Annotated in this window: 91 protein-coding genes, 3 pseudogenes and 1 riboswitch (1 of these 95 only partly in view); of the genes and pseudogenes, 69 read left to right on the top strand and 25 right to left on the bottom strand. The window is 69.6% G+C overall.

The genetic code is table 11. The annotated features are described in order from the left end of the window. Positions 1-110: 110 nt before the first annotated feature. Positions 111-647, bottom strand: a complete 537-nt coding sequence (locus tag ACWCP8_RS23330; protein WP_352267491.1) for a TerD family protein — start codon at positions 645-647, stop codon at positions 111-113. A gap of 128 nt (positions 648-775) precedes the next feature. Continuing rightward, positions 776-1,756, bottom strand: coding sequence for a DUF1152 domain-containing protein (locus tag ACWCP8_RS23325; RefSeq protein ID WP_451117886.1), 981 nt, complete (start codon positions 1,754-1,756; stop codon positions 776-778). A gap of 80 nt (positions 1,757-1,836) precedes the next feature. Between ACWCP8_RS23325 and ACWCP8_RS23320 the strand changes: the two genes are divergently transcribed. The 4 genes from ACWCP8_RS23320 to ACWCP8_RS23305 all read left to right on the top strand — a co-directional run bounded on the left by ACWCP8_RS23320 (position 1,837) and on the right by ACWCP8_RS23305 (position 6,097). After that, positions 1,837-2,442 (top strand): YdbC family protein, encoded by a 606-nt coding sequence (locus ACWCP8_RS23320; RefSeq protein ID WP_451117884.1) that lies wholly within the window; start codon positions 1,837-1,839, stop codon positions 2,440-2,442. A 151-nt stretch (positions 2,443-2,593) separates the two neighbouring features. Continuing rightward, on the top strand, positions 2,594-3,253 hold the full coding sequence (locus ACWCP8_RS23315; protein WP_352267495.1) for a histidine phosphatase family protein: 660 nt from the start codon (positions 2,594-2,596) through the stop codon (positions 3,251-3,253). A gap of 12 nt (positions 3,254-3,265) precedes the next feature. After that, complete coding sequence (locus ACWCP8_RS23310) at positions 3,266-4,177, top strand: ADP-ribosylglycohydrolase family protein (protein WP_451117882.1); 912 nt, start codon at positions 3,266-3,268, stop codon at positions 4,175-4,177. Positions 4,178-4,360: 183 nt separating this feature from the next. Further along, entirely contained in the window at positions 4,361-6,097 is a 1,737-nt protein-coding gene (locus tag ACWCP8_RS23305) for a DUF4153 domain-containing protein (RefSeq protein ID WP_451117880.1), read from the top strand. 127 nt (positions 6,098-6,224) lie between these two features. Here the strand turns inward: ACWCP8_RS23305 and ACWCP8_RS23300 are convergent, their stop codons facing one another. Then, positions 6,225-7,778 (bottom strand): MFS transporter, encoded by a 1,554-nt coding sequence (locus ACWCP8_RS23300; RefSeq protein ID WP_352267498.1) that lies wholly within the window; start codon positions 7,776-7,778, stop codon positions 6,225-6,227. Between the two features lie 232 nt (positions 7,779-8,010). Here ACWCP8_RS23300 and ACWCP8_RS23295 point away from each other — a divergent pair, with 232 nt between their 5' ends. The 3 genes from ACWCP8_RS23295 to ACWCP8_RS23285 all read left to right on the top strand — a co-directional run bounded on the left by ACWCP8_RS23295 (position 8,011) and on the right by ACWCP8_RS23285 (position 10,146). Continuing rightward, complete coding sequence (locus ACWCP8_RS23295) at positions 8,011-8,637, top strand: TetR/AcrR family transcriptional regulator (protein ID WP_352267499.1); 627 nt, start codon at positions 8,011-8,013, stop codon at positions 8,635-8,637. A 117-nt stretch (positions 8,638-8,754) separates the two neighbouring features. After that, positions 8,755-9,465, top strand: a complete 711-nt coding sequence (locus ACWCP8_RS23290) for a ribonuclease HII (RefSeq protein WP_352267500.1) — start codon at positions 8,755-8,757, stop codon at positions 9,463-9,465. A gap of 60 nt (positions 9,466-9,525) precedes the next feature. After that, positions 9,526-10,146, top strand: coding sequence for a hypothetical protein (locus ACWCP8_RS23285; RefSeq protein WP_451117877.1), 621 nt, complete (start codon positions 9,526-9,528; stop codon positions 10,144-10,146). A gap of 66 nt (positions 10,147-10,212) precedes the next feature. Here the strand turns inward: ACWCP8_RS23285 and ACWCP8_RS23280 are convergent, their stop codons facing one another. Continuing rightward, positions 10,213-10,836, bottom strand: coding sequence for a hypothetical protein (locus ACWCP8_RS23280; protein ID WP_352267503.1), 624 nt, complete (start codon positions 10,834-10,836; stop codon positions 10,213-10,215). Positions 10,837-11,052: 216 nt separating this feature from the next. Next, a complete protein-coding gene (locus tag ACWCP8_RS23275; protein ID WP_451117875.1) occupies positions 11,053-13,224 on the bottom strand; it encodes a RecQ family ATP-dependent DNA helicase in 2,172 nt (723 codons plus the stop codon). A 110-nt stretch (positions 13,225-13,334) separates the two neighbouring features. Between ACWCP8_RS23275 and ACWCP8_RS23270 the strand changes: the two genes are divergently transcribed. Next, entirely contained in the window at positions 13,335-14,642 is a 1,308-nt protein-coding gene (locus ACWCP8_RS23270) for a DUF4192 domain-containing protein (RefSeq protein WP_352267506.1), read from the top strand. 138 nt (positions 14,643-14,780) lie between these two features. Further along, positions 14,781-15,545, top strand: coding sequence for an NUDIX hydrolase (locus tag ACWCP8_RS23265; RefSeq protein ID WP_352267507.1), 765 nt, complete (start codon positions 14,781-14,783; stop codon positions 15,543-15,545). Between the two features lie 88 nt (positions 15,546-15,633). On the opposite strand, the gene ACWCP8_RS23260 is transcribed toward ACWCP8_RS23265, so the two are convergent. Continuing rightward, positions 15,634-16,350 (bottom strand): transposase, encoded by a 717-nt coding sequence (locus tag ACWCP8_RS23260; protein WP_451117872.1) that lies wholly within the window; start codon positions 16,348-16,350, stop codon positions 15,634-15,636. A 176-nt stretch (positions 16,351-16,526) separates the two neighbouring features. Here ACWCP8_RS23260 and ACWCP8_RS23255 point away from each other — a divergent pair, with 176 nt between their 5' ends. The 4 genes from ACWCP8_RS23255 to ACWCP8_RS23240 all read left to right on the top strand — a co-directional run bounded on the left by ACWCP8_RS23255 (position 16,527) and on the right by ACWCP8_RS23240 (position 21,117). Continuing rightward, positions 16,527-17,234, top strand: a complete 708-nt coding sequence (locus ACWCP8_RS23255; RefSeq protein ID WP_451117870.1) for a hypothetical protein — start codon at positions 16,527-16,529, stop codon at positions 17,232-17,234. 181 nt (positions 17,235-17,415) lie between these two features. Further along, positions 17,416-18,282, top strand: coding sequence for a FadR/GntR family transcriptional regulator (locus ACWCP8_RS23250; protein WP_352267595.1), 867 nt, complete (start codon positions 17,416-17,418; stop codon positions 18,280-18,282). Positions 18,283-18,605: 323 nt separating this feature from the next. Further along, on the top strand, positions 18,606-20,156 hold the full coding sequence (locus ACWCP8_RS23245; protein WP_326606124.1) for an RNA polymerase sigma factor: 1,551 nt from the start codon (positions 18,606-18,608) through the stop codon (positions 20,154-20,156). Positions 20,157-20,286: 130 nt separating this feature from the next. Then, positions 20,287-21,117 (top strand): S1 family peptidase, encoded by an 831-nt coding sequence (locus ACWCP8_RS23240; RefSeq protein WP_352267509.1) that lies wholly within the window; start codon positions 20,287-20,289, stop codon positions 21,115-21,117. Between the two features lie 106 nt (positions 21,118-21,223). Here the strand turns inward: ACWCP8_RS23240 and ACWCP8_RS23235 are convergent, their stop codons facing one another. Beyond that, entirely contained in the window at positions 21,224-21,457 is a 234-nt protein-coding gene (locus ACWCP8_RS23235) for a DUF7455 domain-containing protein (protein ID WP_030927184.1), read from the bottom strand. 439 nt (positions 21,458-21,896) lie between these two features. On the opposite strand from ACWCP8_RS23235, the gene ACWCP8_RS23230 reads away from it, so the two are divergent. From ACWCP8_RS23230 to ACWCP8_RS23205, 6 genes and pseudogenes are all read left to right on the top strand, one after another. Next, positions 21,897-24,017, top strand: a complete 2,121-nt coding sequence (locus ACWCP8_RS23230; RefSeq protein ID WP_352267510.1) for a DNA gyrase/topoisomerase IV subunit B — start codon at positions 21,897-21,899, stop codon at positions 24,015-24,017. Between the two features lie 132 nt (positions 24,018-24,149). Continuing rightward, the gene (locus ACWCP8_RS23225) at positions 24,150-24,668 is read left to right on the top strand and encodes a DUF1453 domain-containing protein (protein ID WP_451117867.1); all 519 of its coding nucleotides are present in this window, start codon (positions 24,150-24,152) and stop codon (positions 24,666-24,668) included. 199 nt (positions 24,669-24,867) lie between these two features. Next, positions 24,868-25,118, top strand: a pseudogene (locus ACWCP8_RS23220) (sensor histidine kinase); the annotation flags it as partial. A 13-nt stretch (positions 25,119-25,131) separates the two neighbouring features. Further along, a pseudogene (locus tag ACWCP8_RS23215) lies at positions 25,132-25,643 on the top strand (LuxR C-terminal-related transcriptional regulator); the annotation flags it as partial. Positions 25,644-25,816: 173 nt separating this feature from the next. Continuing rightward, complete coding sequence (locus ACWCP8_RS23210) at positions 25,817-26,260, top strand: DUF485 domain-containing protein (RefSeq protein WP_352267597.1); 444 nt, start codon at positions 25,817-25,819, stop codon at positions 26,258-26,260. Further along, entirely contained in the window at positions 26,257-27,849 is a 1,593-nt protein-coding gene (locus ACWCP8_RS23205) for a solute symporter family protein (protein ID WP_451117865.1), read from the top strand. The genes ACWCP8_RS23210 and ACWCP8_RS23205 overlap by 4 nt, the downstream gene beginning before the upstream one ends. A gap of 61 nt (positions 27,850-27,910) precedes the next feature. Here the strand turns inward: ACWCP8_RS23205 and ACWCP8_RS23200 are convergent, their stop codons facing one another. Both ACWCP8_RS23200 and ACWCP8_RS23195 read right to left on the bottom strand, forming a co-directional pair. Continuing rightward, positions 27,911-28,588 carry a DUF7342 family protein gene (locus ACWCP8_RS23200; protein ID WP_352267513.1) on the bottom strand — a complete coding sequence of 226 codons (678 nt, stop codon included), beginning with the start codon at positions 28,586-28,588 and terminating at the stop codon, positions 27,911-27,913. Next, positions 28,585-30,255: an ATP-binding protein gene (locus ACWCP8_RS23195; RefSeq protein WP_451117863.1), complete on the bottom strand. Its 1,671-nt coding sequence runs from the start codon at positions 30,253-30,255 to the stop codon at positions 28,585-28,587. Before ACWCP8_RS23195 ends, ACWCP8_RS23200 begins: the two co-directional genes overlap by 4 nt. 96 nt (positions 30,256-30,351) lie before the next feature. Here ACWCP8_RS23195 and ACWCP8_RS23190 point away from each other — a divergent pair, with 96 nt between their 5' ends. Beyond that, complete coding sequence (locus tag ACWCP8_RS23190) at positions 30,352-31,371, top strand: LacI family DNA-binding transcriptional regulator (RefSeq protein ID WP_451117862.1); 1,020 nt, start codon at positions 30,352-30,354, stop codon at positions 31,369-31,371. Between the two features lie 11 nt (positions 31,372-31,382). On the opposite strand, the gene ACWCP8_RS23185 is transcribed toward ACWCP8_RS23190, so the two are convergent. After that, on the bottom strand, positions 31,383-32,720 hold the full coding sequence (locus ACWCP8_RS23185; RefSeq protein ID WP_451117860.1) for a citrate/2-methylcitrate synthase: 1,338 nt from the start codon (positions 32,718-32,720) through the stop codon (positions 31,383-31,385). 111 nt (positions 32,721-32,831) lie between these two features. On the opposite strand from ACWCP8_RS23185, the gene ACWCP8_RS23180 reads away from it, so the two are divergent. Continuing rightward, positions 32,832-33,992, top strand: a complete 1,161-nt coding sequence (locus ACWCP8_RS23180; RefSeq protein ID WP_451117858.1) for a citrate synthase — start codon at positions 32,832-32,834, stop codon at positions 33,990-33,992. A 23-nt stretch (positions 33,993-34,015) separates the two neighbouring features. Next, complete coding sequence (locus ACWCP8_RS23175) at positions 34,016-35,149, top strand: CobW family GTP-binding protein (RefSeq protein WP_451117856.1); 1,134 nt, start codon at positions 34,016-34,018, stop codon at positions 35,147-35,149. A gap of 78 nt (positions 35,150-35,227) precedes the next feature. On the opposite strand, the gene ACWCP8_RS23170 is transcribed toward ACWCP8_RS23175, so the two are convergent. Next, positions 35,228-37,678 (bottom strand): DNA gyrase/topoisomerase IV subunit A, encoded by a 2,451-nt coding sequence (locus ACWCP8_RS23170; protein ID WP_352267520.1) that lies wholly within the window; start codon positions 37,676-37,678, stop codon positions 35,228-35,230. Between the two features lie 224 nt (positions 37,679-37,902). Between ACWCP8_RS23170 and ACWCP8_RS23165 the strand changes: the two genes are divergently transcribed. The 4 genes from ACWCP8_RS23165 to ACWCP8_RS23150 all read left to right on the top strand — a co-directional run bounded on the left by ACWCP8_RS23165 (position 37,903) and on the right by ACWCP8_RS23150 (position 42,802). Further along, complete coding sequence (locus ACWCP8_RS23165; protein WP_352267521.1) at positions 37,903-39,273, top strand: M16 family metallopeptidase; 1,371 nt, start codon at positions 37,903-37,905, stop codon at positions 39,271-39,273. Positions 39,274-39,299: 26 nt separating this feature from the next. After that, positions 39,300-40,682, top strand: a complete 1,383-nt coding sequence (locus tag ACWCP8_RS23160; protein ID WP_352267598.1) for a M16 family metallopeptidase — start codon at positions 39,300-39,302, stop codon at positions 40,680-40,682. A gap of 207 nt (positions 40,683-40,889) precedes the next feature. After that, positions 40,890-41,059, top strand: a riboswitch (cyclic di-AMP (ydaO/yuaA leader). A gap of 13 nt (positions 41,060-41,072) precedes the next feature. Beyond that, a complete protein-coding gene (locus ACWCP8_RS23155) occupies positions 41,073-41,873 on the top strand; it encodes a M23 family metallopeptidase (protein ID WP_451117853.1) in 801 nt (266 codons plus the stop codon). A gap of 212 nt (positions 41,874-42,085) precedes the next feature. Next, positions 42,086-42,802, top strand: coding sequence for a GntR family transcriptional regulator (locus tag ACWCP8_RS23150; RefSeq protein WP_352267523.1), 717 nt, complete (start codon positions 42,086-42,088; stop codon positions 42,800-42,802). A gap of 219 nt (positions 42,803-43,021) precedes the next feature. Here ACWCP8_RS23150 and ACWCP8_RS23145 read toward each other — a convergent pair whose 3' ends face one another. Beyond that, positions 43,022-43,303 carry an HPr family phosphocarrier protein gene (locus ACWCP8_RS23145; RefSeq protein WP_352267524.1) on the bottom strand — a complete coding sequence of 94 codons (282 nt, stop codon included), beginning with the start codon at positions 43,301-43,303 and terminating at the stop codon, positions 43,022-43,024. A 174-nt stretch (positions 43,304-43,477) separates the two neighbouring features. On the opposite strand from ACWCP8_RS23145, the gene ACWCP8_RS23140 reads away from it, so the two are divergent. The 6 genes from ACWCP8_RS23140 to ACWCP8_RS23115 all read left to right on the top strand — a co-directional run bounded on the left by ACWCP8_RS23140 (position 43,478) and on the right by ACWCP8_RS23115 (position 49,808). Beyond that, positions 43,478-46,405 carry a bifunctional acetate--CoA ligase family protein/GNAT family N-acetyltransferase gene (locus ACWCP8_RS23140; protein ID WP_451117851.1) on the top strand — a complete coding sequence of 976 codons (2,928 nt, stop codon included), beginning with the start codon at positions 43,478-43,480 and terminating at the stop codon, positions 46,403-46,405. Positions 46,406-46,481: 76 nt separating this feature from the next. Beyond that, complete coding sequence (locus ACWCP8_RS23135) at positions 46,482-47,090, top strand: DUF5998 family protein (RefSeq protein WP_030927223.1); 609 nt, start codon at positions 46,482-46,484, stop codon at positions 47,088-47,090. Continuing rightward, the gene (locus tag ACWCP8_RS23130; RefSeq protein WP_352267528.1) at positions 47,090-48,277 is read left to right on the top strand and encodes an alkaline phosphatase family protein; all 1,188 of its coding nucleotides are present in this window, start codon (positions 47,090-47,092) and stop codon (positions 48,275-48,277) included. Before ACWCP8_RS23135 ends, ACWCP8_RS23130 begins: the two co-directional genes overlap by 1 nt. A 56-nt stretch (positions 48,278-48,333) precedes the next feature. Then, the gene (locus ACWCP8_RS23125) at positions 48,334-48,984 is read left to right on the top strand and encodes a thymidine kinase (protein ID WP_352267529.1); all 651 of its coding nucleotides are present in this window, start codon (positions 48,334-48,336) and stop codon (positions 48,982-48,984) included. An 84-nt stretch (positions 48,985-49,068) separates the two neighbouring features. Next, positions 49,069-49,392 (top strand): ArsR/SmtB family transcription factor, encoded by a 324-nt coding sequence (locus ACWCP8_RS23120; protein ID WP_451117848.1) that lies wholly within the window; start codon positions 49,069-49,071, stop codon positions 49,390-49,392. Then, positions 49,389-49,808: an SRPBCC family protein gene (locus ACWCP8_RS23115; protein ID WP_382833263.1), complete on the top strand. Its 420-nt coding sequence runs from the start codon at positions 49,389-49,391 to the stop codon at positions 49,806-49,808. Before ACWCP8_RS23120 ends, ACWCP8_RS23115 begins: the two co-directional genes overlap by 4 nt. 53 nt (positions 49,809-49,861) lie before the next feature. Here ACWCP8_RS23115 and ACWCP8_RS23110 read toward each other — a convergent pair whose 3' ends face one another. Next, positions 49,862-50,638, bottom strand: coding sequence for a VOC family protein (locus tag ACWCP8_RS23110; RefSeq protein WP_328625931.1), 777 nt, complete (start codon positions 50,636-50,638; stop codon positions 49,862-49,864). Between the two features lie 233 nt (positions 50,639-50,871). On the opposite strand from ACWCP8_RS23110, the gene ACWCP8_RS23105 reads away from it, so the two are divergent. Beyond that, positions 50,872-51,699, top strand: coding sequence for a sulfurtransferase (locus tag ACWCP8_RS23105; protein WP_451117846.1), 828 nt, complete (start codon positions 50,872-50,874; stop codon positions 51,697-51,699). A gap of 118 nt (positions 51,700-51,817) precedes the next feature. Here the strand turns inward: ACWCP8_RS23105 and sepH are convergent, their stop codons facing one another. Continuing rightward, entirely contained in the window at positions 51,818-52,882 is a 1,065-nt protein-coding gene (gene sepH, locus ACWCP8_RS23100) for a septation protein SepH (RefSeq protein WP_451117844.1), read from the bottom strand. A 496-nt stretch (positions 52,883-53,378) separates the two neighbouring features. On the opposite strand from sepH, the gene ACWCP8_RS23095 reads away from it, so the two are divergent. Next, a complete protein-coding gene (locus ACWCP8_RS23095; protein ID WP_451117842.1) occupies positions 53,379-54,329 on the top strand; it encodes a hypothetical protein in 951 nt (316 codons plus the stop codon). A gap of 15 nt (positions 54,330-54,344) precedes the next feature. Here ACWCP8_RS23095 and ACWCP8_RS23090 read toward each other — a convergent pair whose 3' ends face one another. After that, positions 54,345-55,667, bottom strand: a complete 1,323-nt coding sequence (locus tag ACWCP8_RS23090) for a D-arabinono-1,4-lactone oxidase (protein WP_451117840.1) — start codon at positions 55,665-55,667, stop codon at positions 54,345-54,347. Further along, the gene (locus ACWCP8_RS23085; RefSeq protein ID WP_382833273.1) at positions 55,624-56,871 is read right to left on the bottom strand and encodes an MFS transporter; all 1,248 of its coding nucleotides are present in this window, start codon (positions 56,869-56,871) and stop codon (positions 55,624-55,626) included. Before ACWCP8_RS23085 ends, ACWCP8_RS23090 begins: the two co-directional genes overlap by 44 nt. Positions 56,872-57,035: 164 nt before the next feature. Between ACWCP8_RS23085 and ACWCP8_RS23080 the strand changes: the two genes are divergently transcribed. Together ACWCP8_RS23080 and ACWCP8_RS23075 are read left to right on the top strand one after the other, a co-directional pair. Further along, positions 57,036-58,163 (top strand): ferrochelatase, encoded by a 1,128-nt coding sequence (locus tag ACWCP8_RS23080; protein WP_451117839.1) that lies wholly within the window; start codon positions 57,036-57,038, stop codon positions 58,161-58,163. 33 nt (positions 58,164-58,196) lie between these two features. After that, on the top strand, positions 58,197-59,015 hold the full coding sequence (locus ACWCP8_RS23075; RefSeq protein ID WP_352267538.1) for an inositol monophosphatase family protein: 819 nt from the start codon (positions 58,197-58,199) through the stop codon (positions 59,013-59,015). Between the two features lie 103 nt (positions 59,016-59,118). Here the strand turns inward: ACWCP8_RS23075 and ACWCP8_RS23070 are convergent, their stop codons facing one another. After that, on the bottom strand, positions 59,119-59,292 hold the full coding sequence (locus tag ACWCP8_RS23070) for a hypothetical protein (protein ID WP_352267539.1): 174 nt from the start codon (positions 59,290-59,292) through the stop codon (positions 59,119-59,121). A gap of 358 nt (positions 59,293-59,650) precedes the next feature. Here ACWCP8_RS23070 and ACWCP8_RS23065 point away from each other — a divergent pair, with 358 nt between their 5' ends. From ACWCP8_RS23065 to ACWCP8_RS23050, 4 genes are all read left to right on the top strand, one after another. Continuing rightward, the gene (locus tag ACWCP8_RS23065; RefSeq protein ID WP_030927249.1) at positions 59,651-60,304 is read left to right on the top strand and encodes a response regulator transcription factor; all 654 of its coding nucleotides are present in this window, start codon (positions 59,651-59,653) and stop codon (positions 60,302-60,304) included. A 6-nt stretch (positions 60,305-60,310) separates the two neighbouring features. Then, positions 60,311-61,546, top strand: a complete 1,236-nt coding sequence (locus ACWCP8_RS23060) for a sensor histidine kinase (protein ID WP_451117836.1) — start codon at positions 60,311-60,313, stop codon at positions 61,544-61,546. Between the two features lie 406 nt (positions 61,547-61,952). Further along, on the top strand, positions 61,953-62,249 hold the full coding sequence (locus tag ACWCP8_RS23055; RefSeq protein WP_003965732.1) for a DUF4193 domain-containing protein: 297 nt from the start codon (positions 61,953-61,955) through the stop codon (positions 62,247-62,249). A 12-nt stretch (positions 62,250-62,261) separates the two neighbouring features. Continuing rightward, on the top strand, positions 62,262-63,257 hold the full coding sequence (locus ACWCP8_RS23050) for a hypothetical protein (protein WP_352267540.1): 996 nt from the start codon (positions 62,262-62,264) through the stop codon (positions 63,255-63,257). Positions 63,258-63,296: 39 nt separating this feature from the next. On the opposite strand, the gene ACWCP8_RS23045 is transcribed toward ACWCP8_RS23050, so the two are convergent. After that, positions 63,297-63,752 carry a DUF3093 domain-containing protein gene (locus ACWCP8_RS23045; protein ID WP_352267541.1) on the bottom strand — a complete coding sequence of 152 codons (456 nt, stop codon included), beginning with the start codon at positions 63,750-63,752 and terminating at the stop codon, positions 63,297-63,299. A gap of 58 nt (positions 63,753-63,810) precedes the next feature. Here ACWCP8_RS23045 and ACWCP8_RS23040 point away from each other — a divergent pair, with 58 nt between their 5' ends. The 12 genes from ACWCP8_RS23040 (at position 63,811) to ACWCP8_RS22985 (ending at position 76,285) form a co-directional block, all read left to right on the top strand. Beyond that, positions 63,811-64,395, top strand: a complete 585-nt coding sequence (locus ACWCP8_RS23040; RefSeq protein WP_326606153.1) for a PaaI family thioesterase — start codon at positions 63,811-63,813, stop codon at positions 64,393-64,395. Beyond that, positions 64,395-64,931 (top strand): dUTP diphosphatase, encoded by a 537-nt coding sequence (gene dut / locus ACWCP8_RS23035; RefSeq protein WP_352267542.1) that lies wholly within the window; start codon positions 64,395-64,397, stop codon positions 64,929-64,931. The genes ACWCP8_RS23040 and dut overlap by 1 nt, the downstream gene beginning before the upstream one ends. Before the next feature lies 1 nt (position 64,932). After that, on the top strand, positions 64,933-65,706 hold the full coding sequence (locus ACWCP8_RS23030) for a DUF3710 domain-containing protein (protein WP_352267543.1): 774 nt from the start codon (positions 64,933-64,935) through the stop codon (positions 65,704-65,706). A gap of 333 nt (positions 65,707-66,039) precedes the next feature. After that, a complete protein-coding gene (gene kdpF / locus ACWCP8_RS23025) occupies positions 66,040-66,129 on the top strand; it encodes a K(+)-transporting ATPase subunit F (protein WP_037701211.1) in 90 nt (29 codons plus the stop codon). A gap of 7 nt (positions 66,130-66,136) precedes the next feature. Next, on the top strand, positions 66,137-67,801 hold the full coding sequence (gene kdpA / locus ACWCP8_RS23020) for a potassium-transporting ATPase subunit KdpA (RefSeq protein ID WP_352267544.1): 1,665 nt from the start codon (positions 66,137-66,139) through the stop codon (positions 67,799-67,801). Further along, positions 67,798-69,930, top strand: coding sequence for a potassium-transporting ATPase subunit KdpB (kdpB, locus tag ACWCP8_RS23015; RefSeq protein ID WP_451117832.1), 2,133 nt, complete (start codon positions 67,798-67,800; stop codon positions 69,928-69,930). The genes kdpA and kdpB overlap by 4 nt, the downstream gene beginning before the upstream one ends. Before the next feature lie 16 nt (positions 69,931-69,946). Beyond that, positions 69,947-70,624: a potassium-transporting ATPase subunit C gene (locus tag ACWCP8_RS23010; protein ID WP_451117830.1), complete on the top strand. Its 678-nt coding sequence runs from the start codon at positions 69,947-69,949 to the stop codon at positions 70,622-70,624. A 157-nt stretch (positions 70,625-70,781) separates the two neighbouring features. Further along, on the top strand, positions 70,782-71,531 hold the full coding sequence (locus ACWCP8_RS23005; protein WP_451117828.1) for an ABC transporter ATP-binding protein: 750 nt from the start codon (positions 70,782-70,784) through the stop codon (positions 71,529-71,531). A 183-nt stretch (positions 71,532-71,714) separates the two neighbouring features. After that, the gene (locus ACWCP8_RS23000; RefSeq protein WP_352267549.1) at positions 71,715-74,258 is read left to right on the top strand and encodes a sensor histidine kinase; all 2,544 of its coding nucleotides are present in this window, start codon (positions 71,715-71,717) and stop codon (positions 74,256-74,258) included. 64 nt (positions 74,259-74,322) lie between these two features. After that, positions 74,323-75,015: a response regulator gene (locus ACWCP8_RS22995; RefSeq protein ID WP_030980344.1), complete on the top strand. Its 693-nt coding sequence runs from the start codon at positions 74,323-74,325 to the stop codon at positions 75,013-75,015. 109 nt (positions 75,016-75,124) lie between these two features. Then, positions 75,125-75,532, top strand: coding sequence for an OB-fold nucleic acid binding domain-containing protein (locus tag ACWCP8_RS22990; RefSeq protein ID WP_078853134.1), 408 nt, complete (start codon positions 75,125-75,127; stop codon positions 75,530-75,532). A gap of 3 nt (positions 75,533-75,535) precedes the next feature. Then, on the top strand, positions 75,536-76,285 hold the full coding sequence (locus ACWCP8_RS22985) for a DUF3159 domain-containing protein (protein WP_352267550.1): 750 nt from the start codon (positions 75,536-75,538) through the stop codon (positions 76,283-76,285). A gap of 119 nt (positions 76,286-76,404) precedes the next feature. Here ACWCP8_RS22985 and ACWCP8_RS22980 read toward each other — a convergent pair whose 3' ends face one another. Both ACWCP8_RS22980 and ACWCP8_RS22975 read right to left on the bottom strand, forming a co-directional pair. Beyond that, complete coding sequence (locus tag ACWCP8_RS22980) at positions 76,405-77,082, bottom strand: potassium channel family protein (RefSeq protein ID WP_267000875.1); 678 nt, start codon at positions 77,080-77,082, stop codon at positions 76,405-76,407. Continuing rightward, positions 77,082-77,750 carry a potassium channel family protein gene (locus tag ACWCP8_RS22975; protein WP_026242838.1) on the bottom strand — a complete coding sequence of 223 codons (669 nt, stop codon included), beginning with the start codon at positions 77,748-77,750 and terminating at the stop codon, positions 77,082-77,084. The genes ACWCP8_RS22980 and ACWCP8_RS22975 overlap by 1 nt, the downstream gene beginning before the upstream one ends. A 417-nt stretch (positions 77,751-78,167) precedes the next feature. Between ACWCP8_RS22975 and ACWCP8_RS22970 the strand changes: the two genes are divergently transcribed. The 6 genes and pseudogenes from ACWCP8_RS22970 (at position 78,168) to ACWCP8_RS22945 (ending at position 83,298) form a co-directional block, all read left to right on the top strand. After that, positions 78,168-80,216 carry an APC family permease gene (locus ACWCP8_RS22970; protein ID WP_451117825.1) on the top strand — a complete coding sequence of 683 codons (2,049 nt, stop codon included), beginning with the start codon at positions 78,168-78,170 and terminating at the stop codon, positions 80,214-80,216. A 99-nt stretch (positions 80,217-80,315) separates the two neighbouring features. Beyond that, positions 80,316-81,674: a class I SAM-dependent RNA methyltransferase gene (locus ACWCP8_RS22965; RefSeq protein ID WP_451117823.1), complete on the top strand. Its 1,359-nt coding sequence runs from the start codon at positions 80,316-80,318 to the stop codon at positions 81,672-81,674. Between the two features lie 651 nt (positions 81,675-82,325). Continuing rightward, positions 82,326-82,499, top strand: a complete 174-nt coding sequence (locus ACWCP8_RS22960; protein WP_451117821.1) for a hypothetical protein — start codon at positions 82,326-82,328, stop codon at positions 82,497-82,499. Positions 82,500-82,751: 252 nt separating this feature from the next. Beyond that, positions 82,752-82,820 (top strand): annotated as a pseudogene (locus ACWCP8_RS22955) (hypothetical protein); the annotation flags it as partial. Continuing rightward, positions 82,798-83,028, top strand: coding sequence for a TetR-like C-terminal domain-containing protein (locus ACWCP8_RS22950; RefSeq protein WP_451117819.1), 231 nt, complete (start codon positions 82,798-82,800; stop codon positions 83,026-83,028). The pseudogene ACWCP8_RS22955 and the gene ACWCP8_RS22950, both read left to right, overlap by 23 nt. A gap of 93 nt (positions 83,029-83,121) precedes the next feature. Next, on the top strand, positions 83,122-83,298 hold the full coding sequence (locus ACWCP8_RS22945; protein ID WP_451117817.1) for a hypothetical protein: 177 nt from the start codon (positions 83,122-83,124) through the stop codon (positions 83,296-83,298). Between the two features lie 483 nt (positions 83,299-83,781). Here the strand turns inward: ACWCP8_RS22945 and ACWCP8_RS22940 are convergent, their stop codons facing one another. After that, on the bottom strand, positions 83,782-84,711 hold the full coding sequence (locus tag ACWCP8_RS22940; RefSeq protein WP_352269123.1) for a hypothetical protein: 930 nt from the start codon (positions 84,709-84,711) through the stop codon (positions 83,782-83,784). Between the two features lie 39 nt (positions 84,712-84,750). Between ACWCP8_RS22940 and ACWCP8_RS22935 the strand changes: the two genes are divergently transcribed. From ACWCP8_RS22935 to ACWCP8_RS22910, 6 genes are all read left to right on the top strand, one after another. Beyond that, complete coding sequence (locus ACWCP8_RS22935; RefSeq protein WP_451117815.1) at positions 84,751-86,001, top strand: CapA family protein; 1,251 nt, start codon at positions 84,751-84,753, stop codon at positions 85,999-86,001. 316 nt (positions 86,002-86,317) lie between these two features. After that, the gene (locus tag ACWCP8_RS22930) at positions 86,318-88,564 is read left to right on the top strand and encodes a HAMP domain-containing protein (protein ID WP_451117813.1); all 2,247 of its coding nucleotides are present in this window, start codon (positions 86,318-86,320) and stop codon (positions 88,562-88,564) included. Positions 88,565-88,570: 6 nt separating this feature from the next. Next, positions 88,571-90,199, top strand: a complete 1,629-nt coding sequence (gene pgsB, locus ACWCP8_RS22925) for a poly-gamma-glutamate synthase PgsB (RefSeq protein ID WP_451117811.1) — start codon at positions 88,571-88,573, stop codon at positions 90,197-90,199. Further along, positions 90,196-90,678, top strand: a complete 483-nt coding sequence (locus ACWCP8_RS22920; protein WP_352269127.1) for a poly-gamma-glutamate biosynthesis protein PgsC/CapC — start codon at positions 90,196-90,198, stop codon at positions 90,676-90,678. The genes pgsB and ACWCP8_RS22920 overlap by 4 nt, the downstream gene beginning before the upstream one ends. 40 nt (positions 90,679-90,718) lie before the next feature. Then, a complete protein-coding gene (locus tag ACWCP8_RS22915; RefSeq protein WP_451117809.1) occupies positions 90,719-91,801 on the top strand; it encodes a C40 family peptidase in 1,083 nt (360 codons plus the stop codon). A gap of 171 nt (positions 91,802-91,972) precedes the next feature. Next, entirely contained in the window at positions 91,973-92,212 is a 240-nt protein-coding gene (locus ACWCP8_RS22910; RefSeq protein WP_451117807.1) for a zinc ribbon domain-containing protein YjdM, read from the top strand. 87 nt (positions 92,213-92,299) lie between these two features. Here ACWCP8_RS22910 and ACWCP8_RS22905 read toward each other — a convergent pair whose 3' ends face one another. The 3 genes from ACWCP8_RS22905 to ACWCP8_RS22895 form a co-directional block, all read right to left on the bottom strand. After that, positions 92,300-93,085, bottom strand: a complete 786-nt coding sequence (locus ACWCP8_RS22905) for an SAM-dependent methyltransferase (RefSeq protein ID WP_352269129.1) — start codon at positions 93,083-93,085, stop codon at positions 92,300-92,302. A 393-nt stretch (positions 93,086-93,478) separates the two neighbouring features. Further along, positions 93,479-94,150 (bottom strand): DUF6445 family protein, encoded by a 672-nt coding sequence (locus tag ACWCP8_RS22900; protein WP_451117804.1) that lies wholly within the window; start codon positions 94,148-94,150, stop codon positions 93,479-93,481. A 59-nt stretch (positions 94,151-94,209) separates the two neighbouring features. After that, positions 94,210-94,632: an ArsR/SmtB family transcription factor gene (locus tag ACWCP8_RS22895; RefSeq protein ID WP_352269132.1), complete on the bottom strand. Its 423-nt coding sequence runs from the start codon at positions 94,630-94,632 to the stop codon at positions 94,210-94,212. Positions 94,633-94,727: 95 nt separating this feature from the next. On the opposite strand from ACWCP8_RS22895, the gene ACWCP8_RS22890 reads away from it, so the two are divergent. Further along, positions 94,728-96,704 carry a heavy metal translocating P-type ATPase gene (locus tag ACWCP8_RS22890; RefSeq protein WP_451117802.1) on the top strand — a complete coding sequence of 659 codons (1,977 nt, stop codon included), beginning with the start codon at positions 94,728-94,730 and terminating at the stop codon, positions 96,702-96,704. A gap of 213 nt (positions 96,705-96,917) precedes the next feature. On the opposite strand, the gene ACWCP8_RS22885 is transcribed toward ACWCP8_RS22890, so the two are convergent. Further along, positions 96,918-98,468, bottom strand: coding sequence for an esterase (locus tag ACWCP8_RS22885; RefSeq protein ID WP_451117800.1), 1,551 nt, complete (start codon positions 98,466-98,468; stop codon positions 96,918-96,920). A 384-nt stretch (positions 98,469-98,852) separates the two neighbouring features. On the opposite strand from ACWCP8_RS22885, the gene ACWCP8_RS22880 reads away from it, so the two are divergent. The 4 genes from ACWCP8_RS22880 to ACWCP8_RS22865 all read left to right on the top strand — a co-directional run. Further along, positions 98,853-99,632: a VOC family protein gene (locus tag ACWCP8_RS22880; RefSeq protein WP_451117798.1), complete on the top strand. Its 780-nt coding sequence runs from the start codon at positions 98,853-98,855 to the stop codon at positions 99,630-99,632. Between the two features lie 284 nt (positions 99,633-99,916). Next, positions 99,917-102,175, top strand: coding sequence for a SpoIIE family protein phosphatase (locus ACWCP8_RS22875; protein ID WP_451117796.1), 2,259 nt, complete (start codon positions 99,917-99,919; stop codon positions 102,173-102,175). 435 nt (positions 102,176-102,610) lie between these two features. Beyond that, entirely contained in the window at positions 102,611-103,150 is a 540-nt protein-coding gene (locus ACWCP8_RS22870) for a hypothetical protein (RefSeq protein WP_352269139.1), read from the top strand. Positions 103,151-103,435: 285 nt separating this feature from the next. Then, positions 103,436-105,872, top strand: the 5' portion of a protein-coding gene (locus ACWCP8_RS22865; protein ID WP_451117794.1) for a S8 family peptidase. The gene runs 1,424 nt beyond the window's last position; only the first 2,437 of its 3,861 coding nucleotides appear in the window; its start codon is at positions 103,436-103,438; its stop codon lies off the right edge, out of view.

Raw genomic sequence — 105,872 nt, 5'->3', positions numbered from 1 at the left:
GGATCCGGCGTCCTTGTGGCTTCCGATCCTTCCGGATCTCGAACGTCATCGCACCCCTTGAGCTGGGGTGTTGTGACGACCACTAGAACGGAAGGTTGCCGGCCGAGGCGTCACGTTCCGGGCGTGCGGCTCCCCATCGTCGCGGCGAATGAACCGGGGTCGCCGTCGAAGCCCCGGATCGTCTCGTGGAGCTCCCAGCCGCCCGAGCTGCCCCGGACGAACTCGGCGACCGTCGCCGCGGTGGCGCCGCCGACCGAGGAGAAGTCGTCCTCCGCCAGATTTGTGTAGCCCTCACGAATCTGCACGCCGGTGCTCGCTATGTCGTCGAAGGTCCTTCGGCCGTCCCGCTGCTGAATGGCGACCCCGACGACGACCCGGGCGTACGCGGCCGACAGCCGGTTCAGTTCCAGAGTCATCACCTCGTCGAAGCCAAGCCCCTGGCCGGTCCTGCTGTCGCGGTTCAGCATGATGGTGCCGTCCGGCGAACGGCTGTCGAAGTGCACGAGATACGAGGGGCTGCCGTACGGCTCGTCCGCCGGGTAGGTCGCGGCGATGATGTCGAGGTCGTGGGCGGGGGCACCCGGAGGACTTGGGTCCCATTTGAGCCTGACTTCGACCTTTGCGAGGTCCTTGTTGGGCGTACTCATCGGACTTCCCTCCTTGCCGCTGGGCCGTCGGACCGGTCGTACCACCCGATCATGTCCGTAACTGTCCGTGGAACCAACAGGCTTGGTATCGGGCGGCGGAATCGGGCCAATATCGATTCCTGCGCGGTTCAGTGCGGGATACGGCGCGGCGGACGCTGCCTGATCTCCTCGCGGAAGAGCTCGATCGCGCTGCTGACCTGACGCATCAGGTGGGTGTGCTCGATGCGGTCGAGATACAGACAGTTGCGGGCCAGCCCCTCCAGCTCGAAGGCGAAGCAGAGCGTCATCAACGGGTTGATGAACAGCTCGCTGCCCCGGGTGCGCGAGGTGAACTGGACGTCCCCGAAGGCTCCCTGGACCGCCGCGGCGATTGATCCGTTGACGATGCTCGGGTGGTCGGGGGTGTGCTTCTGGGCATGGGCGACCGCGTCGACGAAGAGAGCGCCCTCGCGGGTCGTACGGGAGACGGAGAAGGCGCCCAGGTAGGCGCCATCGCGCTCCAGGGCTGCGATGTTCTCCAGGACGAGTCCGTGGCTCACCCCGTGATACGCGTCGATTCCGAAGCCGATGGAGACAACGAGGCGCTCGGGTACCTCGATTCCGGCGAGCGCCGCGACGCTGGCGAGGTCCTCCTCCGGGGTGCCGAGCCCGGATTCGTCGCCACGCATCAGGATGTCCGTACCGCCGTCGACGAGGACGACCGCGTCGATGTCGTACCGCTCGATCAGCGCTCGGTAGGCGGCCCGCAGCGGCTGCACGCCCACCCGGGCGAAGGCGTGCACGGTGCTCGGGTAGTGGTGCAGTTCGAGCCACTGGGCGAGGGTGCGTTCCGGGAAGTACGGCTGGTGGAGGGACGTTTCGGGGGTGATGACCGCGACATCGGGCGCGAGCCAGGCATCGACGGGAAGCCCTTCAAGAGCGCTGAACGAGAGATTGGCGAGCCGGACGTCCTTGCCCTGATGCAGCAGGGAGAGTGCCACCGGAAGTCCCGCGTAGATGTCGAACCCGCCGCCCGCCCCGGCGACGAGGATGCGTTCCGCGGAGTCGAGGCGGGCGAACAGGGTGTTGGCGAACACGGGGTTGGCGGGCGGGGTCGTCATGGAGATCATTCTGCGATTCGCAGCGCCTGGTTCGGACGTACTCCGGCAGGGCGTGACCCGCGCCACGTCCGCCGCCGTACGATGGCGCGGTGCTGGTCAAGTGGATTCGCTGCACCGTGATGGACCGTCGTGGTTTCGAGCGGGGGCAGCGAAAGTGGGCGGAGCTGCTCGGTGAGCCGGGGTTCAGGGGACAGGGGGGTGGCTGGAGCCGGGGGCGACCGGAGGTTGCCCATGTGTTCGCGTTCTGGGAGAACCGGGTCTTCTACGACTCGTTCATGGCGCGTGCGCACGACCGGCTGGCTGCCGCACAGTCCGGAACGTACAGCGACATCCAGGTCAAACTGTTCGACTACCGCTTCGATGTGAAGACCGGCTTCGAGCCGCGCTTCACCGATGCGGATGTGGTCAGAGTGGCGCACAGCAGGGTGCACGAGGACCGGGTCGCACACTTCGCCCTGATGCAGGAGAGGGTGTGGAATCCAGCGATGGCCGGCTCTCCCGGCATGCTGCGCGGGGTGTTCGGCGAAGCGCCGGGGCACGAGTTCCTGGTGCTGTCGATGTGGCAGTCGAGCGCCGAGCGCGGCAAGTACCGGCCGGGGAGCGTCGAAAGGCTCTCGCAGCGGGCAGGGACCGAGGACGATATGGCGGCGCTGGCGGGGGACGTCGTGCAGCTCGATCCGTCCTGGACGGTGTAATCCGCGGGTACCTCGGGCCGGCCCCTGACCGGCGGGGCCCAGGCGGGCAGGGGCGTGCCGGATGTCCTGGGGCCCTGCTTCGCCGGCAACATGCGTCGGATGGATTCCGGACAACTGCTCGAATGGACCGGACTCGATCTAGGGTCTTTACATGGCACGACCGCAACGCATTGTCCTCGTCCGGCACGGCGAGTCCGAGGGCAATGCCGATGACACGGTGTACGAACGTGAGCCCGACCATGCATTGAGGCTCACCGCGACGGGATTGCGGCAGGCCAGGGAGACGGGGGCACGGCTGCGCGACCTCTTCGGCGGGGAGCGGGTCAGTGTGTACGTCTCGCCCTACCGCCGCACGCACGAGACCTTCAGATCCCTCGGGCTCGACCTGGAGCGGGTGCGGGTGCGCGAGGAGCCGCGGCTGCGCGAACAGGACTGGGGGAACTGGCAGGACCGGGACGACGTGAGACTGCAGAAGGCCTACCGGGACGCGTACGGACATTTCTTCTACCGCTTCGCGCAGGGGGAGTCCGGCGCCGATGTGTACGACCGGGTCGGGGCATTTCTGGAGAGCCTGCACCGGAGCTTCGAGGACCCCGACCATCCGCCCAACGTTCTGCTGGTCACTCATGGACTGACGATGCGGTTGTTCTGCATGCGGTGGTTCCACTGGTCGGTGGCCGAATTCGAGTCACTGTCCAACCCCTGCAACGGAGAGACACGAATGCTGATGCTCGGCGAGGACGGGCGGTACACGCTTGACCGGCCGTTCGAGCGGTGGCGCACCCCTGAGCCGTACGGCATCACCGGATAGAGTGGAGAGGCGATGACCGTTGACTCCGCTTCCGCCCAACGCTTCGAACGCGCCCTGGCCAGCCTGCGGGGGCTGTCCGTGGGGGACGCTCTGGGCTCCCAGTTCTTTGTGCCCGCCAACTATCCGCTGCTGAAGCAGTGCGCATTGCCGCTCGGCCCCTGGCAATGGACCGATGACACGGAGATGGCCTGCTCCGTCCTGGCCGTGCTCGCCGGGCACAACCGCATCGACCAGGACGCGCTGGCCCACTCGTTCGCCGACCACCACGACTTCGACCGGGGATACGGCCCTGCTGTGAACCGGCTGCTGCGCCTGGTCCGGGAGGGCGGCGACTGGCGCGAGCTGGCGTCCGCGCTATTCCAGGGCCAGGGCTCCTGGGGTAATGGTTCGGCCATGCGTATCGCACCCCTCGGCGCCTGGTACGCGGACGACCCCGAGCAGGCCACGCACCAGGCCGAGATCTCCTCGTACACCACGCATCAGCACCGCGAGGCCGTCGTGGGAGCGATGGCTGTCGCGGCAGCCGCCGCGCTCGCCGCCGCGCCCGGCGGGCTGCCGACGCCGACCGATCTCCTCGACGGGGTCATCGCCCTCGTGCCGCGCAGTGCGGTCGGCGCCGGGCTGCGCCGGGCGCGCGACATGCTCGACTACAGCGATGCCAGCACAGTCGCGGCGGTCCTCGGCAACGGCCGTCGTACAAGTGCACATGACACAGTGCCGTTCGCTCTCTGGTCGGCGGCACGGAGCCTCGGCGACTTCGAGCAGGCCTTCTGGGTGACCGCTCAGGCCGGTGGCGATGTCGACACGACCTGCGCAATCGTCGGCGGGGTCATCGCGGCAAGCAAGGCGGGAGCTCCGCCGGCCGCCTGGTCGGCACAGACGGAAGAGCTGCCGGGCTGGCTTCCCCGGCCGGGTCGTAGCTGACACGTCTCGACTGTCACGGTACTGCCACATCCCTGCTGCACACGTCTGAGAGCGGTACCGGAGGGCTACCCTTTCGGCCACGCCGCCGTCAATGATCATCGTGACGGTCGTGCGCCGAATGAGAACCGAGGTGCTCGCGCTGCTCAGCAGCTGAGCGAGCGGAACTCGGTGGGAGGGGGTCCCATGTCCGATCACACGTCGGAGTCATCCCGGAAGCCGGAGGCGCCCGAGGCGTCCCGCCCGCGGGAGCCGTCGGTGGCGTCCGAGTCGCCCGGTAGCTCCGCAGCGCCGAGCGTGCCCGATTCCGGCGACGCCGTCCCTGAGCCGCCGAAGGGCCCGGCGTACGCGCAGCAAGGATGGCAACCGCATCCGCCACCCAACCCCTGGCAGAGCCGCCAGCAGCAGGCCGGCACGGTTGCGCGGCTGCGCCCGGCCCCGCCGGTCGCCATCCGCAACGCCACACTCTGGTCGGTCGTGGCCACCGCGCTCCTCAGTGGCCTGTTGCTGGGGGACGGTCTTGGCCTGAACCTGCTGATTGTCGCGGTTCCCGCCGCGCTCGCGGCCTTCTTCGCCGCAGAGGCCGCGGGTCGTCGGCTTCGCCCCTGGTCCGCTGCCTGGGCGCTGGGCGGTCTGTCACTGCTCATCGTCCCGGCGCTCCGGGACGCGGGCTGGCCCACCTTCCTCGCTGTGGTGTCAGCCGTCGCACTGGGCTCGCTGACCCTGCACGGCAGCCGCAGCTGGCTCGGGGTGTTCCTCGGTTCGGTGGGCCTGTTCTCCTCCGCCGTCGAGGGAGTGAGATGGGGCGGGCTGGGCATTCGCGACCGGATGGCAGGTTCTCGCGGTCGATGGGGTGTCGCCTTCCGGTCCACCGCGGTGGCCGTTGTCCTGCTCATCGTCTTCGGAGCACTGTTCGCAAGCGCGGATGCCGCGTTCGCCGATGTGCTCGGCAATTTGATCCCGGATGTGTCGTTGGGCGACAGCCCCTGGAGGTTCTTCCTCTTCGTGGTCGGTCTGGTCGGTGCGCTCACTGCCGCCTATACCGCCGCTGCCCCCATCCGCTGGGACCGCATCACCGTGCGGGCAGGCAAGGCCCGCGGTCGGCTGGAATGGGCGCTTCCGCTCATCGTGCTGAATCTGCTCTTCGCCGTCTTCATCGCCATCCAGCTCACCGTGTTGCTCGGCGGATACGACAAGGTGATGGCCGAGACCGATCTCAGCTACTCCGCCTACGCCCGCCAGGGCTTCTGGCAGTTGTTGTGGGCAACGCTGCTCACCCTCCTCGTGATCGCGCTCGCTCTGCGCTGGGCCCCTCGTGGTGAAGCGCGCGACCGGACTCTCGTGCGGATCGTCCTCGGCACGCTGTGCGTGCTCACCCTTGTGGTGGTGGCCTCCGCGCTGCGGCGCATGGAGCTGTACGTCGATGCGTACGGTCTGACCCGGCTGCGCATATCCGTGGCCGCGGTGGAGCTGTGGCTGGGCGTGGTGCTGATCCTGATCATGGCGGCGGGTGTGTTCGGCGCCCGGCTGCTGCCGCGAGCCGTGGCGGCGAGCGCGGCCGTCGGTGTGCTCGTGTTCGGTCTGGTCTCGCCCGACGGGCTGATCGCGGAACAGAACGTTCAGCGCTACCGCAATAATCACGCGATCGACATCGACTACCTCCGTGGCCTCTCGGCCGACGCCGTACCGGCCCTCGACACACTGCCCGAACCGCTACGGTCCTGTGCCCTCGGCGAGATCCAGCGCACGCTGCGCATGTCCGACGCTCCTTGGTACGCCACCAGCTGGGGTGAGGCGCGGGCACGCGACATTCTGGAGAACCGGAGCACGAACCCTCCTGTGACGGACTGCGCGGGGTTTGGAAGCGGTGAGGGCGGCGGTGACCGGGGCGGTTACGAAGACGATACGTACGACCCGTACTGATGACGTCCCCGGCTGATGACGTCCCCTACGACCCGTACTGATCCGGATCGCTGAGCCGTACCCGGCGATCCGGGCAGGTGCAGGCCGCGTCCCCGTGGAGGGCCTGCACCTGCGCCGGCGTGCGACGCTAGGCTCCGGGGCCACCCGCGGACGCCTTGCCGCTCAACGCATCCAGATCGCTCTTGCGTACCCGGATCACCAACACCGCTGTCAGCAGGGCGAGTGCGGCCATCGCCACCGCTGCCGTGAACGCCGTCGAAATGCCCTGCGTGAGCACCTCGTGTCCCCAAGGCGCGGGCAACTCGTGCGTCTCGGCGAATTTTGCCTTCTGCTCCGGCGTCGCCTGCGCCATGAACGACGGAAGTTGCTTCTCCGCCTCGTTGCGGCTCGCCGTGCCGAAGACCGTCACCAGGATGGACAGCCCCAGCGAACCACCCACCTGCTGGCTGGCATTGAGCAGTCCGGACGCCGCACCGGCCTCGTGCTGCGCGACCCCGGAGACAGCGGTCAGGGTCAGCGTGACGAAATTGAGGCCCATACCGAAGCCGAACAGGAGCATCGGCCCCAGCACCCCGCTCGCATAGGAGCTGTCGGACGAGATGAATGTCTGCCAGAAGAGGCCGATTCCGGTGAGTGTCGAACCGGTGATCATGAACGGCTTGGGGCCGAGCACCGGCAGCAGCCGTTGCGACAGGCCTGCGCCCGTGATGATGGCGACTGTCACGGGCAGGAAGGCCAGGCCCGACTCGATGGGGCTGTAACTCAGCACGTTCTGCACGAACAGGACGATGAAGAAGAACATGCCGACCATGGCGGCGGCCAGGCTGAGCATGATGAGGTACGTCCCCGACCGGTTGCGGTCGGCGAACATCCGCAGTGGGGTGATCGGTTCCTTCGCCCGCATCTCGATGAGTACGAATGCGGCGAGGAGTACCACCGCGGCGCCGAAGGACCCCACGGTCAAGGAGTCCCGCCAGCCCTCCTCGGATGCCCGGATGAATCCGTACACCAGCGAGGCCATGCCGAGGGTCGAGGTCAGGGCGCCCGAGACGTCGAAGCGGCCGGGGTGCCTCTCGGACTCGCTGATGTACATGGGTGCCAGGACCGCGATCAGCACACCGATCGGTACGTTGACGAAGAAGACCCAACGCCAGTCGAGCCATTCGGTGAGCATTCCGCCGGCCAGCAGGCCGATCGCGCCGCCGCCCGCCGAAACCGCGGCAAAGACTCCGAACGCGCGGTTGCGCTCGGGGCCTTCGGGAAACGTGGTGGTGATCAGGGCGAGTGATGTCGGTGAGGCGATGGCTCCGCCGACGCCCTGGAGGGCCCGGGCCGCGAGCAATTGCCAGGGCTCCTGGGCCAGTCCGCCCAGCAGGGAAGCAAGGGTGAAGACCAGGATTCCGGCTATGAAGACCCGGCGGCGGCCGAGGATGTCACCGGCCCTGCCACCGAGAAGCAGCAGTCCACCGAAAGTGAGCGTGTAGGCGCTGAGGACCCAGGACAGATCGGTGGTGGAGAAGCTGAGCGCGTCCTGGATGTGCGGAAGCGCGATGTTGACGATCGTGGCATCGAGCACAACCATCAACTGACATGCGGCGATGACCGTGAGGGCGATCCCCCGTCGCCCCTGCCGTCGGGCCGCGCCCGGCGGACTCTGTGCTTCCAACTGAGAGGTTGTCACTATGGATCCCCCACAAGTGAATTAGTGAACGGAAGCGTTCACTGTCTCGTCAACGGTAGTGAGTCCCCGTCAGTGAACGCAAGCGTTCACTGAACCTGCTGTTGCCGGGATGCCGGCGGAATTGCTCGGTCCGCCTGCTCGGTCCGATGGCGATCGGTTCCGATGTGTCTCGGTCCGCCTCCACGTCCGGATTCCGCCTCACCGTCCGACCTGTTTCGATGGAGAAAAGCTGATGGTTACCTCGCGCTCGGCGGCCGCCGCTCGGCCGCCGATGGCGTCACCGCGTCGCCGCGGGCCCGTACTGGAACGCGCGATCCTCGATGCCGCGCTGGAACAGCTGAGCACGGTGGGCTGGAACGGGCTGACGATGGAGGGTGTCGCCGCCGGGGCCCAGACAGGGAAGGCGGCGGTCTACCGGCGTTGGCCCTCGAAGGAGGACCTGGTGGCCGACGCGCTGCAGACGGCACTGCCGGCGCTCGGTGAGGCGCCCGACTTCGGCAGCGTTCGCGAAGATCTCTACCAGCTCTGCCGGCGGCTGCGCGACGCCATGCTTTCCAAGCCCGGATGCGCGCTGCGTTCCGTACTTCACGAGTGCGACGCAAGTTCGGCCGAGCGGTTCCAGTCGGTGATCCTCAAAGGGGTGATCCAGCCGTCGACCGAGCTCTTCCGGGAGGTGGTCGGCCGAGGGATCGCGCGTGGCGACGTCCGCTCCGATGCCACGAGTGAGCTGTCCTTCGAAGTGATCCCCGCGATGATGATGTACCGCAGCAAGGTGTGCGGCAGCGAATGGACGGACGGGGAGCTCGCCGAAATGATCGATCAGGTCGTGGTGCCGTTGTTCCGCTCCTCCGGCAACTGAACGCGACGGCCGGCGGCCGGGCCGTGAGGATCCCGGTGGGGGCGGCGCGGAACGGCACAACGGTCCGGCGCCCCGGGGTGTTCTCGGCGTTCTCGTCGGCGTACGCTGGCTGGCGCCATGCCGTACGAACCACCCACGCACACCGTCGAGCGCTCACTGCGCGCTACCACTGGTGCCAAGACCGTCGCCGGTGTCGACGAGGTCGGACGCGGAGCGTGGGCGGGACCGGTCACCGTGTGTGCGGCCGTCACCGGCCTTCGCAAGCCTCCTGCCGGACTCACCGACTCCAAGCTGATCAGCCCCAAGCGCCGCGCCGAGCTGGCGCCGCTGCTCGAGGGCTGGGTCACCGCCTACGGTCTCGGAGACGCCTCGCCGCAGGAGATCGACGACCTCGGGATGACCGCGGCCCTGCGCCTCGCCGCTGTCCGCGCCCTCGAAGCGCTGCCGGTGCGCCCCGACGCGGTGATACTCGACGGCAAGCACGACTACCTGGGCGCGCCCTGGACGGTCCGAACCGTCATCAAGGGCGACCAGTCCTGTGTCGCGGTCGCGGCCGCCTCGGTGATCGCGAAGGTTCACAGGGACGCGATGATGGCCGAACTGGGTGGGGAATCGGGGGAGTACGCCGCCTTCGCCTTCGGTGCCAACGCCGGCTACCCGTCTCCCGTGCACAGGGCCGCTCTGGAGGCGCTGGGGCCCACGCCCCACCACCGCCTCTCGTGGTCCTACCTCGACGCGCTGCCCAAGTGGCAGCACCTGAAGAAGGTCCGCTTCTCCGCCGAGGCGGCTGCACTGGAAAGCGGGGGCCAGCTCGGCTTCGACTTCTGATCGCGCATTTGTGCCCACCCGCTGATGCTCATTGCGTCGGCGTTTGATAGACAACCACCCATGCCTCTCATCCCCGAGGAGCCTCAGATTCACGAGAGCGCCCAGGGTCCCCGCGTCACTCCGGCCGCAGGCCGAACCGCGCCGACCCCCCGTCCCGTACCCGGTCCGCGTTCCGCGGCCATGCCGCGCCCCGGTCGTCCGGGTCCCGGTCCCTCGAGGCCCGCGCCCCCGGCGCAGCGCCCGCACCCCACCGCCGGTCAGTCTCAGGCGGCCCGCTCGGAGAGTCGTTCCGTGCCGCAGATCCAGCTGATCCCGGCCCCAGCCGGCGGCGCGCTCGACGCTGCCGACGAGGCAGTCGATCTGCTGCTCGACTCCGGACGCGCACCGGGCGACATCCTGGTGCTCACCACCGGTGAACATCACCCGTGGGCCGCGCACGAGCTGTCCTTCGGAGCGGCCGCCTACTGGGCCCAGCACGAGGCCGGTGACGATGTGTTCTTCGCCGGTGCCGCGGGCGCGGACCGGGTGCAGTCTCGTCCCGTGGTGATCGTCGCGGTCAACGGAGCGGCCGATGACGCCGCCGCCCGTGCGCTGCTCCTCGCGCAGAAGCGCGCCGGGGCGCTGTTGATCGTCTGCGGTGACCCGCAGCAGATCAACACCGTGCTCGGCGTCGACGTCTGAGCCGTACGGCACGTACGACCGTGGTGACCCGGCTGCCCGACGGGGCGGCCGGGCCGACGGCTCGTGTCAGCGGGCCGCGGTACGGCGCAGTGCCTCCGTCGCCCCGCCGCCGGTGCGAAGCGGGAACGGGTCGTGCTCGCCCATGGTGTCGGCGAGAGACGAAGGCGCTGACGTGGAGTTGGGCCGACGGCCGCCGCGGCCTTCGCCCAGCACCTGCCACCCGCCATGGGTCAGCGTGATGTACGCGCCGCACCGAAGGCCGTGCAACGTGCAGGCGTCCCGCAGACCCCACATCCACGCCCCGTCCTCCTCCGTCCACCGCTCGTCCCCCTCGCGGCAGTAGAGCAGTACCGCAGTCCGCACGGGCGTGCGGCGTCGCAGATCGTGCGGGATGACCCGGCGCAGATGCGCCAGCAGCGCGTTACGGAACTCCCAGCCGTCCGCGGCCACGGAGCGCCGGGCGAACGATGCGCTGGCCGTGAGGCGTTCCTCGTGGTCGAGCACGGCGACGACGGCAGTTGCCGGAGTCGGCCGGTGCCGGGCGTGCAGTCCGCTGACGACCTCGCGCGGGCTACGCAGCAACGGTATGCCTGCAGCGGCCCACTCGGCCGGTTCGAGCATTCTGGCAAGGCGGTTGGCGGAGTCGGCGGACACCGAAGTGGCTGCGGACGGAGCGAATCCGAAGGTCACGGTCCTCCCTTCGCATACGCGCCCACGGTGCGGGCAGGGTCGGGTGGGGGTGCACCGCGGCACAGCCCTTCCGGGCCGCGAAAGGGCCGTGCGGGGAGCGGTTCAATTCTCCCTGGCGTATCGGCAGGCGGCAACGAGCAATTGGCGAGGCTGACGGGAATCGGCCGGAATGACACGGATATCCCTGCCCAGATCGTGGACGGATGACTCCCTGTGTCACGCCTGAACAGCGAGGACCAGCGGAAACACTCCCTCCGCCCCGGCCCGGCGCAGCAGCCGGGATGCCACGGCAAGCGTCCAGCCCGTGTCCGAGAGATCGTCCACGAGCAGCACGGGGCCCCCCGCCGACGCCAACGCCTCGGCCAGCTCCGGCTCCACGACGAGCGCCTCGTGCAGAGCCCGCACCCGCTGCGCGCTGTTGGTCCGGGAGATCCGCACCTCGGCCGCTCCTGGCGCGTAGGTGACGCTGCCGAGCAGTGGCATCCGGCCGACCTCGGCGATACGGCTGCCGAGCGACTGGATGAGCTGCGGTCTGCTGTGCGAGGCGACCGTGACGACGCCGACGGGCCGGGGTGCGGTATCGGCGTTGCCGGATGCCCAGCCACCCGGTCCCTTGGCCCAGTCGACCAGCACTGTCACCACCGCGTTCGCCACATCGTCGGGTACCGGGGCGTCCTGCGTCTGCGCCGCCAGCATCGGACGCAGCCGGTTGCCCCAGCCGATGTCGGAGAGCCGGCCGAGGGCGCGCCCCGAGAAGGACAGTTCGCCCGTCGGGATACGGCCCTTGAGGTCGACGCCCACCGCGGCGAGACCGGTCGGCCACATCTTGCGGGGCTCCACCTCCACGCCCGGCCTGCCGAGCTCGCCCCGGGCGGTGTCCAGAGCCGCCGTCGACACCTGGTCGTCGAAGCGCGCGCCTGCGCAGTTGTCACAGCGTCCGCACGCCGCCGCTTCCTCGTCGTCCAACTGGCGACGGAGGAACTCCATCCGGCAGCCGGTCGTCGTTGCGTAGTCGCGCATCGCCTGCTGCTCGGCGGACCGTTGGCGTGCCACCCAGGCATAGCGCTCGGAGTCGTAGACCCAGGGCTCTCCCGTGGCGATCCAGCCGCCCTTCACCCGCTTGACCGCACCGTCGACATCGAGGACCTTGAGCATGGTCTCCAGGCGGGTGCGCCGCAGCTCGACCAGCGGCTCCAGAGCAGGCAGCGAGAGCGGCCGGCCGGCCTGGGCGAGCGCATCGATCGTCCGCCGGACCTGCTCCTCCGGGGGGAAGGCAACCGATGCAAAGTACTGCCAGATCGCCTCGTCCTCCCTGCCCGGGAGCAGTAGCACCTCGGCATGCTCGACGCCTCGGCCCGCGCGACCCACCTGCTGGTAGTAGGCGATGGGGGAGGAGGGGGAGCCGAGGTGCACGACGAAGCCGAGGTCGGGTTTGTCGAATCCCATACCGAGCGCGGACGTTGCGACCAGGGCCTTGACCCGGTTGGCCAGGAGATCGTCCTCCGCCTGCTGCCGGTCTGCGTTCTCGGTGCGACCGGTGTAGGAGGCGACGGTGTGCCCGCACTGGCGCAGATACGCCGTGATCTCCTCGGCGGCCGCGACGGTGAGCGTGTAGATGATTCCGGAGCCCGGGAGCTCCTTGAGATGATCACCCAGCCAGGCCAGCCGGTGTGCGGCGTTCGGCAGTTGGAGCACGCCGAGGCTGAGACTCTCGCGGTCGAGAGGCCCACGCAGCACCAGCGCGTCCGTGCCCGCGCCCGTACCGAGTTGCTCGGCGACATCCGCGGTCACCCGCGCGTTCGCAGTGGCGGTCGTCGCGAGCACGGGTACGCCCGCCGGTAGATCGGCGAGCATGGTCCGCAGCCGGCGGTAATCAGGCCGGAAGTCGTGGCCCCAGTCGGAGATGCAGTGCGCCTCGTCGACCACGAGCAGTCCTGTTGCGGCAGCCAGCCGGGGCAGGACCTGGTCCCGGAAGTCGGGGTTGTTGAGCCGCTCGGGGCTGACGAGCAGCACGTCCACTTCCCCTGCTGCCACCTCGGCCTGGACGGTGTCCCACTCCTCGGTATTGGACGAGTTGATCGTGCGGGCGGTGATCCCGGCCCGGGCCGCGGCCGCTACCTGGTTGCGCATCAGTGCGAGCAACGGCGAGACGATCACCGTCGGGCCGCTGCCCTGCGCCCGCAGCAGCGAGGTCGCGACGAAATACACGGCGGACTTGCCCCAACCGGTCCGCTGGACGACCAGCGCTCTGCGTCTGTCCGCGACCAGCGCTTCGATGGCCCGCCACTGGTCCTCGCGCAGCCGGGCAGTGTCGGTGGCGTCCCCGACGAGTCGGGCCAGTACGGAATCGGCCGAAGCCCTGAGCTCTGCGCGGTCTGCGTTGGTCATGCCCCCATGCAACCCGATGGGTGTGACAAACCGCGAACGACCCCGCGGACCTGTGGATAACTTATCCACAGGGGGTCGCGGAATTCTGCCGCTCGCGGGACGGTCGTGCCATGAACAAGCACCACGAATCCACCGGGCCGGCCGACGAGCAGCAGATCACTCTGCGCGGGCCCGCCGAACTCGCCGATGCCCTCCCGTATCTCATGGGGTTCTATCCGAACGACAGCGTGGTCATGGTCGCCCTGCACGGCGGCCGCGGCCGCTTCGGCGGGCGGCTCAGGCTCGGAATTCCGCAGTCACCGCAAGAATGGCCATCCACCGCTGAGCAGCTCGCCGAGTGTCTGGTCAAGGGCAGCGAGCGGCGCGGGGAGCGTCCCGAGGCGATCGTCATCTTTCTCTGTCAGGATCCTGCCGACGGGGAGGCCCCGGGCCAGGTGATGGAGCGGCTGCGGCCGCTGGCCCAACGTCTGCGCACGGCGTGTGGAGCTCTCGACGTACCCGTACTCGAAGCGCTCTGCATCTCCGGCGGCCGGTACTGGTCCTACTGCTGCCCCGACCCGCGCTGCTGTCCGGCCGAGGGGAACTCGCTCTCCCTCCCCGGCACCTCGGTGATGGCGGCCGCCGCCACCTATGCGGGCATTCAAGTGCGGGGATCTCTGAGGGAGATGGAAGCCAGGCTCATGCCCCTGAAGACCCCGTCCGTGGCGGATCAGCCACAGGCTCTGGACTCGGCGGGCGCCGCACTGGTGCCGAGGATCCTCGACGAGCTGGGACGCAAGGAGGTGGCCCGCGAGACGCTGGTGCTCGCCCGTGCGCTGATGAAACGCCTCCTGGAGGCGCCGACGACGGCGCCCTCCGATGCGGACATTCAGGACGACTCCCTGATCAGCCATGACGAGGCTGCCGCGGTGATCCTCGGCCTGCAGGACCGGGAGACCCGGGACAAGGCCGCCGAATGGATGGAGGGGCCGGAAGCGGAATCCGCGTTGCGGTTGTGGCGGGCGCTCTCGCGTCGCTGCGTCGGACCGTACGGGGAGCATGCCGCGGCGCCGCTCACCCTGGCGGGCTGGGTCTCCTGGTCCACCGGCGACGAACCGGGTGCACGGGTCGCTCTGAGCCTGGCTCTGCGGGCGGACCCCGAGTACACCTTTGCTCAACTTCTCCACCAGGCGTGCAACCAAGGACTCGACCCGGAGACCCTGCGTCGTTGTCTGCGCGGGGAGCGCAGTAACCGGACGGGCCGAAGCCGTCACCGTACGGAGCGGAGTGCAGTGCCCCGCGCGGTAAGCCCGCCGGCCGTGAGGCGTAAGAGGGTGCAGCCCGGCTCCGTCCGCCCCGGAACGGCGGTTGCCCGACGGCGTGCCCGGGAGTCGCGGGCGGATGGCCGGGGCGGGACCAAGAGCGGGCGGCAGCCGTGACCGGGCGCGCGGTGTGGGGCCTGACGTCAGGAGCAACGCGAGTGGAGGGAGCGGGCAAGGAGGGGCACTTGGTCCGGGACGGATGAAGAGCATGACGAAGGGAGTGTTTATCGTCAGGCAGACGACTATGATCACGGCATGCCGCCCTACGACCCGTCGACCTTCCCGCCCTTCGCTGTCACCGTCGACCTCGTTGTGCTCACCGTGCGCCGCCATGCGTTGTGCGCGTTGGTGGTTCGCCGTGGTGAGCCGCCGTTCCAGGGCCGGTGGGCGCTGCCCGGTGGCTTCGTCAAGGCCGATGAGGATCTCGGGGCCGCGGCGGCACGCGAGCTGGCCGAGGAAACCGGGCTGTGCGCCCACGATCCGGCAGCCCCGGCCGTCGGCAACGGTGCCCATCTCGAACAGCTCGCCACCTACGGCGACCCCAAGCGGGACCCGCGGATGCGGGTCGTCAGCGTCGCCCACCTCGCACTGGCACCCGACCTGCCCGCCCCCCGGGCGGGCGGTGATGCGAACAGTGCACGGTGGGCGCCCGTCGACGACTTGCTCGGACCGGAGGGCGGCTACGGTCGCGAGGGTGAGCAGCAGGCCCCGCTGGCCTTCGACCATGCTCAGATCCTCGCCGACGGTGTCGAGCGGGCTCGTTCCAAGATCGAGTACTCCTCGTTGGCCACCGCTTTCTGCCCGCCGGCGTTTACGGTCGGCGAGCTCCGTCGGGTGTACGAGGCGGTGTGGGGCGTGGTCCTCGACCCGCGGAACTTCCACCGCAAGGTGACGGGCACGCCCGGATTCCTGGTGCCCGCCGGTGGAACCACCACCCGCCAGGGCGGGCGTCCGGCCCAGCTTTTCCGGGCCGGTGCGGCCACGGTGCTCAATCCGCCGATGCTGAGGCCCGAAGTCTGACGCGTAAATATGGCCTGGTCAGGGTGGGTGTGGGCAGGGCTGGGTGCCCGGTGGTCGCGGAGGGCCGCCGGGTGTCTGGGTTTGTCGGTCAGGCGGCGTTCTCCCTCGGGTTGAGGGTGACGGTGTAGCCGAGTTGGTTGAGCTGGTTGATGGCCCGGCGGGTGGCGCGTTCGGGGTCGCGCCTGGTGAAGTAGGTGCCGCCGAGTTCCTGGTAGGCGACGTTGTCGGTGAGCATGTGCCAGATCGCGGTGATGATTGAGTGCTCGACGGCGACCAGTGCCCTGAGCGGGCCGCGGCGGGCGGTCAGCCGCTTGTAACGGGCCTGCGGATAGGTGTCCTTGGTTCTCACCGCGCCGAATGCCGCGAGGCCGAGTGCCCCTTTGAGATAGGGGTTGCCGGGCCGGACCTTGGTGTTCTTGGTGCGGCCGGCGGACTCGTGGTGGCCGGGGCAGACCCCGGCCCAGGAGGCGAGGTGTTTGGCGGAGGCGAAGCGGGTCATGTCCCCGCCGGTCTCCGCGATGATCACTTCCGCGGTTGCCTGGTTGATGCCGGGGATGGTGTCGAGCAGGTCGAGGGCGCCACGAAAGGGCGCCATCGCCTCTTCGATGCGCCCGGTGAGCTGGTCGATCATGGTGGTGAGCTGGTCGTAGTGGTCCAGATGCAGGCGGGTCAGGAACGCGTGGTGTTCGCGGAAGCGTCCGGTCAGGGCCTCGGTGAGCTCGGGGATCTTGCTGCGGAGCTTGCGTTTGGCCAGGTCCGCGAGGACCTGGGGGTCGGCTTCGCCGCGGGTGAGGGCTTCGAGCATGTCCGGAGTCGCCGGCCACCGATCCGGAGGCCGGGCCGGGGCCCGCGTCACCCGCATCCGCCGCATCCGCGTCGGAACTGCCGCCGCCGGTCCGACGGCGTCCGGCCCGTGGCCCGCTCCAACCGCTGCGCTATGAACTGCGCCGACTCTTCGGTGTCAGAACAACGGCGGTGATCATGGCTGCCGTTCTGGTCGTCTCGGTCGGGCTCTCGGTCCTGCTCGCCTGCGGCGGCCATGCCCGGCTCCCCGATGTGCTCGCCGCCTGGCCGTCGATGCTGCCGCTGCCGCTGCCGCCCGTCGCATTCGGCGCCGGGCTGCTCGGAGCGCTCTCGTTCGGTGACGAGTTCCGCTACCCCGCGCTCGCGGCGGGTCGAGGCGCCGTTCCCCGCCGCATCGGCCTGCTGCTGGCCAAGCTGCTCGTTTCGGCGGGCGTCGCGGTGTTGCTCGCGCTGATGACCGTTCTCGCATCCGAGGAAGCCCTCCATCTCTTGTACGGAGGCGACTGGATCCGGGTCCCGTCGAATGCGACGTATCTTGCGGCGAGTTGGGCGGGCCTGAACGTGGGCTGCGCCTGGGCCGGTCTGCTGGCCGCCGGAATCTTCAGGGTGACGGCCGCCGGAATTGCCGCGGTACTCGCTGTTCCCGTGCTCGTCGTTCCGCTCATGGAGAAGGTGCCGACGGGGTCGACCGCACATTCGATGCTCGGACTTCCGGCCAGGCTCCGCGAACTGGCCTGGGTGCAGTGGCCGCACGTGGTGGACCGATGGATGGTGGCTGTCGTGCGCATGGTGGCGCACCCTGTGGGGGTGGCGCTGTCGTTGTTGCTCTCGGTCCTGATCTGCGCGTATTTGTTCACCAGCCTTCGCGGCAGGGTTCGTTGGTGATCGCGGAGCGTGGCCGGACTGCCGAGGGGCGCGAATTTCCTAGAGAAGTGCCCGTTTTGTACAGATAAGGCGTCAATTGGGGGGCTGGCGCCGATCACCCTTTCGTGTGCTTTTCACCAAAGACCTCAAGGGGCGGCTGGGCCGCGCCGACAAAGGATGCGTGAGTACCCTTGCGCACACCATGATGACCGCCGCCCGCTCCGTCGACTCCGGCCTCGCCGGCTCGGGTGATCTCGATCGCTACCCCTATACGGAGGCGCCGGCCGGCGAGCATGCAGCCGTTCGTTCCTGGGACGGCGCCGACGCCGAGCTGGGCCGGGTGGGCCGACGGGGCTCGGCGAGCCGCGGCCGCGGCCTCCACGGCCAACTCGTTCAGCAGCTGGGTCAGATGATCGTCTCCGGTGATCTGGGCGCCGACCGCCCGCTCGTGCCGGAGGAGATCGGCCAGCGTTTCGAGGTCTCCCGCACTGTCGTACGCGAGTCACTGCGCGTTCTTGAGGCCAAAGGTCTGGTCAGTGCCCGGCCGAATGTGGGTACCCGGGTCCGCCCGGTCAGTGACTGGAATCTTCTGGACCCCGACATCATCGAGTGGCGAGCCTTCGGTCCGCAGCGCGACGACCAGCGTCGTGAGCTGGATGAGCTCCGATGGACGATCGAGCCGCTCGCCGCTCGCCTGGCCGCCGGTCACGGTCGCGAGGACATCCAGCAGCGCCTCGGTGACATGGTCGAGATCATGGGACACGCGGTCGCCCAGGGTGACGGGATCACGTGCTCCCGGGCCGATGCCGAGTTCCACTCCCTGCTCATCCAGGCCGCCGGCAATCGCATGCTTGAACACCTCTCCGGCATCGTTTCCGCCGCCCTGCAGGTCTCGGGGGGTCCGATCGCGGGCTGCGACCGTCCCGGCGAGGCGTCCCTCGGCCACCACGCCCGGATCGTCGAGGCCCTCGCCACCGGCGACGCGACGGGTGCCGAGGCGGCCATGCGCCAACTTCTTGTCGCCCACCCGGAGGTGGAGCGAGTGGTGCCGGCGCCGCGCGAGCACTGAGCGCAACGCGGCCAGGGTTACGGACCACGTGTCGCCGGACCCTCGCGGTCCGGCGGCACAATTGTGGAGAGATGTCGTTCCTGGTCATGTTCGTCGCAAATGAGGTGTGACTCGGGCCACGCGGATTGGGCGTAACACTCCTCGAGACAGTGCGATGACTTAAGAGGTGACCGTCGCGGAAGGAATACAGCAGCCATTGGGCGCGCTGTGCAGTTCTGAGGCCAAGCCCGCGCCGTCGGTATATTCCCAGCCCGGCGGTCGTCGGTTCCAGCCCTCTCCAGGGCCGGGCCGGAAGCCGTTTCCATCGTTCCGAGAGGTTGTTCGTGTCGGCCAGCACATCCCGTACGCTCCCGCCGGAGATCGCCGAGTCAGAGTCTGTGATGGCGCTCATCGAGCGGGGAAAGGCTGATGGGCAGATCGCCGGCGATGACGTGCGTCGGGCCTTCGAGGCTGACCAGATTCCGCCAACCCAGTGGAAGAATGTTCTGCGCAGCCTCAACCAGATCCTCGAGGAAGAGGGTGTGACGCTGATGGTCAGTGCCGCGGAGTCGCCGAAACGCGCCCGCAAGAGCGTCGCAGCGAAGAGCCCGGTCAAGCGCACCGCCACCAAGACTGTCGCGGCCAAGACGACCGTGACGAGGACCGTCGCGGCCACCGCCGCCCCGTCGGCCGAGACCGTGGACGTGGTGGCCGACGACGCCGCCGCGGCCAGCCCTGCGAAGAAGGCGGCAGCCAAGAAGACGGCTGCCAAGAAGACCGCCGTGAAGAAGACGGCGGCCAAGAAGACAGCAACGAAGAAGTCCGGCAAGAAGGACGCCGACGAGCTGCTCGACGGCGACGAGGCGACCGAGGAAGTACAGGTAGGCAAGGGCGACGAAGAGGAGGGCGAGGGCGAGACCAAGGGCTTCGTCCTCTCCGACGACGACGAGGACGACGCGCCTGCGCAGCAGGTCGCCGTCGCCGGTGCCACGGCCGACCCTGTAAAGGACTACCTGAAGCAGATCGGCAAGGTTCCCCTCCTCAACGCCGAGCAGGAGGTCGAGCTCGCCAAGCGCATCGAGGCGGGTCTGTTCGCCGAGGACAAGCTGGCGAACTCCGACAAGCTCGCACCGAAGCTCAAGCGCGAGCTGGAGATCATCGCCGAGGACGGCCGTCGCGCCAAGAACCACCTGCTGGAGGCCAACCTCCGTCTCGTGGTCTCGCTGGCCAAGCGCTACACCGGCCGCGGCATGCTCTTCCTGGACCTGATCCAGGAGGGCAACCTCGGTCTGATCCGCGCGGTCGAGAAGTTCGACTACACCAAGGGCTACAAGTTCTCCACGTACGCCACCTGGTGGATTCGTCAGGCGATCACCCGCGCCATGGCCGACCAGGCCCGCACCATTCGTATCCCGGTGCACATGGTCGAGGTCATCAACAAGCTCGCGCGCGTGCAGCGCCAGATGCTCCAGGACCTGGGCCGCGAGCCCACCCCGGAGGAGCTGGCCAAGGAACTCGACATGACCCCCGAGAAGGTCATCGAGGTCCAGAAGTACGGTCGTGAGCCGATCTCCCTCCACACCCCGCTGGGTGAGGACGGGGACAGCGAGTTCGGTGACCTGATCGAGGACTCCGAGGCGGTCGTCCCGGCCGACGCGGTCAGCTTCACGCTCCTCCAGGAGCAGCTGCACTCGGTGCTCGACACGCTCTCCGAGCGTGAGGCGGGCGTGGTCTCGATGCGCTTCGGTCTCACCGATGGTCAGCCGAAGACCCTCGACGAGATCGGCAAGGTCTACGGCGTGACGCGTGAGCGCATCCGCCAGATCGAGTCGAAGACCATGTCGAAGCTGCGCCACCCGTCGCGTTCGCAGGTGCTGCGCGACTACCTCGACTAGGTTGCAGGAGTACGCAGGCCGAAGGCCCGGTTCCGATGGGAACCGGGCCTTCGGCCTATGTGCAGGTGCGGTCGCCGACGTGCTGAATGACTCTGAGTGGGCATGATCCATCACAGAGTCAGGAGTACGCATGTTCCGCACCGTCGCCTGCGCCATGACCGGGGCACTTGCCCTGACTGCCGCCGCGGCCGCGATAGCGCTCGGCTCCCCGGTTCCGGCGGCTGCGGACAGCATTGTCATCGGTGGGCAGCCCGCGCACGTCAAGGGCAGTCCCTGGGTCGTCGCGCTGTCCAGCCGTAGCCATTTCGGAACTACCCGCGCGGGCCAGTTCTGCGGCGCCGTGATGGTGGCTCCGACGAAGGCGCTGACTGCCGCGCACTGCCTGAACCAGCAGGAGCTCGGCACCGACATGAGCCAGGCGAGCGATCTGCGGATCATCGCCGGGCGGGACGAGCTGAACGGGACCGGAGGCCATGAGATCGCGGTGAAGGGGACATGGATCAACCCGGGATACGACCCCACGACCAATATCGGTGACCTGGCGGTGCTCACCCTGGCCGACGCGCTTCCTGGGCAGCGCGTGATCTCGATGGCCCAGGCCGGCGACCAGGCCTATGAGCCGGCTCCCGGCGCCGTGGTCTATGGATGGGGAGACACGACAGGGCGCGGTGACTTTGCGTCGTCGCTCCGCTCCGCCCAGGTGAGCATCCTTCCGGACACCACGTGCGAACGGGCCTACCCGGGGGGCAGGGCGGGGAAGTACAAGGCCTCGGCGATGCTCTGTGCGGGCGAAACGCTGGGCGGGCACGACGCATGCCAGGGAGACAGCGGAGGGCCGCTGGTCGCCCGCGGGCGACTCGTCGGACTGGTCTCCTGGGGGAACGGATGCGGGCTCCCCGGCACTCCCGGTGTCTATACGCGGATCTCCGCCGCCATCGGGTGGATGGCGGGCAGTAGCTGACCGGCGCCGCTCCGTGGCCATGAGAACGGGCGACTCCCCCCTCGCGGGGGGAGCCGCCCGTCGGCCGGTAAGGAACCGGACCCTGGCTCGTCGTGGATGCGAGGTGTCAGTGTTGTTCCTCTTCGGCGGCATTGGCCTGCACGGCCGTCAGCCGGTCCGTCTCATCCTGTATTTCCGCGGCGATCTTCTTGAGTTCCGGCTCGAACTTGCGACCATGGTGGGCGCAGAAGAGCAGTTCACCGCCGCTGATAAGGACGACGCGCAGATATGCCTGGGCGCCGCAACGGTCGCAGCGGTCTGCTGCGGTCAGCGGGCTCGCGGGGGTCAGAACAGTAGTCACGTCGCCTCTTCTCTAGCTCGACGAGCTGTCGTACCAGCGTCAACATCCAACCAGGCCGAAAACGTTCCCGCTCGTGGCTTTTCTTCGAAAGTTCTTCTCAAAATGGCTGTCTGTTGCCGGTTGGCGGCGAATGTGCCGTATTGCGTAGCGCTACGGTTTCGCGTTGCTTGTCTTGGTCGGTCCGTCCGGCCGGCCGGCTTGCCGGTTTGTTCATGAGGACGTGCCCGGAGCCTAAATGGTTCATGCCTCGAAGGGAACGTGATGTGCGCGTCACTCCAACGAGGGATCGAACGCGTATGCGAGGCTGGACTACTGTGAGCATTCCCCGAGGGTGGCGTTACAACCGCTCTACCAGGCCTCGGTACGCTCTCAGCGGCTACCGAAGCCGAGCCCGATACCCACTCGGGCCCCAAGTGAAATTCAGCGAGGAGCGAACCGCGTGACCGCCGATACGTCCGTGCCGTCCACTGCGCTGCTGACCGGAGCAGACCAAGACGGCTCCAACTACACCGCGCGGCACCTTCTCGTACTCGAGGGGCTCGAAGCGGTGCGCAAGCGCCCCGGGATGTACATCGGGTCGACTGACAGCCGCGGCCTCATGCACTGCCTCTGGGAGATCATCGACAATTCGGTCGATGAGGCTCTCGGTGGCCACTGCGATCACATCGAGGTCATCCTTCACGACGACAACTCCGTCGAGGTCCGGGACAACGGCCGCGGCATTCCGGTCGACGTGGAGCCCAAGACCGGCCTGTCCGGTATCGAAGTCGTGATGACCAAGCTGCACGCCGGCGGCAAGTTCGGCGGCGGCTCGTACGCCGCGTCGGGCGGTCTGCACGGCGTCGGCGCTTCCGTCGTCAACGCGCTCTCGGCCCGGCTCGACGTCGAGGTCGACCGCAACAGTGCGACCCACTCGATCAGCTTCCGGCGCGGCGTTCCGGGCATCTTCACCGAGCAGGGGCCGGACAGCCCGTTCGACCCGGCCAGCGGCCTCCGCAAGGGGAAGCGGGTGCCGAAGACGCGCACCGGCACCAGGGTGCGCTACTGGGCGGACCGGCAGATCTTCCTCAAGGACGCCAAGCTCAACCTGGAGACGCTCCACCAGCGGGCGCGGCAGACGGCCTTCCTCGTCCCCGGCCTCACGATCGTCGTGCGCGACGAGCGCGGTCTCGACGGTGAGGGCAAGACCGAGGAGACGTTCCGCTTCGACGGCGGGATCAGCGAATTCTGCGAGTACCTCGCGCAGGACAAGGCCGTCTGCGACGTTCTGCGGCTGACCGGGCAGGGCACCTTCAAGGAGACCGTGCCGGTCCTGGACGAGCGCGGGCACATGACGGCGACCGAGGTCACCCGTGAGCTCGTCGTCGACATCGCCATGCGCTGGGGCACCGGGTACGACACCAACCTGAAGTCGTTCGTCAACATCATCGCCACCCCCAAGGGCGGCACCCATGTGACCGGCTTCGAACGCTCCGTGACCAAGACGGTCAACGAGGTGCTCCGCTCCGCGAAGCTGCTGCGTGTCGCCGAGGACGACATCGTCAAGGACGACGCCCTGGAGGGCCTCACCGCGGTCGTCACCGTGCGGCTGGCGGAACCGCAGTTCGAGGGCCAGACCAAGGAGGTGCTCGGCACCTCGGCGGCCAACCGGATCGTCGCCAATGTCGTGGCCAAGGAACTCAAGGCGTTCCTGACCTCCACCAAGCGTGATGCCAAGGCGCAGGCCAGGGCGGTCCTGGACAAGGCGGTGGCCGCCGCGCGGACCCGCATCGCGGCCCGTCAGCACAAGGACGCGCAGCGCCGGAAGACGGCCCTGGAGTCCTCCTCGCTGCCGGCCAAGCTCGCCGACTGCCGCAGTGACGACGTGGAGCGCAGTGAGCTGTTCATCGTCGAGGGGGACTCGGCGCTGGGTACCGCCAAGCTCGCCCGGAACTCCGAGTTCCAGGCGCTGCTGCCGATCCGCGGCAAGATTCTCAACGTTCAGAAGGCGTCCGTCACGGACATGCTCAAGAACGCCGAGTGCGGCGCGATCATCCAGGTCATAGGAGCGGGGTCCGGCCGGACCTTCGACATCGACGCGGCTCGCTACGGGAAGATCATCCTGCTCGTCGACGCCGATGTCGACGGCGCGCACATCCGCATTCTGCTGCTCACTCTCTTCCAGCGCTACATGCGGCCCATGGTCGAGGCGGGCCGGGTCTTCGCGGCGGTGCCGCCGCTGCACCGGATCGAGCTCAGTCAGCCGAAGAAGGGCCAGGACAAGTACATCTACACGTACTCGGACCGTGAGCTGCGGGAGAAGCTCCTGGAGCTGCAGCGGAAGAATGTGCGCTACAAGGACTCGATCCAGCGGTACAAGGGTCTTGGCGAGATGGACGCCGATCAGCTGGCGGAGACCACGATGGATCCGCGTCACCGCACGCTGCGGCGGATCAACATCGGCGACCTGGAATCGTCCGAGCAGGTCTTCGATCTGCTGATGGGCAACGAGGTCGCGCCCCGCAAGGAGTTCATCTCCAGCTCGGCAGCCACGCTGGACCGCTCCCGCATCGACGCGTGACCGGCAGCCGTAGTCTCCACCCGTGGGTGGAGACTACGGCTCCACCCACGATCAACCCCTGAGCCGATCCCCTGACCTGGGCCTTTCCGTAGCGTCGAAGGCGATGACCCTTCCCGCACTTCGGAGGCCGCCATGTCCGGGCTCGTCAATGCCCTGCTGATCGTTGCCGTCGTGGCTTTTGTCGTGGTCCGCCAGTGCTCGGCGCGGCGGATCTCCGACGATCGGCGCTGGTGGATCCTGCCGGGCATCCTGCTCGTCATGTCCTTGCGCGAACCCGGGCTCATGGACCCGCACCGTGAGGCGTTGTCCGTCGAGGTCCTCGGCGCCGAGCCGGCGGTGGGGCTGGTCACCGGCGCCGGGTGGGGCTGGACGGCCAGGCTGTGGCGTGAACCGGACGGCTCCCTGTGGAGCAAGGGAACCAAGGCCACCGTCTTCGTCTGGACGGGAGGTCTGGTGCTGCGAGCCGCTCTGTACGGGGCTGCCGCGCTGATGGGTATACATCAAGACAGTGCCGCCCTGATGACGGCTCTTGCGGTGACGCTGCTGGTGCGCAGCGGCGTGCTGACGTGGCGGGCCCGCCAGGTGCGTCCGGCGTACGGTGGTGCTGCCGACGGCATGCCGTTGCAGCCCGCGTGGAAGGACCGTGTGTGACGCTGCCGCGGGCCTCGGCATCCAGCCGGAGCACGTATCCCGCAAGGCAGAGACCCGCTGTGGTCACCGCCCTCGTCATCCAGCCGTCGGTGTTGACGGCGGCGTACGCGGCCGGCGCGACGGCCGTGGCGGGAACGCCCGCCGAGAGCGGCAACCGCTCCAGAGCCGTGACAGCGCAGCCGCACCACAGAATCACGGACGCTCGATGACGCGCGACGGGCTGGCCGAGAGCCGGCGGGCGCTCTCCGCACTACGGGGGAGGTCTCCCCGGTGGAGGACTACCTGCGACAGCTGGTGGCCGCGGCGGAGCCGGGCGAGGTGACGGTGGCCGACGAACGGCGGCCGCTGACGGCCGAGGCCTCCCAGGCGGTCCGGCGGGTGGCGCAGGAGGCGCTGACCAATGTGCGCAAGCACGCGCCGGGGGCCGGCGTGCTCGTACGGCTCGAGTATCTGCCGGGCGACGCTCGTCACGGAGCAGGCCCCGGATGTGGTTCTGATGGACCTCCGCATGCCGCGTTGCGACGGGGTGGAGGCGACGCGGCGTATCCGCAAGGAGTACCCGAACACTCAGGTGGTGGTGCTCACGACGTTCGCGGATGACGACTCCCTCTTCCCCGCACTGCAGGCGGGGGCTCGCGGACATCTCACCAAGGACGCCGGGGCGACGAGATCGTGCGGGCCGTCCGGGCTGTGCTGTCGGGCGAGGCCGGACTCTCGCCCGCGTAGCAGCGGCGGCTGCTGGAGCGGGTCACCACGGCACCCGCGCCGGCCGGTCCGCCGGCCGCCGAGCAGCAACTGCCCGACGGCCTCACGCCCCGCGAGGCGGAAGTGCTCGTCCTGATCGCCGAGGGTCTGTCCAACCCGGAGATCGCCCGCAAGCTGCACATCTCGCAGGCCACCGTGAAGAGTCACATCAACAATCTCTTCGCCAAGGCCGGAGTGCGCGACAGGGCACAGGCCGTGCGCCATGCGTAGGTTCGCGGACTCGCACACCCACCCGGGACATCCTTCACCTGAAGAGGTGAAGTGCGGCAAACGACGTGCCCGGGAACTTCCCGGTCTGTCCATTCTTGGGTACGCGGCCGAAGTGGTCCGTGGACCAGGGGAGTTGTTCGGTGGAGAAGGAAGCAGGGAGCGAGGCCGCAGCGATGCGACTCGACGACCCGTGGTACGACGCGCTGGCTTCCGGATGGGGCGAGCTGGACGGTACCGGGGGCTTCGTGCCGGCCGGGCCACCCGGTTCCGTGCCCCCGCAGCGCGGCCACAGCGCGGCCGACATCTATCTGGAGGTGCAGCGCAGCGAGGCCTTCCAGGAAGTACGCCGCAGGTACCGGCGGTTCGTCGTCCCCGCCACTCTCGCCTTCCTCGTCTGGTACCTCGCCTACGTCGTCACAGCGATCACCGCACCCGGGCTGATGGCCCGTCCGGTGGTCGGCGCGGTCAATGCGGCGATGGTCGCGGGGCTCGGACAGTTCCTCACGACGTTCCTGCTCACCGGGGCGTACGCACGTCATGCTCGGCTGCGCAGGGACCGGGCCGCGCTCGATCTGCGCTGGGACACTCAGGAAATGACGCGGGGGATCGGCCGTTGATCGGGAACCACCAGACCCTGGCGCTGCTGATGTTCAGCGCGTTCGTTGCCGTGACGCTCGCCATCACCACCTGGGTGAGCCGCAACCGGCACGGATCGGCGGAGGAGTTCTATGCGGGCGGCCGGCTGTTCTCCCCCATGGAGAACGGTTTTGCCATCGCCGGCGACTACATGTCGGCCGCGTCCTTCCTCGGCATCTCCGGCCTGATCGCCCTGTTCGGTTACGACGGCATGCTCTACTCGGTCGGATTCCTCGTCGCCTGGCTCGTCGTCCTGCTGCTCGTCGCCGAACTTGTCCGCAACTGCGGCCGGTTCACCCTCGCCGATGTGGTGGCGGCCAGGATGGCGGAACGTCCGGTCCGGATCGCGGCGGGTACCTCCTCCGTCACCGTCTCCGTGCTCTATCTGGTGGCGCAGATGGTGGGTGCGGGCAGCCTGGTCGCTCTGCTTCTCGGCGGCACCAGTGGTGCCGCCCGCTCCTGGACCGTCATCGGGGTCGGAGCGCTCATGGTGATCTATGTGTCCCTCGGCGGGATGCGCGCCACGACCTGGATCCAGATCGTCAAGGCCGTTCTGCTGATGGTGGGCGCGAGCGTGCTGACCGTGCTCGTGCTGGTCCACTTCCACGGCAATGTCAACGTGCTGCTCAATTCCGCCGCCGAACGGAGCGGGCACGGGCTGGAGTTCCTCTCGCCCGGCCTCAAGTACGGCGGGAGCTGGACCGCGCGCTTCGACTTCATCAGCCTGGGTCTTGCCCTGGTGCTGGGCACGGCGGGGCTGCCGCACATCCTGTCGCGTTTCTACACGGTGCCCACCGCCCGCGCGGCCCGCCGCTCGGTCATCTGGTCGATCGGCCTCATCGGCAGCTTCTACCTCATGACGATCGTGCTCGGGTTCGGCGCGGCGGCGCTGGTCGGTCCGGCGGACGTCCGGGCGTCGAATCCCGCCGGGAACACAGCCGTTCCGCTGCTGGCGCTGGTGCTCGGCGGCGGCGAAGGCTCCACCGGGGGAACGATTCTGTTCGCCGTGGTCGCCGCCGTGGCCTTCGCGACCATCCTCGCCGTCGTCGCCGGGATCACGCTCGCCTCGTCGGCCTCCGTGGCCCACGACCTCTACGCCTCACTCAGGCGTCCGGGCTGGAAGCAGCACAGTGAGGTCACCGTGGCCCGGGTCGCCGCTGCCGGGATCGGGGTGGCCGCCATTGCGCTCGGGCTGGTCGCGCAGAATCTGAACGTGGCGTTCCTGGTGGCGCTCGCCTTCGCCGTCGCCGCTTCGGCCAATCTGCCCGTGCTGCTGTACTCGCTGTTCTGGCGGAACTTCACCACGCGAGGGGCGGTCTGGGCGGTCTACGGAGGGCTGATCCCCGCGATGCTGCTCGTACTGCTCTCCCCGGTCGTCTCCGGCAGCCCCACCTCGCTCTTCCCCGCAGTGGATTTCCAGCTCTTCCCGTTGGAGAACCCCGGCCTGGTCTCCATCCCGCTCGGTTTCCTGGCCGGCTGGATCGGCACGGTCACCTCGGTCGAGCCACCGGATGCCGCCAAGCACGCGGAGACCGAGGTCCGGGCGCTTACCGGGGCCGGTGCCGTGTAGCCGGAGGTGTCTCAGGCCGGTGCCGTATGGGCCGGACGTGCTTCAGGAGCCGGGCGGCCCCTCAGGAGCCGGTGGCCCAGGTGTAGCGGTGCTCCGGGCGGCCCGTCTCGCCGTACCGCAGCGTCAGCCGCACCCGACCCGTCCGCTCCAGCAGCTTCAGATAGCGCTGCGCCGTCTGTCGGCTCATCCCGGCGCTCTCCGCGATCTCCTGCGCGGAGAGCGGACCGTCGGCGCCCCGGAGCGCCTGGCGGACCAGCTCCGCCGTCGTCGGCGAGTGCCCCTTGGGCAGACCGGGTTCGCCCGCGGCCCACAGGGCGCCGAAGAGCCGGTCAACGTCACCCTGTTCGGCCTCGCCGCCGCCCTCCAGGGTGTGGTGCAGCGCCGCGTACGCCTCCAGCTTGGTACGCAGCCCGGCGTACGTGAACGGCTTCACCAGGTACTGGAGCGCACCGTGGCGCATGGCCTCCTGGACGGTCGCGACGTCGCGCGCCGCCGTCACCATGATCACGTCGGTGCGATGGCCGAGCCTGCGCAGCTCCCGTACCACGGTCAGGCCGTTCCGGTCGGGCATGTAGTGGTCCAGCAGGACGAGGTCCACGTGCTGTGACCCGACCGCTGCGAGGGCCGCAGCGGCGCTGTGCGCCTGCGCGGCCACCCGGAATCCGGGCACCCTGGAGACATAGGCCGCGTTGATCTGCGTAACCCGGATGTCGTCGTCGACGACCAGGACCTCGATCACTGAACTTCTCCTGCGATGGTCGGCTCCGGAAGTGCTGTCGCCGTCAGCCCCGGCTCGGTGAGGGCCTCCGGCAGTACGACGGTGAACTCGGCGCCGCCCTCCGGCGCCGAGCCGACGGTGGCGCTGCCGCCCTGCCGTTCGGCCAGCCGCCGTACCAGCGCGAGACCCAGACCGCGTTTGCCGTGCGCCGGGAGCTCCTTGGTCGACCAGCCCTCAGTAAAGATCGATTCATGCTGCTCGGGAGGGACGCCTGGTCCGCTGTCGCGGACCTGCAGCACCACCGTACGGCCGTTCGTCCGCAGCCCCACCTCGATCACGGCGCCGTCCGACCCGGCTGCCGCGTCCAGGGCGTTGTCGACGAGATTGCCGACGGCGGTGACGAGCCCGCGCGAATCCACCAGCCGGTCCGGGAGCAGAGTGCCGGGCGCCATCCGCAGGGAGACGCCGCGCTCCGCCGCGACGGTCGCCTTGCCGACCAGCAGGGCCGCCAGCAGCGGGTCGTGAACCTTCTCGGTGACCTGCTCGGCGGTGGCCCGGTGGCCGCCGACGACCTCCGTGACGAACTCCATCGCATCCTCGTGCATCTCCAGCTCCAGCAGCCCCAGGAGCGTGTGCAGCCGGTTGGCGTGTTCGTGGTCCTGCGCGCGCAGGGCGTCGATCAGACCGCGGGTGGAGTCGAGTTCTCGGCCGAGATGCTCGAGTTCGGTGCGGTCGCGGAGGGTGGCGACCGCACCCCCGTCGTCGGTCGGCATCCGGTTGGCGAGCAGCACCCGGTTGCCCCGTACGGTCAGCAGATCGTCGCCGACCACCCGGCCGGCCAGCACATCGGCCGTCCGCCCGCGGCCGAGCACCTCGTCGAGCGGGCGGCCCGCGGCATCGGGGCCGAGCCCGAGCAGCCGCTGCGCCTCGTCGTTCAGCAGTCGGATGCGTCCTGTCCGGTCGAGCGCGACCACCCCTTCCCGGATGCTGTGCAACATTGCCTCGCGTTCGGTCAGCAGCGCGGAGATATCGGAGAAGGCAAGGTCTTGGGTCTGTCGCTGGATACGACGGGAGATCAGATAGGCGGCGAGCGCCCCGACGGCCAGCGCCCCGCCGGCGTAGGCGAGCAGTCCGGGGATCGCCGCCAGGAGACGGGCGCGGACACTGTCGTACGCGATACCGACCGAGACCGCCCCGACGATGTGGCCCGACTCGTCGCGGAGCGGCACCTTGCCACGGGCCGAGCGGCCGAGCGTGCCGCTGTCGATCTCCATGATCTGGTCGCCCGCGAGCGCCTCACTGGGGTCGGTGGAGACGACCTTGCCGATCCGGGCGGCGTCGGGGTGCGACCAGCGCACCCCGCGCCGGTCCATGACGACGACGTACTCGGCGCCGGTCGATCGCCTGATCCGCTCGGCCGCCGACTGCACGGGCCCGCCGGGGGCCGGGGCCGTGGCGAGCAGCGACTCGGTGATCTGCGGCTGGGCCGCCGTGCTCTGCGCGATGGCGAGCGCACGGTGCATCGCCTCGTCGTCGAGCTGTGCGCTGAGGGGTGCCAGAAAGAGGCCGGTGGCGAGTACGGTGACGCCGGTGGCGATGGCGAGTTGTATCAGCAGCACCTGGGAGAAGACCCGCTGCGGCCAGCCGAGCCGTCGCGGCCTCCGGGGGGTGGGCGGTGGGGCGCTCATCGTACGAAGGTAAAGGGCATACCGGCGCTTTCCGAAATTTTTGTTGTTTCCAACTTCACGCAACCCGCTTGCGTTTCTTGCGCTAATCTTGCGTGTATGACGCGACGACTTGCTCAAGTGGCACAGAAGGTGGGAGTCAGCGAGGCCACGGTCAGCCGGGTGCTCAACGGTAAGCCCGGCGTCTCCGATGCCACCCGGAAGGCCGTGCTCTCCGCGCTCGACGTCCTCGGTTACGAGCGTCCGACCCAGCTGCGGGGCGAACGGGCAAGACTGGTCGGTCTGGTCCTGCCCGAGCTGCAGAACCCGATCTTCCCGGCCTTCGCCGAAGTCGTCGGCGGTGCGCTGGCGCAGCAGGGTCTGACCCCTGTGCTGTGCACCCAGACCAAGGGTGGCGTCTCCGAGGCCGACTATGTGGAGCTGCTTCTGCAGCAGCAGGTGTCCGGGGTGGTCTTCGCGGGCGGGCTCTACCACCAGGCCGACGCCGCACACGATCACTACAAGGTGCTGGCCGACCGCAAGATCCCGGTGGTCCTGATCAACGCGGCCATTGCCCACCTCGGCTTCCCCGGTGTCTCCTGCGACGACTCCGTCGCCGTCGAGCAGGCCTGGCGCCATCTCGTCTCGCTCGGTCACGAGCGCATCGGCCTGGTGCTCGGCCCTGCCGACCATGTGCCCTCGCAGCGCAAGCTCGCCGCCGCCCGGGCGCTGGCGGAGGAGGCCGGCACCACCGTGCCGGACGAGTGGGTGGCCCGGGCCATGTTCTCGCTGGAGGGCGGACAGGCCGCCGCCATGCGCCTGCTGGACCGGGGCGTCACCGGCATCATCTGCGCGAGCGACCCGCTCGCTCTCGGGGCGGTGCGTGCGGCCCGCCGCCGCGGTCTCTCCGTGCCCGCCGACGTCTCGGTCGTGGGGTACGACGACTCCGCCTTCATGAACTGCACCGAGCCGCCGCTGACCACGGTCCGTCAGCCGATCGAGGCCATGGGGCGCGCCGCCGTCGAGCTGCTCGCCCTTCAGATCGGGGGCCGTACGGTGCCGTCGGACGAGCTGCTCTTCGAACCGGAACTGGTGGTGCGGGGGTCCACCGCCCAGCCCCCGCGGAACATTTCCGACTGATTGTCGATATTTTACGCCCCATGGCCCGTCTGTTGCGGCTGATCTCCGTCTGTGGCGACCGATCCCGGGGCAGGCAGTGACTGAGGTGGGCGGGGGCCTCCGTACTGGCCGCTGGGGCGCATCCGCAGCGGACGTTCCTCGTACTCCTCCAGCGCATGGGCGATCCAGCCTGCTGTACGGGACACCGCGAACACCGTCTCACCCGCCTCCGCCGACATGCCGGAGGCGACGGAGAGCACGGCCAGCGCCAGGTCGACGTTGGCGTGCAGCGGGGTGTGGCGCGCGGTGGTGGTGACCACGTCGCGCGCCGCGGCCAGCGCGGGCGCCGCCTGCGGGACCTCCGCGAGCCTGGCGAACAGCGTCCGCGCGCGCGGATCCTCGGCGGCGTAGAGCCGGTGTCCGAGTCCCGGCACCTGACGGCCGGTACGGAGATGGTCCGCGACCACCGGGGTCGCACTGCCCCGCTCCAGGACCTCGGTCAGCATTCTGTGGGCCAGGCTGCTCGCGGCGCCGTGCAGGGGGCCCTCCAGGACGCCGAGGCCCGCGGAGACCACCGCGTACGGATGGGCGCGGGCGGATGCGGCGACCCGTGCGGCCAGTGTCGAGGCGGCCAGGTCGTGGTCGATCAGCAGGCCGAGAGCCGTGTCCAGTGCGGCAAGTGAAGGCGCGTCGGCCGGTCGGGCGGTGAGTTTCGGCCACAGATGGTGCGCGAGGCCGGGCGGGTGCGAAGTGGCCTCGCCGTCGGCCGTCGCAGGTGCACCGACAGCGGTCGGCAGCGCGCCGACCAGGGTCGGGATCAGGCTCCGCGCGCTGCCGAGCACTGCCTCGCGCGAGAGATCGAAGCGCAGCGGATCGGCGGCCGCCGCGGCGACCACGGCGACCCGCAGCCGGTCCGTCGACCCGCTGTGCGCGGGCAGCGCACCGACGGTCCGGCGTGCCGCGGCCAGGGCCTCGGCAGGCGCGGTGAAGCGGATGCCGGGCCGGAGGTCGCCGGTCCACAGCCATTCGGCGATCTCCTCGTAGGAGTAGTGCGTGGTCAGCTCGGCCGCGTCGACGCCCCGGAAGTAGTACCGGTCGCTCTCGATCAGCGTGATGCCGGTACGGAACACCAGGTCACCGCCGGCGGTGGAGGGGTCTCTCCGTCCCGTACGCCGTACCACTGCATCGACCTCCGCGGCGTCGAACGTACTGCCGCGACCACCGGGGGCGCGCCTGCTGCTCAGCTGACCCCGGCTGACATACGCGTACACCGTCTCGGGCTTCACGCCCAGGCGCTCGGCCGTCTCGCGCGTCGTGAGCCGCTCCGCACGCGCGTCGGCGTGGCCGTCGGGTGCTGCTTGATCCCTCATGCTGCTCACCGTATCCATATTGATTCAATCAACATTGACAGGACTGAAGTCAAGCATAGACAGTCGAATCAATATTGATGGGCCTGCACAGTGAAGCTTGCGGAGGAAGAAATGCCGACCATGACCACCGGAACCCCGCTCGACGTACCCCGAGGCCTCGCCGGCGTCGTCGTCACGGACACCGCTCTCGGAGACGTCCGGGGACGCGAGGGCTTCTACCACTACCGGCAGTACTCGGCGATCGAGCTCGCGCAGACCCGCAGCTTCGAGGACGTCTGGTACCTGATGTTCCACGGAGAGTTGCCCGGTCCGGCCGCCCGCGCCGACTTCGCCGCGCGCACCGCCGCCATGCGCCGACTGCCCCCGGAGGTACGGGGTGCCCTGCCGGCGATAGCCCGTGCGGGCGCGGTCTCCGGCCCCCTCGCAGGGCTGCGCACCGCGCTGTCGCTGCTCGGCGCCTCGGCCGGCTTCCGCCCGGTGTACGACATCGACGGCGACCGGCGCCGCAGCGACGCGCTGGCTGCCTGCGCGGCCGTTCCCACCGTGCTGACCGCCCTGTACCGGCTCGGCCAGGGCCTCGATCCGGTCGAGCCGCGCGATGATCTGCCGTACGCCGCCAACTATCTCTACATGCTCACCGGTTCCGAGGCGGACACCGCCCGCGTGAGGGCCGTCGAGCAGTATCTGATCTCCACCGTCGACCACGGCTTCAACGCCTCGACCTTCACCGGCCGGGTCGTCGCCTCCACCGGCGCGGACATTGCCGCCTGCCTGGTGGCAGCCGTCGGCGCACTCTCCGGCCCGTTGCATGGCGGAGCTCCCAGCCGCGCGCTCGACACCCTGGATGAGATCGGCACCCCCGACCGCATCGACAGCTGGATCCGCGAGCGCGTGCTCGCGGGCGAGCGGATCATGGGCTTCGGCCACCCCGTGTACCGCACCGAGGACCCGCGCTCACGCATGCTGCGTGGGATCGCCCAGGGCTTCGGCAGCCCGCTCGTCGACTTCGCCGTCGAGGTGGAGCGCCAGGTCGAGGCGATCCTCGCCGAGCTCAAGCCCGGGCGTGAGCTGCACACCAACGTGGAGTTCTACGCCGGGGTCGTCATGGAGCTGTGCGGGCTGCCGCGCGAGATGTTCACGCCGACCTTCTGCGCGGCGCGGGTGGTCGGCTGGAGCGCCAATATCCTGGAGCAGGCGGAGGACTCCAAGATCATCCGTCCGGCGGCCCGCTACATCGGTCCGACCCCGCCCCAGCCGGTCCCGGCGCCCTGACGTTTCCCCGAGGAAGGCCCCCGTTGAACCCGTCGTCCCCGCCCCGTAAGCAGCAGATCCCGGTCATCGTCGTGGCCGGGTTCCTGGGATCCGGCAAGACGACTCTGCTCAACCACCTCCTGCGCCACCGTGCGGGGAACAGGATCGGCGTGATCGTCAACGATTTCGGCTCCATCGAGATCGATGCCATGACGGTCTCGGGCCAGGTCGGCTCGACCGTCTCGCTGGGCAACGGCTGCCTGTGCTGTGCCGTCGACGCGAGCGAACTCGACACCTTCCTGGAGACGCTCACCCGGCCCGCCGCCCGCCTCGATGTGATCGTCATCGAGGCGAGCGGACTCGCCGAACCCCAGGAGCTCGTAAGGATGCTGCTGGCCAGCGACAACCCGCACATCGTGTACGGGGGACTGGTCGAGGTCGTCGACGCCGCCGAATTCGACGCCACCCGGGGGCGCCATCCGGAGATCGACCGCCATCTCGGCGTCGCCGATCTCGTCGTGCTGAACAAGACCGACCGGATCGAGGACGAGGAACAGAGCCGCATCCGCAAGGCCATCGCGGCGACCGGCAGCGGGGCGGCCGTCATCTCCGCCACGTACGGGCGCATCGACCCGGAGCTGCTCTTCGACCCGGCGCTGCGGCCGGACGGTGAGGAGAGGATGCGTCAGCTCACCTTCGAGGACCTCCTGCTGGAGGAGGGGGCGGAAGGGGACACCGAGGTACACGCGGGGCATCTGCACGCCGCGTACGAGAGTGTCTCCTTCACCTCCGACGTACCCATGGACCCCCGCCGACTGATGGAGTTTCTCGACTCCCGGCCCGAGGGCCTCTACCGGATGAAGGGGTTCGTCGACTTCGGCGCGGGCGACCGGGGCAACACATATGCGCTGCATGCCGTCGGCAGATTCCTGCGGTTCGGCCCCCGGCCCTGGAAGCGCGACGAACCGCGTCTCACCCAGCTCGTGCTGATCGGCTCCGGCATCGACCCGGACACCCTGCACAGGGAACTGGCCGACTGCCGCGAGAACTCCGCACCTGCTGCGCCGGACACCGCTCCGCACGCCCCAATGTCCCCGGACGCGCCGCAGGACGCCGCACATGAGCAGAGCATGTGGGGCGTCCTGCGGTACGTACAGCAGCCGGTCGACGAGGCTTAGCCCACCGGCCCACCGGCCCACCGGCCCACCGGCCCACCGGCCTGCCGGCCTGCCGCCGCCCGGCCGCCGGGCGGTCGGCTACACCGGACCGGCGATCACCGCGACCGGCTTGGCCAGCGGTGTACCCGAACCGTCGCGCCGCGGATCCGGCTCCGGCAGCTCCGTCGGCGTGCCGTTCTTCTGCGCCGCCCGCGCCGGCAACGCGCCCGCCCAGGCGAACACCAGGACGTCCTCACCCTTGAGGAACCGCTGACAGCGCACCCCACCGGTGGCCCGGCCCTTGCGCGGATACTGGTCGAACGGCGTGAGCTTCGCCGTCAGCACCGAGTCGTCCAGCGTGCCGTGCGAACCCGCGACCGTGAACACCATCGCGTCCACCGCCGGGTCCACCGCGCCGAACGAGAGCACCTCGGCGCCCGCCGCCAGCTTCACCCCCGCCATACCGCCGGCCAGCCGGCCCTGCGGCCGCACCTGCGCCGCCGGGTAACGCAGCAGCTGCGCGTCGGACGTGATGAAGACCAGGTCCTCCTCGCCGGTACGCAGTTCGGCGGCGCCGACGATCCGGTCGCCCTCCTTGAGGGTGATGACCTCCAACTCGTCCTTGTTGGCCGGGTAGTCCGGCACCACCCGCTTGACGACCCCCTGCAGGGTGCCGATCGCCAGGCCGGGGGAGGACTCGTCGAGCGTGGTGAGGCAGACGACTTCCTCGTCGTTGTCCAGCGTGAGGAACTCCGAAACCATCGCCCCGCCCGAGAGATTGGGCGCCGCGTGCGTGTCCGGGAGCTGCGGCAGGTCGATCACCGCGAGCCGCAGCAACCGCCCGGTGGACGTCACCACACCCACATCGCCGCGCGCCGTCGCCGGCACGGCCGACACGATCACATCGTGCTTGGCCCGCTTGGCGTCCTCGTCGAACGCGATCGGGTCGCCGGTGGCCGTACGGGCCAGCAGACCGGTCGAGGAGAGCAGCACCCGGCACGGGTCGTCCGCGACCTCCAGCGGCACCGCAGCGACCTGCGCACCGGCCGACTCCAGCAGCACCGTACGTCGGTCGGTACCGAACTTCTTGGCGACCGCGGCCAGTTCGGTGGAGACCAGCTTGCGCAGCTCGGTGTCCGATTCGAGGATCGCGGTCAGCTCGTCGATCTCGGTGTTGAGCCGGTCCCGCTCGCTCTCCAGCTCGATCCGGTCGAACCGGGTCAGCCGGCGCAGCGGGGTGTCCAGGATGTACTGCGTCTGGATCTCGCTCAGCGAGAAGTGCTCGATGAGCCGCTCCTTCGCCTGCGCCGAATTGTCACTGGACCGGATGAGCCGGATGACCTCGTCGATGTCGATCAGTGCGACGAGCAGGCCCTCGACCAGATGGAGCCGGTCACGACGCTTGGTACGGCGGAACTCGCTGCGGCGGCGCACCACGTCGAAGCGATGGTCGAGATAGACCTCGAGGAGTTCCTTGAGGCCCAGCGTGAGCGGCTGCCCGTCGACCAGCGCCACATTGTTGATGCCGAAGGACTCCTCCATCGGCGTCAGCTTGTAGAGCTGCTCCAGCACGGCCTCGGGCACGAAGCCGTTCTTGACCTCGATGACCAGGCGCAGGCCGTGCTGGCGGTCGGTGAGGTCCTTGACGTCCGCGATGCCCTGGAGCTTCTTCGCCGAGACCAGGTCCTTGATCTTGGCGATCACCTTCTCCGGGCCGACGGTGAACGGCAGTTCGGTGACGACCAGACCCTTGCGGCGCGCCGTGGCGTTCTCCACGGAGACGGTCGCACGGATCTTGAACGTGCCGCGGCCGGCCGCGTACGCGTCCTTGATGCCGCCGAGCCCCACGATCCGGCCCCCGGTCGGCAGGTCCGGACCGGGAACGAACCGCATCAGGGTCTCCAGGTCCGCACCCGGATGCTTGATCAGATGGCGGGCGGCGGCGATGACCTCGCCCAGGTTGTGCGGCGGCATATTGGTCGCCATGCCGACCGCGATCCCGGACGAGCCGTTGACCAGGAGGTTCGGATACGCGGCAGGGAGGACGACCGGCTCCTGCTCCTGGCCGTCGTAGTTCGACTGGAATCCGACGGTGTCCTCGTCGATCGACTCCGTCATCAGCGACGTGGCGTCGGCCATCCGGCACTCGGTGTACCGCATGGCGGCCGGCGGGTCGTCGTTTCCGAGCGAGCCGAAGTTGCCGTGTCCGTCGACGAGGGGGAGCCGCATCGAGAACGGCTGGGCCATCCGCACCAGCGCGTCGTAGATCGACGCGTCGCCGTGCGGGTGCAACTTGCCCATGACCTCGCCGACGACACGGGCACACTTCACATAGCCGCGGTCGGGACGCAGCCCCATCTCGTTCATCTGGTACACGATGCGGCGGTGCACCGGCTTCATGCCGTCGCGGGCGTCCGGCAGGGCCCGTGAGTAGATCACCGAGTACGCGTACTCGAGGAAGGAGCCCTGCATTTCGTCGACGACGTCGATGTCGAGGATCTTCTCCTCGAAGTCGTCCGGCGGCGGGGTCTTCGTACTGCGGCGGGCCATCGCTGCTGCGACTCCTTCACAGATCTGTTCGGGCAACCTCTGGTTCTGACGCCGACCATTGTGGACCGCCGCACTGACAACCCCGACCTCGACCCGTCTCTAGGGGCCGTCCGGCGCTCTTTCACGCGAACTTCCACGGCACGGGAACTTCGCCAGGTGTCGGTCCGCTTGCTTACAGTGGCAGGTCTCGCAGGAAATCCAGTATCGCGATCGAAGGGACGTACATGCCCATGGGTCACACGGCCACAGCCCAGGCCGGCTCCGGCGGCTTGACAGCGACCGAGCACCGTCTGGCCAACGGCCTGCGCGTGGTGCTCTCCGAGGACCATCTGACCCCGGTCGCCGCGGTGTGCCTCTGGTACGACGTCGGTTCGCGCCACGAGGTCAAGGGGCGCACGGGTCTGGCTCACCTCTTCGAGCACCTGATGTTCCAGGGCTCCGGACAGGTCAAGGGGAACGGACACTTCGAACTGGTGCAGGGGGCCGGCGGCTCCCTCAACGGGACCACCAGCTTCGAACGGACCAACTACTTCGAGACGATGCCCACGCACCAGCTGGAGCTGGCCCTGTGGCTCGAGGCCGACCGGATGGGCTCACTGCTCGCCGCGCTCGACGACGAGTCCATGGAGAACCAGCGGGACGTCGTCAAGAACGAGCGCCGCCAGCGCTACGACAACGTGCCGTACGGCACGGCGTTCGAGAAGCTGACCGCCCTCGTCTACCCGGAGGGCCACCCGTACCACCACACTCCGATCGGCTCGATGGCCGACCTGGACGCAGCGACGCTCGAGGACGCACGCACCTTCTTCCGTACGTACTACGCGCCCAACAACGCGGTGCTGTCCGTCGTCGGCGACATCGACTCCGAGCAGACGCTCGCCTGGATCGAGAAGTACTTCGGCTCCATCCCGTCCCACGACGGCAAGCAGCCGCCGCGCGACGGCGCGCTCCCCGAGACCATCGGCGAGCAGCTGCGCGAGGAGGTCCGTGAGGAGGTCCCGGCGCGGGCGCTGATGGCCGCCTACCGGCTGCCGCACGACGGCACCCGGGAGTGCGACGCCGCGGACCTCGCGCTGACCGTGCTGGGCGGTGGCGAGTCCTCCCGGCTGCACAACCGCCTGGTCCGCCGCGACCGGACGGCCGTGGCGGCCGGATTCGGGCTGCTGCGGCTTGCCGGTGCGCCCTCGCTCGGCTGGCTGGACGTGAAGACGTCCGGCGGGGTCGAGGTGGCGCAGATCGAGACCGCGGTCGACGAGGAGCTGGCCCGGTTCGCGGCCGACGGTCCGACGCCCGAGGAAATGGAGCGCGCCCAGGCCCAGTTGGAGCGCGAGTGGCTGGACCGGCTCGGTACGGTCGCGGGCCGCGCCGACGAACTGTGCCGGTTCGCCGTGCTGTTCGGTGACCCGCAGCTCGCCCTGACCGCCGTCCAGCGGGTGCTCGACGTCACCGCGGAAGAGGTCCAGGCGGCCGCCAGGGCCCAGCTTCACCCCGACAACCGGGCGGTGCTCGTCTACGAGCCGGTCGAGTCCACCGATGGGGCGGCCGCCGACGAGGCGGACGCCGACACCGACGCGCACGAAGGGGCGGACAAGTGACCGACGCTGCCGCGACTGGAGTATCGATGGAGTACCACCCGCAGCCGACCCCGGGCACGGCCAGGCCCTGGGCCTTCCCCGCCCCCGAGCGCGGCGCCCTGCCCAACGGGCTCACGGTGCTGCGCTGCCACCGCCCCGGCCAGCAGGTCGTCGCGGTCGAGATCTATCTCGACGCCCCGCTGGACGCCGAGCCCGAGGGCCTCGACGGCGTGGCCACGATCATGGCGCGGGCGCTGTCCGAGGGCACCGACAAGCACTCCGCGGAGGAGTTCGCAGCCGAGCTGGAGCGCTGCGGGGCGACCCTCGACGCGCACGCCGACCACCCCGGCGTCCGGGTCTCCCTCGAGGTCCCGGCCTCCCGGCTGGCCAAGGCGCTCGGTCTGGTCGCCGAGGCGCTGCGGGCGCCCGCATTCTCCGACAGCGAGATCGAGCGGCTGGTACGCAACCGGCTCGACGAGATCCCGCATGAGCAGGCCAACCCGGCCCGCCGCGCCGCCAAGCAGCTCTCCAAGGAGCTCTTCCCGGCCACCGCGCGGATGTCGCGCCCGCGCCAGGGCACCGAGGAGACGGTGGAGCGGATCGACTCCGCGGCGGTCCGCAGCTTCTACGAGGCCCACGTCCGCCCGTCCACCGCGACCGCCGTGGTCGTCGGTGACCTCACGGGCATCGACCTGGAGGCGTTGCTCGCCGACACCGTCGGCGACTGGTCCGGGAACAGTGCCGAGTCCCGGCCGGTCCCGCCGATCACCGCCGACGACACCGGCCGGGTGGTCATCGTCGACCGTCCCGGAGCCGTGCAGACCCAGTTGCTGATCGGCCGCGTCGGCGCCGACCGGCACGACAGCGTGTGGCCTGCCCAGGTCCTCGGCACGTACTGCCTGGGCGGCACGCTCACCTCCCGGCTGGACCGGGTGCTGCGCGAGGAGAAGGGCTACACCTACGGCGTACGGGCCTTCGCGCAGGTCCTGCGGTCGTCGGCGGCGGACTCCGCCTCCGGGGCGACGGGCGCCGCGATGCTGGCCATCAGCGGCTCGGTGGACACGGAATCCACCGGACCGGCGCTCGGCGACCTGTGGACGGTCCTGCGGACGCTGGCGGCCGAGGGCCTGACCGACGCCGAGCGCGAGACGGCCGTGCAGAACCTCGTGGGTGTCGCCCCGCTGAAGTTCGAGACGGCGGCCTCGGTCGCGGGCACGCTCGCTGACCAGGTCGAGCAGCACCTCCCGGACGACTACCAGGCGCAGCTGTACGCCCGCCTCGCCGAGACCGGCACGGTCGAGGCAACCGCGGCGGTGGTCAGCGCCTTCCCGGTGGACCGTCTGGTCACGATCCTCGTCGGCGACGCCGCGCAGATCGAGGAGCCGGTCCGGGCGCTGGGCATCGGAGAGGTGTCGGTCGTTACCGGCTGACGCATCGAATAACCGCATATCGGGACAGAGGGAGACCCTCGCGAGTGGCATCTCGTCGGGGTCTTCCCTTTTGCCTGATTTGTCGGATAGATGCCTGCGTGCCCTGTGGGATGCGCTACAAAACGCCCTGTCCGTTTGGTGAATGAAAGTCCCCCCGCTTAGCGTCGGCAGCGCTGTCCGTCACCCGTATGCCGCATCCGCGGCGCCGGGCAGCTATCGCCGAGTCCCCGTCAGGCGCGAGCCTGGGGAGCCGGGGACCCACGCAGTCCCTGGGGTGAATCGGATGCCTGCGCGCCCATTGTGAGGCCCGCGGATCCGTAGGAGACCTTCCTGCTCCGAACCCGTCAGCTAACCCGGTAGGCGAGAAGGAAGGAAAGGACCAGCCACCTCATGGCGTTCACCCGCCCCACCGGGAAGCACCGTGCCCCGAACCGTCTGACGCGCAAGAGCGCGCAGATAGCCGGCATCGCAGCTCTGGCCACCACCGGAGTCATCGGTGGGCTGGCCTCTCCGGCGCTCGCCGCCGGCACCGAAGCCCCCTCTGTCAGCGAGACCGGCCTGAACCAGGTCATCGCCATCGAGGGCACCCTTGCCGACCAGGTGGCCACCCAGGCCGAGGTGCAGAAGCGCCAGGCCAAGGCGGCCGCCAAGGCCAAGGCGGCAGCCAAGGCGAAGGCCGAAGCCCGCGCCAAGGCGGCAGCCAAGGCCAAGGCCGAAGCCCGCGCCAAGGCGGCCCGCGAGGCGAAGGCGCGTGCCGCCCGTTCCGCCGAGCGCACCCGCCTCGGCGCCTTCCAGCTCCCGATCGCCGGTTCGTACGTCACCACCGGCTACAAGTCCAGCGGCTCCCTCTGGTCCTCCGGCCGCCACTCGGGCATCGACTTCCACGCCCCCTCCGGCAGCTCCGTCGTCGCCGTCGGCGCCGGCACGGTCGTCGAGGCCGGCTGGGGCGGCGCGTACGGCAACAACATCGTGCTCCGGATGACGGACGGCACGTACACCCAGTACGGCCACCTCTCGTCGATCGGCGTGTCGGTCGGCCAGAGCGTCGGCGCGGGCCAGCGGATCGGTTTCTCCGGCTCGACCGGCAACTCCACCGGACCGCACCTCCACTTCGAGGCCCGGACCACGCCGTCGTACGGCTCCGACATGGACCCCGTCGCGTACCTGCGCGCCCACGGCGTCACCGTCTGACCGACGCGGCACCCCCGAAGGCCCCGGCTTCCCGCCGGGGCCTTCGGTATCCCCGGACCGGCCCCCGCCGGAGGCGCTTGCCGAACCGTCTTCGGACCAAAAGATATTCATGGATTTCGACCCGGCGTCGGAAATGCAGCCGCATTGCAATAGAGTCACAGAACAGGCGTCGATCGGCCGCGTTTCGCGGGGATTAAGGCGGAGGTTCGGACATGCGCATTCCGGCGCATTCGGTATGCACGGCAATCCGTGACGACATCGTCTCCGGTGTCTTCGAACGCGGCAGCAGACTCACCGAGGAACTGCTCGCACGCCGTTACGGGGTGTCCCGTGTCCCGGTACGGGAAGCGCTGCGCACCCTGGAGTCCGAGGGTTTCGTGGTCACCCGCCGGCACGCCGGAGCCTGTGTCGCCGAGCCCACCGAGCAGGAGGCCGCCGACCTGCTGGAGGTCCGGATGCTGCTGGAGCCGCTGGGTGCGGCCCGCGCCGCGCAGCGCCGCACCGAGGCACACCTCAAAGTCCTCCGCGGCCTGGTCAGGCTCGGTCAGGAGCGGGCCAGGCGGGGCGAGGGCGAGGATCTGCGCTCGCTGGGCGGCTGGTTCCACGAGACGCTCGCCCAGGCCTCCGGCAGCCCCGGACTCATCGCGCTGCTCACCCAGCTCCGGCACAAGATCGCCTGGATGTACGCGGTCGAGCAGCCGGCCCGCCCCACCGATTCCTGGGCCGAGCACGGGGCCATCGTGGACGCAGTCGCGCGCGGTGACGCGGAACGGGCCAGGGCGCTGGCCGCGCAGCACGCCGAGCGCGCCACCGCCGCGCACCGGCTGCGGCGCGCGGACCGCACCCCGGGCCGTGAGCCCGCCCCGCCGCGGCCCGGCCGGGTGAGAACTTCGCAACATGCCGTAAACACCGCGAGCGGCCGTCATTAACACATGCGCCGTATACAAAGAGATGTAATTCGGCGGGGCTTTGTTTCGGCTGCCCGAATTAACTCCGGAAGCCTCGGAAACCCACTCGGGAGTGGGCCCGGGGATCGGTCCTGGGGTCGGTACGGTTCGCGAAAACGAAAGAGCCGCGGCCCCGATCAAAGGTGCCGCGGCTCTGCCGCAGAAATGTGTCCGGCTGGAGCGGGCCGGGGAAGTCCGGAATCAGACGGTCTCCGGGAGCTCGTCGAGCCCCTCCTCGACCAGCCTCGCCAGTCGGTCGAGCGCGGCCTCGGAGTCGTCCGCCGCGGACGAGAGCACGATCTCCTCGCCGCCCTGCGCGCCGAGGCCGAGCACCGCGAGCATGGAAGCGGCGTTCACCGGGCTGCCGTCGGTCTTGGAGATCGTCACGGGGACGCCCGACGCCGTGGCGGCACGGACGAAGATGGAAGCGGGGCGGGCGTGCAGGCCCTCGGTCCAACCGACATTGACGCGGCGCTCAGCCATGGTTCTGCCCTTCACGAATCAATGGTTGTCTAGACCAGTCTCTCATGTGGTGCGCGGTGTTCCGTCCGACCCGCGACCCGGTGCCGCAGCCCGTGCCGCAAGGCCGATCGGCCCTCTCAGACTGCCCCGGCCCCGAGCCGTACGCGACCGCTGACCGAGCCGTAGGCTTTGCCCATGCAGCCCACGCCGGAGCAGAGTCCGCATCACGCGTACCCCGACCACTGGGAAGCGGACGTGGTGCTCCGCGACGGTGGCACGGCCCGGATCAGGCCCATCACCACGGACGACGCCGAGCGGCTGGTCAGCTTCTACGAGCAGGTTTCTGACGAGTCGAAGTACTACCGGTTCTTCGCCCCTTATCCGCGGCTCTCCGACAAGGACGTGCACCGCTTCACCCATCACGACTACGTCGACCGGGTGGGTCTCGCTGTCACGATCGGCGGCGAGTTCATCGCCACCGTCCGCTACGACCGGATCGACGCGACCGGCCGGCCCGCCTCCGCCCCCGCCGACGAGGCCGAGGTCGCCTTCCTCGTCCAGGACGCCCACCAGGGCCGCGGCGTGGCGTCGGCGCTGCTGGAACACATCGCCGCAGTGGCCCGCGAGCGCGGCATCCGGCGCTTCGCCGCCGAGGTGCTGCCCGCCAACAACAAGATGATCAAGGTGTTCCGGGACGCCGGATACACCCAGCAGCGCAGCTTCGAGGACGGCGCCGTCCATCTCACCCTCGACCTCGAACCGACCGCCGAGTCCCTCGCCGTCCAGCGCGCCCGTGAGCAGCGGGCGGAGGCGCGGTCGGTGCAGCGGCTGATCGCGCCGGGTTCCGTCGCCGTCGTCGGCACCGGCCGCAACCCCGGCGGGGTGGGCCGCACGGTCCTGCGCAACCTCCTCGCCGCCGGATTCACCGGCCGCACGTACGCAGTGAACAGCGCGTTCGCCGCGGACCAGGCCACGATCGACGGCGTCCCCGCCCACCGCTCCATCGGCGAGATCGGCGAACCGGTCGACCTCGCGGTCGTCGCCGTGCCCGCCGACCGGGTCCCGGAGGCCGTCACCGACTGCGGCGAGCACGGTGTCCAGGGCCTTGTCGTCCTCTCCGCCGGATACGCCGAGTGGGGGGCCGAAGGCAGGGAACGGCAGCGCGAACTGGTGCGCCATGCCCGCTCGTACGGCATGCGCATCATCGGCCCGAACGCCTTCGGCGTCATCAACAACTCCGAAGCCGTACGGCTGAACGCCTCCCTCGCCCCCGAATCGCCCGCGCCCGGACGCATCGGCCTGTTCACACAGTCCGGCGCCATCGGCATCGCGCTGCTCTCCGGGCTCTACCGGCGCGGCGCGGGCCTGTCCACCTTCATCTCCGCGGGCAACCGCGCCGACATCTCGGGCAACGATTTCCTGCAGTACTGGTACGAGGACCCGGACACCGACGTCGTCCTGCTGTACCTCGAATCGCTCGGTAACCCGCGCAAGTTCACCCGCCTCGCCCGACGCACCGCGGCGGTGAAGCCTGTGGTCGTGGTGAAGGGCGCCCGGCACAGCGGCAGCACCCCACCGGGCCATGCGGTACCGGTCAGCCGGATCCCGGACGCGACGGTGTCCGCGCTCATGCGGCAGGCGGGCGTGATCCGCGTCGACACGGTGACGGAGATGGTCGACGCGGGCCTGCTCCTCGCCGACCAGCCCCTCCCGGAGGGCCCGCGGGTCGCGATCCTAGGCAACTCCGAGTCCCTCGGCCTCCTCACGTACGACGCCTGCCTCGCCGAGGGGCTGCGCCCGCGCCCGCCCCGCGACCTCACCACGGCGGCCACCCCGCAGAACTTCCGGGACGCGCTGGCCGAGGCCCTCGCCGACAGGAACTGCGACGCGGTGGTCGTGACGGCGATCCCCTGGGTGGGGGAGAACGGCGAAGCGGAATCGGGTGACGGTGAGGTCCTGGCGGCCGCCCTGCGCACCGCCGCGGCCACGGGCCCGGCCAAGCCGGTGGCCGTGGTCCATGTGGAGATCGGCGGCCTGGCCGAGGCGCTCGCCGCCGCCACGAGCACGGCCGCGCTGCCACGGGTGGTGCGTGCATCCGCGCCGGCTGTCCCGGACGCTTCGGCTGCGCCGGCCGATCGAGCCGTCCCGCCCACCGCCCAGGCCGTGCCGCCGACCGCCCCTGGCGACCAGCTCACGCAGCAGCGGTCCGACACGGGCCCGGGCGAAACCCCCGCCGTCCCCACCCTCGGCCGCATCCCCGCCTACCCCGCCGCCGAGCGTGCCGTGCGGGCTCTGGCCGAGGCCGTGAAGTACGCCCAGTGGCGGCGGCAGGCCGCCGTGCCGGGGAAGGTGCCCGAGTTCCTCGACGACACCATCGACGAGGCCGGCGCCGCCGCGCGTATCGACGCGCTCCTCGGGCCCGACCCCGACCCGCGCGGCCGCCCGCTCAGTCACGACGAGGCGTGCGAACTCCTGGGCCGCTACGGCGTCACCGTACGACCGACGCTCCCGGCCCCCGACCCGGACGCCGCCGTCGCCGCGGCGGCCCGGCTCGGCTATCCGGTCGCGCTCAAGACCACCGCACCCCATCTGCGTCACCGCGCCGACCTCGGCGGCGTCCGGCTGGACGTTGCCAACGAGGCCGCGCTGCGCCGGGCCTACGGCGAGCTCACCGACCTGCTCGGCAAGCCCACCGAGCTCCAGCCCGTCGTCCAGTCCATGGCACCGCGCGGCGTGGACACCGTCGTACGGGCCACGATCGACCCGGCCGCGGGTGCCGTCCTCTCCTTCGGGCTGGCCGGCGCGCCCTCCGAACTCCTCGGCGATACCGCCCACCGCCTCGTACCGGCCACCGACCGCGACGCCGCCGAGCTGATCCGGTCCATTCGGGCGGCCCCGGTCCTCTTCGGCTGGCGCGGCTCGGCCCCCGTCGACACCGCGGCGCTCGAAGAGCTGCTGCTGCGGGTGTCCCGGCTCGTCGACGACCACCCCGAGGTGGTCTCCGTCGCACTGGAACCGGTCGTGGTCGCCACCCAGGGCCTGACCGTGCTCGGTGCGAGCGTCCGGCTGGCGCCGCCCCCTGCCCGGACCGACCTGGGCCCTCGTCGCCTCCCCAACTACTGAAGCCACTGGCCGGCCCGCCCCTGGCCCTTTCGCGCAGCGTCCCCGGTAGCCATCCACCCCCCGTAGGATGGTGCGTATGGCGAAGACCGGTACGACGACCCAGGGGCTGCGCGCGGCGATCGAGCGCAGCGGCTACTACCCGGCCCTTGTGGCCGAGGCGGTGGAGGCCGCCGTGGGCGGTGAGCCGGTCGCGTCGTACCTGGTGCACCAGGAGACCACTTTCGACTCCAACGAGGTGCGCAGGCACGTCACGGTCCTGGTTCTGACCGACAACCGTTTCATCGTCAGCCACACCGATGAGCAGAACGCCGACACCAGCTCCCCGTCGCCGTACGCCACCACGTCCACCGAGTCGGTCAAGCTCGACCGGATCTCGTCGGTCGTGGTCAGCCGTGTCGTGGCCAACCCCGAGAAGTACGTGCCGGGGACGCTGCCCCGCGAGGTCGTCCTCACCATCGGCTGGGGTGCGGTCTCCCGGATCGACCTGGAGCCCGCCGCCTGCGGCGACCCCAACTGCGAGGCGGACCACGGCTACACCGGCAGCTCCACCGCCGACGACCTGAGCCTGCGTGTCAGCGAGGCCGGCGACGGCCCCGACACGGTGCGCCAGACCCTTGCATTCGCCCAGTCGCTCTCCGAGGCGACGGCCGCGGCTGCGACCGCGACCGCAGCGACCGGCCGCTGATGGCCCAGCCGGCCTGGCAGGACCCCGTTCTGCTCCCCCTCGACACGGCGCCCGTCCCCGAGTACGGCAGTGGCTCGCTCGCCGATCTGCTGCCGACGCTCGTCGCCGGACAGGGCGTGCCCGGTTTCACGGCGGCGATCCCCGAGCTCACCCCCGCCGACCGGAACTGCGTCTTCCTGATAGACGGTCTCGGCTGGGAGCAGATCGAGTCCCACCCGGACGAGGCCCCGTATCTGCACTCGCTGCTCCCCACCTCGCGCGGGGGCACCGGCCGTCCGATCACTGCGGGCTTCCCGGCCACCACGGCGACCTCGCTCGCCTCGGTCGGTACAGGGCTGCCGCCCGGCGCACACGGTCTTCCCGGCTACACCGCCCGCAATCCGGAGACCGGCGAGCTGATGAACCAGCTCCGCTGGAAGCCCTGGACCCCGCCGGAGGTCTGGCAGCCGTACCCCACCGTCTTCCGGCTCGCGGACGAGGCGGGCGTGCGGACCGCGCAGGTCTCCGCCCCGACCTTTCAGCACACCCCGCTCACCAAGATCGCGCTCAGCGGCGGCACGTTCCACGGCAGGCTAACCGGCGAGGAGCGGATGGACCTGGCCGCGGACCGGCTCGCCGCCGGTGACCGGTCGCTCGTCTACACGTACTACAGCGAGATCGACGGCAAGGGGCACCGCTTCGGCATCGACTCCGACGCCTGGCGCGGCCAGCTGATGTACGTGGACGGCCTGGTGCAGCGCCTCGCCGAACAGCTGCCGCCCCGCTCCGCCCTGTACATCACCGCGGACCACGGCATGATCGACATTCCGTTCGACGAGCAGTCCCGGATCGACTTCGACGAGGACTGGGAGCTGCGCGCGGGCGTCGCCCTGCTCGGCGGCGAGGGCCGGGCCCGTCATGTGTACGCCGTCCCGGGCGCCGAGGCCGACGTGCTGACCGTCTGGCAGGAAGTGCTCGGCGAACAGTTCTGGGTGGCGAGCCGGGACGAGGCGATCGCGGCCGGCTGGTTCGGCCCGCAGGTCGACGAGCGGGTGTACGGCCGGATCGGCGATGTGGTCGCGGCCGCCCACGACGACGTCGTGGTCACCGCCTCGGTCCAGGAGCCGCACGAGTCCGCGATGGTCGGCATGCACGGCTCTATGACCCCCGTCGAACAGCTCGTCCCGCTCCTCGAAGTGCGTTCCTGACCTGCTCGTCCTGCTCGCCCCACCCCCCATTCGAATCGAAAGGTGCTCAACCCCTCATGCCCGAGCTTGTGTTCTTCTCCGGAACGATGGACTGCGGAAAGAGCACGCTGGCGCTGCAGATCGGCCACAACCGGTCGGCCCGTGGTCTGCAAGGTGTGATCTTCACCCGTGACGACCGGGCGGGGGAGGGCAAGCTCTCGTCGCGGCTGGGGCTCGTCACGGAGGCCGTCGAGGCCGATGAGGACATGGATGTGTACGCACACCTCGTCGACCACATCACCCGCGGCGGCAGGGCGGACTACGTGATCGTGGACGAGGCCCAGTTCCTCGCCCCCGTACAGATCGACCAGCTCGCCCGGGTCGTCGACGACCTCGGGCTGGACGTTTTCGCGTTCGGGATCACCACCGACTTCCGGACCAAGTTGTTCCCGGGGTCCCAGCGCCTCATCGAGCTGGCCGACCGCGTCGAGGCCCTCCAGGTCGAAGCGCTCTGCTGGTGCGGTGCACGGGCCACGCACAACGCCCGCACGGTGGGCGGCGAGATGGTGGTCGAAGGCGCCCAGGTTGTGGTGGGGGATGTCAACCAGCTGGCGGGCGAGGTGGGTTACGAGGTGCTGTGCAGGCGCCACCACCAGCGCAGGATGACCAGCGCGACGGCCCGCGCGGGCGCACTGTCGCCGGACGTTCTGCCGGTCACGCCGGGCTGAGCCGCCGCCTGCGGACCGCAGAGCCGCCACCCGCTGCATGCCTCGTCGCCGTACGCTTGACGTGTCGGAGTTTTCCGACGCATCATGGTGGGCATGGCGGCAGCAGATGTGTTCAGCGCTCTGGCCAACCCGGTGCGGCGCACGCTCCTGGAAGCTCTACGCGACGGCCCACGTGCGGCGGGAGATCTCGCCGGCGCGTTCGAGCTGAGCAGGCCCGCGGTCTCTGAGCACCTGGCGGTGCTCAGAGGGGCGGGGCTGGTGCGTGAGGAACCGCGGGGGCGGTACCGCTACTACCACCTGGAAGCAGCCCCACTGGCCGAGGCGGTCGAGTGGCTGCATCCCTTCGAACGCTACTGGCGGGCCCGGATGGGCGCGCTGAGCGACCTGATCGACGAGGAGAGCCGATGACCGGTGCAGAGCCGACCGTCATTCATTGCGACCAGTTCATCGCCCATCCGCCGGCGGCGGTCTGGCGGGCACTGACCGAACCCGAACTGCACGCGCGGTGGTGGGCCGCCGGTGATGTGCGGCCCGTTGTGGGGCACCGCTTCACCCTGGACATGGGCCCCTGGGGGCAGCAGGCGTGCGAGGTGCTCGCTGTCGAGCCCGAGCGCCTCCTGCGCTACAGCTTTGCCCCCGATTCGCTGGACACCACGATCACCTGGCGGCTTCAGGCCGAGGGGACGGGCACCCGGCTGTTCCTGGAACACGCCGGGTTCGACCTCGACTCGCCTCTGGGTAAAACGGCGTTCCACGGCATGGGCGAGGGGTGGCCGGGCCTCCTGCGGCGCATCGAACCGGCGCTCGCCGCCGGGGACCAGTAGGAGTCCGTACGAACGGAAGGGGCTCGGGCGGCGCGGCGACCGGCGGTGGGGGATCAGCGATCCGCCGACCGTACGATCGTGAAGACCGCGCCCTCCGGGTCCGCGACCGTCGCCACGCGGCCGCTCGATCCCTCCCGCGGTGGCTGCAGCACATGCCCGCCGAGGTCCACCACCCGCGCGGCGGCCTCGTCGGTGTCGGCGACCTCGAAGTACGTCATCCAGTGGGGACCCCGGTCGCGCGGCAGCGCGCGGCCGACGCCGTGCAGCGAGGCCACCGGGCGGCCGTCCAGATGCAGCGTCTGGTAGTCGAAGTCGGCCGAGACGACCGCTTCCGGCTCGAATCCGAAGACCGCCTGGTAGAACTTGGCGACTGTCGAGGTCTCGCTGGTCACCAACTCGTTCCAGACCGGGGTTCCGGGGGCCCCCGCGAGCGCCGTACCGATGTGCGCTGCGGCCTGCCAGATCCCGAAAACGGCCCCGCTCGGGTCGGAGACGATGGCCATCCGGCCTGCTTCGGCCGCGTCGAGCGGCCCGACGCCGACCGTCCCCCCGCAGGAGCGGATCGTCTCCGCCGTCACATCGGCGTCGTCGGTGGCCAGGTATGTCGTCCAGGCGACCGGCAGGTGCCGGTCGGGCGGCAGCTGTCCGATGCCCGCGACCTCTTTCCCGTCGATCAGCGCGCGGACGTAGGGGCCCAGCTGGTCCGGGCCGGGCACGAACTCCCAGCCGAACAGGTCGGCATAGAACTCCTGTGTCGTACACAGACCGTGCACGATCAGGCTCACCCAGCAAGGTGTTCCGGGTGTGCGCCGGGCGGCAGCCTCGGTCATCGTCACTCTCTTCTCGGACCATCGTGGTGGCCGTACGGGGGGAACGGGGCCGACGCGCCGACCGGCGGTGCGAGAGGTGTGCGCCCCGTGCAGATGCTTGCACCACCCGGCGCACGAAGCGTCCCGGCCGCGCCGCATTTTCCGGTATGTCGACAGAGGAAGCCCGGTTTATCGCGATGTGTCCGATTCGATGCTGTTACGGGTGGGCCGCCTCCTGCGCGAGGATGGCACCCATGAAGCCCATCATCTCCGCATCCGAATGCGTGAGCGAATCGGCGGGGCCACGTCCGCCGGTGCTCCTGGACGTACGTTGGCAACTCGGCGGTCCGCACGGTCTCCCCGACTACCGGGCCGGGCACATCCCGGGCGCGGTCTTTGTCGATCTGGACGCGGAACTCGCCGGACCTGCAGGCAGCGGCGGCCGTCATCCGCTGCCGGACCCGGAGAAATTCGGCGCAGCGATGCGCCGCGCAGGCGTCTGCCGGGACACTCCCGTGGTGGTCTACGACGGCGGCCAGGGCTGGGCCGCCGCGCGCGCCTGGTGGCTGCTGCGCTGGACGGGGCACCCGGATGTCCGCGTACTGGACGGCGGTCTCGCCGCGTGGGAGGGCGAGCTCTCCACCGAGACGCCCACCCCTGCCGAGGGCGACTTCAGGCCCGTACCGGGTGCACTGCCCCTGCTGGATGCCGACGGCGCCGCGGCAATGGCCCGCTCCGGCCTGCTGCTCGACGCCCGGGCCGCGGAGCGCTACCGGGGCGATGTGGAGCCGATCGACCGGGTCGGTGGCCATATCCCGGGCGCGGTCTCGGCCCCGACCTCCGAGAACGCCGGCGCCGACGGACGGTTCCTGCCTGCGGAGGTGCTGGCGGCCCGGTTCAAGGAGCTCGGCACGGACGGCGCGCCGGAGGTCGGTGTCTACTGCGGCTCCGGCGTCTCCGGCGCGCACGAGGTGCTGGCCCTGGCCGTCGCCGGCATCCCCGCCGCGCTGTATGCGGGCTCCTGGTCCGAGTGGTCCGCCGATGAGTCCCGGCCGGTCGCCAAGGGTCCCGATCCGCAGTAGTGGCGTCGGCCCTGCTCGTAACCGGAACTGCGGTAAGGGGTTCCGGTCGGATGGGCGGAGAGCACGAGGGCCCGTACGCAGCGGCGTACGGGCCCTCGTCATGCCACGGTCACCCCGGTCAGTCCTGCTTCTTGCGGCGGGTGCCGAAGACGATCTCGTCCCAGCTCGGCACCGCGGCCCGGCGGCCCGGACGGACGCCGTCCGCCTCGGCCTGGCGGTCCGTCGTGCCGGTCAGCCGGTCGCGGTGGCCGGCCACCGCTCGCGGCATCAGCACATCCGCATAGGCGGAACCGGCACCTGCGGAGGCCGCCGCGGCCGGCGGCTCGTCGGTCTTCGGCTCCTGCGCGGCAGGAGCAGTCGGCGGCGGCTCGGGCGGCGCGGGACGCTCCGGCACCACCATGTCGCCACGGAAGCTCGGCACCGCCTCCAGCAGGCTGGTCAGTGAGTCGCGCTCACTGGCCGAGGCGGTGACGATGTGCTCGTCCGGCTCGGGCGGGGGTGGCGGAGCGGGCCGTTCCATCTGGCGGTCGAGGGCACGGTCCAGCGGCCGGTCGCGCGGCAGCCGCGCGATCCGCGGCACGAACGGGAAGCTCGGCTCCGGCGTGGCGACATCGTCGCTCTCGCCGATCAGCGAACGCGCCTCGTCGTCCACGGCCTGCACCAGCCGGCGCGGCGGGTCGTACGTCCAGCTCGCCGAGTGCGGCTCGCCCGCGACCCGGTACACGAGCAGGACTTCCCAGGTGCCGTCGTCACGACGCCACGAGTCCCACTGGACGGTTTCCTTGTCGGCGCCGCGCAGCAGGAGTCGCTCCTGCACCGCCTCGCCGAGCTGGGGGCCGGTGTTCTCGCCGGGACGGCGCACGGGAGTCTTCCGGGCCCGCTCGGCCATGAAGGCGCGTTCGGCGAGCACGGGGCCCTCGAAGCGTCGGACACGGTCGACCGGAATTCCGGCGAACTGAGCGACCTCCTCCGCGGAGGCACCGGCTCGTATCCGGGCCTGGATGTCGCGGGGGCGGAGGTGGCTCTCCACCTCGATCTCGATCTGGCCGAGCCGCGCGCGGTCGTTGCGCACGGCGGCGCGCAGCCGTTCGTCGATCGGAAGCGTGTATTCCATGCTGTCCGCAGCCTTGAGCACCAGTCGTGTGCCGTCGTTGGAGACGGCCACGACACGCAGTTCGGGCATGGGGACCTCCCGGGTGGTGCCTGCCGACGTCACGTGCGTCGCTGCTTCCGCTAGTCGAGTGTGGCCTGCCCGGGTGCAGCCTGCCACAACATTGCCGTGTTGCCCGGCGTGTCGGGCGTGAGCCCTTGATCGCCGGTATGACACGGTGACCTCTTGTGCGACGCTGAGTGACTGCCTGTCACCCTGCGTAGCTGGCCTCCGTGCGATGCCGTGGCGCCGCCGGATCGAGTGCCTCCTGCGGCCCCCTCCCGAAGATCCCGGACACCACGTGGGAGTCCGGCCTCAGGGCTCGCCACAGTACTCCATTCGGGCCATGTGGGTGGACCGGCGCGCCGCCGAAGTTCTCGTCAAGCATGGGAGTTCAGCTACCCACTTGGCCGCGATATGCCCATGATGCGTGTCCTGCTTCACAGAATCGCCTGAAGTGGAACCATTTACTTCGCCCAATTGTCCTTTCCTGTTGCATGGTGGGAGAGATGTCAATCAAGGGCTGGGAATGGTGCAGAAGCCGGAAACTGACATAGAACCCAAGGAAAGGCGTATAGATCTGAACGTGCCGCAGGTGGCGGGGAGTGCCGTGGCAGCGATCGCGGCAGCCGTGGCGGCCTCGCAACTGGGCGTGTACGGAACGATCCTCGGAGCCGGAGTGATGAGCGTCGTCGCCACCTGTGGCGGCTCCGTCTTCCAGCACTTCTTCCGCCGCACGGGCGAGCAGATCCGTGAAGTCACGGTATATACGCGGGAGGCGCGGGACACCCGTGGGGCGCGCGAGGCGTATGGACCGGGGAGCGGGCGACGGTTGTCCGACGGATCCGTGGACGCCACGACGGTGCTCCGTACAGTGACGGCCGGTCCGGACCGTACGCAACTGTTGGAGCCGCTCACCGACAACGGGACCCGGCTGCTCGCGTCGTATCCGGCAGCCCTGGACGAGGAGTTCACCGCGTCCACCACCCATGGCACCCGGATCCGCGGCTGGAGGCGGCCCGCGCTCGGCGCGGTGGCGGTCTTCGCCGTCTCGATGGCCGGCATCACCACGTACGAGCTGATCTCCGGCAACGATCTGAGCGGTGGTCAGGGAACGACCGTCGGCTCTGTCGTGCGCGGTGGGGCCCAGGGCCCGGGGCACGAGGACCCGGCGCCTTCGGTCAGCGGCGACCCGGGTCAAGGGCGGACGCCGGGTCAGGAGAGCGGTGGGACGCCGGGCACGGACTCGCAGGACGGGCAGAGCAGGAGCCCGGACACGGGACAGGAGGACCGTCCCACGGCCGAACCGACGCCCACCCCCTCGCCCTCGAGCCCGGGTGGCGAAGGGACGGCTCCGGCCCCCACTCCCACCCCGACGGCGAGCGGTGACGGCAGCAGCGCCGCCCCGGACCCCACCGGCGCGGGCGTCGACCCGGGGCAGGAGGCCCCCGCCACGACCGGCACGGACACCGGTCGGTGACCGAGCCGGTCGTGGTCAGTCGCCCAGGACCCGGCGCAGATAGTCGTTGCCGAACAGCCGGTCCGGGTCGAGCCGGTCGCGTACGGCGGTGAACTCGCCGAACCGCGGATACACCCCGGCCAGGTACTCGGCATCGCGGGTGTTGACCTTGCCCCAGTGCGGGCGGCCGTCGTGGGCGGTCATGATGTGCTCGACCGCGGTGAAGTACGCCTGGTAGGGCGTGCCCTTGTAGAGATGGACGGCGATGTACGCCGTCTCCCGGCCCGAGGCCGTGGAGAGCGCGATGTCGTCCGCGGGGGCCGTGCGGACCTCCACCGGGAAGCTGATCCGCAGCGGTGAACGGTCGACCATCGCCTTCAGTTCACGCAGCGCCTCGACGGCGGCCTCGCGCGGAAGGGCGTACTCCATCTCCACGAAGCGGACCCGGCGCGGGCTGGTGAAGACCTTGTACGGGATGTCGGTGTACGTACGGGCCGAAAGGGCGCGGCTGGAGAGCTTGGCGATCGACGGGATGGCTGCGGGGACCGCCCGGCCGAGCGAACAGGCCACCTGGAAGATCCCGTTGGAGAGAAGCTCGTCCTCGATCCAGCCGCTGACCTTGCCGGGCGGAGCGGCGGGGCCCGCGCTGCGGTTGTTGCGCTTGGTGTTGCAGTTGCCGGTGTGCGGGAACCAGTAGAACTCGAAGTGTTCGTTCTCGGCGACCAGCTGATCGAAGTCGGCTGCGACCTGGTCGAAGGCCATCGGCTCCTCACGGGCCGTCAGCAGGAAGACCGGCTCCACGCCGAATGTGATCGCCGTGATGACACCGAGGGCGCCGAGCCCGATCCGGGCGACGGCGAAGATGTCGGCGTTCTCCTTCTCGGAGCAGGTCAGCACCGTGCCGTCCGCCGTGACCAGTTCCAGGGCGCGGATCTGGGCCGATATGGACGCCGAGTCGCGGCCGGTGCCATGGGTGCCGGTCGAGGTGGCCCCGGCGACCGTCTGCTCCATGATGTCGCCCATGTTGGTGAGCGACAGGCCCTCCCGGCCGAGCACGGCGTTCAGCCGCTTCAGCGGGGTGCCTGCCTCGACGGTCACCGTCATCGCCTTGCGGTCGATCTCCCGGATGCCGGTGAGCAGATCGGGGCGGATCAGGAGGCCGTCGGTGGCCGCGGTCGCGGTGAACGAATGGCCGGTGCCGACCGGCTTCACCTTCAGACCGTCGTCGGAGGCCCTTCGCAGTGCCTGCACCAGCTCGTCGACTGATGCGGGGGAGGCGGTCCGCGCCGGACGGGCGGTGACATTGCCCGCCCAGTTACGCCACGCGCTCGTCGTCGTCCGTGCGTAGGTGTCGGTCATCTTCCCCGCGCCTCCCCGTAGGAACCGGCTCGGCCAGCCGGCGATACCCCAGGAACGCCACCGCGGCCGCGAGCGCTCCCGCCACGACGGGCACCACGTACCCCGCGGCAGCCCCGGACGCGTCGACCACCCAGCCTGCGGCCGAGGAGCCGAGCGCCACACCGACGGCGAGCCCGGTACCGGTCCAGGTCATGCCCTCGGTCAGCTTGGCGCGTGGTACGTGCTGTTCGACGAGGGCCATGGTGGTCACCATCGTCGGTGCGATGGCGAGGCCCGCGACAAAGAGCGCCACGGCCAGAAACGGCAGGTTCCCGGCCAGTTGGAGGGGGATCATACTCACGGCCATCGCACAGACCCCCACCAGCCACCTGGTGGCCGGCTTTCCCTTGAGGCTCAGCAGCCCGAAGACGGCTCCGGCGAGACAGGACCCCAGCGCGTACACGGCCAGCACCAGGCTCGCCGCGGCCTTGTGGCCGTGGTCCTCGGCGAAGGCCACCGTCACCACATCGACCGCTCCGAAGATGGCGCCGGTCGCCACGAAGGTGGCCACGAGCACCTGAAGACCGCGGGAGCGCAGCGCCGAGCCGCTGCTGTGCTGCTCGCGAGGGTGCGGCATCGGCTCCGTGGCGCGCTGGGCAGTCAGCCAGAAGACGCCGACGAGCAGGAAACCGGCGGCCAGCAGCGGACCCGCCTCGGGGAACCAGGCGGTGGACAGGCCGATCGAGACGATCGGCCCGAAGATGAAGCACACCTCGTCGACGATCGACTCCCACGAGTACGCGGTGTGCAGCTGCTGCGGCGAACCGTGGTAGATCTCCGCCCAGCGGGCCCGGGTCATCGCACCCACGCTGGGGACGCAGCCGGCGCCCGCCGCGAAGACGAAGAGCGTCCAGTCCGGCAGCCGCTGCTGCGCGCAGATCAGAAGTCCGGCCACCGCCGCCATCGCGACCAGGGTGACGGGGCGCAGGACGCGCCGCTGCCCGTGCCGGTCGACGAGCCGGGACACCTGCGGGCCGAGCACCGCGGCCGACATCGCCAGCGTCGCGGAGAGCGCGCCCGCGAGCCCGTATCGGCCGGTGATCTGGGACACCATGGTCACCACGCCGATGCCCATCATGGACAGCGGCATCCGGCCGAAGAAGCCGGCCGCCGAGAACCCCTTGGTGCCGGGGGCGGCGAATATCGCGCGGTAGGGACTGGGCAAGCGGGGCTCCGGTACAGCGAGGTCATGCGCGGGTGTAATGCGTGAAGGTGGACACCACAGCTTACGGGTGGCCAACTGCGCAGGACACCGCGGCGGGTGCCCGACGGGCGCGCCGGTGGACGTCGGTCGACGCGCTGTCACAGGCGGGTGGCAGGATCGTTCCCATGTCCGATCTGTGCGCTCCCACTCCCTACGACGCCCTGCTGCTGCTCTCCTTCGGCGGACCCGAAGGTCCGGACGACGTGGTCCCGTTCCTGGCGAACGTGACACGCGGCCGCGGCATCCCCGAGGAGCGGCTCAAGGAGGTCGGCAAGCACTACTTCCTGTTCGGCGGCGTCAGCCCGATCAACGCCCAGAACAGGGCCCTGCTGGACGCCCTGCGCAAGGACTTCGCGGAACACGGACTCGATCTGCCGGTGTACTGGGGCAACCGCAACTGGGCCCCGTATCTCACCGACACCCTGCGCGAGATGGTCGCCGACGGGCACCGCCGCATCGCCGTCCTCGCCACCAGCGCCTACGCCTCGTACTCCGGGTGCCGTCAGTACCGCGAGAACCTCGCCGAGTCGCTGGCCGCCCTGGAGGCCGAAGGGCTGCCGGTGCCACGCGTCGACAAGCTCCGGCACTACTTCAACCACCCGGGCTTCGTACGGCCCATGGTGGACGGCGTCCTGAAGTCGCTGGCCGATCTCCCCGAGGACGTCAGGGCCGGGGCCCACCTCGCCTTCACCACGCACTCCATCCCCACCTCCGCCGCCGACACCTCCGGCCCCGAGGAGACGCACGGTGACGGTGGCGCCTATGTGGCCGAGCATCTCGACGTCGCACGGCTGATCGTCGATGCGGTCCGCGAGGAGACGGGTACCGACCACCCGTGGCGGCTCGTCTACCAGTCGCGCAGCGGTGCCCCGCACATTCCGTGGCTGGAGCCCGACATCTGCGACCACCTGGAGACGCTCCACGGGGAGGGCGTGCCCGCCGTGGTGATGGCCCCCATCGGCTTCGTCTCGGACCACATGGAAGTCCTGTACGACCTCGACACCGAGGCCACCGCGAAGGCCGCCGAGCTCGGCCTGCCGGTCCGCCGGTCCGCGACGGTCGGCGCCGACCCGCGGTTCGCCGCGGCCGTGCGCGAGCTGGTGCTGGAGCGCGCCGCCACCGAGCAGGGACGCCCGGTGGAGCGGTGCGCGCTCGGGGCGCTCGGCCCGAGCCACGACCTCTGTCCCGTCGGCTGCTGCCCGGCCCGTGCCCTGAAGCCCGCTGCCGCGGGCGCCGACAGTCCCTACGCCTAGGAGCGCTGCACCGCTGTGACCCCTGTGTCTTCTGTGACCGACCCCGTCCTGTCCGAACTGCTCGACCTCGCACAGGAGGCCGCCCGGCGCGCCGGTGCGCTGCTGCGCGACGGCCGCCCCGCCGATCTGGGCGTGGCTGCGACGAAGTCCAGCCCCATCGATGTCGTCACCGAGATGGACATCGCCGCCGAGAAGCTGATCACCGGTTTCCTCGCGGAGCACCGTCCCCAGGACGGCTTCCTCGGTGAGGAGGGCGCCAGTTCCGCGGGCAGCAGCGGCATCCGCTGGGTCATCGACCCGCTCGACGGCACGGTGAACTACCTCTACGGACTGCCGACATGGGCCGTCTCGATCGCCGCCGAGCGGGACGGCGAGCGGGTCGTGGGGGTGGTGGAGGCCCCGATGCGCGGCGAGACGTACCTCGCGGTCCTCGGCGGCGGTGCGTACGCAAACGGCGGGGCGTACGGCGAGGGTGCCGCGCTGCGCAGCCGGCCCGCGCCACCGCTCGATCAGGCGCTGGTCTCCACCGGCTTCAACTACGTCACCGACGTCCGTAGGCACCAGGCGGATGTCGTCCAGCAGCTGATCCCGAAGCTGCGCGACATCCGGCGCGGCGGCTCGGCCGCCATCGATCTCTGCGACGTCGCCGCCGGCCGGCTGGACGGCTACTACGAGCGCGGGCTCCACCCCTGGGACCTCGCGGCCGGTGACCTGATCGCCCGGGAGGCGGGCGCTCGCACCGGCGGGCGGCCCGGGCTGGCCGCCGACGGCGAGCTGACACTTGCCGCCACGCCGGGCGTCTTCGAGCCCCTGCAGGCACTGCTGGAGGAGCTGGGCGCCTGGCACGACTGACGGCACCGCCGGTAAAGCCCCTGGTGCGGGCTGTGGCGGACGTTCACGGACGGCACAGGGCCCCCGGCGTCGCCAGCGACGCCGGGGGCCCTGTGCCGTCGGCTCAGACGGCCGTGACTCCGATTTCGACGCCGTGCTCGGCGGCCAGGCGGTGCAGGTCGTCCAGTTCTCCCTGCTCGACGTCCGCGAGGAAGTCGTCGCCCGTCTCACGAGCACGGGTGAGGTCGGACTCGGTGGTCCTGATTCGTTGCAGCAGACCGGCGGTGAAAGCGTCCATAGTGCGCCCCCTCATCGTGGGTCGGTGGCACGGGGGTGTGCCCGGGTTTCCCTCCGCCGAGGGCGGTAGGGCGGGTGATCACGCAATCTCCGGGGGACGGAGCGGCCGTGGAGTGCCACATACATGGCGTGATCGCGGGTGTGAATTCGTCTTCCCCAGCCCCGGGCTCAGAGAAACCTCAACTGGCCCGGAAATCCGGTGAATTCCCTGAAGCCGCAGGTCGTGCCGCGCCGCCTTACCGCCGGTTTATACGCGTTGCGGGCAGGATGGTGCCGCACAGACAGTGCTGCTGAGCGGCCCGGATCACGGTCCGTGTGCTCATTCGGACATTCTGAAGTTTCAAAGGAAGGACAGCGCCGTGCGCGTACTCGTCGTGGAGGACGAGCAGCTGCTCGCCGATGCGGTGGCCACCGGACTGCGCCGGGAGGCCATGGCCGTCGACGTCGTGTACGACGGTGCGGCCGCCCTGGAACGCATCGAGGTCAACGACTACGACGTGGTGGTGCTGGACCGGGACCTCCCCCTGGTGCACGGCGACGACGTCTGCCGTCGCATCGTCGAGCTGGGCATGCCGACCCGGGTGCTCATGCTCACCGCATCCGGGGACGTCAGCGACCGGGTGGAGGGCCTGGAGCTCGGCGCCGACGACTATCTGCCCAAGCCGTTCGCCTTCAGCGAGCTGACCGCGCGGGTTCGGGCCCTCGGACGCCGTACGACGGTCGCGCTGCCGCCCGTCCTGGAACGCGCCGGCATCAAGCTGGACCCCAACCGCCGCGAGGTCTTCCGCGACGAGCACGAGATCCAGCTCGCGCCGAAGGAGTTCGCCGTGCTGGAGGTGCTCATGCGCAGCGAGGGAGCGGTCGTCTCGGCGGAGCAGCTGCTGGAGAAGGCTTGGGACGAGAACACCGACCCGTTCACCAACGTCGTGCGGGTGACGGTCATGACGCTGCGCCGCAAACTCGGAGAGCCGCCGGTGATCGTCACCGTGCCCGGCTCCGGCTACCGGATCTGACGGCCGGTGTCCGCCGCCCCGGCGCCACCCACGGCGCCCCCGAAGCCCACCTGGGACCCCAAACAGCTGGAGCGCCCGTACCCCTGGCTGCGCCCGACCATCCGGATACGGCTCACCCTCCTGTACGGCGGGATGTTCCTGATCGCCGGCATCCTGCTGCTCTCGATCATCTACATGCTGGCCGCACAGGCCCTGCACGTGGGCAGCGAGCTGCCGTTCAAGATCGTGAGCGGCCAGGTGTCCAGCGACGTGTGCAACCTGTCCGGTGAGGGATCGTCGCCGAGCGCTGTCAACGCGGCCATGAACTCGTGCGTCAACCATCAGCGGCAGCAGGCGCTCGACACGCTCCTGAACCGCTCGCTGCTGGCCCTTGTCGGCCTGAGCGTCATCGCCTTCGCCTTCGGCTACGCCATGGCGGGGCGGGTGCTCTCCCCGCTGGGCCGGATCACCAGGACCGCCCGACAGGTCGCCGGTACGGACCTGTCCCGGCGGATCGAGCTGGACGGTCCGGACGACGAGCTCAAGGAGCTCGCCGACACCTTCGACGACATGCTCGACCGGCTGGAACGGGCCTTCACCGCACAGCAGCGGTTCGTCGGGAACGCCTCGCACGAGCTGCGCACCCCGCTCGCGATCAATCGCACGCTGCTGGAGGTCCACCTCTCCGACCCGCAGGCGCCGCCGGAGCTCCAGCAGCTCGGCAAGACCCTGCTGGCCACCAACGAGCGCAGCGAGCAGCTGGTCGAGGGCCTGCTGCTGCTCGCCCGGAGCGACAACCAGATCATCGAGCGCAAACCGGTCGACCTGGCCGAGGTCGCCTCCCGTGCGCTCGACCAGACGCGCGGCGAGGCCGAGGAGAAGGGGGTGGAGTTCCGCGGCGAGATCGTGCCCGCCGTCGTGCAGGGCAACGGTGTGCTGCTGGAGCGGATCGCGCTGAACCTCGTGCAGAACGCCGTGCGCTACAACGTCCCGGAGGAGGGCTGGGTGGAGGTCACCACCGAGCTGCAGCCGGGTCAGGCGGTGCTGGTGGTCTCGAACACCGGCCCGGTGGTGCCGGCGTACGAGATCGACAACCTCTTCGAGCCCTTCAGACGGCTCCGTACGGAGCGAACGGGCAGCGACAAGGGGGTCGGGCTCGGCCTGTCGATCGCGCGGTCCGTGGCGCGCGCTCATGGCGGCCGTATCATCGCGGAGCCCCGCGAGGGTGGTGGTCTCGTGATGCGCGTCACCCTGCCGGTCTGAGAGGCTGGTCCGAGCGATTCGCACACAGATCGACCTGTTCGCTTTGGGCGGAATTTTCGGGACCCGTGCCCGGAAGGGCCGTGTGTGATCGATCACAGGAGCGAATTTCGGGCCATCCACGCTCCGTGATCAGGCCTCCCACCAAAAATCCGGCAAAAGTCGGGGTTTTCGGGGGGCGATATCACGGGAAGTACACGGGGTGGCGCCCGTGAAGCACTGCGTTCGGACCGTGTACGGTCCCCTTCGCCACCCAAGCCGATCGCTCTCGAGAGGTCCGCTCGGGTGTCGATTGAGTAACAGACCTTGATGTGAGGCAAAATCTCCGCCTCGGGTCGGGCACAAGTCCGGCCTCTCACGCGTTACGTGCGCTGAGACACCGCAGACACCCAGAGGGGGAGTGCGACAAATGGCAACGGATTACGACACCCCACGCAAGACCGATGACGACGTCGACCAGGACAGCCTTGAAGAGCTCAAGGCACGCCGGAGCGACAAGACGGCGTCCGCCGTCGACGTCGACGAGTTCGACGCGGCCGAAGGACTGGAGCTGCCCGGCGCAGACCTGTCCAATGAAGAGCTCGCTGTAAGGGTTCTGCCCAAGCAGGCCGATGAGTTCACGTGCATGAGCTGCTTCCTCGTGCACCACCGGAGTCAGCTGGCTCGTGAGAAGAACGGCCAGCCGATCTGCCGCGACTGCGACTAGGTTCGGTCGGCCGTGGCAGGCGACACACCGTTCCGGAAACGGCGCTTGTGGCGTAAGAGGTCGTCGGAGGCGTATCAGGGCGGTACAGGCCCGGTGGAAGGCGTAGCAGCGCCTGCCGTGCGGTCCGCCCTGCCACCCTCTCCGGGCGAGGCTGACGACGAGCGGGGCCGCTGGGCCTCGCTCGAAGCGGTGGAAGCCGCCATCGCGGCAGAGGTGGCACGAGCAGGACGAGTAGCAGCACCAGCAGTCGACGCGGCCGATGGGGCCGAGCAGCAGGTCGACAGGACGGAGCCCGTGACCGGGGCAGGCCGTCTGCAATCAGTGAAACGGGGCGTCCGCAAGGGCGGGGAGAGCGCCAGGGCGGCGATCGGTCATATCGCCGACCGGATCATCGAAACGGCTCCCCGCGTCCCTGTGCGCGACCTTGCCACCCTGCGCAGGCAGTTCCCGGGACTCGGTCCCGAGGAGCTCGCCGACAAACTCGTCGCAGGCGCGAGCAAGGGCACGGCCACCGTGGGCGCCGGTATCGGCGCGGCGGCCATGATGCCCGTGCCGCCGGCCATGCTCGCCGAGCTGGCCGCGGAGATCACCGGCGTGGCCGCGATCGAGATGAAGCTCGTGGCCGAACTGCACGAGGTCTACGGTCAGCGCCCGCCGGGCGGCCTCACCCAGCGCAGCACCGCGTACCTCACCTCCTGGACGGAGGAGCGCGGCATCGACACCAGCCACCCCACGACGATCAATGCGGCGCTGGGCGGCCAGATGAGGCGGGAGCTGCGTCAGCAGATCATGAAGCGCATGGCGCGCGATCTGCCGAACCTGATCCCGTTCATGGTCGGCGCCGCCGTCGGCGCGATGATGAACCGCCGCGACACGAAGAAGCTTGCCGCGCAGGTCAGGAAGGACCTGCGCAAGGGCCAGGTCCCCTGGGACCGGCTTGCGGAGCAGCCGCCGCTGGAGCGGCCCCGGAAGCTGTACAAGAACCTCCCGAAGGAGATCGAGGGCTGACCCCTCCCGTGCCCCGTCGGCCGCCGCCGGCCGCGCGTCCTACGCCCGTACCGCCGTGAGCGCCGCCACCAGGGCCTGCGGCTCCCGGGTCGACAGATAGACGTACGGGGTCGGGTCCTGCGGGTCCGTGACCTCTACCCGTACCGCCGTGGGGATGTAGCTGCGCAGCAGCATGAACGCGCGGGTGTCCGCCTTGTACGAGCGCCACGCGCGCGCCTCCTCGGCGTCCAGCGCCTCGGCCGTGCCGAGCGCCGACACGGGGATCCGGGCGTCGCCCGCGACCAGAGCGCCCGCCACCACCCGGATCCGGGCGGAGCCGTACGAGCTGACCGCGAGCGAGGCCAGGGCCGTGCCGCCGACCAGGCCGCCCAGCAGCGGCAGGGTGCCGAGCGGCAGCAGGATCAGGGCGCAGGCGACACCGATCAGGAAGGCGATGAGCCACCACGAACGGGGCGCGGTCAGACGTTCGTCGAAAGGCGGGGCGGAAGGCTGCATGAACCCAAGCTTGGCACGGTGCGACCTGCGGGTACCCGCGCGGGTAAGGTCTGCGCCTGTGAGTGGAACATCTGCGGCTCTGAAGCCACCGGCCGACGCGGTGAAACCGGTCCGGCACCCCGACGCCCCGGCACCCGGCGAGCTCCTCGGCTCGCACTACGAACACTGTTTCGGCTGCGGCGGGGGGCAGGCGCACGGCCTGCACCTCCAGGCGCGGGCCGGCGAGGGTGTGAGTGTCACCGCCGAGTTCACCGTGAAGCCCGCCCACCAGGGCGCTCCGGGACTGGCGCACGGCGGCGTACTGGCCACCGCGCTGGACGAGACGCTCGGCTCGCTGAACTGGCTCCTGCGGGTGATCGCGGTGACCGGGCGGCTGGAGACCGACTTCGTGCGGCCCGTGCCGGTGGACACCGTGCTGCACCTGGACGCCGAGATCACCGCCGTGCACGGCCGGAAGATCTACTCCCGCGCGACCGGCAGGATCGGCGGCCCTGACGGGCCTGTCGCGGTCCTCGCCGAGGCCCTCTTCATCGAGGTCAAGGTGGACCACTTCATCGAGAACGGCCGCCCGGCCGAGATCCAGGCCGCCATGGCCGACCCGGACCAGGCCAAGCGTGTCCGAGCCTTCGAGGTGAACCCGTGATGCGCCATCCCGTCGACGTACTGATTCGCCGGGTCGATCCGGAGGTGCCGATTCCGGCATATGGGCACCCGGGCGACGCAGGGGCCGACCTGGTGACCACCGAGGCCGCCGAACTCGCCCCCGGGGAACGGGTGGTACTGCCCACCGGCGTGTCGATCGCCCTGCCCGACGGGTACGCCGCGTTCGTGCACCCGCGGTCCGGCCTCGCAGCACGCTGCGGAGTCGCCCTCGTGAATGCCCCGGGGACGGTTGATGCCGGGTACCGTGGAGAGATCAAGGTGATCGTCATCAATCTCGACCCGCGCGAGACAGTACGGTTCGAGCGGTTCGACCGGATTGCCCAACTGGTCGTCCAGCAGGTCGAGAAGGTGCGCTTCCACGAGGTGTCGGAACTGCCCGGCTCGACCCGGGGCGAGGGTGGTTTCGGATCCACCGGCGGGCATGCCACCGGTGATGATGTTGATGGCGTCAGGGGCGGGATCACCCAGGGCGGGAACAGCTACGCTTCGGTCGTACCCGACCGGGAAGGACAGTGACGTGTTCGGACGTCGCAAGAAGAGTGGTTCCGCCGAGGATGTGGCGGACGAAGCGCGCGAGGCCGAGCAGGTCGTCGACGAGCTCGATGACACCGACGCCACCGAGAGCGGTGCGCGCCGGGTGAATCTCCCGCCGGCGCCGCGGCCGGACGGACCGTGGGACATCGACGAGGTCTCCCAGCCCGGCGAGGGCCGGGTCGACCTGGGCGGCATCTTTGTCCCCGGGGTCGAGGGCATGGAGCTGCGCGTCGAGGTCGCCGGAGACGCGATCGTCGCCGCCACCGTTGTGCTGCGCGACAGCGCGATCCAGCTGCAGGCCTTCGCCGCCCCCAAGAAAGAGGGCATCTGGGGCGAGGTCCGCGAGGAGATCGCCACCGGCATCACCAAGCAGGGCGGGATCATCGACGAGGTCGAGGGCCCGCTGGGCTGGGAGCTGCGGGCGCAGGTCCCCGTACAGCTTCCGGACGGGACGAACGGCGTGCAGCTGGTGCGCTTCGTCGGCGTCGACGGGCCCCGTTGGTTCCTGCGCGGAGTGATCTCCGGCCAGGGAGCCGTGCAGCCGGAGGCCGCCGGGCTGCTGGAGACGATCTTCCGGGACACCGTGGTCGTCCGTGGCGAGGGTCCGATGGCGCCGCGCGACCCGATCGTCCTCAAGCTTCCCAACGACGCCCAGATGGTGCCCGAGGGCGTCCAGCAGGAGGACCAGGAGGGCTCGAAGTTCTCCGGTGGCATGGGTCAGCTCCAGCGCGGACCCGAGATCACCGAGGTGCGCTGAGCCGCCGACCGCGGCTCGAAACAGCTCAGGCCGGTGGGCCGTACTTCCCTTGGTGGGAGGTGCGGCCCACCGGCCTTCTGCGTGCCCGCGCGGCGCGCGTACCGGCGCGTATATGGGGCGCGTATGAGGCACGTATGGGCGCCGTCAAGGGCGCGTCCCTCCCCGTAAGAAAGGCATCAACGCAGGCCGCAGGGGCTTCGGACAGGGGTTTGCTCAGGAGGTCCGAAAATCCGTCCTCATCTAGGAGCACACGGTGGCCGACATGGCCTTCGTCGTCACCACGATCGCGGTCTTCGCGCTGGTGGCTCTTGTTGCCAAGGGGGTGGCGAAGCTGTGACTGCCGAGAACATTGTCGGTCTGATCGTGGCCGTCGCTCTGCTGGGCTATCTCGTCCTCGCCCTTCTGTACCCGGAGAGGTTCTGAGCCCGATATGAGCCCCGTCCTCGCTGGTGTGCTCCAGCTGCTCGCGCTCGTGGTGGCGCTGGGTCTGGCGTATCGCCCCCTCGGTGACTACATGGCCGCCGTCTACTCCTCGAAGAAGCATCTGCGTGTCGAGAAGTGGATCTACAAGTCCATCGGCGCGAATCCTGATACGGAGATGCGCTGGCCGGCTTATCTGCGTGGTGTCCTGGCGTTCTCCGCCGTGAGCGTTGTTTTCCTTTATCTGCTGCAGCGGTTGCAGGGTGGTCTGCCCGGCTCGCTCGGCTTCGCTTCGATCGACCCGGACCAGGCGTTCAACACGGCGGCGTCGTTCGTATCGAATACCAACTGGCAGTCGTATTACGGCGAGCAGGCCATGGGGCATGTTGTCCAGACCGGTGGTCTGGCGGTGCAGAACTTCGTCTCGGCGGCCGTGGGTATTGCTGTCGCGGTGGCGCTGGTGAGGGGTTTCGCCCGCTCGCGTACCGGTGAGCTGGGCAATTTCTGGTCCGACCTGGTGCGCGGCACCGTACGGATCCTGCTGCCGCTCTCGGTGGTCGGCGCGATTGCCCTGGTTGCGTGCGGCGCGATTCAGAACTTTTCCGGTATCCACGGGGTCGGTCAGTTCATGGGCGGCTCGCAGCAGTGGAACGGCGGCGCGGTCGCTTCCCAGGAGGCGATCAAGGAGCTGGGTACCAACGGTGGTGGTTACTTCAACGCCAACTCGGCCCACCCGTTCGAGAATCCCAGCGGGTTCTCCAACCTTCTCGAGATCTTCCTGCTCCTGGTCATCCCGTTCGCGCTGACCCGCACCTTCGGCCGGATGGTCGGTTCCCTCAAGCAGGGGTACGCGATCCTCGCCACGATGGGTGTGATCTGGCTCGGTTTCACCGCGTTGATGATGTGGACCGAGTTCTCCCACCACGGTCCCGCGTTCGATATTGCGGGCGGGGCGATGGAGGGCAAGGAGACCCGCTTCGGGGTCGGCGGCTCGTCGATCTTCGCGGTGGCCACCACGCTGACCTCGACCGGTGCGGTGAACTCGTTCCATTCCTCGTTCACCGGTTTCGGCGGCGGTATCACGATGCTGGGGATGCAGCTGGGCGAGATCGCTCCCGGTGGTACCGGTTCCGGTCTCTACGGCATGCTGATCATGGCGATCATCGCGGTGTTCATCGCGGGTCTGATGGTCGGCCGCACCCCCGAGTATCTGGGCAAGAAGATCGGCACGCGTGAGATCAAGCTTGCAGCCTGCTACATCCTGATCACTCCGGCGCTGGTGCTCTGCTTCACTGCCGCGGCGATGGCGCTGCCCACCCCGGTCCACTCGATGACCAACTCCGGTGCGCACGGTTTCTCCGAGATCTTGTATGCCTATACCTCGGGTGCGAACAACAACGGTTCGGCGTTCGCGGGCCTGAACGCGGACACGCAGTGGTTCAACACCACGATCGGGCTCGCGATGCTGCTGGGCCGGTTTTTGCCCATGGTGTTCGTCCTGGCGCTGGCCGGCTCGCTCGCCGAGCAGAAGCCCGTCCCGGCGACCGTCGGCACGCTGGGCACGCACAAGCCGCTCTTCACCGCACTGCTGGTCGGCACGATCCTGATCGTCACCGGTCTGACGTTCTTCCCGGCGCTGGCACTGGGGCCGCTGGCCGAGGGGCTGGCGTCATGACCACGAATCTGAAGCAAGAGGACTCGATGTCCACTGTCACCAACGACCGGGCACCGCACCAGTACGCGCCTACCGGTCACTCGCCCGAAGGGCGCGTCGGCGCCGGGCTGTTCGACCCCAAGCAGCTGCTCAAGTCGTTCCCCGACGCGGTACGCAAGCTTGACCCGCGGGTGATGGTCAAGTCGCCGGTGATGTTCGTGGTGCTGGTCGGTTCGGTGGTCACCACCGTGCTGGCCGCCGTGGACCCGACCGACTGGTTCGGCTGGGCGATCGCCGCGTGGCTCTGGCTCACCACGATCTTCGCCAACCTGGCGGAGGCGGTCGCCGAGGGCCGTGGCAAGGCCCAGGCCGACACGCTGCGCAAGGCCAAGACCGACACGGTCGCCCGCCGCCTGTCCAAGGACGGCAGGACTGAGGAGCGGGTGCCCGGCACCGATCTGCGTATCGGTGACCTGGTGGTCTGCGAGGCGGGTGACATCGTCCCCGGCGACGGTGACGTCGTCGAGGGTGTCGCCAGCGTCGACGAGTCGGCCATCACGGGGGAGTCGGCGCCGGTCATCCGGGAGTCGGGTGGCGACCGCAGCGCGGTCACCGGTGGTACGAAGGTGCTCTCCGACCGCATCGTCATCAAGATCACGACCAAGCCCGGTGAGACGTTCATCGACCGGATGATCGCCCTGGTCGAGGGCGCTGCCCGGCAGAAGACGCCGAACGAGATCGCGCTGAACATCCTGCTGGCGTCCCTCACCATCGTCTTCCTGCTCGCGGTCGTCACTCTGCAGCCGTTCGCGATCTACGCGGGTGCCAAGCAGTCGATGATCGTGCTGACCGCGCTGCTGGTGTGCCTGATCCCGACCACGATCGGTGCGCTGCTCTCCGCGATCGGTATCGCGGGCATGGACCGCCTCGTCCAGCGCAATGTCCTTGCGATGTCGGGACGTGCCGTCGAGGCCGCCGGTGACGTCTCGACGCTGCTGCTCGACAAGACCGGCACGATCACGCTCGGCAACCGGCAGGCCGCCGAGTTCGTCCCGGTCAAGGGCACGACGGAGGCCGAGCTGGCGGACGCCGCCCAGCTCTCCTCGCTCGCCGACGAGACGCCCGAGGGCCGTTCCGTCGTCGTCCTGGCGAAGGAGAAGTACGGGCTGCGAGAGCGCCACCAGGGCGAGCTCGTCGGGGCCGAGTGGGTCGGCTTCACCGCACAGACCCGCATGAGCGGGGTGGACGTCGAGGGACGCAGGATCCGCAAGGGTGCGACCGGCTCGGTCGTCGCCTGGGTCGAGGAGCGGGGCGGCACCGTCTCACCGGACGCCCGCACGCTCACCGACCGGATCTCACAGGCGGGCGGTACACCGCTGCTCGTCGCGGTCGACGACGAGCGGGGCGCCCGGATCCTCGGCGTCATCCATCTCAAGGACGTCGTCAAGGAAGGCATGCGGGAGCGGTTCGACGAGCTGCGCCGGATGGGCATCCGTACGGTGATGATCACCGGCGACAACCCGCTGACCGCGAAGGCCATCGCCGAGGAGGCGGGGGTCGACGACTTCCTCGCCGAGGCCACGCCCGAGGACAAGATGGCCCTCATCAAGCGTGAGCAGGCGGGCGGCAAGCTCGTCGCGATGACCGGTGACGGTACGAACGACGCGCCCGCGCTGGCCCAGGCGGACGTCGGCGTGGCCATGAACACCGGCACCTCGGCCGCCAAGGAGGCCGGGAACATGGTGGACCTGGACTCCAACCCGACCAAGCTCATCGAGATCGTCGAGATCGGCAAGCAGTTGCTGATCACCCGCGGTGCGCTGACCACCTTCTCGATCGCCAACGACGTCGCGAAGTACTTCGCGATCATCCCGGCGATGTTCGCGGTGGTCTACCCGGGCCTGGACAAGCTGAACATCATGCAGCTGTCCTCGCCGCAGTCCGCGATCCTCTCCGCAGTCATCTTCAACGCGCTGATCATCATCGCGCTGGTGCCGCTCGCCCTGAAGGGCGTGCGCTACCGGCCGACCAGCGCCGACAAGATGCTCCGCCGCAACATCGGGATCTACGGCCTCGGCGGCCTGGTCGCCCCGTTCATCGGCATCAAGATCATCGACCTGCTCATCTCCCTCATTCCTGGAATCGGCTGATCGCGCCATGACCTCCATGAACAACTCCGCAGGAAACACCGTTCGGCTGCTCTGGGCCGGGCTGCGCGCCCTGCTCGTCCTCACGATCGTCTGCGGCGTGATCTACCCGCTCGCCGTCACCGGTGTCGCCCAGGGCATCTTCCCGGACAAGGCCAACGGTTCCGAGATCACGGCGAACGGCAAGGTCGTCGGCTCCGAGATCATCGGCCAGGCGTACAACCTGCCGAAGAAAGACCCGAACGACGCGGAGGAGGCGGCCCGTCCAGACCTGAAATGGTTCCAGCCGCGTCCCTCCAACGGGCTGGGCAGCAACAGCGTCAACCCCCAGTACAAGCTGATCCTGTCCGGCGCGACCAACCGGTCCGGCGACAACAAGGACCTGATCGACTGGGTCACCGCCGCCAAGGCCGCCGTCGTCAAGGACAACTCCACGGCGACGTACAAGGTGGAGCCCTCGGACGTGCCGGCCGACGCCGTCACCTCCTCCGGCTCCGGTCTCGACCCGGACATCTCCCCGCAGTACGCACAGCTCCAGGTGCGTCGCGTCGCCGAGCGGAACCACCTCGGCGTCGACCAGGTGGAGAAGCTGGTGGAGCAGCACACCGACGGCCGGACCCTCGGTTTCGTGGGGGAGCCGCGGGTCAACGTCCTGCAGCTCAACATCGCACTCAAGGAGCTGGTGAACGGAGGTTGATCCTCCGCCGACGGATGTGCCGGGCCGCCGTGGTCATGCTGTACGGATCACGGCGGCCCGACGCCGTGCCCGCCAGGAGGGCCTCGGCCATTGCCCGGCCGTGTGCCTCATGCACATACTGGCGGCCGACGGGAACCGACCACGCACGGGGGAGCGCATGACCGACAGCACCGGCGGAAAGAGCACAGGCGGGCAGGGCGGCACGGCGGTCGCCGAGGACCCGGCCCGCGGGCCGATGGTCCGCATCGAGGACCTGCACCGTTCGTACGGAACCGGCGCGGGCGCCGTCCACGCGCTGCGCGGGATCTCCTTCGACGTGCCGCGCGGCGAACTCGTGGCACTCAAGGGGCGCTCGGGCTCCGGCAAGACAACCCTGCTGAACCTGGTCGGCGGCCTCGACAGCCCCGACCGCGGCCGGATCACCGTCGACGGCACGGACCTCTCCGAGCTCGGCGAGGACGGGCTGCTGGAACTACGCCGGGACCGGATCGGCTTCATCTTCCAGTCGTTCGGCCTGATCCCGATCCTCACCGCCGCGGAGAACGTCGGCGTACCGATGCGGCTGTGCAAGGCGGATCCGCGCGAGCGGGAGGACCGGGTGGCGTTGCTGCTCTCCCTGGTCGGGCTCGGCGACCACGGTGCGCAGCGGCCCGGGGAGCTCTCCGGCGGTCAGCAGCAGCGCGTCGCGATCGCCCGCGCGCTCGCCAACCGGCCCGCGCTGCTGATCGCGGACGAGCCGACGGGACAACTCGACGCGGAGACCGGGCTCGCCGTGATGGAGCTGTTGCGGGCGGTGGTACGGAGCGAGGGGGTGACCGCGTTGGTGGCGACGCACGATGCGCAGCTGCTGGGGCTGGCGGACCGGGTGCTGGAGCTGAGCGACGGACTTGTCGCCGAGCACGCGTAGGGGGCGGGGCAAGGGGTGCCAGGGTCCGCCCCGGGCACCTTTTGTCTGCCCGTCGGCGCATCAGAATTCTGTCAATTCGGTCTTCTGTCCGACCTTGCGTCCCCTTTGTCGTAAATATTCGAGGTAGCTTCGAGAGCGGCTGCCGCATCGGCCGCAGTCGCTCATCTGAAAGACAATGGGGCCATGGCACGCGGCAAGCTTCGGATCTACCTGGGTGCGGCACCGGGCGTCGGCAAGACGTACGCGATGCTCTCCGAGGCCCACCGCCGGGTGGAGCGGGGCACCGACTGCGTCGTCGGGTTCGTGGAACACCACGACAGGCCGCGCACCGAGGTGATGTTGCACGGCCTGGAGCAGGTCCCGCGCCGCGTGATCGACTACCGGGACACCGTCTTCACCGAGATGGACGTCGACGCGGTCCTGGACCGTGCCCCGGCCGTAGCCCTGGTGGACGAACTGGCCCACACCAATGTGCCGGGCTCCCGCAACGCCAAGCGCTGGCAGGACGTCGAGGAGCTCCTCCAGGCGGGGATCGATGTCGTCTCCACCGTCAACATCCAGCACCTGGAGTCGCTCGGCGACGTCGTCGAGTCGATAACCGGCGTGCGGCAGCGTGAGACCGTCCCCGACGAGGTCGTCCGCCGGGCGGACCAGATCGAACTGGTCGACATGTCGCCCCAGGCGCTGCGCCGCCGGATGGCCCACGGCAACATCTACAAGCCGGACCGGATCGACGCGTCCCTGTCCAACTACTTCCGCCCGGGCAACCTCACCGCACTGCGCGAGCTCGCCCTGCTCTGGGTCGCCGACCGGGTCGACGAGTACCTCCAGCAGTACCGCGGCGAACACAACATCAGCACCACCTGGCAGGCCCGCGAACGCATCGTCGTCGGACTCACCGGCGGACCCGAGGGCCGTACGCTCATCCGCCGCGCGTCCCGGATGGCCGCCAAGGGCTCCGGCGGCGAGATCCTCGCCGTCTACATCGCCCGCAGCGACGGACTGACCTCCGCGTCGCCCAAGGAACTCACCGCTCAGCGCACCCTCGTCGAGGACCTCGGCGGTACGTTCCACCATGTCATCGGCGACGACATACCCTCGGCACTCCTCGCGTTCGCCCGGGGTGTCAACGCCACCCAGATCGTGCTCGGCTCCAGCCGTCGCAAGGCCTGGCAGTACATCTACGGCCCCGGCGTCGGCGCGACCGTCGCCCGCGAGTCCGGCCCCGACCTCGACGTCCACATCGTCACGCACGACGAGGTCGCCAAGGGCCGTGGACTGCCGATCGCCCGCGGCGCCCGGCTCGGCCGCGCCCGGATCATCTGGGGCTGGTTGACCGGGGTCGGCGGTCCGGTCCTGCTCACGCTGCTCCTGACCAGCATGACGAATGGTCCGGGGCTCGCCAACGACGTTCTTCTCTTCCTCTTCTTGACGGTCGCCGCAGCCCTGCTCGGCGGGCTGCTGCCCGCCCTCGCGTCCGCGGCCGTCGGCTCGCTGCTGCTGAACTACTGGTTCACCCCGCCGACCCACACCCTGACGGTGCAGGACCCGAGGAACTTCGTCGCCATCGTGATCTTCTTCGCGGTCGCGGTGGCAGTGGCCTCCGTCGTCGACCTGGCGGCCCGCCGCACCCATCAGGCGGCCCGGCTGCGCGCCGAGTCCGAGATCCTCTCCTTCCTGGCCGGCAGCGTGCTGCGCGGCGAGACCACCCTGGACGCCCTGCTGGACCGGGTCCGCGAGACCTTCGCCATGGAATCCGTGGCGCTCCTGGAGCGGCGCAGCGACGTCGACCCGTGGACCTGTGCGGGCAGCGTCGGGCCTGCGCCCGTCTCCCGCCCCGAGGACGCCGATGTGGACATGCCCGTCGGCGACCACATGGCGCTCGCGCTCTCCGGCCGGGTGCTGCCCGCCGAGGACCGCCGGGTGCTCGGCGCGTTCGCCGCCCAGGCCGCCGTCGTACTCGACCGGCAGCGCCTGGTCGGGGAGGCGGAGGAAGCCCGGCGGCTCGCCGAAGGGAACCGGATAAGGACCGCGCTCCTCGCCGCTGTCAGCCACGATCTGCGGACCCCGCTGGCCGCCATCAAGGCCGCCGTCACCTCGCTGCGCTCCGACGACGTGGCCTGGTCGGAGGCGGATGAGGCGGAGCTCCTTGAAGGCATCGAGAACGGCGCGGACCGTCTCGATCATTTGGTCGGCAACCTCCTCGACATGTCGAGGCTGCAGACCGGCACCGTCACCCCGCTGATCCGCGAGATCGACCTCGATGAGGTGGTCCCGATGGCGCTCGGAGGCGTACCGGAGGGCAGCGTCGACCTGGACATCCCCGAGACGCTGCCGATGGTCGCCGTCGACCCGGGGTTGCTGGAGCGGGCCGTCGCGAACATCGTCGAGAACGCCGTCAAGTACAGCCCCGACGGGGAGCGCGTCACCGTGGCCGCCAGTGCGCTCGGCGCCCGGGTCGAGCTCCGGGTGGCCGACCGCGGCCCCGGCGTCCCCGACGAGGGCAAGGAGCGGATCTTCGAACCCTTCCAGCGCTACGGCGACGCCCCGCGCGGCGCCGGAGTCGGCCTGGGGCTCGCCGTCGCCCGCGGCTTCGTGGAGTCCATGGGCGGCACCCTCGACGCGGAGGACACCCCCGGTGGCGGCATGACCATGGTCCTGACGCTCACGGCGGTGTCCGGATACGTTCCGATCGGTACCGACCTGCCCGCGCAGGCCGTCTCGTGATCGCCGCAGTGATACCCGTACTGCTTCCCGCAGCAATTCCGTACAGCAGAAAGGCAGGTCCCCGATGACCCGGGTGCTTGTGGTCGACGACGAGCCGCAGATCGTACGCGCCCTCGTGATCAATCTGAAGGCTCGCAAGTACGAGGTGGACGCGGCGCCCGACGGTGCGACCGCCCTCCAGCTCGCCGCCGCGCGCCACCCCGATGTCGTCGTCCTCGACCTCGGACTGCCGGACATGGACGGCGTGGAGGTGATCAGGGGGCTGCGCGGCTGGACCAGGGTGCCGATCCTGGTGCTCTCCGCCCGCCATACCTCCGACGAGAAGGTCGAGGCGCTGGACGCAGGAGCCGACGACTACGTCACCAAGCCGTTCGGCATGGACGAGCTGCTGGCCCGGCTGCGCGCCTCGGTCCGGCGGGCCGAACCGGTCGGCCAGGACGGCGCCGACGACATCGTGATGGTCGAGACCGAGGGGTTCACCGTCGACCTGGCGGCGAAGAAGGTCCAGCGCGAGGGACGCGACGTGCGGCTCACCCCGACCGAGTGGCATCTGCTGGAGGTGCTGGTCCGCAACAGCGGCCGGCTGGTCAGCCAGAAGCAGCTGCTGCAGGAGGTGTGGGGGCCTTCGTACGGCACCGAGACCAACTACCTGCGGGTCTACATGGCCCAGCTCCGGCGCAAGCTGGAGGCGGACCCCTCGCACCCCCGGCACTTCGTCACCGAGCCGGGCATGGGTTACCGCTTCGAACGCGGCTGAGCACTGTGCGTGCGGCGGCCTGTCGTCAGCTTCGATCCGTCGTGAGTCGCCCGTCAGGGTGAGAGAACGGACACCTGCCCGGACCACCCTGGCCCGGTACCCTTCGGGTATGAGTGCTGTCCCTCGTTCCGAGAAGGCGGAGCGGCCGTCCGGCCGCTTCCGTCGGATGCTCGACCGGCTGTCCAGCTCCCAGCAAGACCTGGAATCGGAGGAGCTGCAGGAGGACTCGCAGGCATCGGGATGCACGCGGATCTCCGACTGCAACGACCGCCAGATCGTCAAGGTGACTGGTACCTTGCGGACCGTCACCCTGCGGCCGCGCGCCGGAGTGCCCGCCCTGGAAGCGGAGCTCTTCGACGGCACCGCCCCGCTGGACGTGGTCTGGCTGGGCAGGCGTTCCATCGTGGGCATAGAGCCGGGCCGTAAGCTCATCGCCTCCGGCCGGATCGCCATGAGTCACGGACGCCGGGTGCTGTTCAACCCCAAATACGAACTCCGACCGCTCGGCAAGGAGTAGCCGGTGACGTCTCTCGACAAGCCGACATCCGATACGGACCGCACCGACCAGCAGGAGGCCGACGCGAAGGCGGTTACCGAAGCCGCCCTCTTCGAGGCGTTCGGCGGCGTCCGCGGGATGGTGGAGACAGTCCTGCCCGGGCTGCTCTTCGTCACGATCTTCACCATCAACAAGGATCTGCACACGTCGGCCATCGCGGCCCTGGTCGTGTCCCTGGTCCTCGTCGCCGTACGGCTGATCCGCAAGGACACCGTCAAGCACGCCTTCAGCGGTGTCTTCGGCGTCGCCTTCGGTGTGGTCTTCGCGATGATGACGGGCAACGCCAAGGACTTCTACCTGCCCGGCATGATCTACACGCTGGGCCTGGCCCTCGCCTACATCGTCACGACGATCGCCGGGGTGCCGCTGATAGGGCTGATCCTCGGGCCGGTCTTCAAGGAGAACCTCTCCTGGCGCACCCGGAACCCCGGCCGCAAGAAGGCGTACGCCAAGGCCAGCTGGGCCTGGGGTCTGATACTGCTCGCCAAGTGCGCGATCCTCTTCCCGCTCTACTGGTGGGCCGACACCGCCCAGCTCGGCTGGGTCCTGGTCGCCCTGAAGATCCCGCCGTTCCTGCTCGCGGTGTACCTGACCTGGGTCTTCCTCGCCAAGGCGCCGCCGCCCATCGACGTCTTCGCCGAGATGGAGGCGGAGGAGCAGGCCGAGAAGGCCCGCAAGGAGGAAGCCGCCGCGGCTCGCAACACCGAGGCCTGACCGGCAGCGACAGCGAAGGGGCCCGGAACCGTGACATACGGTTCCGGGCCCCTTCGTCGTACGAGATGTCGTGCGGGACCACGTATCCGAGCCGAGGCCGGTCAGCCGGCCGGCCGTCCTCAGTCGTCGGTGACCTCGCGACGCACCGACAGCAGGTCCTCCAGCTGCTCCTCGCGCGCCTGGGCGGCCACGAACAGCAGCTCGTCACCGGCCTCCAGCGTCTCCTCCGAGCCCGGGGTCAGCACCCGCGTACCGCGGATGATGGTGACCAGCGAGGTGTCCTCGGGCCACGCCACATCGCCGACCTGGGTACCGGCCAGCGCCGACTCCGGGGGCAGCGTCAGCTCGACCAGGTTGGCGTCGCCGTGGCTGAAGCGCAGCAGCCGGACCAGATCGCCGACGCTCACCGCCTCCTCGACCAGCGCGGACATCAGACGCGGCGTGGAGACCGCGACATCGACGCCCCAGGACTCGTTGAACAGCCACTCGTTCTTCGGGTTGTTGACCCGGGCGACGACCCGCGGCACGCCGTACTCGGTCTTGGCGAGCAGCGAGACGACCAGGTTCACCTTGTCGTCGCCGGTCGCGGCGATCACGACGTTGCAGCGCTGGAGTGCCGCCTCGTCCAGCGAGGTGATCTCGCAGGCATCCGCGAGCAGCCACTCCGCCATGGGCACCCGCTCCACCGAAATGGCGGTCGGCGCCTTGTCCACGAGGAGCACCTCGTGGCCGTTCTCCAGCAGCTCGGCGGCGATGGAGCGGCCCACCGCGCCGGCCCCGGCAATCGCGACACGCATCAGTGACCGCCCTCCTCAGGACCCTCGGCGAAGGCCGCCTCGACCTTCGCGATCTCGTCCGTACGCATCATCACGTGGACGAGATCGCCCTCCTGCAGCACCGTCTGCGACGACGGAAGAATGGCTTCGCCCAATCGGGTGAGGAACGCCACGCGGACGCCCGTCTCCTCCTGCAGCGTGCTGATCTTGTGCCCGATCCAGGACGGGGTGGTGTGCACCTCGGCGAGCTGAACACCGCCGCTCGGGTCGCGCCACAGCGGCTCGGCGCCCGAGGGCAGCAGCCGCCGCAGCATCTGGTCCGCCGTCCAGCGCACGGTGGCGACCGTGGGGATGCCGAGGCGCTGGTAGACCTCGGCGCGCCGCGGGTCGTAGATCCGCGCCGCGACGTTCTCGATGCCGAACATCTCGCGGGCCACCCGGGCGGCGATGATGTTCGAGTTGTCGCCGCTGCTCACCGCGGCGAACGCGCCGGCCTCCTCGATACCCGCCTCGCGGAGGGTGTCCTGGTCGAAACCGACGCCGGTGACGCGCCGGCCACCGAACCCCGACCCGAGACGGCGGAACGCCGTGGGGTCCTGGTCGATCACGGCGACCGTGTGCCCCTGCTGCTCCAGGGTCTGCGCGAGAGCGGCTCCTACTCGCCCGCAGCCCATGATGACGATGTGCACCTTGCGCCTACCTCGCAGTCCTGGTCGTCCGGCTGACCTGCGAAAACACCCTGCTCACACTCTTTCCTCGGCTTGCCGGGCAAACAACGGGGCAACGTTTTCCGGCGTTGCCCGGGATGAGCTTATGCGGCCACCGACGCGTTGCCTCATTCGAGTGTGCTTTCGCCAGGGCCGTAGCTGCAAAGGTGCGGTAAAGGGAACAAGCGGGGAGGGGAGGTCCACTGGAACGCCACCGTCCGCTACACCCGTCACCGTGGCCAACCGGAATGGAACGGTTACAGCGTGCTGATGCCATAAGGGGGGAGCGCAAGGATTCCGTTAAGGATTCCGTGCCGATTTCGGCTGAGTGCAGGAGATTGCAGGACCGCGGGGGTGGTGCGTGGGCGGCCTCCATACGGAACCCTTACGATCCTCAGCGTGTCCAAACTGACCGACGTGCCCAAACGGATCCTGATCGGCCGGGCGTTGCGCAGCGACAAGTTGGGGGAAACACTCCTCCCCAAGCGCATCGCCCTCCCCGTCTTCGCATCCGACCCGCTGTCCTCGGTGGCGTACGCACCAGGAGAAGTCCTCCTCGTGCTGTCCATCGCGGGCGTGTCGGCGTACCACTTCAGCCCGTGGATCGCGGCCGCTGTCGTGGTCCTGATGTTCACGGTCGTCGCCTCGTACCGGCAGAACGTGCATGCCTACCCGAGCGGCGGCGGCGACTACGAGGTCGCCACCACCAACCTCGGTCCCAAGGCCGGTCTGACCGTCGCCAGCGCTCTCCTGGTCGACTACGTCCTGACCGTCGCCGTGTCGATCGCCTCCGGCGTGGAGAACCTCGGCTCCGCGATCCCGTTCGTCGTCGAGCACAAGACGCTCTGCGCGATCGGGGCCATCGTGCTGCTGACTCTGATGAACCTGCGGGGCGTCAAGGAGTCCGGCAAGCTCTTCGCCATCCCCACGTATCTCTTCGTGGCCGGCGTCTTCATCATGATCGTCTGGGGTGCGTTCCGCGGTCTTGTCCTCGGCGACACCATGCACGCCCCGACCTCGGACTACGAGATCAGGCCCGAGCATCAGGGCCTGGCCGGCTTCGCCCTCGTCTTCCTGCTGCTGCGGGCGTTCTCCTCCGGCTGTGCGGCGCTGACCGGCGTCGAGGCGATCAGCAACGGTGTACCCGCCTTCCGCAAGCCGAAGAGCAAGAACGCCGCGACCACCCTCGCGATGATGGGCCTGCTGGCCGTCACGATGTTCTGCGGCATCATCGGCCTGGCCATGGCCACCGATGTGAAGATGGCCGAGAACCCGGCCAAGGACCTGATCCACAACGGCGCGGCCGTCGGTTCGAGCTTCGTCCAGGACCCGGTGATCTCCCAGGTCGCGGCCGCCGTCTTCGGTGACGGCTCGTTCCTCTTCATCATCCTCGCCGCGGCCACCGCACTCGTGCTCTTCCTGGCCGCCAACACCGCGTACAACGGCTTCCCGCTGCTCGGCTCGATCCTCGCCCAGGACCGGTACCTGCCGCGCCAGCTGCACACCCGCGGCGACCGGCTCGCCTTCTCCAACGGCATCGTGCTGCTGGCCGGCGCGGCCATCCTGCTCACCTGGATCTACGGCGCCGACTCGACCCGGCTGATCCAGCTGTACATCGTCGGTGTGTTCGTCTCCTTCACCCTCAGCCAGACCGGCATGGTCCGGCACTGGAACCGCCATCTGAGGACCGAGAAGGACCCGGCCAAGCGCCGTCACATGATCCGCTCCCGTGCGATCAACACCTTCGGCGCGTTCTTCACCGGCCTGGTGCTCGTCGTCGTACTCGCCACCAAGTTCACCCACGGCGCCTGGGTGGCGCTGCTCGGCATGGTGATCTTCTACGGGACGATGACCGCGATCCGCAGGCACTACGACCGCGTCGCCGAGGAGATCGCCGCCGACGAGGCCCCGTCCGACGACAGCATGAAACCCTCCCGGGTCCACTCCATCGTCCTGGTCTCCAAGCTGCACCGGCCCACGCTGCGCGCGCTCGCGTACGCCAAGCTGATCCGCTCCGACCATCTGGAGGCGCTCTCCATCAGCGTCGACCCGGCCGAGACCAAGGCGCTCAAGGCGGACTGGGAGCGGCGCGGCATCAACATCCCGCTGAAGATCCTCGACTCCCCGTACCGCGAAGTGACCCGGCCGGTCATCGACTACGTGAAGGGCCTGCGCCGGGAGAGCCCGCGCGACGTGGTCAGTGTCTACATCCCGGAGTACGTGGTCGGGCATTGGTACGAGCATCTGCTGCACAACCAGAGCGCCCTGCGCCTCAAGGGGCGGCTGCTGTTCACCCCGGGCGTGATGGTGACGTCCGTCCCGTACCAGCTGGAATCCTCCGAGGCCGCGAAGAAGCGCGCCAGGAAGCGTGCCGAGTGGAACGCTCCTGGATCGGTCCGCCGGGGTCCCGTGGAGCGCAGGTCCAAGGAGCCCAGCAACAAGAGCTGACTCTCCGTGCCCGCAAGTGGTAAGCGGCCGGACACCACCCACGTAGACTTGTGGGTTGTTGTCCGGCCGTTTTCCTTTGATCTCTGGAGCCACCCCCTCATGCAGAACGAATCCACCTCGTCGCCGGCCGAGGACTCGCAGACCGGGGACTCACTGATCGGCGAGGAGTACGAGGTCGAGGTGGGCCCCGTCGCACACGGCGGCCATTGCATCGCCCGTACCTCGGAGGGCCAGGTCCTCTTCGTACGGCACACGCTCCCCGGCGAAAAGGTCATCGCCCGGATCACCGACGGCGACAAGGACTCCCGCTTCCTGCGCGCCGATGCCGTCACGATCATCGAAGCGTCCAAGGACCGCGTCGAGGCGCCCTGCCCGTACGCGGGCCCCGGCAAGTGCGGCGGCTGCGACTGGCAGCACGCCAAGCCCGGTGCCCAGCGCCGGCTCAAGGGCGAAGTCATCGCCGAACAGCTCCAGCGCCTCGCCGGGCTCACCCCCGAAGAGGCCGGCTGGGACGGCACGGTCATGCCGGCCGAGGGCGACAAGCTCCCGAAGGGCGAGGTGCCTGCCTGGCGCACCCGCGTCCAGTACGCCATCGATGAGAACGGCCGCGCCGGCCTGCGCAAGCACCGCTCGCACGACGTCGAACCGATCGAGCACTGCATGATCGCGGCGCCCGGCGTCTCGGAACTCGGCATCGAGAAGCGCGACTGGACCGGCATGGCCTCGGTGGAAGCCATCACCGCCACCGGTTCCAACGACCGCCAGGTCATCCTCACTCCGAAGCCCGGCGCCCGGCTGCCGCTCGTCGAGCTCGACAAGCCGGTCTCCGTCCTGCGCGTCGACGAACGCGACGGCGGCATCCACCGGGTCCACGGCCGCGGCTTCGTCCGCGAACGCGCCGACGACCGCACGTACCGCGTCGGCTCGGGCGGCTTCTGGCAGGTCCACCCGCAGGCTGCCAACACCCTCGTCCGCGCGGTCATGCAGGGCCTCCTGCCCCGCAAGAACGACATGGCCCTCGACCTCTACTGCGGCGTCGGCCTGTTCGCCGGCGCCATCGGTCAGCGCATCGGCGAGAAGGGCGCGGTCCTTGGCATCGAGTCCAGCAAGCGCGCCGTCGAGGACGCCCGCCACAACCTCCAGGACCTCGACCGGGTCCGCATCGAGCACGGCAAGGTCGACCAGATCCTGCCCCGCACCGGCATCACCGAGTGCGACCTGATCGTCCTCGACCCGCCGCGCGCGGGCGCGGGCAAGCAGACGGTGAAGCACCTCGCCGGCCTCGGCGCCCGCCGCATCGCCTACGTCGCCTGCGACCCGGCGGCACTCGCGCGCGACCTGGCGTACTTCCGGGAGGGCGGCTACAAGGTGCGGACGCTGCGGGCGTTCGACCTGTTCCCGATGACGCACCACGTGGAGTGCGTGGCGATCCTTGAGCCTGCGGACAAGGGCGCCTGACCTGCGGTTTTGCAGTTCGGTGGGCTGCTCGACCTGTTTCCTGGCAGGCAACGGGTCAAGCGGACGGCCTGGCCGTGGAGATGGCGTGACCTGCGCGTTCATGGTGAGCCAACGGCTGTACCGGCCACGGTGCCAGAGAATCGCCGTGGATTCTTGACGCTCGATGACGCCGACGTCGACGAGGCCGGTGCGGCCGGCTCGGAGGTGCACGCGGGCATGTGCCGCGACGGTCTGGTCCTCGCACCCGCGGAGGAGGGCCGTCTCCGCCCTGCCGAGGCTGGCCACCTGACCAGCGGCGCTGCCTCTGCCGACCCACGACCCGAGGAACCCGGAGCGCCCGATCTGAGCGCCGGGCCGCAGCCATACCCACCCGCCGACAGCCGCGAATTTCCACAGTCAACCCAGCTCAGCCGACCCAACCGAACAAGGTGGTCAAGGCACCTGTGCCCCAGAAACCGCAAATCGAGCGCCACCACACACTTCTGCCGGGAACACAATGAAGTGTGTGGGTGTCGCCGCGGCGAGCTGCTGGAGCGCACGGCCGTCGGAGGAGGCGCGGCGCTGCGATGCCCATTGTTTCCGCTCCGCGGCCAGGGGCAGGCGGATGACTGAGTGCCTACGAGATGACTGAGTGCCTACGAAAGGACCGACATGAGTGCCGGGGAGAAGGCCAAGGCCAAGACCGAGCAGGTTGTCGGGAAGGCCGTGAGGAAGGTGGCCCACGCGCTGGGCAACGAGACCACCGCCGCCAAGGGAGCCGCACTGGAGGCCCGGGGCAAGGCCCGGGACATCAAGGAGAGGTCGAAGGACAGCTTCAAGCGCTGACCACGCCACGTCGTGGGCGGAGCCGGTGCGAGGCTCGAGCCGTTTAGTGCGTCCGGCGGTGCACAGCCGTGCTCGGTGCTGCAACGGCGCTTGCCCCAGCACACATCTCGCGTCTCGCGTTGCCGTGCCGCGCTGCCCTGTTTCGGTACAGACTTCACGAACCGCGCCGGGACACGATGACAGAGGTCGCCGGGCACCCCTCTACGCTGCGCGACCCTGGAGCTGTTTCGTTTCACCCTGGTGGGCCGTGTCATGCAGGGCCTGGTCTCGGAGATCGCAGCCGATCCAGAGCCGGCACGTGCTTACCGGGAACGCATGGTCAGCCGCCGGCCGGCAGAGGTGCGCCAGCTGGTGGAACGAGGCACTGCCGGGGGATCTGCGAGCGGACCTCAACCCCGAGATGGTGATCGACCTCCTTCTGGGACCCATCTGCTACCGGCTCTTCCTGAGCGGCTCGCCCTTGGACGAGGCGTTCGAGGAGCAGCTCGTCGCGGCCCTGCACCGGCACTGTTGCGGCGAATGGGGCTGACTCCGAGCGACCGAAGGTGAGAAGCCTTCTCGGCGGGGAGGGCGGCGAAGCCCGCCGGCCTCGACGACCTCTTCCTGCGGCAGGGCCACGAAGATGCCCGTGCTTCGCCTCGCCGTGACAGCACGTCTTGCCGACTTCCTAGCGGACGCGGGCGGGTTGCTCGGGGTGTCCGAGCCGGGGCGCCTGCTGCGCGTCGACCACGGCGGCCGGTGGCTGCTCGGCGACTCCGTGGAGGACGGACTCCGTGCCCTGACGGACTCCGTGCCCTGACGGGCTCCGCGCCGGATCACGCCCCGGCGGTGGCCGACGTCCGGAGGCGACGCCGACCGGTGCCTCCTCACGTCTACCTCCCTGCCCCGGGGGCGTACGGTTCTTCTGCCGCCAGCCGTCGACCGAGGCTGACCCGTCTCGGCTGCGACGCTCATTTGACGCTCCGGGAGAATGGGAGCCATTCCTCATGAACGTGGAACCGTCTCTGACCTGCTAGTTCTTTGAATTTCGCTTCAGATGACGTGATTCCGATGACGCATCACGTGGAGTGCCTGGCGATTCTTGAGCCTGCCGCAAAGGGTGCCTGACCTGCAGGTTCTTTCCGTGTGCGGTGTGGGCGTCACGGCGATTTGCTGACGTTTGTGACGGGAGTCGGGGCGGTGCCCCGGACAGTTCGGCCGGCATCGCGTGCAAGCCTGGGCCGGTGAAGCGAAGGACGTTCGGGGTTCCTCTGCATGGCATGCCTGGCCTGAGTGCTTCACCTCAGGGCAGCGTGGTCGCCAGCGCTGCGACCGCGCGCCGCATCCGGTTCTCGTCGTCGCGAACGCTCCGGCTGAACTCCATGTGGAGGAAAGGAACGCCGTCCGCCGCGGCCCGTCGTCCCTGTTCGTTGCTGCGGCCCTCCAGTGCGCAGCGGTGCGACCAGGCTCGGCACACGTCGAAGCCCTCCCGTCGCAGGGCGGTCGCCGTGCGGCGGGCCGCTGTCCGACCCTGGTCGCCCTTGCCGGTGGACGCGATCACGTCGTAGTCCGGTTCGGTGGCGTCGGCGAAGCCGTGCAGTTGCAGGCCCGGGAGCCGGCGTTCGACCAGTTCGTCGCAGACCACGTCGAACACGGTGTCGCTGCGGTGCGCGACATCGGCCCGGTCCCCCTGCCCGGCGTTCCGGTGCGCGCCGGCCAGCACCAGCACCCCACCGGGCCTGGCACGCAGCACCCCGATGCCCAGCTGCTCGCTCCGCGCGTCGGCGACCGGATGCGGGACCTGTACCGACCAGCGGACCTCGGTGCCGAGGTCGACATAGACCCGGCCCCAGCCCCGCCTGGCCTCCGCCGCACGGTCGGCGATCTCGGCGAAGCGGCGGCCGGTGCCGGTATCCGTGAACGTACGGATACCGAAGTCGACCTCGGCAAGGCGCCGCCCGGCCTCGGCACGGTGGCCGTCCAGGAAGAGCCCCACGCCCTCGGCGACGGCACTGCGCTGCGCGCGCAGAGGCCGCTGATAGTCGCTGTGCGCGACCGTGCCCCTGGTGAAATCGGTGATGCGCCGGGCCAGATCGTCACCGTCCTGGGCAGCAGGAGACGCCGGTCCGCGTCGGTCCTGGCCCCCGAAGGGGACAAGAGCCGCCACCAGCGCGCCGAGTGTGACCATTATCACCACGGCATACAGCAGTGTTGGTTTGATCGTTACCTTCACGGCAGAGTCCCGTGTCCTATTCAAGTGAAAATATCAGGGGTGTCATCATCCCTTCACAACTCCTTCGCAGCTCGCGCCACTGTGCTGGCGCTCCTCGCCGCCACCGCCGCGGGCTGTTCCCTGCCGGGCAGCGACAGTAGCGCCGCCGATGCGAAGTCGGGGCCGTCCTTCACCGTCGCCGCCGCCGGCGACATCCTGATTCACCCGCAGCTGACCGAGCAGGCCCGCAAGGACGCGGAGTCGGCCGGCGGCAAGGGTGCCGGAGGCGGCGGTACCGCCGCCGGTGGGCTCGACTTCGACGCGATCATGGCCGGGGTCAAGCCGGTGATCAGCAAGGCCGACCTGGCGATCTGCCACTTCGAGCCGGTCGTGGGCAAGCCGGAGGGGCCGTTCCAGAGCTACCCGGACTTCCTGGTCCCGCCGCAGATCACCACGGCGATCAAGGACGTCGGTTACGACACCTGCTCGACGGCGTCGAACCACACCCTCGACCACGGCGCCGAGGGCGTGAAGCGCACGCTCGACACTCTCGACAAGGCCGGTCTCAAGCACACCGGTTCGGCGCGCAGCGGCGCGGAGGCGGCCAAGCCGCTGATCATGGATGTGAAGGGCGTGAAGGTCGCCCAGCTGTCGTACGCCTTCGGGTTCAACGGCCGTGAGATCCCGGCCGACAAGCCCTGGATCGTCAACCAGAACTCGTTCGACCGGATCGCCGCCGCCGAGAAGGCTGCCCGCAAGGCCGGCGCCGAGGTGGTGATCCTCAGCATCCACTGGGGTCGCGAGCACCACCCGGATCCGAGCGCCCCGCAGCTGAAGCTGGCACGCAGGCTGGCGAAGGAGACCGGGATCAACCTGGTGATCGGCCACCACGCGCATGTGGTGCAGCCGATGGAGAAGGTCGACGGCACCTGGGTCGCGTACGGCCTCGGCAACCAGCTGGCGCGGCACGACGTGCCGTCCGGACTGACCGAGGAAGGCGTCATCGGCTGGTTCGAGTTCCACAAGCGGGGCGGTACGTGGGATGTGGACGCGCGCTACGTACCGACGCTCGTCACCATCCCGCCGGACGTCGACGAGAGCGACCCGGACTCCGTGGAGGCGGCCCGGGGGCCGGGCACGGTGAAGGATCACCGGCTCCTGAACCTGGCCGAAGCCCTGCGCAGCGGCAAGGATCTGTCGTCCGAGGAGCGGGCCAGGTACCGGCTGGCGTTCGAGCGCACTCAGGGCACGATGCTCAACCGGGGTGCCGCCAAGGACGGTCTGAAGCCGCTGGAGAGTCTTCCGGACTGATCCCCGCCCACCCGTACGGCCTGTCCGGCACCTCGCCGCGTGACCAGCGGCTGTCTCGCAGGTGTCCTGCAGGTGACGCACAGCGAACCGGTCGCCGAATCACCTCAAGTCGGGGTTCGGACTTCAAACGTCGCGTACGTCACATCGCCAACTCTACGTACAACTTTCCGCTGAGCTTCCGAGTCGTGGAACGGGTCGCACCATTTCCACGGCGCGCATTGGCGCGGGCCGGAACCCGAGCCAGAACTTGAAAGGCAACACACTCATGGCCGCTTCGTCTGCGAAACGGCGACACAAGGTCCGACGCCGGGCCGACATGTCGCTGTTGGGCGGCATCCGTCCACCCATCGCGGTCCTCTCGGCCCTGCTGCTCTCCCTCGCGGGCATCACCGCCCTCGGCCTGGGCAGAGCCGGCCAGGACCCCGTACCCACGGCCGTGCTGACCTCGCAGCAGCACTTCGCCGAGGACGGTGCCGTCGCCATGCGCGCCTCGATCGACGAGAGCGCCACCGACCTGACCCGTACCGCCGGGCTCTTCAGCGCCGGAGAGCCGGTCTCGCCGGACGCCGTTCTCGACAAGATCGGCAGTGTCTACCAGAAATGGATGGGCACCGCCGTCGTGGAGATCAAGTCCGGGCGGATGCTTGCCGCCCGCGGTGAGAACGTGCCCGTCACCGCCATCGACACGAGCAAGCTTGCCGCGCAGGACGGGCTCAACCCGCGCATGGTGCGGTTGCAGAACGGTGAGACCCGACTGCTCGCCTTCGCCCTGCTGTCCTGGCCGGACCGGCCGCAGCAGCTGCTGATCGCATCGAGCAGTCTGCGGTTCCCCGGTATCAGCCTCGGACAGTTCCGCTCCATCGCCGTCATCGACAGCGAAGGACGCATCCTCAGCAGCGACGGCATCCCGGAACCCGAGCAGGTACTGACCGATCTTCAGCGTGACGGCGTCAAGCGTTCCAACAAGCAGCTGAAAGCTTTTTCCAAGATCGCCGCCGTCAAGGCCGCGCAACATCCCCTCAAGGCGAAGGAGCCCGGATCCGGCGGCTTCCCCGGGGTCAGCGGCAGCCTGCTCGGCCGCTCCTTCCAGGGCGACCGATCCGTCGCCGGATACGCCACGCTCACCGGCCCCCAGCCCGGTGAGGGCACGGTCGCGACCGCGCTCGGGCTGACCGTCGTCGCCATGGTCGATGTCGCCGTGGACCCCACGCGGGTCGCCGGGCCGCTCTTCGGCCTGCTCGCCGCCGGCGCCCTGCTGCTGATCGGCGCCCTCGCGGTCGCCCTGCTGCTCGGTACGGTCCAGCGGCCGCTGCTGAAACTCTTCCTGGAGAGCCGCCGGCTCACCCGCGGTGACCTGACCCGCCCCGTCACCGTCCCCAGGTACGGCGAGGCCGCGCGGATCGGGCAGGCCCTGGAGCGGCTCCGTCGCCAGCTCCTCGGCGAACCGGCCGGCGCCACGGGCGCGTCCTCCGGCGGAGCGCGCCGCGGCCGCTTCGGCACCCGCGGCCTCATCGTCGTCTGCGGCATCCTGCTGCTCGCCTGGTCCGCGCCGATGCTGCTGCTCTTCAACCGCGCCGACTCGACCGTCGCCGTACCGGAGCAGATCATCAGCGACCAGCGCGAGCGCACCGACACGCTCTCCGACCGGGTACGCCGCGCGCTCAACGAGGGCCACGCCGACCTGGTGTCCGTCTCCACCCTGATCGGCAACCGGACCAGCCCCGACGACATGAAGAAGGTCCTGGAGCGCACCCGCACCGAGCATCTGCGCTACCGGTCGCTGTACGTACGCTCCGCCGACGGCACGATCCTCGCCCGGGCCGGCGAGTCCCCGCACCGGGTGCCCGCGGGCGACAGTGGCAACGACAAGCCGTTCGCACAGCCGATCAGCGTGCTGAACGACTCCGGCAAGGAACCCGTCATCGCCGGGTACGCCGAGATCCCGGGCCGCGACGGAGTCGCCGTGATCGGTGAGTTCCGGATCGACTTCATCAACTCGCTGCTCAAGCGTCCCGGCCTCGGCCAGATCCGGGTGGTCGACGCCGAGCGCCGGGTCCTCGGCGGCAACACCGGCTATCTGGCCTTCCAGAACCTGCCGAAGCGGCTCGACGAGCTGGCCATGGGCACCAACCAGAAGACCGGGCTCAGCGCCCGCGCCAGCGGGGTCATGTACCGCGACGGCGGCAGAGTCCAGGTCGCCGGTGCCGCGCCGTTCGTCGGCGGCGGGGCGGCGAAGAAGCTCGGTTGGACGGTGGTGAGCTGGCAGCCCGCCGCAAGTCTCGCCATCCCCGAGTACAGCCTGCAGAACCGCACCGTCCTGGCCGGACTGCTCGGCATCACCGCCGCCGCTGCCTGCCTCGGCTGGCTGCACATCGTCGTCGTACGGCCGCTGCGCGAGCTGGCCGACAAGGCCGAGGCGCTTGCCGACGGCGACCGGCGCACCGTGCTCTTCCCGCATCACCACGACGAGGTCGGCGCGGTCACGCGAAGTCTCGAACTCGTCCGGCAGCAACTCCAGGAGCAGCGCAGACGCGACGGCGCTCCCCTCGCCGGAAGGAACTGATCGGCCTTGCTCTTCCTCTACATCGTGCTCGTGGTGTGCTGCGCGATCCTGCTGATCGCAGGCATCGTCGAGCAGCACCGCCACTTCAGCAATCTGGACCGGATCCCGACCCGCGTACTGGTCAACGGCATCCGCGGCAAGAGTTCCATCACCCGGCTCTGCGCCGGCGCACTGCGCGGCGGTGACCTCGTCACCGTCGCCAAGACGACCGGCACCGCGGCCCGCTTCATCCACCCGGACGCCACCGAGGAGCCGGTCTACCGCAAATTCGGCATCGCCAACGTGGTGGAGCAGATCGGCATCGTGCGACGCGCCGCCTCCTACAACCCGGACGCGCTCGTCATCGAATGCATGGCTGTCATGCCGGCGCTCCAGGAGATCAACCAGTCGAAGCTGATCCGTTCGACGATCGGTGTGCTCTGCAACGTACGCGAGGACCATCTGGCCGAGATGGGCCCGACCCTCGACGACGTGGCCCGCTCGCTGTGCCGCTCCATGCCGGAGGGCGGCATCTGCGTCACCGCCGAGCAGGACCGCTTCGACATCCTCCAGGAGGAGGCGGACGCCCGGGACTGCAAGCTGATCTACGCGGACCCTGAGACCGTCAGCGACGAGGAGCTGCGCGGGTTCAGCTGGTTCACCTTCAAGGAGAACGTGGCGATCGCGCTGACCGTCGCCGAACTCCTCGGCGTGGACCGGGAGACCGCGCTCCAGGGCATGTACGACGCTCCGCCGGACCCGGGTGTCCTCTCCGTCGAGCGGTACCGCACCCACGACGACAAGCGGCTGCGGTTCGCGAACGTCTTCGCGGCCAACGACCCCGAGTCGACGCTGATGAACATCAACCAGCTGCTCGATCTGGGGGCGATCGACCGGCCCCTGAACGTCGTGATCAACTGCCGCCCCGACCGGGTCGAGCGCAACGGGCAGATGGGCCAGATCATCCCCGAGCTCCAGCCGGAGAAGGTCTTCGTCATCGGCCAACCGGCGAAGAGTGCGATCGACGCGATCCCGGCCGAGTGGCGGCACACGGCGGTCGACATGGGCGGTGACAAGCGCGCTCCGGAGGAATTCATGCGGCAGCTGCTCGACCAGCTCGGCCCGGAGTCCTCGCTCGTCGCGATCGGCAACATTCACGGGCAGGGCGAAGTTCTGCTGGAACAGCTGGCCGAGCTGCCCGCGGACGAGACACCGGACGAGCCGGATCCGAGGGACGCGCGCGACGGGGTGCGCCACGAGGCACGCGTCGAGCCGCACCACGACGGGCCGCCCACCGCGGCCGTTCCCGTGATCCCGGCCCAGCCCCTGCGCCGAGCACCCGCCCCCGTACCCGGCCACGTGCGGCACGACGAGACGCTCGCGCTCCCGCGGTACACACCGCGCCTCGACCCGTTCGCGCCGTATTCCGAGGCGTACGAGGCCCGCTACCAACAGCGTCAGCCGGCTGTACCCCCCCTCGCCGCACGCCCCCGGCAGGAGCAGCCGGGACAGCGGACGCAGCAGCCCCAGCAGACATCCGAGATCCCGCCACAGAGTTCGGCGCAGCCGCCCGCAGAGCCTTATGTCCGCGGTCCGTTCGAGCCGATTCGGCCGCCCGCCCCGGCCCAGCAGCAGAACCCAGGAGAACCCCGTTGATCCCGTCCGTCCTCACCCCTGAGATAGCCGCGATCGGTATCGCCCTGGGGCTGATGTTCTCGCTGGTCTGCTACCTGACGACCAACCTCTCACCCGGCGGCATGATCACCCCGGGCTGGCTGGCCCTCACCCTCGTCGAGGACCTCCAGCGCGCGGCCATGGTGGTCGGCGTCACCGTGCTGACGTACGTCGCCGTCCTCGGTCTCCAGCGCGTCGTGATCCTCTACGGCAAGCGGCTGTTCTCCACCGTCGTACTCACCGGCGTCATCTTCCAGGCGACGCTGATGATCGTGCTGTCGCTCGAGTTCCCGCTGATGTACACCAACCAGACGCTCGGCTTCATCGTCCCCGGTCTGATCGCCTATCAGCTCGTCCGTCAGCCCAAGGGCGCGACGCTGCTCGCGACCGGCACGGTGACGCTGATGGCGTACGTCGTACTCACCGCCGGAATCCTGCTCGGTGCCCTGCCCACCGTCTGACCCACCGATACCGCTCGACCCACCCACCCGGAGCTGACTCATGAGTGCCAAGACCAAGCGCGGCCCCCGCCCGGTGCTGCATGCCGTCACGGTGATCAGCCTGCTTGCGGGCAGCGCCTACCTCACTGTCGAACTGCGCAAGGACGAACAGGCCAAGGCCCCTGCCGTGCAGGCCGTCACCGACAACCCGGCGCTGCGGTCCTCCGGCGCCGGGATCAAGAACGGCGAGCAGCGCTGGGAGCGACTGCAGAACCCGGACCGCACCCTGCTGCGCGGGGCCGACGGCGAGGTCCTCGCCAGCTTCACCGACGGCGCCCGCACCGCCACACTCACCGGCCCCAGCCGAACCTTCACCGAGCCCGCCACCACCAAGTCCCGGGTCGTCACCGAGGACTGGGTGCGGCTGATGCCGTACCAGTGGAAGAAGGGCGCCGAGAAGGAGAAGTGGTTCAAGGACTGGTTCAAGGAGTTCTTCGGCAGCGAGGAGGACGACCTCTTCGCGATGGCTTTCCAGTACGTCGACCAGGCCCCGGTGAAGAAGGACGACGAGGGGGTCCCGTACGCCGGGGACGCCAACTTCGGTCCGATCAACCCGAACGGCAGCCCGGGCAACGACTACCGGCTGGAGGAGTCCGACTTCTTCGACTACCTCGGCATCCCGTACACGTTCCGCAACGGCACCACGATGCAGCCGCGCCCCGAGCGCGCCCGCTCGATGGACTGCTCGGGCTTCATCCGTACGGTCTTCGGTTACCGCGCCCGCTATCCGCTGATGGCCACCGACACCCTTGGCGACGGACTGCCGCGCACCGCCAACGGCATGGCCCGCTCGGACCGCGGTACGGACATCATCGAGCTCAAGGGCATCACCCCCGCGGACCGGCCGAAGAACATCGACGTGCTGCAGCCGGGCGACCTGGTCTTCTTCAAGCTCGACCAGCGCACCGCGCAGCGTCTCGACCACGTCGGCATGTACCTGGGGCACGACACCGACGGCCACAAGATCTTCGTGTCCAGCCGCGAAGAGGCCAACGGCCCGACGATCGGAGACAAGGGCGGCACGTCCCGGCTCGACGGGAACGGGTACTACGCCGCTACGCTGCGCAGCGCCAAGCGCCTGTAGCGGGCCGTCCTTTCCGTCCCGTGAGGGCGGAGGCCGAGGGGGATATTCCGGTCACATGATCGAGAACCTCCCTCTCTGTCCGAAGTGCTCCTGTGCGTACACCTACGAGATGAACGCGCTCGTGGTGTGCCCCGGCAACGAATGGGTTCCCGGCCGAGAGCGGTGCGGAGGGTGTGGGCGGCCGCCGGGGACCGCGTCGTCAAGGACGCTGTCGGCAATGTGCTGAGCGACGGCGACGCCGTGGTCGTCATCAAGGCACTCAAGGTCAGGGGGAGCCCCTCGGGGATCAAGGCCGGCACCAAGGTGCGCAACATCCGGCTGGTCGACGGAGTCGACGGCCACGACATCGACTGCAAGATCGATGGATTCGGTGCCATGCAGCTCAAGTCCGACGTGGTCAAGAAGGCCTGAACCGGCAGTCCGAGCCCGGGACCGAGGACGGCTGCGTCACCTCTGCGCACCAGGGCCCTTCGTGGCCGGGCGTGGTCGCCCGAGGGCCTACGGGACCCGGGCGACAGCGACGTAGAGGCCGCTGGCCTCGGGCTGGGGCGCGGGAGTACCCCGGAACCATTCGGGTGCCGTCACCAGACCGGGTTCGACGATGTCCAGGCCGTCCAGGAAGCGGGCGAACTCGTCGCGGGTGCGCAGCGCGAGCCGGATGCCGCCCTTGCCGTACTCGGCGGCGCCCTGTTCTCCCCGCTCGGGATTCACATCCGAGGCTCCCTGGGACAGCACCACGAAGCTGCCCGGAGCCAGTGTGCTCACCAGGGTCCGGACGATGGCGTACGGATCGTCCTCGTCCGGCAGGAAGTGCAGCAGGCCGAGGAGCGACACGGCGACCGGCCGGTCGAAGTCCAGAATCCGGCGCGCGGCTTCCACGATCCCCTCGGGCTCGCGCACGTCCGCCGGAACGTAGTCGGTCGCCCCCTCCGGCCTGCTGATCAGCAGCGCCTCCGCGTGCCGCAGGACGATGGGGTCGTTGTCGCAGTAGACGACCCGGGCGGCCGGGTTGATCTCCTGGGCTGTCTGGTGCAGGTTCGGGGCGGTCGGGATGCCCGTACCGATGTCCAGGAACTGCCCGATGCCCTCGCCGGCCAGCCAGGCCGTCGCACGGCTCATGAACGCACGGTTCTGATGCGCCCCGATCTTCGCCTCGGCCGGCAGGTGCTCCGCCACCGCTTGATCGACGGGGTAGTTGTCCTTCCCGCCGAGGAGCCAGTCGTACACCCGCGCGGAGTGGGGCCTGCTGGTGTCGATCGGGGTGTGGGACATCCCTGTCGTCATGCCGTGCTCCGTCACCGATGGGTTGAACCGCTCCGTCGGCGCAGTCTGCCACAGCAACTCCGGGCCGATCCACGCGCGTTGACCATCAGGTCGACGAAATGGCCGGTACTGCGTGCTCGTGGGTCCGGATCGGCGACGGGAAGCAGAGCCGGATCCGACCGAAGACCTTTCCGGAGCCGGTGGGCTGCTACGCGGCGCCGTTCTCGCCCAGGATCTTGCCGATGCGGGCGCGGGGAGTGAGCCCTCTTCGTCCGCCACCACGATGTCCCGGCATGCACGTTCACGCCGCCGTACCGCACCTGGCCAAGTCCACGTCACCCGCTTCGACGACGATGACCGAGCCTGGCTCCGCGCGATGGATGGCCGGTGCTCGTCCCACCGCGGGCCGTCGGGTCAGGCCTTCCAGAAGAAGACGGCCGTCATCCGCTTCTCCTCCAGCGTGTGACCCCAGTAACCGGTGGCGCTGTGGATCATATTGGCGGAATAGAGCAGCAGCCGGTTGGCGCGGTGCGGGACCCGTACGTCCTCGACGAAGGAGTCCGGCGACACGAAGCGCGTGCCCAGCGCGTCGACGAGGTTGTTGTGCGGCGAGGTCACCTGGTTGCCGCCCAGGACTCCACCGGGCAGGCTCTGGCGGTAGAAGCTGGTTCCGCAGTCCTTGGGTACGCCGGGGTTGAGATAGAGCACCGCGGCGTAGCGGCAGAGTGTCCGCGAGTCGGTGTGGGGGCGCGGCTCACATTCGCCCTCGCCGACGACCTGGACACAGTTGTGGTTGAACGTGCCGCCACCCGAAGGGCGTTCGGCCCAGAGTTCCCGGGCGCGGGTCGCCTTTCTCGCCAGCCGCTCCACCTGCGCCAGTTCACCGGGTTCGAGCCCCGGCATGGCGCGCAGTCCCGGCCAGCTCTCGGGCTTGTGCGGGTAGCCCTCCGTCCAGTCCTCCCTGGCCAGGCAGCGCTCCCGGGTGGCGTCCACATCCGGCAACACGTCGTCCAGTACCCAGTAGTCCCGGCCGCGCGTCGGCTTGCGGTACGGGAGGACCGGCAGGGGAGGAGGTCTGAGGGACATGGGAGGGACCGTAGCGGCCCGGGGTCCCTCGGATCTCCACGCAAGCGGTCAACCTTACGTCAAGGGCTCCCCAAGCGGGTTGTCTCTGACGCCTTGTCAAAGGGGATGGCCGGAAGCTCGGTCGGGGCGTCGGTGAGGCCGAGGCGGAGGTGCTCCACGTGGTACAGGGCCTGGTCGAGAAGTGCGGCGACGTGGTCGTCGTGGAGTGTGTAGACCACGGAGCGGCCCTGGCGGGTGCCGGTGACCAGGCCGAGATTGCGCAGCAGGCGAAGCTGGTGCGAGCAGGCGGACTGCTCCATGCCGACAGCGGTCGCCAGCTCGGTCGCCGCGCACGGGCCTTCGCGCAGCCACGCCAGGATCAGCAGCCGGGAGGGCGTGGACAGCGCCTGGAGCGTGGCGGCGACCTGCGGTGCGTTCTGCGGGGTCAGGCGGGTGTGCGGCGCTGCGGCACTGCTGTCGGGGGTGTTCGCTCCGTGGCCCATGGTCACCATCCTACGGAGATGGACGCATGAATGGATGTTCAAACGTTCCTGTACGGTGAGGTGTCCGTCCCCTCCCGTGAAGGACTCGTTCCGTCATGTTCTCCACACTGACCAGGCCCGCCGCGCTCCCGCCCGCACAGGCCACCGCGGTACGGCGCCGCACCCGCGTCCTTGCGCTGCTCGAGGCCCGCTGGGCGCTCGCCTCCCTGGCGCTGTTCGTCATCGCGCTGCCGCTGGACCTGCTGGGCGCCCCGGCGTGGACGTGGGGCCCGCTGTTCGCCGCCACCTACGTCACCGGCGGCTGGAGACCGGGATGGGCAGGCCTCGAAGCCCTCAGGGACAAGACCCTGGACGTGGACCTGCTGATGGTCGTCGCCGCCCTCGGTGCGGCGGCGATCGGGCAGGTCCTGGACGGGGCGTTGCTGATCGTCATCTTCGCCACCTCGGGCGCCCTGGAGGCTATCGCCACCGCGCGGACCGCGGACTCGGTGCGCGGTCTGCTCGACCTCGCCCCCGCAACGGCGACCCGGCTGCGGGAGGGTGGCGAGGAGACCGTCGCGGCCGACGCGCTCGCGGTGGGCGACATCATCCTTGTACGGCCCGGGGAGCGGGTGGGCGCCGACGGCCAGGTCCTGTACGGCGAGAGCGACGTCGACCAGGCCACCATCACCGGTGAGCCGCTGCCGGTCGCGAAACACGCAGGAGACGAGGTGTTCGCCGGCACCGTCAACGGAAGCGGAGCGCTACGGGTCCGGGTGGAGCGCGATCCGTCCGACTCGGTGATCGCCCGGATCGTGAAGATGGTCGAGGAAGCCTCCGGGACCAAGGCCCCCACCCAGCTGTTCATCGAGAGGGTCGAACAGCGGTACTCGATCGTCATGGTCGCGGCCACGCTCGCCCTCTTCGCGATCCCGCTCGCCTTCGGCGGCGACCTCCGGCCGACGCTGCTGCGCGCCATGACGTTCATGATCGTCGCCTCGCCGTGCGCAGTGGTGCTGGCCACCATGCCGCCGTTGCTGTCCGCCATCGCCAATGCCGGGCGCCACGGCGTGCTGGTGAAATCGGCCGTCGTCATGGAACGCCTCGGCCGGATCGACGCCGTCGCCCTGGACAAGACCGGCACCCTCACCGAGGGGACCCCCCGGCTCACCGACCTCAGAGCCCTGCCCGGCTCCGGCCTGTCCGAGAACGAGCTGCTGGCCCTGGCCGCCGGAGCCGAGCACCTGAGTGAGCACCCGCTGGCCCGAGCGGTCGTCGACGCCGCCCGCGCCCGTGGTCTCCCGCTGCCGGTCGCCGACGGCTTCACCTCCACCCCTGGCCTCGGCGTCGCCGCCACTGTGGGAGGCCGCCAGGTCCGGGTCGGCGCCCCCGCCCGCCTCCTGGACCACGCCGGCGCCTCCGCCGATGCCGTACGGAACCTGGTGGGCGAACTCGAGATGGCCGGGCGCACCGCAGTGGCTGTCCTGGCCGACGGTCGGCCGGTGGGCGTGCTGGGCATCGCCGACCGGTTGCGATCCGACGCCACCGAAACGGTCACCGCCCTGACCGTCATGACCGGCTCGTCCCCGATCCTGATCACCGGCGACAACGAGCGCGCGGCGCAGCGGCTGGCCGCCGAGACCGGCATCACCGAGGTGCGCGCCGGACTGCTCCCGCAGGACAAGGTCACCACGGTCGCCGAGCTCCGGGCGGCGGGGCGCAATGTGCTCGTCGTCGGCGACGGAGTCAACGACGCTCCCGCCCTGGCCGCCGCACACACCGGCATCGCCATGGGCCGCGCGGGATCCGACCTCGCCCTGGAAACCGCCGACGCCGTGGTGGTACGTGACGAACTCGCGGCCATGCCCACCGTGGTCAGCCTCTCCCGAGCGGCGCTCCGCCTGGTCGTGCAGAACCTGATCATCGCGGGCACGTTCATCGCCGTACTGGTCGCCTGGGATCTGATCGGCGACCTGCCGCTGCCGCTCGGCGTCGCCGGGCACGAGGGTTCCACGGTCGTCGTCGGCCTCAACGGCCTGCGGCTGCTGCGCGACGCCGCCTGGCAGCGGGCCCGGCCCGGGGATGCGCGGTGAACAGCCCGGCCGCTCCGCAACCCACGTCGGCCGGCCTTGCGAACGGTGGACACCGGCGACGCCCCGTTCGGTCGACGTCTGTGCAGTCCCGCGTTCGCGGCGCCCCGCGGCCCTGGGCTGCTGCCCCCGTAACGCAGGAGTCCGTGAGACCCGGTGCCCCGGAGTCCTCCGGGGCACCGGTGACGCATGACGGACGGGTGTCCGGTACGCGTGTCAGTCGTCGATCGCCGCTCCGTACAACGCGTCCGTCGTCGGGCCGCCGAAGTCGCCCGCGCCGTAGCTCCAGGAACCGGAGGTGGTGATGCCGCCGGTGCCCGCGGAGAAGACCCAGACGTAGCCGTCGTTCGTGTTCTCGCTCGGCGCCGAGACGAGCAGGCCGAACCGGCCGTCGTCGTTGGGGTCGGTGAAGGAGACCTGGCCGCCGAACTTGTCGCCCTTCTCGACGGTGCCCGGGACGTTGGCGGTCCCCTGGTTCGCCGACAGCACACCGGTGGCCGTCAGGCCCCGCGCCGAACCGCGCAGGACGATGAAGGCACCCGCGTCCGGGACGGTGCCGATGTCCTCGCCGGAGACGCCGATCGCCAGGTCCGCGAATCCGTCCTTGTTCGTGTCGCCGACGGAGAGGTCGGTGCCGAAGCCGTCGCCCCGCTCGTTCGTGCCCGGCACGCCCGGCGAGTCCTGGGTCCACCAGACCGGCGGGGTGCCGGGGCCCTCCTGGCCTGCGAGTCCGGCCGCGCTGCCGTAGTAGACGCCGACCATGCCGCCGGTCATGCTCTCGCCGCCGTCGTCCGGGCTGTGCGGCTCACCGGTGACCAGGTCGTCGTAGCCGTCGCCGTTGATGTCGCCGGAGGCGACGACGGGGCCGCCGCGTACCGCGGTGACCGGCAGCGGCTCGTCGTTGGAGGCGGTGCCGGGGAGGATGTACGACCAGCCGTGGCCCGGTTCGTCGCCCACGCTGGTGCCGGAGACGATCAGGTCGGCGTAGCCGTTGTTGTCGTAGTCACCGGTGGTCATCGACTTGGGCTGGATGCCCTGCGGTTCGTCGGCGCCGGACCTGGCGAGCGCCTTCTTCGGCGGCGAGGTGAGCGTCGTACGCGCCTTCTGCTGCGACTGCCGCGACTGCGGGCCGGCGCTCTTCGCACTGGGTTCGGTGGCCGGCTCGAACTGGTAGGTGGTCAGGCCGACCGAGTCCATGACCGCCAGCAGGTCGCCGGGTGTGGTGTCCGAGAAGCGGGCCGCGGCGAGCGAGGCGCCGAATTTGCCGCCCGTGGTGAGGTCGTCGGCCTGCAGCCAGTTGCTCACCGACCCGGTGAGGCCCTTGGGCGTGCCCCACAGGACGACCACGCCGCCCGCGTTGGAGACGGCGCCGATGTCCTCGCCGGGGATACCGACGACCGCGTCGTCGTAGCCGTCGCCGTCGAGGTCGCCGGTGGCCACGGTCTTGCCGAAGTTGTCGGCGGCCTCGGCGGCTCCGGCCACCCCGGAGGAGTTCTGGCTGAAGGCCCTGACATTGGTCGTGCCCATGCCCTTGGGCCCGCCGTACTGCACGGTGACCATGCCCGCGCCCTTGTGCCCGCCGACCGCTGCACCGGGAGAGCCCACGAGCACGTCGTCGTAGCCGTCCCCGTTGAAGTCGGTGTTGCGGTCGTTGGCGTGCGTGCCGCCGGGGGTACCGGCGTACGCGGACGGGGCCGAGGCGATGGCCGCGCCCGTGACGAGGAGAAACGATGCCGCCGCGACGGCGGCCGAGCGGTTCTTGCGCATGAGCGGCTCCTTGGTTCACGAAGGGCCGGGCTTGCTCGGGGCGCGGGGGGTGTCCGGAGAGGGCCCGTTCCTTGTCCGGTGCCGTGTATGACAGCGCATGGGGCACAAGGGTTGTACGTAGGGTGTGTCCGGTTTTCCGAAGAAGATCACTTTGGGGTCGTTGTGATCCGCGCGCGCCGTTCACGTCGGATCGGGACGGTTCGGAGGAACCTCAGCATCCGGAGGATTGCGGAGCGTCATTCCCCCGTCCCCCGGGCTTTGGGTGTCAGATGGCCATGACCATCTCCGGGGCGACCCGCGCGGGACTCGGTCCGGTCGATACGGCAGCGTGAGCGCGGTCCCACGGGACCGGTCACGCGTCGATCCGTCGAAGGAGGACACCCCATGCTCAGCACTCATTTCGTGACCGGTGCACCAAGCTGGCTGGACCTCGGCAGCACCGACACCGCGGCCGCCGCGGACTTCTACGGCGCGGTGTTCGGTTGGAGCTTTGATTCGGCAGGACCCGAGGCCGGCGGCTACGGCTTCTTCCAGAAGGACGGCAGGACCGTCGCCGCTGTCGGCCCGCTCACCGAGGAGGGCGCGAGCCCGGCCTGGACGGTGTACTTCCGGACTCCGGACTCCGACGCGACGGCCAAGGCCGTGGAGCAGGGCGGCGGGACCGTGCGGGTCGAGCCGTTCGATGTCATGGACGCCGGACGGATGTCCTGTTTCACCGACCCGGGCGGTGCCGAGTTCTCGGTCTGGCAGCCCGCTGGTGTCAAGGGCCTGGAGAAGACCTCGGAGCCCAACACGCTGTGCTGGGTCGAGCTGCACGTCGGCGACACTTCCGCGGCACTGACCTTCTACCGGTCGCTGTTCGGCTGGCGGAGCCAGGAGATGGAAGTTCCCGGAATGACGTACACCGTGCTCTCCACCGCAGACGGCGATCAGCAGGACGCGAGCTTCGGCGGCCTCGCCCAGGCCCAGGACGGCATGCAGCCGCGCTGGATGCCGTACTTCGCTGCTGCGGACGCCGACGACATCGTCTCCAGGGCGCAGGGGAACGGCGGATCGGTGCTGATGCCCGCGGAGGACGTGCCGGACGTCGGCCGGATCGCCTGGCTCGCCGACCCGTTCGGCGCCCCCTTCGCCGTCCTCAAGCCCGCACCCCAGTCGGCCTGACGAGGAAGCCACACACCTCCGACCCACCGCTCCGCCCATCGGCCGACGGGCGCAGCGGTGGGTCGGCCTGTCCGCGACCGTACGCGGACAGCGGTATTCCGGCGGGCGCGTGGCGCCGCTGTCCGGGGTGCAGCCGGTCATGGATGCCGTGCGGGTACCCGGATGGTGCCGCGCGGGCGCATACCTGGCGTTTTGAGCCCATACTGGAATGGCTACGGTGCATATCGCCGAGCAGCGGGGTAGCCGCACCCCCCACCTGTCGTCGATGCCCCGGGGTGGATCTCATGGACTCCCCATCCTCCGCGGCAGACCCCAAGGGGCCGACCGGGCCGCCGTTGATGTGCCGGGACCGCGTCATCGCCGCTGCGCTGCGGCGGCTGAACCGCGGCCTCGACTGCAGTACGTGCACGGCCTATCTGCTGACCGAGGACGGCCGGGCGCTCGCAGCAGCGATGATGGTCGACACCACCCTGAGCTTCACTGTTCCGTCGGGCATGGCGGCGGACGACCGCAACTTCTCCACGGCGAGGGCGCATCAGGCGGGGAAGCTGGTGCTGTTCGAGAACACCGATCTCCAGGAGCTGACCCGTCGGTCTCCGGCCCTCTTCATCCACAATCCGTACCCGATGATGGTTGCCTCGGCGCCGGTGCGGACCCTCCGGAACCGATTCGGTGCGCTGAGTGTGCGCTGGGTGCCGCCGCGGCCGGTGGCCACCGATTCGCTGGATTTCCTTCAGGCCGTTGCGGACGACCTGGCCGTCGAACTGGCGGATCTCGCGGAGCAAGGCGCGTGGATGAAGGCGCCGTACGTGCCGCTGTTCATCGCCGGGGTGTCGCGTGACCGAGGCGCCCCGGTCACGGGAGCGGCTGCGGACGGCGGCCCTCGCGGACCGGAGGCGCCGATCGTTCCCATGCCGACCGGCAGCACGTTTCTCTACCAGTTGCAGAGGCTCGCCGCCGAACTCACGGCCGCGGTGCACATCCGGGACGTCCTCGCCGCCGCGGACACCCAGGTGGTCCGGCCCTTCGGCGGCCGGGCGGTGATGCTGTGCCTCGCCGAGCAGGGCCGGCTCCATGTGGTCGGCGCGACAGGGTTCTCGCGCGAGTCGGTCCAGCGGGTCGAAGGCACCCTGCTGTCCCGCCACACGCCGGAGACGGACACGCTCCGCGCGATCGAGATCCTGTCCTTCCCGTCGGCCGAGGCGCTGCGGCAGGCCTATCCCGATGTCGACCCCGATCCGGAGCTCCTGGCCCGCACCTACCTCCCTCTGGTGTCCAAGGGGCGGGCCACGGGCTGCTGCGTCCTGGAGTTCCCGGAGCCCGCACCTCCGTTCGCCCCCGAGCAGCTCGCCGTACTGACGATCATGCTGGAGCAGGTGGGCCAGTCCCTGGAACGGGCCCGCTCCTACGAGATCGAGCACGCGCTCACCCAGACCCTCCAGCGCAGCCTGCTGCCGCGCAGCCTCCCGCACATGACCGAGGCGGTCGCCACGGCCCGCTACCTTCCGGCGACCGACCGGGCGGACGTGGGCGGCGACTGGTACGACATCGTTTCGCTGCCCGGCGGCGGGATCGGCCTGGTCATCGGCGATGTGGAGGGCCACAGCCTGGAGGCGGTGGCGGTGATGGGCCAACTGCGCAGCGGCGTCAGGGCATACGCCGCCGAGGGACACGACCCGGCCACCGTGCTGGAACGGAGCAATCGGCTGCTCTCCGGGCTGGGCACGGATCTGTATGCCACGTGCTGCTGTGTGTGGCTCGACCTGGCGAGCGGGACCGCCACCACGGCGACCGCGGGCCACCCGAGCCCGCTCATCGTCGACGTGGACGGAAACGGTGTCACCGAATCGCTGCCCGTGGGGCTGCCGTTGGGCGTCGATGCACAGGCCCGGTACGAGCAGAGCGAGGTACAGGTGGTGGCGGGGTCGGTGATGGCACTCTTCACCGACGGTCTGCTGGACGGACGGCTGCTCGGATCGGATGCGGCGATGGAGAGGCTCGGCCGGGTGCTGGCCGACCACTGCGGCGACAACCTGGAGGTGCTGGCCGACCGTCTCGTCCAGGACCGCCGCGGGTGGCAGGTTCTCGCCGACGACGCGGCACTGCTGCTGGTGCGGTACGAGGGAGCACAGTCCCGGGAGCACCGGCGGGTGGCGCGGATGTCGGTGCAGCGTCACCACCTGCAGGGGGTCGCACAGGTCCGGGAATTCCTGCGGGACCTGCTGCACCAATGGGAGATGCTGCCGATGCTGGACACCTTGGAACTGCTGACGTCCGAGGTCGTCACCAACGCCCTGATCCACGCCGACAGCGAAGTGGAGCTGCGGTTGAGGGAGTACCCGGACCGGATCCGGGTCGAGGTCCGTGACAGTGACCCGCATCCACCCGTGCCCACGGCGATCGTCGCGGACGAGGAGAACAACCAGGAAGCGGAGTCCGGGCGCGGCCTGCTGATCGTCGACGCGCTGGCCGGCGATTGGGGCAGCTCGCCGGCGGGGCGCGGAAAGACGACCTGGTTCGATCTTGCGATTCCGGCTCAATGACGCGACCGCCGATGTCGCGTGCAAGGGGCGGACGAATGCGGTCGTCGTGTGGTGCGCGGTGGAGACCGCCCTGGCAGAAGTCGCCGATCGAAAGAAGCGAATCGGCCCCGGGCGACGCGCTCAAGGCGAGGAAGTCCCGGCTCGCCGCGGCTGCTGCCGTACATTCCACCGAATGATCGGTCGGTGAAATGTGTGGGTCGGACACGGATGTCGTGCCCGACCCACTCTTGGTGAACGGGTGAATGTCAGTCAGATCACTGCTTGGCCATTGGAGTTGACCGACCTGACGGTGCGCGGCCCGCGGACGCCGGCCGAGTCCCTGTCTCCCGTGCGGCGAGGCCCGCGCTCGCCCGGAGCGTGCCGGTGTGCGCGGCACCGACGGCTCCGTCCGGCGCTTGCTGGTCTCGTACAGGTTCGTCGGCCATACTGCCCGCCGTGGAGCAGCGCATAGATCCGAACACTCAGCCCGCGTACGCCGCAGGGACAGACCCGGCGTACATCCCTGGTCTCACGGCCCCCCGCCCCGTGGGGACGCCTGACGTGGACCAGGGGAAGACCGAGGAGTCGGCGCCCGAGGGTGCCGCCCCCGAAGACCTGGCCGCCGCAGAGGCTGCCGCTTCCGGCGCGCTGGATGCGCCGGACGCGGTGGACGCGGTGGACGGCGAGAAAGGGGGAGAGGAGGACGAGAAGGCAGCGGACGGACCCGTATTCGAGGTCAGCGACCGTCGGGGTTCGATCACCGCGGACCGTGAAGGCATCCGGTTCACGCTGGACGATCAGGAGGCCGATTTCCGCTGGGACGAAATCGGTGCGGTCGAGGTGAAGTCGCCCCGGTTCGGGCGCCGGTTCACTGTCACCGTCCATATGTCGACCAACCGCTGGTTCAATGCCGAAGTCGAGGCGGCGGCCAGGAGCAGCCTCAAGGGGTGGGCGCAAGAGCTCGACGCGGTTCTGGACGCCTACTTCGAGGAGTAGTGCAAGGCAGGCCGACCCGCTTCGGCGGTGAGTGTCCAGGGGCCCGCGGCCGTGAAGGCCGGCGGGCCCCTTGGCGGTTGCAGAGCGGACATCTGGGCAGCCCCGTGTGGCGACAAGGCGCCATCTGGCACAGAGTCGCCACTTTGCATCTGGATCTTGCGGTCTACACGCAATTAGCTTCCGGCGTGCGCGGCAACGTCCGGACGTTCGGTTGGTTGGCTGTTATGCGATCGAGCATCAGTTCTTTTGACGCGCATGCCTGTTGAGCCTGCGTAAGGAGTCCTGATGCGTACAACCCGCGAAAGACGGCGGCGTACCGCTGCCGTCGGCGCGGTGGCAGCGGCGATCGTCCTGTCACTGACAAGCCTGCCCGGGGCGATAGCAGCCGTGCCGCCGTCGACCGGCCCGAGCGCCTCGGGCGCACCGTCCACGCAACAGAAGGGGTCGACCACCTCGATGGTGACCCTGGTCACCGGGGACAAGGTCGCGCTGACCACCGGGCCGGACGGCAAGCAGTCGGTGAACATCCTCTCCGGCGCTGGAACGTCCAAGTCGTTCCAGACCTCCAGCGGACAGAACGGCGACCTGTACGTCTACCCCGAGGACGCCATGGCCGCCCTCGCCTCCAGCACGGTGGACGGCGAGCTGTTCAACGTCAGCCGGATGATCAGGGACGGCTACGGCGACGCGAAGACCGACGAGGTCCCCGCCATCGTCGACTTCCAGGGGAAGCCGACCGCCGCTGCCCTGAAGCAGAAGACCGAGGACCTGCCGGGCAGCGACAGCGAGCGGGTCATGCCCCGGCTGGGGCTGTCCGCGGTGCATATCGACAAGCACAGCGCGAAGGGCTTCTGGCAGGCCGTCAAGCCCGCCCAGGCACGCGGCAGAAGCGCCCAGGCCGATACGGTCCCCGGCACTGCCGGCGTCTCCAAGCTGTGGTACAACGGCAAGGCGAAGGTCGCACTGGACAAGAGCGTGCCGCAGATCGGTGCCCCGGAGGCATGGGCCAAGGGGTACGACGGCAAGGGCGTGAAGGTCGCCGTGCTGGACACCGGTGCCGACCTGAACAACGCCGACATCAAGTCCGAGATCGTCCAGAGCCAGAGTTTCGTCAACGGCCAGACGGTCCAGGACGGTCACGGTCATGGCACCCACGTCGCATCCACCATCGCCGGCAGTGGCGCCAACTCCGACGGCAAGTACAAGGGCGTCGCCCCCGGTGCCGATCTGCTGATCGGCAAGGTCCTTTCCAACTCGGGCCAGGGCACGGACTCCAGCATCCTGGCCGGCATGGAGTGGGCGGTCGACCAGGGCGCCGACGTCGTCAGCATGAGCCTCGGCGGCACCGACACACCAGGTGAAGACGCGCTGACGAACGCGGTCAACTCGCTCAGCGCCTCCTCGAACACCCTGTTCGTCATCGCTGCCGGCAACGCAGGCCCCGGTGAGAGCACCCTCGGCACCCCCGGCGCCGCCGACGCGGCCCTCACCGTCGGCGCCGTCGACAAGTCCGACGCGCTCGCCGACTTCTCCAGCCGTGGCCCGCGCCTCGGCGACATGGCGATCAAGCCGGAGATCACCGCCCCCGGTGTGGACATCGTCGCCGCCCGCGCGGCCGGCACCACCATGGGCACCCCGGTGGACGCCAACTACACCTCGGCCAGCGGCACCTCGATGGCCACCCCGCACGTGGCCGGCTCCGCCGCGATCCTCAAGCAGCGCCACCCCGACTGGACCGGGCAGCGCATCAAGGACGCGCTGACCGCGCACGCCAAGTCCGCTGCCGACCAGACCGTCTACCAGCAGGGCTACGGCCGGGTCGACATCCCTGCCGCCCTCGACCCGTCGCTGGAGCTGTCCGGCACCGCCGACTTCCGCGTCATACCGTGGCAGAAGGGCACCTACCCGACGCGCAGCCGCACCCTGACGCTGCACAACGACGCCGCGACCGACACCGTGGTGACCGTGACGGCAGATGCCAAGGACGCGAGCGGAACCGCGGTCCCGGCCGGCACGCTGTCGCTGTCGGGAGCAGGCCTGTCCGACGGCCGAGTCACCGTCCCGGCCGGCGGCACCGCCGAGGTCACCGTCACGCTCGACAACAACGGCCTGAAGACCGGCCAGTACGGCGGATCGGTCACCGCCACCTCCGACAGCGGCGAGTCGGTGCACGCCGCGCTCGGCTTCGTCACCTCCGTCGAGCAGCACGATGTCACGCTGAAGGTCACCGACCGCTTCGGCAACACCCCCAAGGCGCTCAACTTCACCCTGCACGGGATGGACAACCACGTCTGGCAGAGCCAGACCCTGTACGGCAACGGCACCGCCACCCTGTCGGTACCGCTCGGCAAGTACTCCATTGAGGGCTCGCTCTACTCGGCGGACCCCGCCGCGGGTGTGGTCTCCTACGCGGCCGACCTGTTCAGCGTGCCGAACATCGAGGTGAGTGACCGGGACCAGACCCTCACCGTCGACGGCACCACCGCCACCGACCTCAGCGTGAACATCAAGGGTGAGAACCGGCCCCTGGAGAACGGCCAGGTGACCACGTTCATCGTCCGTGACCCCGGCACCGCAGGCGGTTACTCGAACTTCGCCGGCATCGGCAACCTGCTCAACCTCACCGACATTAGGCAAGGTGCCATCCCCAGTGACGGCGCCACCATCGGCGCGCTGCGCCTGGAGACCGCCCTGGCCCGTCGCGAACCGCTGGTCCAGCTGG

The sequence above is a fragment of the Streptomyces sp. NPDC002206 genome (genome assembly GCF_053593595.1).
The sequence above is the reverse complement of the archived record's forward strand: the minus strand, read 5'-3'. Positions and strand labels throughout refer to the sequence as shown.

What these genes read in the sequence shown, in the direction of transcription:
- ACWCP8_RS22990 (WP_078853134.1), top strand. Translation starts at nt 75,125, where the DNA reads ATGAGTGCTGTCCCTCGTTCCGAGAAGGCGGAGCGGCCGTCCGGCCGC.
- ACWCP8_RS23180 (WP_451117858.1), top strand. Translation starts at nt 32,832, where the DNA reads ATGCCGACCATGACCACCGGAACCCCGCTCGACGTACCCCGAGGCCTC.
- ACWCP8_RS23255 (WP_451117870.1), top strand. Translation starts at nt 16,527, where the DNA reads ATGGCTGCCGTTCTGGTCGTCTCGGTCGGGCTCTCGGTCCTGCTCGCC.
- ACWCP8_RS23130 (WP_352267528.1), top strand. Translation starts at nt 47,090, where the DNA reads ATGGCCCAGCCGGCCTGGCAGGACCCCGTTCTGCTCCCCCTCGACACG.
- ACWCP8_RS23000 (WP_352267549.1), top strand. Translation starts at nt 71,715, where the DNA reads ATGGCACGCGGCAAGCTTCGGATCTACCTGGGTGCGGCACCGGGCGTC.
- ACWCP8_RS23090 (WP_451117840.1), bottom strand. Translation starts at nt 55,667, where the DNA reads ATGACCGACACCTACGCACGGACGACGACGAGCGCGTGGCGTAACTGG.
- ACWCP8_RS22905 (WP_352269129.1), bottom strand. Translation starts at nt 93,085, where the DNA reads ATGACGACAGGGATGTCCCACACCCCGATCGACACCAGCAGGCCCCAC.
- ACWCP8_RS23095 (WP_451117842.1), top strand. Translation starts at nt 53,379, where the DNA reads ATGGTGCAGAAGCCGGAAACTGACATAGAACCCAAGGAAAGGCGTATA.
- ACWCP8_RS23285 (WP_451117877.1), top strand. Translation starts at nt 9,526, where the DNA reads ATGCCTCTCATCCCCGAGGAGCCTCAGATTCACGAGAGCGCCCAGGGT.
- ACWCP8_RS23165 (WP_352267521.1), top strand. Translation starts at nt 37,903, where the DNA reads ATGCCCATGGGTCACACGGCCACAGCCCAGGCCGGCTCCGGCGGCTTG.
- ACWCP8_RS22885 (WP_451117800.1), bottom strand. Translation starts at nt 98,468, where the DNA reads ATGCGCAAGAACCGCTCGGCCGCCGTCGCGGCGGCATCGTTTCTCCTC.
- ACWCP8_RS23185 (WP_451117860.1), bottom strand. Translation starts at nt 32,720, where the DNA reads ATGAGGGATCAAGCAGCACCCGACGGCCACGCCGACGCGCGTGCGGAG.
- ACWCP8_RS23045 (WP_352267541.1), bottom strand. Translation starts at nt 63,752, where the DNA reads ATGCAGCCTTCCGCCCCGCCTTTCGACGAACGTCTGACCGCGCCCCGT.
- ACWCP8_RS22915 (WP_451117809.1), top strand. Translation starts at nt 90,719, where the DNA reads ATGAGTGCCAAGACCAAGCGCGGCCCCCGCCCGGTGCTGCATGCCGTC.
- ACWCP8_RS23070 (WP_352267539.1), bottom strand. Translation starts at nt 59,292, where the DNA reads ATGGACGCTTTCACCGCCGGTCTGCTGCAACGAATCAGGACCACCGAG.
- ACWCP8_RS22930 (WP_451117813.1), top strand. Translation starts at nt 86,318, where the DNA reads ATGTCGCTGTTGGGCGGCATCCGTCCACCCATCGCGGTCCTCTCGGCC.
- ACWCP8_RS23005 (WP_451117828.1), top strand. Translation starts at nt 70,782, where the DNA reads ATGACCGACAGCACCGGCGGAAAGAGCACAGGCGGGCAGGGCGGCACG.
- ACWCP8_RS23315 (WP_352267495.1), top strand. Translation starts at nt 2,594, where the DNA reads ATGGCACGACCGCAACGCATTGTCCTCGTCCGGCACGGCGAGTCCGAG.
- ACWCP8_RS22995 (WP_030980344.1), top strand. Translation starts at nt 74,323, where the DNA reads ATGACCCGGGTGCTTGTGGTCGACGACGAGCCGCAGATCGTACGCGCC.
- ACWCP8_RS23120 (WP_451117848.1), top strand. Translation starts at nt 49,069, where the DNA reads ATGGTGGGCATGGCGGCAGCAGATGTGTTCAGCGCTCTGGCCAACCCG.
- ACWCP8_RS23210 (WP_352267597.1), top strand. Translation starts at nt 25,817, where the DNA reads ATGCGACTCGACGACCCGTGGTACGACGCGCTGGCTTCCGGATGGGGC.
- ACWCP8_RS23250 (WP_352267595.1), top strand. Translation starts at nt 17,416, where the DNA reads ATGATGACCGCCGCCCGCTCCGTCGACTCCGGCCTCGCCGGCTCGGGT.
- ACWCP8_RS23195 (WP_451117863.1), bottom strand. Translation starts at nt 30,255, where the DNA reads ATGAGCGCCCCACCGCCCACCCCCCGGAGGCCGCGACGGCTCGGCTGG.
- ACWCP8_RS23225 (WP_451117867.1), top strand. Translation starts at nt 24,150, where the DNA reads ATGTCCGGGCTCGTCAATGCCCTGCTGATCGTTGCCGTCGTGGCTTTT.
- ACWCP8_RS22875 (WP_451117796.1), top strand. Translation starts at nt 99,917, where the DNA reads ATGGACTCCCCATCCTCCGCGGCAGACCCCAAGGGGCCGACCGGGCCG.
- ACWCP8_RS23240 (WP_352267509.1), top strand. Translation starts at nt 20,287, where the DNA reads ATGTTCCGCACCGTCGCCTGCGCCATGACCGGGGCACTTGCCCTGACT.
- ACWCP8_RS23330 (WP_352267491.1), bottom strand. Translation starts at nt 647, where the DNA reads ATGAGTACGCCCAACAAGGACCTCGCAAAGGTCGAAGTCAGGCTCAAA.
- ACWCP8_RS23155 (WP_451117853.1), top strand. Translation starts at nt 41,073, where the DNA reads ATGGCGTTCACCCGCCCCACCGGGAAGCACCGTGCCCCGAACCGTCTG.
- sepH (WP_451117844.1), bottom strand. Translation starts at nt 52,882, where the DNA reads ATGCCCGAACTGCGTGTCGTGGCCGTCTCCAACGACGGCACACGACTG.
- ACWCP8_RS23290 (WP_352267500.1), top strand. Translation starts at nt 8,755, where the DNA reads ATGCCGTACGAACCACCCACGCACACCGTCGAGCGCTCACTGCGCGCT.
- ACWCP8_RS23275 (WP_451117875.1), bottom strand. Translation starts at nt 13,224, where the DNA reads ATGACCAACGCAGACCGCGCAGAGCTCAGGGCTTCGGCCGATTCCGTA.
- kdpB (WP_451117832.1), top strand. Translation starts at nt 67,798, where the DNA reads ATGACCACGAATCTGAAGCAAGAGGACTCGATGTCCACTGTCACCAAC.
- ACWCP8_RS23270 (WP_352267506.1), top strand. Translation starts at nt 13,335, where the DNA reads ATGAACAAGCACCACGAATCCACCGGGCCGGCCGACGAGCAGCAGATC.
- ACWCP8_RS23170 (WP_352267520.1), bottom strand. Translation starts at nt 37,678, where the DNA reads ATGGCCCGCCGCAGTACGAAGACCCCGCCGCCGGACGACTTCGAGGAG.
- ACWCP8_RS23110 (WP_328625931.1), bottom strand. Translation starts at nt 50,638, where the DNA reads ATGACCGAGGCTGCCGCCCGGCGCACACCCGGAACACCTTGCTGGGTG.
- ACWCP8_RS23010 (WP_451117830.1), top strand. Translation starts at nt 69,947, where the DNA reads ATGAACAACTCCGCAGGAAACACCGTTCGGCTGCTCTGGGCCGGGCTG.
- ACWCP8_RS23260 (WP_451117872.1), bottom strand. Translation starts at nt 16,350, where the DNA reads ATGCTCGAAGCCCTCACCCGCGGCGAAGCCGACCCCCAGGTCCTCGCG.
- ACWCP8_RS22895 (WP_352269132.1), bottom strand. Translation starts at nt 94,632, where the DNA reads ATGGGCCACGGAGCGAACACCCCCGACAGCAGTGCCGCAGCGCCGCAC.
- ACWCP8_RS22960 (WP_451117821.1), top strand. Translation starts at nt 82,326, where the DNA reads ATGAGTGCCGGGGAGAAGGCCAAGGCCAAGACCGAGCAGGTTGTCGGG.
- ACWCP8_RS23105 (WP_451117846.1), top strand. Translation starts at nt 50,872, where the DNA reads ATGAAGCCCATCATCTCCGCATCCGAATGCGTGAGCGAATCGGCGGGG.
- ACWCP8_RS23140 (WP_451117851.1), top strand. Translation starts at nt 43,478, where the DNA reads ATGCAGCCCACGCCGGAGCAGAGTCCGCATCACGCGTACCCCGACCAC.
- ACWCP8_RS23150 (WP_352267523.1), top strand. Translation starts at nt 42,086, where the DNA reads ATGCGCATTCCGGCGCATTCGGTATGCACGGCAATCCGTGACGACATC.
- ACWCP8_RS23310 (WP_451117882.1), top strand. Translation starts at nt 3,266, where the DNA reads ATGACCGTTGACTCCGCTTCCGCCCAACGCTTCGAACGCGCCCTGGCC.
- ACWCP8_RS23145 (WP_352267524.1), bottom strand. Translation starts at nt 43,303, where the DNA reads ATGGCTGAGCGCCGCGTCAATGTCGGTTGGACCGAGGGCCTGCACGCC.
- ACWCP8_RS23265 (WP_352267507.1), top strand. Translation starts at nt 14,781, where the DNA reads ATGCCGCCCTACGACCCGTCGACCTTCCCGCCCTTCGCTGTCACCGTC.
- kdpA (WP_352267544.1), top strand. Translation starts at nt 66,137, where the DNA reads ATGAGCCCCGTCCTCGCTGGTGTGCTCCAGCTGCTCGCGCTCGTGGTG.
- ACWCP8_RS23295 (WP_352267499.1), top strand. Translation starts at nt 8,011, where the DNA reads ATGGTTACCTCGCGCTCGGCGGCCGCCGCTCGGCCGCCGATGGCGTCA.
- ACWCP8_RS22965 (WP_451117823.1), top strand. Translation starts at nt 80,316, where the DNA reads ATGCAGAACGAATCCACCTCGTCGCCGGCCGAGGACTCGCAGACCGGG.
- ACWCP8_RS23055 (WP_003965732.1), top strand. Translation starts at nt 61,953, where the DNA reads ATGGCAACGGATTACGACACCCCACGCAAGACCGATGACGACGTCGAC.
- dut (WP_352267542.1), top strand. Translation starts at nt 64,395, where the DNA reads ATGCGCCATCCCGTCGACGTACTGATTCGCCGGGTCGATCCGGAGGTG.
- ACWCP8_RS22900 (WP_451117804.1), bottom strand. Translation starts at nt 94,150, where the DNA reads ATGTCCCTCAGACCTCCTCCCCTGCCGGTCCTCCCGTACCGCAAGCCG.
- ACWCP8_RS23125 (WP_352267529.1), top strand. Translation starts at nt 48,334, where the DNA reads ATGCCCGAGCTTGTGTTCTTCTCCGGAACGATGGACTGCGGAAAGAGC.
- ACWCP8_RS23190 (WP_451117862.1), top strand. Translation starts at nt 30,352, where the DNA reads ATGACGCGACGACTTGCTCAAGTGGCACAGAAGGTGGGAGTCAGCGAG.
- ACWCP8_RS23305 (WP_451117880.1), top strand. Translation starts at nt 4,361, where the DNA reads ATGTCCGATCACACGTCGGAGTCATCCCGGAAGCCGGAGGCGCCCGAG.
- ACWCP8_RS22980 (WP_267000875.1), bottom strand. Translation starts at nt 77,082, where the DNA reads ATGCGTGTCGCGATTGCCGGGGCCGGCGCGGTGGGCCGCTCCATCGCC.
- ACWCP8_RS22880 (WP_451117798.1), top strand. Translation starts at nt 98,853, where the DNA reads ATGCTCAGCACTCATTTCGTGACCGGTGCACCAAGCTGGCTGGACCTC.
- ACWCP8_RS22890 (WP_451117802.1), top strand. Translation starts at nt 94,728, where the DNA reads ATGTTCTCCACACTGACCAGGCCCGCCGCGCTCCCGCCCGCACAGGCC.
- ACWCP8_RS23080 (WP_451117839.1), top strand. Translation starts at nt 57,036, where the DNA reads ATGTCCGATCTGTGCGCTCCCACTCCCTACGACGCCCTGCTGCTGCTC.
- ACWCP8_RS22945 (WP_451117817.1), top strand. Translation starts at nt 83,122, where the DNA reads ATGCCCGTGCTTCGCCTCGCCGTGACAGCACGTCTTGCCGACTTCCTA.
- ACWCP8_RS23325 (WP_451117886.1), bottom strand. Translation starts at nt 1,756, where the DNA reads ATGATCTCCATGACGACCCCGCCCGCCAACCCCGTGTTCGCCAACACC.
- ACWCP8_RS23135 (WP_030927223.1), top strand. Translation starts at nt 46,482, where the DNA reads ATGGCGAAGACCGGTACGACGACCCAGGGGCTGCGCGCGGCGATCGAG.
- ACWCP8_RS23115 (WP_382833263.1), top strand. Translation starts at nt 49,389, where the DNA reads ATGACCGGTGCAGAGCCGACCGTCATTCATTGCGACCAGTTCATCGCC.
- ACWCP8_RS23160 (WP_352267598.1), top strand. Translation starts at nt 39,300, where the DNA reads ATGGAGTACCACCCGCAGCCGACCCCGGGCACGGCCAGGCCCTGGGCC.